The sequence below is a fragment of the Serratia sp. 121840015-1 genome, from assembly GCF_053627655.1.
The window spans coordinates 112,482-225,071 of record NZ_JBSEYF010000001.1; the positions used below are offsets into that span (position 1 = coordinate 112,482).

At 60.3% G+C, this 112,590-nt stretch carries 102 protein-coding genes and 2 pseudogenes (2 of these 104 running past the window's edge); 40 read left to right on the top strand and 64 right to left on the bottom strand.

Features of this window, described 5'->3' with window-relative positions:
* The 17 genes from gutQ to ACUXAC_RS00625 all read right to left on the bottom strand — a co-directional run.
* Window positions 1-477 carry the 5' portion of an arabinose-5-phosphate isomerase GutQ gene (gene gutQ / locus ACUXAC_RS00545; protein ID WP_049270680.1) on the bottom strand. Its footprint begins 495 nt before the window's first position, so 477 of the gene's 972 nt are visible here — the first part of the coding sequence; the start codon lies at window positions 475-477; its stop codon lies beyond the left edge, outside the window.
* Window positions 470-1,243, bottom strand: a complete 774-nt coding sequence (gene srlR, locus ACUXAC_RS00550) for a glucitol operon DNA-binding transcriptional repressor SrlR (RefSeq protein WP_033635559.1) — start codon at window positions 1,241-1,243, stop codon at window positions 470-472. The genes gutQ and srlR overlap by 8 nt, the downstream gene beginning before the upstream one ends.
* Before the next feature lie 83 nt (window positions 1,244-1,326).
* Window positions 1,327-1,683, bottom strand: a complete 357-nt coding sequence (gene gutM, locus ACUXAC_RS00555; protein WP_087762420.1) for a transcriptional regulator GutM — start codon at window positions 1,681-1,683, stop codon at window positions 1,327-1,329.
* A gap of 46 nt (window positions 1,684-1,729) precedes the next feature.
* Window positions 1,730-2,509, bottom strand: coding sequence for a sorbitol-6-phosphate dehydrogenase (srlD, locus tag ACUXAC_RS00560; protein WP_060424894.1), 780 nt, complete (start codon window positions 2,507-2,509; stop codon window positions 1,730-1,732).
* A 10-nt stretch (window positions 2,510-2,519) separates the two neighbouring features.
* Window positions 2,520-2,882 (bottom strand): PTS glucitol/sorbitol transporter subunit IIA, encoded by a 363-nt coding sequence (srlB, locus tag ACUXAC_RS00565; RefSeq protein ID WP_004941520.1) that lies wholly within the window; start codon window positions 2,880-2,882, stop codon window positions 2,520-2,522.
* A 22-nt stretch (window positions 2,883-2,904) separates the two neighbouring features.
* Window positions 2,905-3,885, bottom strand: coding sequence for a PTS glucitol/sorbitol transporter subunit IIB (gene srlE, locus ACUXAC_RS00570; RefSeq protein WP_159318410.1), 981 nt, complete (start codon window positions 3,883-3,885; stop codon window positions 2,905-2,907).
* Between the two features lie 15 nt (window positions 3,886-3,900).
* Window positions 3,901-4,449 carry a PTS glucitol/sorbitol transporter subunit IIC gene (gene srlA, locus ACUXAC_RS00575; RefSeq protein WP_004941528.1) on the bottom strand — a complete coding sequence of 183 codons (549 nt, stop codon included), beginning with the start codon at window positions 4,447-4,449 and terminating at the stop codon, window positions 3,901-3,903.
* A 235-nt stretch (window positions 4,450-4,684) separates the two neighbouring features.
* Window positions 4,685-5,734 carry a class I fructose-bisphosphate aldolase gene (gene fbaB / locus ACUXAC_RS00580; RefSeq protein WP_033644067.1) on the bottom strand — a complete coding sequence of 350 codons (1,050 nt, stop codon included), beginning with the start codon at window positions 5,732-5,734 and terminating at the stop codon, window positions 4,685-4,687.
* Window positions 5,735-5,940: 206 nt separating this feature from the next.
* Complete coding sequence (locus tag ACUXAC_RS00585; protein WP_060441145.1) at window positions 5,941-6,627, bottom strand: GntR family transcriptional regulator; 687 nt, start codon at window positions 6,625-6,627, stop codon at window positions 5,941-5,943.
* A 98-nt stretch (window positions 6,628-6,725) separates the two neighbouring features.
* A complete protein-coding gene (locus tag ACUXAC_RS00590) occupies window positions 6,726-8,057 on the bottom strand; it encodes an MFS transporter (protein WP_060441146.1) in 1,332 nt (443 codons plus the stop codon).
* The gene (locus tag ACUXAC_RS00595) at window positions 8,038-9,543 is read right to left on the bottom strand and encodes a mannitol dehydrogenase family protein (protein WP_238969569.1); all 1,506 of its coding nucleotides are present in this window, start codon (window positions 9,541-9,543) and stop codon (window positions 8,038-8,040) included. Before ACUXAC_RS00595 ends, ACUXAC_RS00590 begins: the two co-directional genes overlap by 20 nt.
* Before the next feature lie 52 nt (window positions 9,544-9,595).
* Window positions 9,596-10,885: an MFS transporter gene (locus ACUXAC_RS00600; protein WP_060424884.1), complete on the bottom strand. Its 1,290-nt coding sequence runs from the start codon at window positions 10,883-10,885 to the stop codon at window positions 9,596-9,598.
* A 91-nt stretch (window positions 10,886-10,976) separates the two neighbouring features.
* Complete coding sequence (locus tag ACUXAC_RS00605) at window positions 10,977-11,993, bottom strand: Zn-dependent oxidoreductase (protein ID WP_238969629.1); 1,017 nt, start codon at window positions 11,991-11,993, stop codon at window positions 10,977-10,979.
* A 5-nt stretch (window positions 11,994-11,998) separates the two neighbouring features.
* On the bottom strand, window positions 11,999-13,213 hold the full coding sequence (gene manD, locus ACUXAC_RS00610; RefSeq protein ID WP_049213350.1) for a D-mannonate dehydratase ManD: 1,215 nt from the start codon (window positions 13,211-13,213) through the stop codon (window positions 11,999-12,001).
* Window positions 13,214-13,382: 169 nt separating this feature from the next.
* On the bottom strand, window positions 13,383-14,288 hold the full coding sequence (gene yegS / locus ACUXAC_RS00615; protein ID WP_060424880.1) for a lipid kinase YegS: 906 nt from the start codon (window positions 14,286-14,288) through the stop codon (window positions 13,383-13,385).
* A 466-nt stretch (window positions 14,289-14,754) separates the two neighbouring features.
* The gene (gene trhP, locus ACUXAC_RS00620; RefSeq protein WP_159318406.1) at window positions 14,755-16,107 is read right to left on the bottom strand and encodes a prephenate-dependent tRNA uridine(34) hydroxylase TrhP; all 1,353 of its coding nucleotides are present in this window, start codon (window positions 16,105-16,107) and stop codon (window positions 14,755-14,757) included.
* Window positions 16,108-16,408: 301 nt separating this feature from the next.
* On the bottom strand, window positions 16,409-16,747 hold the full coding sequence (locus tag ACUXAC_RS00625) for a YegP family protein (protein ID WP_038873760.1): 339 nt from the start codon (window positions 16,745-16,747) through the stop codon (window positions 16,409-16,411).
* Between the two features lie 338 nt (window positions 16,748-17,085).
* On the opposite strand from ACUXAC_RS00625, the gene ACUXAC_RS00630 reads away from it, so the two are divergent.
* Together ACUXAC_RS00630 and ACUXAC_RS00635 are read left to right on the top strand one after the other, a co-directional pair.
* Window positions 17,086-17,349, top strand: a complete 264-nt coding sequence (locus tag ACUXAC_RS00630; protein WP_004941563.1) for an antitoxin — start codon at window positions 17,086-17,088, stop codon at window positions 17,347-17,349.
* A 3-nt stretch (window positions 17,350-17,352) separates the two neighbouring features.
* Window positions 17,353-17,742 carry a type II toxin-antitoxin system VapC family toxin gene (locus ACUXAC_RS00635; RefSeq protein WP_047730091.1) on the top strand — a complete coding sequence of 130 codons (390 nt, stop codon included), beginning with the start codon at window positions 17,353-17,355 and terminating at the stop codon, window positions 17,740-17,742.
* Window positions 17,743-17,746: 4 nt separating this feature from the next.
* On the opposite strand, the gene baeR is transcribed toward ACUXAC_RS00635, so the two are convergent.
* The 6 genes from baeR to ACUXAC_RS00665 are packed head-to-tail and all read right to left on the bottom strand — an operon-like array spanning window position 17,747 to window position 28,732.
* Window positions 17,747-18,463 carry an envelope stress response regulator BaeR gene (gene baeR / locus ACUXAC_RS00640; protein ID WP_060441150.1) on the bottom strand — a complete coding sequence of 239 codons (717 nt, stop codon included), beginning with the start codon at window positions 18,461-18,463 and terminating at the stop codon, window positions 17,747-17,749.
* Entirely contained in the window at window positions 18,463-19,845 is a 1,383-nt protein-coding gene (gene baeS / locus ACUXAC_RS00645) for an envelope stress sensor histidine kinase BaeS (protein ID WP_049202687.1), read from the bottom strand. The genes baeR and baeS overlap by 1 nt, the downstream gene beginning before the upstream one ends.
* Window positions 19,842-21,272 carry a multidrug transporter subunit MdtD gene (gene mdtD, locus ACUXAC_RS00650; protein ID WP_084827277.1) on the bottom strand — a complete coding sequence of 477 codons (1,431 nt, stop codon included), beginning with the start codon at window positions 21,270-21,272 and terminating at the stop codon, window positions 19,842-19,844. The genes baeS and mdtD overlap by 4 nt, the downstream gene beginning before the upstream one ends.
* 10 nt (window positions 21,273-21,282) lie before the next feature.
* The gene (mdtC, locus tag ACUXAC_RS00655; protein WP_387444826.1) at window positions 21,283-24,363 is read right to left on the bottom strand and encodes a multidrug efflux RND transporter permease subunit MdtC; all 3,081 of its coding nucleotides are present in this window, start codon (window positions 24,361-24,363) and stop codon (window positions 21,283-21,285) included.
* Window positions 24,360-27,479 (bottom strand): MdtB/MuxB family multidrug efflux RND transporter permease subunit, encoded by a 3,120-nt coding sequence (locus tag ACUXAC_RS00660; RefSeq protein WP_454266390.1) that lies wholly within the window; start codon window positions 27,477-27,479, stop codon window positions 24,360-24,362. The genes mdtC and ACUXAC_RS00660 overlap by 4 nt, the downstream gene beginning before the upstream one ends.
* Entirely contained in the window at window positions 27,479-28,732 is a 1,254-nt protein-coding gene (locus ACUXAC_RS00665) for an MdtA/MuxA family multidrug efflux RND transporter periplasmic adaptor subunit (RefSeq protein WP_142110361.1), read from the bottom strand. Before ACUXAC_RS00665 ends, ACUXAC_RS00660 begins: the two co-directional genes overlap by 1 nt.
* A 273-nt stretch (window positions 28,733-29,005) precedes the next feature.
* Between ACUXAC_RS00665 and ACUXAC_RS00670 the strand changes: the two genes are divergently transcribed.
* Both ACUXAC_RS00670 and ACUXAC_RS00675 read left to right on the top strand, forming a co-directional pair.
* Window positions 29,006-29,959, top strand: a complete 954-nt coding sequence (locus ACUXAC_RS00670) for an aldo/keto reductase (RefSeq protein ID WP_387444832.1) — start codon at window positions 29,006-29,008, stop codon at window positions 29,957-29,959.
* A gap of 68 nt (window positions 29,960-30,027) precedes the next feature.
* Complete coding sequence (locus ACUXAC_RS00675; RefSeq protein WP_387444835.1) at window positions 30,028-30,645, top strand: pyridoxamine 5'-phosphate oxidase family protein; 618 nt, start codon at window positions 30,028-30,030, stop codon at window positions 30,643-30,645.
* On the opposite strand, the gene ACUXAC_RS00680 is transcribed toward ACUXAC_RS00675, so the two are convergent.
* Window positions 30,642-31,208, bottom strand: a complete 567-nt coding sequence (locus ACUXAC_RS00680) for a GNAT family N-acetyltransferase (RefSeq protein ID WP_102984290.1) — start codon at window positions 31,206-31,208, stop codon at window positions 30,642-30,644. The genes ACUXAC_RS00675 and ACUXAC_RS00680 overlap by 4 nt on opposite strands.
* 51 nt (window positions 31,209-31,259) lie before the next feature.
* Window positions 31,260-32,612, bottom strand: a complete 1,353-nt coding sequence (gene yegD, locus ACUXAC_RS00685) for a molecular chaperone (RefSeq protein WP_048234531.1) — start codon at window positions 32,610-32,612, stop codon at window positions 31,260-31,262.
* A 164-nt stretch (window positions 32,613-32,776) separates the two neighbouring features.
* Here yegD and alkA point away from each other — a divergent pair, with 164 nt between their 5' ends.
* Window positions 32,777-34,267, top strand: coding sequence for a DNA-3-methyladenine glycosylase 2 (gene alkA / locus ACUXAC_RS00690; protein ID WP_087762429.1), 1,491 nt, complete (start codon window positions 32,777-32,779; stop codon window positions 34,265-34,267).
* A 12-nt stretch (window positions 34,268-34,279) separates the two neighbouring features.
* Here the strand turns inward: alkA and ACUXAC_RS00695 are convergent, their stop codons facing one another.
* From ACUXAC_RS00695 to ppk1, 6 genes are all read right to left on the bottom strand, one after another.
* A complete protein-coding gene (locus ACUXAC_RS00695) occupies window positions 34,280-34,633 on the bottom strand; it encodes a DNA-binding protein (protein ID WP_049200678.1) in 354 nt (117 codons plus the stop codon).
* Window positions 34,634-34,825: 192 nt separating this feature from the next.
* Entirely contained in the window at window positions 34,826-38,152 is a 3,327-nt protein-coding gene (locus ACUXAC_RS00700) for a diguanylate cyclase (RefSeq protein WP_387444840.1), read from the bottom strand.
* A gap of 185 nt (window positions 38,153-38,337) precedes the next feature.
* Window positions 38,338-39,771 carry a magnesium transporter gene (mgtE, locus tag ACUXAC_RS00705; protein WP_141967309.1) on the bottom strand — a complete coding sequence of 478 codons (1,434 nt, stop codon included), beginning with the start codon at window positions 39,769-39,771 and terminating at the stop codon, window positions 38,338-38,340.
* Between the two features lie 103 nt (window positions 39,772-39,874).
* Window positions 39,875-40,057, bottom strand: coding sequence for a YfgG family protein (locus tag ACUXAC_RS00710; protein ID WP_197658699.1), 183 nt, complete (start codon window positions 40,055-40,057; stop codon window positions 39,875-39,877).
* Between the two features lie 181 nt (window positions 40,058-40,238).
* Entirely contained in the window at window positions 40,239-41,789 is a 1,551-nt protein-coding gene (gene ppx / locus ACUXAC_RS00715; RefSeq protein ID WP_049200673.1) for an exopolyphosphatase, read from the bottom strand.
* A 10-nt stretch (window positions 41,790-41,799) separates the two neighbouring features.
* Window positions 41,800-43,863, bottom strand: coding sequence for a polyphosphate kinase 1 (gene ppk1, locus ACUXAC_RS00720; RefSeq protein WP_141967313.1), 2,064 nt, complete (start codon window positions 43,861-43,863; stop codon window positions 41,800-41,802).
* A gap of 396 nt (window positions 43,864-44,259) precedes the next feature.
* Here ppk1 and ACUXAC_RS00725 point away from each other — a divergent pair, with 396 nt between their 5' ends.
* The 10 genes and pseudogenes from ACUXAC_RS00725 to ACUXAC_RS00770 all read left to right on the top strand — a co-directional run bounded on the left by ACUXAC_RS00725 (window position 44,260) and on the right by ACUXAC_RS00770 (window position 59,779).
* On the top strand, window positions 44,260-46,431 hold the full coding sequence (locus ACUXAC_RS00725) for an ABC transporter permease subunit (RefSeq protein WP_060424848.1): 2,172 nt from the start codon (window positions 44,260-44,262) through the stop codon (window positions 46,429-46,431).
* Window positions 46,428-48,077, top strand: coding sequence for a phosphate ABC transporter permease PstA (pstA, locus tag ACUXAC_RS00730; RefSeq protein ID WP_060424845.1), 1,650 nt, complete (start codon window positions 46,428-46,430; stop codon window positions 48,075-48,077). The genes ACUXAC_RS00725 and pstA overlap by 4 nt, the downstream gene beginning before the upstream one ends.
* A gap of 28 nt (window positions 48,078-48,105) precedes the next feature.
* Window positions 48,106-48,918, top strand: coding sequence for a phosphate ABC transporter ATP-binding protein PstB (gene pstB, locus ACUXAC_RS00735; protein WP_004941613.1), 813 nt, complete (start codon window positions 48,106-48,108; stop codon window positions 48,916-48,918).
* A 190-nt stretch (window positions 48,919-49,108) separates the two neighbouring features.
* Window positions 49,109-50,776, top strand: coding sequence for a ShlB/FhaC/HecB family hemolysin secretion/activation protein (locus ACUXAC_RS00740; protein WP_387444848.1), 1,668 nt, complete (start codon window positions 49,109-49,111; stop codon window positions 50,774-50,776).
* A gap of 60 nt (window positions 50,777-50,836) precedes the next feature.
* Window positions 50,837-56,704: a DUF637 domain-containing protein gene (locus tag ACUXAC_RS00745; RefSeq protein ID WP_387444850.1), complete on the top strand. Its 5,868-nt coding sequence runs from the start codon at window positions 50,837-50,839 to the stop codon at window positions 56,702-56,704.
* Window positions 56,704-57,084, top strand: coding sequence for a hypothetical protein (locus ACUXAC_RS00750; protein WP_049288535.1), 381 nt, complete (start codon window positions 56,704-56,706; stop codon window positions 57,082-57,084). Before ACUXAC_RS00745 ends, ACUXAC_RS00750 begins: the two co-directional genes overlap by 1 nt.
* Before the next feature lie 168 nt (window positions 57,085-57,252).
* Window positions 57,253-58,728, top strand: a pseudogene (locus ACUXAC_RS00755) (DUF637 domain-containing protein); the annotation flags it as partial.
* Between the two features lie 2 nt (window positions 58,729-58,730).
* Window positions 58,731-59,105, top strand: coding sequence for an Imm2 family immunity protein (gene imm2 / locus ACUXAC_RS00760; RefSeq protein WP_060441163.1), 375 nt, complete (start codon window positions 58,731-58,733; stop codon window positions 59,103-59,105).
* A gap of 179 nt (window positions 59,106-59,284) precedes the next feature.
* Window positions 59,285-59,386: pseudogene (locus ACUXAC_RS00765) on the top strand (DUF637 domain-containing protein); the annotation flags it as partial.
* 33 nt (window positions 59,387-59,419) lie between these two features.
* Complete coding sequence (locus ACUXAC_RS00770; RefSeq protein ID WP_060441187.1) at window positions 59,420-59,779, top strand: DUF596 domain-containing protein; 360 nt, start codon at window positions 59,420-59,422, stop codon at window positions 59,777-59,779.
* Window positions 59,780-59,988: 209 nt separating this feature from the next.
* Here the strand turns inward: ACUXAC_RS00770 and ACUXAC_RS00775 are convergent, their stop codons facing one another.
* The 4 genes from ACUXAC_RS00775 to purM all read right to left on the bottom strand — a co-directional run bounded on the left by ACUXAC_RS00775 (window position 59,989) and on the right by purM (window position 62,748).
* Window positions 59,989-60,204 carry a hypothetical protein gene (locus ACUXAC_RS00775; protein ID WP_197848200.1) on the bottom strand — a complete coding sequence of 72 codons (216 nt, stop codon included), beginning with the start codon at window positions 60,202-60,204 and terminating at the stop codon, window positions 59,989-59,991.
* 203 nt (window positions 60,205-60,407) lie between these two features.
* Entirely contained in the window at window positions 60,408-60,959 is a 552-nt protein-coding gene (gene speG / locus ACUXAC_RS00780) for a spermidine N1-acetyltransferase (RefSeq protein WP_004941631.1), read from the bottom strand.
* Window positions 60,960-61,072: 113 nt separating this feature from the next.
* Window positions 61,073-61,711, bottom strand: a complete 639-nt coding sequence (gene purN / locus ACUXAC_RS00785; protein ID WP_387444857.1) for a phosphoribosylglycinamide formyltransferase — start codon at window positions 61,709-61,711, stop codon at window positions 61,073-61,075.
* A complete protein-coding gene (gene purM, locus ACUXAC_RS00790; RefSeq protein ID WP_387444860.1) occupies window positions 61,711-62,748 on the bottom strand; it encodes a phosphoribosylformylglycinamidine cyclo-ligase in 1,038 nt (345 codons plus the stop codon). The genes purN and purM overlap by 1 nt, the downstream gene beginning before the upstream one ends.
* A 255-nt stretch (window positions 62,749-63,003) precedes the next feature.
* Here purM and upp point away from each other — a divergent pair, with 255 nt between their 5' ends.
* The 3 genes from upp to ACUXAC_RS00805 all read left to right on the top strand — a co-directional run bounded on the left by upp (window position 63,004) and on the right by ACUXAC_RS00805 (window position 65,756).
* Window positions 63,004-63,630 (top strand): uracil phosphoribosyltransferase, encoded by a 627-nt coding sequence (gene upp, locus ACUXAC_RS00795; RefSeq protein WP_038873707.1) that lies wholly within the window; start codon window positions 63,004-63,006, stop codon window positions 63,628-63,630.
* A gap of 76 nt (window positions 63,631-63,706) precedes the next feature.
* Window positions 63,707-64,996 carry a uracil permease gene (uraA, locus tag ACUXAC_RS00800; RefSeq protein WP_021504398.1) on the top strand — a complete coding sequence of 430 codons (1,290 nt, stop codon included), beginning with the start codon at window positions 63,707-63,709 and terminating at the stop codon, window positions 64,994-64,996.
* Between the two features lie 106 nt (window positions 64,997-65,102).
* Complete coding sequence (locus ACUXAC_RS00805) at window positions 65,103-65,756, top strand: DUF421 domain-containing protein (protein ID WP_060424830.1); 654 nt, start codon at window positions 65,103-65,105, stop codon at window positions 65,754-65,756.
* 31 nt (window positions 65,757-65,787) lie between these two features.
* Here the strand turns inward: ACUXAC_RS00805 and ACUXAC_RS00810 are convergent, their stop codons facing one another.
* Both ACUXAC_RS00810 and ACUXAC_RS00815 read right to left on the bottom strand, forming a co-directional pair.
* The gene (locus ACUXAC_RS00810; RefSeq protein WP_016926728.1) at window positions 65,788-66,036 is read right to left on the bottom strand and encodes a GlsB/YeaQ/YmgE family stress response membrane protein; all 249 of its coding nucleotides are present in this window, start codon (window positions 66,034-66,036) and stop codon (window positions 65,788-65,790) included.
* A gap of 32 nt (window positions 66,037-66,068) precedes the next feature.
* Window positions 66,069-66,584, bottom strand: coding sequence for a hypothetical protein (locus ACUXAC_RS00815; protein WP_019452428.1), 516 nt, complete (start codon window positions 66,582-66,584; stop codon window positions 66,069-66,071).
* Between the two features lie 272 nt (window positions 66,585-66,856).
* Between ACUXAC_RS00815 and hda the strand changes: the two genes are divergently transcribed.
* Window positions 66,857-67,558, top strand: a complete 702-nt coding sequence (gene hda / locus ACUXAC_RS00820; RefSeq protein ID WP_048325292.1) for a DnaA inactivator Hda — start codon at window positions 66,857-66,859, stop codon at window positions 67,556-67,558.
* Window positions 67,559-67,606: 48 nt separating this feature from the next.
* Here the strand turns inward: hda and arsC are convergent, their stop codons facing one another.
* Window positions 67,607-67,960, bottom strand: coding sequence for an arsenate reductase (glutaredoxin) (arsC, locus tag ACUXAC_RS00825; RefSeq protein ID WP_087762663.1), 354 nt, complete (start codon window positions 67,958-67,960; stop codon window positions 67,607-67,609).
* A 20-nt stretch (window positions 67,961-67,980) separates the two neighbouring features.
* Window positions 67,981-69,450: a beta-barrel assembly-enhancing protease gene (bepA, locus tag ACUXAC_RS00830; protein ID WP_038873698.1), complete on the bottom strand. Its 1,470-nt coding sequence runs from the start codon at window positions 69,448-69,450 to the stop codon at window positions 67,981-67,983.
* Between the two features lie 340 nt (window positions 69,451-69,790).
* Here bepA and ACUXAC_RS00835 point away from each other — a divergent pair, with 340 nt between their 5' ends.
* On the top strand, window positions 69,791-70,330 hold the full coding sequence (locus tag ACUXAC_RS00835; RefSeq protein ID WP_038873797.1) for an RrF2 family transcriptional regulator: 540 nt from the start codon (window positions 69,791-69,793) through the stop codon (window positions 70,328-70,330).
* Window positions 70,331-70,490: 160 nt separating this feature from the next.
* A complete protein-coding gene (locus ACUXAC_RS00840; RefSeq protein ID WP_060441166.1) occupies window positions 70,491-71,699 on the top strand; it encodes an NAD(P)/FAD-dependent oxidoreductase in 1,209 nt (402 codons plus the stop codon).
* Between the two features lie 34 nt (window positions 71,700-71,733).
* On the opposite strand, the gene ACUXAC_RS00845 is transcribed toward ACUXAC_RS00840, so the two are convergent.
* A complete protein-coding gene (locus tag ACUXAC_RS00845) occupies window positions 71,734-72,195 on the bottom strand; it encodes an Lrp/AsnC family transcriptional regulator (RefSeq protein WP_033635506.1) in 462 nt (153 codons plus the stop codon).
* Between the two features lie 194 nt (window positions 72,196-72,389).
* On the opposite strand from ACUXAC_RS00845, the gene ACUXAC_RS00850 reads away from it, so the two are divergent.
* Window positions 72,390-73,007 carry a LysE family translocator gene (locus ACUXAC_RS00850; protein ID WP_004941674.1) on the top strand — a complete coding sequence of 206 codons (618 nt, stop codon included), beginning with the start codon at window positions 72,390-72,392 and terminating at the stop codon, window positions 73,005-73,007.
* Between the two features lie 36 nt (window positions 73,008-73,043).
* Here the strand turns inward: ACUXAC_RS00850 and ACUXAC_RS00855 are convergent, their stop codons facing one another.
* From ACUXAC_RS00855 to ACUXAC_RS00865, 3 genes are all read right to left on the bottom strand, one after another.
* Window positions 73,044-73,472 (bottom strand): TOBE domain-containing protein, encoded by a 429-nt coding sequence (locus ACUXAC_RS00855; RefSeq protein WP_038873689.1) that lies wholly within the window; start codon window positions 73,470-73,472, stop codon window positions 73,044-73,046.
* A gap of 114 nt (window positions 73,473-73,586) precedes the next feature.
* Window positions 73,587-74,039, bottom strand: coding sequence for a GNAT family N-acetyltransferase (locus ACUXAC_RS00860; protein WP_060424825.1), 453 nt, complete (start codon window positions 74,037-74,039; stop codon window positions 73,587-73,589).
* Between the two features lie 43 nt (window positions 74,040-74,082).
* Entirely contained in the window at window positions 74,083-74,685 is a 603-nt protein-coding gene (locus tag ACUXAC_RS00865; protein ID WP_100396715.1) for an XRE family transcriptional regulator, read from the bottom strand.
* A gap of 43 nt (window positions 74,686-74,728) precedes the next feature.
* Here ACUXAC_RS00865 and ACUXAC_RS00870 point away from each other — a divergent pair, with 43 nt between their 5' ends.
* Window positions 74,729-75,421, top strand: a complete 693-nt coding sequence (locus ACUXAC_RS00870; protein ID WP_387444871.1) for a B3/B4 domain-containing protein — start codon at window positions 74,729-74,731, stop codon at window positions 75,419-75,421.
* A gap of 6 nt (window positions 75,422-75,427) precedes the next feature.
* On the opposite strand, the gene ACUXAC_RS00875 is transcribed toward ACUXAC_RS00870, so the two are convergent.
* On the bottom strand, window positions 75,428-75,643 hold the full coding sequence (locus ACUXAC_RS00875; RefSeq protein WP_049200497.1) for a hypothetical protein: 216 nt from the start codon (window positions 75,641-75,643) through the stop codon (window positions 75,428-75,430).
* Window positions 75,644-76,496: 853 nt separating this feature from the next.
* On the opposite strand from ACUXAC_RS00875, the gene ACUXAC_RS00880 reads away from it, so the two are divergent.
* Window positions 76,497-77,573 carry an AI-2E family transporter gene (locus tag ACUXAC_RS00880; protein WP_004941690.1) on the top strand — a complete coding sequence of 359 codons (1,077 nt, stop codon included), beginning with the start codon at window positions 76,497-76,499 and terminating at the stop codon, window positions 77,571-77,573.
* 44 nt (window positions 77,574-77,617) lie between these two features.
* Here ACUXAC_RS00880 and bcp read toward each other — a convergent pair whose 3' ends face one another.
* Window positions 77,618-78,082 (bottom strand): thioredoxin-dependent thiol peroxidase, encoded by a 465-nt coding sequence (gene bcp / locus ACUXAC_RS00885; protein ID WP_387444878.1) that lies wholly within the window; start codon window positions 78,080-78,082, stop codon window positions 77,618-77,620.
* A gap of 2 nt (window positions 78,083-78,084) precedes the next feature.
* On the bottom strand, window positions 78,085-78,690 hold the full coding sequence (locus ACUXAC_RS00890; protein WP_369783268.1) for a glycine cleavage system transcriptional repressor: 606 nt from the start codon (window positions 78,688-78,690) through the stop codon (window positions 78,085-78,087).
* A gap of 110 nt (window positions 78,691-78,800) precedes the next feature.
* On the opposite strand from ACUXAC_RS00890, the gene dapA reads away from it, so the two are divergent.
* The 6 genes from dapA to ypfH all read left to right on the top strand — a co-directional run bounded on the left by dapA (window position 78,801) and on the right by ypfH (window position 85,593).
* A complete protein-coding gene (dapA, locus tag ACUXAC_RS00895; RefSeq protein WP_004941701.1) occupies window positions 78,801-79,682 on the top strand; it encodes a 4-hydroxy-tetrahydrodipicolinate synthase in 882 nt (293 codons plus the stop codon).
* 16 nt (window positions 79,683-79,698) lie between these two features.
* The gene (gene bamC / locus ACUXAC_RS00900; RefSeq protein ID WP_019453890.1) at window positions 79,699-80,751 is read left to right on the top strand and encodes an outer membrane protein assembly factor BamC; all 1,053 of its coding nucleotides are present in this window, start codon (window positions 79,699-79,701) and stop codon (window positions 80,749-80,751) included.
* Window positions 80,752-80,921: 170 nt separating this feature from the next.
* Window positions 80,922-81,635: a phosphoribosylaminoimidazolesuccinocarboxamide synthase gene (gene purC / locus ACUXAC_RS00905; protein WP_004941708.1), complete on the top strand. Its 714-nt coding sequence runs from the start codon at window positions 80,922-80,924 to the stop codon at window positions 81,633-81,635.
* 209 nt (window positions 81,636-81,844) lie between these two features.
* Complete coding sequence (gene ypfJ, locus ACUXAC_RS00910) at window positions 81,845-82,714, top strand: KPN_02809 family neutral zinc metallopeptidase (protein ID WP_047730119.1); 870 nt, start codon at window positions 81,845-81,847, stop codon at window positions 82,712-82,714.
* Window positions 82,715-82,770: 56 nt separating this feature from the next.
* Window positions 82,771-84,783: a tRNA(Met) cytidine acetyltransferase TmcA gene (locus ACUXAC_RS00915; protein WP_387444884.1), complete on the top strand. Its 2,013-nt coding sequence runs from the start codon at window positions 82,771-82,773 to the stop codon at window positions 84,781-84,783.
* A gap of 120 nt (window positions 84,784-84,903) precedes the next feature.
* On the top strand, window positions 84,904-85,593 hold the full coding sequence (ypfH, locus tag ACUXAC_RS00920; RefSeq protein WP_225529380.1) for an esterase: 690 nt from the start codon (window positions 84,904-84,906) through the stop codon (window positions 85,591-85,593).
* Window positions 85,594-85,623: 30 nt separating this feature from the next.
* On the opposite strand, the gene ACUXAC_RS00925 is transcribed toward ypfH, so the two are convergent.
* The 5 genes from ACUXAC_RS00925 to ACUXAC_RS00945 form a co-directional block, all read right to left on the bottom strand.
* Complete coding sequence (locus tag ACUXAC_RS00925) at window positions 85,624-85,809, bottom strand: YpfN family protein (RefSeq protein ID WP_004941720.1); 186 nt, start codon at window positions 85,807-85,809, stop codon at window positions 85,624-85,626.
* A 2-nt stretch (window positions 85,810-85,811) separates the two neighbouring features.
* Entirely contained in the window at window positions 85,812-86,486 is a 675-nt protein-coding gene (locus ACUXAC_RS00930) for a M15 family metallopeptidase (protein WP_089186283.1), read from the bottom strand.
* Window positions 86,483-87,610, bottom strand: coding sequence for a succinyl-diaminopimelate desuccinylase (dapE, locus tag ACUXAC_RS00935; protein ID WP_047730121.1), 1,128 nt, complete (start codon window positions 87,608-87,610; stop codon window positions 86,483-86,485). The genes ACUXAC_RS00930 and dapE overlap by 4 nt, the downstream gene beginning before the upstream one ends.
* Complete coding sequence (locus ACUXAC_RS00940; RefSeq protein ID WP_060424813.1) at window positions 87,607-87,993, bottom strand: ArsC family reductase; 387 nt, start codon at window positions 87,991-87,993, stop codon at window positions 87,607-87,609. The genes dapE and ACUXAC_RS00940 overlap by 4 nt, the downstream gene beginning before the upstream one ends.
* A 255-nt stretch (window positions 87,994-88,248) precedes the next feature.
* Window positions 88,249-88,800: a helix-turn-helix transcriptional regulator gene (locus ACUXAC_RS00945; protein WP_060424811.1), complete on the bottom strand. Its 552-nt coding sequence runs from the start codon at window positions 88,798-88,800 to the stop codon at window positions 88,249-88,251.
* 529 nt (window positions 88,801-89,329) lie between these two features.
* Between ACUXAC_RS00945 and ACUXAC_RS00950 the strand changes: the two genes are divergently transcribed.
* Window positions 89,330-89,755 (top strand): GNAT family N-acetyltransferase, encoded by a 426-nt coding sequence (locus ACUXAC_RS00950; protein ID WP_387444890.1) that lies wholly within the window; start codon window positions 89,330-89,332, stop codon window positions 89,753-89,755.
* A gap of 7 nt (window positions 89,756-89,762) precedes the next feature.
* On the opposite strand, the gene ACUXAC_RS00955 is transcribed toward ACUXAC_RS00950, so the two are convergent.
* Entirely contained in the window at window positions 89,763-90,194 is a 432-nt protein-coding gene (locus tag ACUXAC_RS00955) for a GNAT family N-acetyltransferase (protein WP_225529379.1), read from the bottom strand.
* Window positions 90,195-90,203: 9 nt separating this feature from the next.
* Complete coding sequence (locus tag ACUXAC_RS00960; RefSeq protein WP_084827296.1) at window positions 90,204-90,683, bottom strand: tetratricopeptide repeat protein; 480 nt, start codon at window positions 90,681-90,683, stop codon at window positions 90,204-90,206.
* 216 nt (window positions 90,684-90,899) lie between these two features.
* Between ACUXAC_RS00960 and ypfM the strand changes: the two genes are divergently transcribed.
* Complete coding sequence (ypfM, locus tag ACUXAC_RS00965; protein WP_100396732.1) at window positions 90,900-90,959, top strand: protein YpfM; 60 nt, start codon at window positions 90,900-90,902, stop codon at window positions 90,957-90,959.
* A 127-nt stretch (window positions 90,960-91,086) separates the two neighbouring features.
* Here ypfM and acrD read toward each other — a convergent pair whose 3' ends face one another.
* Window positions 91,087-94,224: a multidrug efflux RND transporter permease AcrD gene (acrD, locus tag ACUXAC_RS00970; protein ID WP_060441179.1), complete on the bottom strand. Its 3,138-nt coding sequence runs from the start codon at window positions 94,222-94,224 to the stop codon at window positions 91,087-91,089.
* A 293-nt stretch (window positions 94,225-94,517) separates the two neighbouring features.
* Between acrD and ACUXAC_RS00975 the strand changes: the two genes are divergently transcribed.
* Entirely contained in the window at window positions 94,518-94,796 is a 279-nt protein-coding gene (locus ACUXAC_RS00975; protein ID WP_004941750.1) for a winged helix-turn-helix domain-containing protein, read from the top strand.
* Between the two features lie 32 nt (window positions 94,797-94,828).
* Here the strand turns inward: ACUXAC_RS00975 and ACUXAC_RS00980 are convergent, their stop codons facing one another.
* From ACUXAC_RS00980 to ACUXAC_RS00995, 4 genes are all read right to left on the bottom strand, one after another.
* Window positions 94,829-95,461 (bottom strand): response regulator, encoded by a 633-nt coding sequence (locus ACUXAC_RS00980; RefSeq protein ID WP_049197963.1) that lies wholly within the window; start codon window positions 95,459-95,461, stop codon window positions 94,829-94,831.
* Between the two features lie 161 nt (window positions 95,462-95,622).
* Entirely contained in the window at window positions 95,623-97,299 is a 1,677-nt protein-coding gene (gene narQ, locus ACUXAC_RS00985; protein ID WP_084827297.1) for a nitrate/nitrite two-component system sensor histidine kinase NarQ, read from the bottom strand.
* A gap of 253 nt (window positions 97,300-97,552) precedes the next feature.
* Complete coding sequence (locus tag ACUXAC_RS00990) at window positions 97,553-98,203, bottom strand: M60 family metallopeptidase (protein ID WP_387444896.1); 651 nt, start codon at window positions 98,201-98,203, stop codon at window positions 97,553-97,555.
* Window positions 98,204-99,199 (bottom strand): hypothetical protein, encoded by a 996-nt coding sequence (locus ACUXAC_RS00995; protein ID WP_387444898.1) that lies wholly within the window; start codon window positions 99,197-99,199, stop codon window positions 98,204-98,206.
* Between the two features lie 234 nt (window positions 99,200-99,433).
* Between ACUXAC_RS00995 and nudK the strand changes: the two genes are divergently transcribed.
* Window positions 99,434-100,009: a GDP-mannose pyrophosphatase NudK gene (nudK, locus tag ACUXAC_RS01000; RefSeq protein WP_025303814.1), complete on the top strand. Its 576-nt coding sequence runs from the start codon at window positions 99,434-99,436 to the stop codon at window positions 100,007-100,009.
* Window positions 100,010-100,059: 50 nt separating this feature from the next.
* Here nudK and tkt read toward each other — a convergent pair whose 3' ends face one another.
* From tkt to ACUXAC_RS01015, 3 genes are all read right to left on the bottom strand, one after another.
* Window positions 100,060-102,054 (bottom strand): transketolase, encoded by a 1,995-nt coding sequence (gene tkt, locus ACUXAC_RS01005; protein WP_421115175.1) that lies wholly within the window; start codon window positions 102,052-102,054, stop codon window positions 100,060-100,062.
* An 18-nt stretch (window positions 102,055-102,072) separates the two neighbouring features.
* A complete protein-coding gene (gene tal / locus ACUXAC_RS01010) occupies window positions 102,073-103,023 on the bottom strand; it encodes a transaldolase (protein ID WP_060419797.1) in 951 nt (316 codons plus the stop codon).
* 258 nt (window positions 103,024-103,281) lie between these two features.
* Window positions 103,282-103,875, bottom strand: a complete 594-nt coding sequence (locus tag ACUXAC_RS01015; RefSeq protein ID WP_004936574.1) for a lytic polysaccharide monooxygenase — start codon at window positions 103,873-103,875, stop codon at window positions 103,282-103,284.
* A gap of 404 nt (window positions 103,876-104,279) precedes the next feature.
* Here ACUXAC_RS01015 and ACUXAC_RS01020 point away from each other — a divergent pair, with 404 nt between their 5' ends.
* Window positions 104,280-105,221: a LysR family transcriptional regulator gene (locus tag ACUXAC_RS01020; RefSeq protein ID WP_038881234.1), complete on the top strand. Its 942-nt coding sequence runs from the start codon at window positions 104,280-104,282 to the stop codon at window positions 105,219-105,221.
* 85 nt (window positions 105,222-105,306) lie between these two features.
* On the opposite strand, the gene ACUXAC_RS01025 is transcribed toward ACUXAC_RS01020, so the two are convergent.
* Window positions 105,307-106,806: a glycosyl hydrolase family 18 protein gene (locus tag ACUXAC_RS01025; protein ID WP_387441886.1), complete on the bottom strand. Its 1,500-nt coding sequence runs from the start codon at window positions 106,804-106,806 to the stop codon at window positions 105,307-105,309.
* Window positions 106,807-107,099: 293 nt separating this feature from the next.
* Here ACUXAC_RS01025 and ACUXAC_RS01030 point away from each other — a divergent pair, with 293 nt between their 5' ends.
* The 5 genes from ACUXAC_RS01030 (at window position 107,100) to maeB (ending at window position 110,842) form a co-directional block, all read left to right on the top strand.
* On the top strand, window positions 107,100-107,426 hold the full coding sequence (locus tag ACUXAC_RS01030) for a phage holin, lambda family (RefSeq protein WP_004936551.1): 327 nt from the start codon (window positions 107,100-107,102) through the stop codon (window positions 107,424-107,426).
* On the top strand, window positions 107,416-107,817 hold the full coding sequence (locus tag ACUXAC_RS01035; protein WP_019453868.1) for a M15 family metallopeptidase: 402 nt from the start codon (window positions 107,416-107,418) through the stop codon (window positions 107,815-107,817). Before ACUXAC_RS01030 ends, ACUXAC_RS01035 begins: the two co-directional genes overlap by 11 nt.
* A complete protein-coding gene (locus ACUXAC_RS01040; protein ID WP_084827301.1) occupies window positions 107,814-108,194 on the top strand; it encodes a DUF2570 family protein in 381 nt (126 codons plus the stop codon). The genes ACUXAC_RS01035 and ACUXAC_RS01040 overlap by 4 nt, the downstream gene beginning before the upstream one ends.
* Window positions 108,175-108,348 (top strand): Rz1-like lysis system protein LysC, encoded by a 174-nt coding sequence (gene lysC / locus ACUXAC_RS01045; RefSeq protein WP_033635476.1) that lies wholly within the window; start codon window positions 108,175-108,177, stop codon window positions 108,346-108,348. The genes ACUXAC_RS01040 and lysC overlap by 20 nt, the downstream gene beginning before the upstream one ends.
* 214 nt (window positions 108,349-108,562) lie before the next feature.
* Window positions 108,563-110,842 (top strand): NADP-dependent oxaloacetate-decarboxylating malate dehydrogenase, encoded by a 2,280-nt coding sequence (gene maeB, locus ACUXAC_RS01050; RefSeq protein WP_038881248.1) that lies wholly within the window; start codon window positions 108,563-108,565, stop codon window positions 110,840-110,842.
* Window positions 110,843-110,892: 50 nt separating this feature from the next.
* Here the strand turns inward: maeB and mmuM are convergent, their stop codons facing one another.
* Window positions 110,893-111,831 (bottom strand): homocysteine S-methyltransferase, encoded by a 939-nt coding sequence (gene mmuM, locus ACUXAC_RS01055; RefSeq protein WP_421115176.1) that lies wholly within the window; start codon window positions 111,829-111,831, stop codon window positions 110,893-110,895.
* Window positions 111,821-112,590 carry the 3' portion of an S-methylmethionine permease gene (gene mmuP / locus ACUXAC_RS01060; protein WP_047730133.1) on the bottom strand. 640 nt of this gene lie beyond the right edge of the window, so 770 of the gene's 1,410 nt are visible here — the last part of the coding sequence; its start codon lies beyond the right edge, outside the window; the stop codon is at window positions 111,821-111,823. The genes mmuM and mmuP overlap by 11 nt, the downstream gene beginning before the upstream one ends.

The window sequence follows — 112,590 nt, forward strand, 5'->3', positions numbered from 1 at the left end:
CGCGCTGGAGGTCGGCGCCAGCCCCATCGGGCAGGCTTCGCGCTCGACGCCGATATCCAGCACGCAGGCCGCGGCCTGCGCCAGCGGCGACTCTTTGCCGCCGGTGATGGCGATCACCGGAATGCCGTTCTCCGCCAGCAGCGGCAGGATCAGATCCAGCTCTTTGGCGCGGCCGGAGTAGGAGATAAACACCACCACGTCGTCGGCGCCGATCATGCCGAGATCGCCGTGCAGCGCTTCCGCCGGATGCACGAAGAACGACGGCGTGCCGGTGCTGGCCAGCGAGGCGGCGATTTTCTTGCCGATGTGGCCGGATTTGCCGATGCCGGAAATCACCGCTTTGCCACGGCAGTTCAGCAGCAGTTCGCAGGCGCAGACGAAGTTGTCGTCCAGGCGCGCCAGCAGGCGTTGCGCTTCGGTCAGCTCGATCTCCAGCGTTTCGCGGGCGAAGGCGAGCAGGGCGTTGGCGTTACTCATCGGGGTCTCCTACCAGAAGGATATTGATGCCTTTCGCCTGCAGGGCGGCGAGGTAATCGGGGTTGATGTCTCGGTCGGTGATCAGCGTGTCGACGGCGCTGAGTTCGCACACCACGTTCGGGCTCTTGCGGCCGAATTTCGAGGAGTCTACCAACAGAATAATGCGGCCGGCGGCTTCGCACATCGCTTTGCTGACGTTGTGCACTTCGTTGAAGGTGGTGACGCCGGCGTTGAGATCGACGCCGTCCGCGCCGATAAACAGTTTGTCGAAGCTGAACTGCTGAAACGCCGATTCGGCCAGGCTGCCGTGGAACGAGGCCGATTTTTTGCGGTAGGTGCCGCCGGGCATCAGGATGGTCTGATCGTTGTCCAGCTCCACCAGCGCGTTGACGATGGTCAGGCTGTTGGTCATCACCGTGATGTTATTGAACTGCGCCAGGTGCGGCACCATCTGCAGCACCGTGCTGCCGGCATCGAAGATCAGCGAGTCGCCGTCGGCGATCAGCGCCACGGCGGCGCTGGCAATGTGGCGTTTTTTCTCGGTATTGATATGGGTTTTGCGGTCGATCGGCTGATCGCCGTCGTCGCGGCTGAGCACCACGCCGCCGTAGGTGCGGATCACCTCGCCTTCTTCTTCCAGCAGGGTGAGATCCTTGCGGATGGTGGTGCCGGTGGTGGAGAAATGCTCGGCCAGGGCGTCCACTGCCGTCTTGCCATGTCGCTGCAGATATTCAAGGATAGCGGCCTGCCGCTGCTTTGGTTTCATCGCGATTCCCGTTCACAAGAGTTGGGCATTTCCCCTCGCTGAATAATTCACTATGAAAGGTAATGTCTTTTAATGTGAAAATATCACGATTTGGGTTTAATCGCTAACGATAGTGCAGACTGGCATGCGCGATCCTCGGGGAAGATCACATCCGGGCGCAAATCCCGCTGATGCAAACCGTGCAATCGAGGCAGCGGGCGGGGCCGGGCGAAAACGGTCAGGCCGCCCAGCAACAGGCTGCCGCATACCCGCCGATCGGCGTCGAAGGCCAGCGCCAGCACCACTCGCGGGCGGAAGCGGCCGCCGGAACGGCCGACGCCGACGGCGCCCAGCCGGCACAGGCCGTCGAAGGCGCGGTTGAAGCGCTGCAGTTGCCACCAGCCGAAGGCGATTTGCAGCAGCCAGGCCAGCAGCGCGAAGACGATCAGAGCTTGAGTCATGGGGTTCTCCTTAGGCCCCCTTCCGCGGAAGGGGGCGTCGATGGCGTCAGAACATCACCTGGCCGCCGGTGATATTGATCGATTGGCCGGTGCAGTAAGAGGCCTTGTCGCTGGCGTAGAACAGCAGGGTGTTCAGCACGTCCTGGTAGTCGCAGCCGCGCTTCAGCGGCACTTTGTCGATGTAGTACTGCTCCACCTGGTCCGGCGCGATGCCCAGTTTTTGCGCGTACTGCGGCAGCAGCGACTGGAACATCGGCGACTTCAGCAGGTTGCCGAGCATCAGCGAATGCACGGTAATGCCGTATTCCGCCAGATCGAGCGCCAGCGACTGCGTCAGCCCCACGCCGCCGAACTTGGCGGCGCTGTAGCCGGAGTTGTGCTTGCTGCCGACCTTGCCGGACTTGGAGTTGATCTGAATGATGCGCCCGGCGATGCCGTCGCGGATCATCAGGCGCGAGAACTCGCGGGCGCAGAGGAAATAACCCACCAGGTTCACCTGCAGCGAGCGATCGAAGTCGCCCAGCGGGAAATCGGTGATCGGCGCCGCCTTGGCGATGCCGGCGCTGTACACCAGCAGGTTGGCCTGGCCGAACGCCCGGTCAACCGCCGCCGCCAGCGCGATTACGCTCTGCTCGTCGGTGGCGTCGGCCTGAAAACCGCAGGCGCTGCCTGCGCCAAACGCTTCGTTGATCTGCTGTGCCACCAGATTGGCGTTGTCGGCGTTCAGATCGGCCACCGCCACCCGATAACCGGCCTGCGCCAGCCCGTGGGACAAAAAGGCGCCTAACGTTTGGCCGCCGCCAATCACTACAGCTACTTCAGACATGGTCTACTCCTTATGCGATAAATGACAGCGTGCTGCCCAACGGGATATCGGTCGGCGTCGGGCCGGATACGTGGATCGAGCCGGGGAATTCGGCTTCGGCTTCGCCGTCGAAGCGCACGGTGATGTGGCCCAGTTCGCGCAGGTTCTGCGTGGCAACGCTGCCAACGGCGGTGATGGCGTAGCGCTGCTGCGCCAGCTCCATCACGCCGCCGACCTGCAGCTCACCGGCGGTCGCACCGTGGCGGTGGATGAAGCAGAACTCTTCGATATCCGCCGGCGCGCCTTCACGGAAGGTGATCAGCATGTTGTCCAGCAACGCGTCGCGGGCGCAGCCACCGATCTGCGTGATGGTGGTGTGAAAAATGGTGTGCATAAACGTCTCCCTGGAAATCAGCTTATTGATAAATGAAGGCCGAGGCGGCCCAGGCGATCAACACCGTCGGCGCGCCGGTCAGGAAGCGGCCGACCAGCACCGAGGGCACGCCGACCCGCACGGTGTCCTGCTTGGCTTCCGCCAGCGACAGGCCGACCGGAATGAAGTCGCAGGCGGCCTGCGCGTTGATGGCGAACAGCGCGGGCAGCGCCAGCTGCGGCGGAATATGGCCGAGGCCGATCTGCACCCCGACCAGCACGCCGATCACCTGGGCGATAACCGCGCCGGGGCCGAGGAACGGCGACAGCAGCGGGAATGAGCAGATCAGCGCCAGCGTCACCAGGCCGATCGGGCTGTTGGCGAGCGGCGTCAGGCCGTGAGCGATAAAGTCCCCGAGGCCGGAGGCCATGATGATGCCGATCAAGGCCGAGACGAACGCCATAAACGGCAGGATGGTCTTCAGCACGGTGTCGATGGTGTCGCGCCCGGCCTGGAAGAACACCGCCACCACCGATCCCATGCCCATGCCGACCTTCGCCAGCAGCCCGTCGCTTTGCTCGGTGATCTTCTTGCTGGTGTCGTAGTCGCGCGCCTTGGGCGACGCTGCAACGGCGGTGGCAGGCTGGCTATCTGCCGCTTCGATTCGGCTGATGTTGTGGTCGCGCACGCCGGAGACATAGATGTCTTCGAGGATAAACTGCGCCAGCGGGCCGGACTGGCCGGTGGCGTGGATGTTGACCGTCGGAATACGGCGTTTCGGGTACAGGCCGCAGCGCAGGGTGCCGCCGCAGTCGATCACCGCCACGCCGATCTCTTCCGCCGGCGGCTCGCCCTCTTTGAAACCGTCGACGGCCGGCCAGCCGGTCAATTCGCTGAGGCGATCGACGATCGAAGGCCGGGTGCCGGCGGTGATGTACACCACTTTCTTGCCGGGCTCTATCGGCAGCTCCAGGGGGCCACCCCAGCCGCTGGCGCCTTTTTCAATACGGATATAAGCACTCATGCTGCACTCCATGAATTAAAGTTGCACCTGGCGATCCAGACGGATGCCCATCTTGCGTTCGAACAGGCTGGTGGTCAGATCGGTGACCCAGCCGCGGAAGAAGTTGGTGAACAGCCCCACCAGGAAATAGCTCACCGCCAGCGGGCCGAGCGGCAGGCCGAGGGTGGTCAGGCCGCTGGCGATGCCGAGGTAAACGAACAGCTCGCCGGGGTTGATGTGCGGGAACAGGCCGTTCATCGAGTGGCAGCTGTAGGAGGCCGCCGCGTAGTAGCTCGGCTTGTATTTCTCCGGCATGAAGCGCCCCAGGCTGAGGGTCATCGGATTGCAGAAGACAAAGGTGCCGATCAGCGGCAGCAGCAGATAACGCGAGACGGGGTTGCCCGCGCAGCGCTGCGCCAATCGTTCGATACGTTCCTGGCCAACAAATTTGATCAGCGCGTTCATGATAACCAACAGGCTGATCAACAAAGGTAAAATGCCGGTCACCATGCCGACAAACACTTCACCGCCTTTCTGAAACAGGCCGATAAACCACTCGGCGCCGTGGGTGATTAGCTCAATCATTATGTTCTCCTGTAATGGACTGATATGGCCTGGAGCGAACGGCGGCTCTGTCGCCATGGGCCTTACAGTAGTCACTTTGTTGGGCTATTTGTTTTAAATAGATCACAGTTTGAAAGATAAATATTTTATTTCGAAAGTTTAAAGTGAAAGAAAGAGAAGATCTGTGGCATGAGGGGGAGAAAGCGGGCACAAAAAAGCCCGGCTAGCCGGGCTTGAGGACAGGTGGTCCGTCACATCAGGCGATGGTGACCTTCTTGTCCAGGTAGGCGTCTTGCACAGCGTTGATCAGCGCCACGCCGTCTTTCATCGATTTCTTGAACGCCTTGCGCCCCAGGATCAGGCCCATGCCGCCGGCGCGTTTGTTGATCACCGCGGTGCGCACCGACTCCTGCAGGTCGTTCTCACCGGCGGCGCCGCCGGAGTTGATCAGCCCGGCGCGGCCCATGTAGCAGTTGGCCAGCTGGTAGCGCACCAGATCGATCGGATGATCGGTGGTCAGCTTGGTGTAGACGCGATCGTCGGTATAGCCGAATTTCACCGCGCGGTAGCCGCCGTTGTTTTCCGCCATTTTCTGTTTGACGATGTCGGCGCCGATGGTGGCGGCGATGTGGTTGGCCTGGCCGGTCAGATCGGCGCTGGAGTGGTAGTCCACGCCATCCTTGTTGAACGCCGGGTTGCGCAGATAGGCCCACAACACGGTGACCATGCCCAGCTCATGCGCGCGCTCGAAGGCGATCGAGATCTCTTCGATCTGGCGGCGCGACTGCTCGGAGCCGAAGTAAATGGTGGCACCGACCGCCACCGCGCCCATGTTGAACGCCTGCTCGACGCTGGCGTACAGGGTCTGGTCGTACTGGGTCGGGTAGCTCAGCGTTTCGTTGTGGTTGAGTTTGACCAGGAACGGGATCTTGTGCGCGTAGCGGCGCGATACCGACGCCAGCACGCCGTAAGTGGAGGCGACGCAGTTACAGCCGGCTTCAATCGCCAGCTCGACGATGTTCTTCGGATCGAAATACAGCGGGTTGGCGGCGAACGAGGCGGCGGCGGAGTGCTCGATGCCCTGATCGACCGGCAGGATCGACAGGTAGCCGGTGCCGGCCAGGCGGCCGTGGTTGAACAGGGTTTGCATCGAACGCAGCACGCTGTTGGGACGGTTGTTATCGATCATTACGCGGTCGACGAAGTCGGCGCCCGGCAGGTAGAGATTCTCGGCGGGGATAGTGGTACAGCGGTGTTGCAGCAGATCTTCCGCTTCCTTTCCTAGCAACTGCACAATATCAGTCATGATTCACTCCCGATTAAGCTTCTTCATACACCGGCAATGCAAGGGTTTTTGACCACCGGCGAAGTAAAAAAGCGGTGATTGAAGCTGTAAAGCGATACTACCGAACTTGATCCGGCAAGGACAAACAATAGATGCGATTGAGAGGAAATGCCATTTGCGAGGCCAAATACGCGGGGACGATCGCCCCCGGCGCGCTAAGCGATTGATTATTCGATCTCGAACCACTCGGTGTTCTGCAGGGCGATCGGGGTGATGGAGTAGATCATCTCCTGCAGGTGATCGTGGATGGCGCGCTCCGCCGCCTCGGCATCGCGCGCTTTCAGCGCCTCGTAGATGCGGTAGTGCTGCTTGATCAGGCTCTCCGGCGGCGAGACTTCGCTCAGGCTGAGGAAACGCACCCGATCCATGGTGGCCTTGATGGTTTCGATGGTCTCCCACGCCAGCGGGCAGTCGGCGAACTGGGTCAGCAGCTGGTGGAATTCATCGTCCAGCGCCAGAAACTCGCGCGTCTGCCCATTCTGCGCCGCCAGCGCCTGACGGTGCAGGTTATGCTCCAGCGTCATCAGCTGCGCCGCGGTGGCGCGCTCCGCCGCACGGCGCACGATGGCGCATTCCACCGCCTGACGAATAAAGCGCCCGTCGGCCACGCGCTTGGCGGAGATTTTCATCACGAAAGTGCCGCGCTGCGGCAGGATCTGCACCAGGCCGGCCTCCGCCAGCTTGATGAAGGCTTCGCGCACTGGCTGGCGCGAAACGCAAAAGCGCGTGGAAATCTCTTTCTCGGACAACAGGGTGCCGGGGGGGATGGTGCAGTCGACGATATCCTTGCGCAGGAAGCGATAGATCTGCTGGTTGACCGGGACGTTGTTGGTGAGACTGTACGTTTCAGACATGGCGACAATCAGGCATCAGGCTGGAATTCGAATGCCACCATACTAGCAGATTATTGGTTGAGGGCGGGGGGATAAATCCACCCGCCGGGTAGGGTAACTCAGTGATGCCAATCCTGATATTCCTGCTTGCGCCGCCCCGGCGCGGTTTCCGGCATCAGGCTCAGGCCGATGGCCGACACCACGCCCAGCACCATCATGTACCCCGCCAACCCGTAGTAGTGGCCGCCGGTCACCTGCAGGATCTTCACCGCTAGCAGCCCCAGAATGCCGCTGCCGATCAGCGATCCTATCTGCCAGATCAGCGCGATGCCGCTGCAGCGCACGCGGGTGGGGAACAGCTCCGGGAAGTAGGAGGCCTGTGGCGCGTAGCACATGCTGTGGCCGAAGGTCAGCACCACGATCATGGCGATCTGCGTCACCCAGAAACTATCGAGGTTGATCGCCATAAAGAACGGCACGATGCACACCACCTGCAGCAGCGCGCCGGCGATGTACACCGGTTTTCGCCCCAGCCGATCGGAGAGGCGGCCCATCAGCGGAATGGCGAAAATCTCCAGCAGCACCGCCACGATCATCGCCTCCAGCAGAATGGTCTCGTTGAGGTGGTTGGCCTTGCCGTAGGCCAGCACGATCACCGTGAACATGGCGAAGGCGCAGGCTTCAATCAGCTTGGCGCACACCCCTTTGCCGATAAGGCCGGGGTAACGGCGGGCCACTTCCACCACCGGCCGGCTCTCCACCGCCTTGGTGGCGCGGATCTGGGTAAACACCGGCGACTCGTCGATCTTCAGGCGAATAAACAGCCCGACGATCACCAGCAGCAGGCTGAGCAGGAACGGAATGCGCCAGCCCCAGTCCAGCATCTGCGCCGGCGACAGCACGGCGGTCAGCAGCGCGAACAGCCCCGATGGCAGCAGGAAACCGGCGGGCGCGCCGATCTGTACCCAGCTGGCGTAGAAGCCGCGCCGCGGCGGCGGCGCGTATTCGGCGGTCATCAGCACCGCGCCGGCCTGTTCGCCGCCGACGCCGAAGCCCTGCAGCACGCGGATAAAGATCAGCGCGAGCGGCGCCCAGATGCCGATCTGTTCATAGGTGGGCAGCAGGCCGATGCAGAAGGTGCCGAGGCCGACGATCAGGATGGTGATCACCAGCGCCTTCTTGCGGCCGACCTTGTCGCCGATGTGGCCGAACACGATGCCGCCCAGCGGGCGCGCCAGAAAACCGACCGCGTAGGTGGCGAAGGCCGCCAGCGTGCTGATCAGCGGATCGGCGCTGGGGAAAAACAGCTGGCCGAAGAACAGCACCGCGGCGGTGCCGTAAGCGAAGAAATCATAATATTCGGCGGCGGTGCCGATGGCCGAAGCGCTGGCGACGCGCCGCAGCAGCGGTTGATTGCCGGTATTGACGGCGTTATGCGTGGTGACGGTCATCGGAAACCTCCCGGTCGGTAAGCGGCAGAGCGGCGACGGCGGCTTTGGCCCCCAGGCTCAGCAGTTGATGATAAGCGTGGCTGACGGCGCGGACGAAGTCAGGCGAATCGGACAGATCCTGGCCGAAGACGCTGTCGAGCTGCAGCAGCGCCAGGACGCGGGGCCGGCCTTCCTCGCTGCCGGCGACCAACGCGGCGATAGGGTCGCGCAGCGGATCGCTGATGTCGATCGGCGCGCCTTGCTCATCGCGGCCGCCGACGTAGCGCATCCAGCCGGCGACGCCCAGCGCCAGGCAGTCGAAGCGGCTGCCGCGCGCCAGATGCCAGCGGATCGCGTCCAGCAGCCGCTGCGGCAGCTTTTGCGTGCCGTCCATGGCGATCTGCGCGGTGCGGTGCTTCAGCGCGCGGTTGCGGAAACGCCGCAGCAGCGAGTCGGCATACTGCGCCAAATCGACGTTCGGCACCTGCAGAGTTGGTGCCTGTTCCGCCAGCATCAGGTGACGGGCGGCGCGGACAAAATCCGCGTCCTGCATGCAGTCGCCGACGTGCTGATAACCGGCCAGATAGCCGAGATAGGCGAGGAACGAATGGCTGCCGTTCAGCATGCGCAGCTTCATCTCCTCAAACGGCAGCACGTCGCTCACCAGTTCGGCGCCGACCTTTTCCCAGGCCGGTCGCCCCTGGGGAAAGCGGTCCTCAATGACCCACTGGCTGAACGGCTCGCAGGCCACGCCGACCTCATCCTCGACGCCGCCCAGCCAGGCAAACAGCTGGCCGCGGGCTTCCTGCGTCATCGCCGGCACGATGCGATCCACCATGGTGGAAGGGAAGGCGACCTCTTGACGCACCCAGTCGGCCAGCGCCGGATCCTGCCGCTGCGCCAGGTCGAGCAGCACCTGGCGCGTGACCCGGCCGTTGGCCGGCATATTGTCGCAGGACATCACGGCGAACGGCGGCAGCCCGCGTTCACGGCGCAGGCGCAGCGCCGCCAGCAGTAGCCCCGGCGCTGACTGCGGCTGTGCCGGGTGGGCGATATCATGCGCGATCGCCGGGTGTTCCGCCATCAGCCGGCCGCTGGCAGGGTGGTGGCAATAGCCCTTTTCGCTGATGGTCAGCGAGACGATGGCGATCTCAGGCTGCGTCAGGGCCGCCAGCACCGCCGCCAGCCCGTCGGTTTGCAGGTGCAGCGCCTGGCGCACCACGCCGATGACCCGGCCCCGCCAGCCGTCGTCGTCCATCTCCGCCACCGAGAACAGCAGATCCTGTTGCCGTAGGTCGGCGATCTTTTGCCGGCCGTGCTGCATGCTGATTTCGCAGTAGCCCCAGTCGCTGCCGTGCTCGCTGGCCAGCCTGTCGGCGTACATCGCCTGGTGCGCGCGGTGAAACGCGCCGAAGCCGATATGCACCATGCGCGGTTTCACGCGCTCACGTGCGTAGCCGGGCCGAATAATGGCGGCCGGCAGCGCGCTGTGGTCGGAAAGTCTCATGTTCAATGTCCCTGGAGAGGTAAGCAAAGGGGCGAAGCCGCCCCGCCTGGCGTTATGGTTTTAAGATTTGCACGCCCGCCGTTGCGCGCGGCGCCTTGATCACCAGCAGCACCAGCAGCGCGCCCAGCGCGGCGACGCCGCCCGCCAGCATAAAGGCGCTGTCGAATTTGCCGGTGTTCTGCACGATGTAGCCGGTGACGATCGGCCCGATGATGCCGGAGACGCTGCCGATCAAATGAATGAACCCGCTGGCGCCGCCGACCCGGGATTTATGCACCACGTCCTGGATGATCGCCCAGTAGAGGGCGCCGGTGATGTAAAGGAAGAAGATCGACACCGACATCAGCATCACCGCCGGCACCACGCTGCTGACGGTGCCTGCCAACGCCACACACACCGCCGCCGCCAGCAGGCTGGTGACCAACACGATCTTGCGCGACAGCAGCAATTTGCCGGTGATGTTGAAGATTTTGTCGGAAATATAGCCGCCGAGCGCCAGCCCGACGAAGCCGACGATCCACGGGATCATCGTGGTCAGGCTCATCTCCTTGATGTTCAGGTTGTGCGCCTGCACCAGATACGAGGGGAACCAGCTCAGGAAGAAGAACAGAATGTAGTTGTAGCAGAAGAAGGCGAAGGCGGTGACCAGAATGATCGGCTGCTTCAGGTAGTAACCCAGCCCGTGCGCTGCGTCACTCAGCGCGCTTTCCTCGCCGAGGTTTTCCTGTTTCAACCGCGCGATCAGCGCCCGTTCTTCGGCGCTGACGCGCTGGCTTTTCGCCGGGTTATCCGCCACCACGAAGAACCACACCAGCATCCAGACGATGCCGATGGCGCAGATGATCATAAACGCCGGCCGCCAGCCGAACGCCAGCGCCAGATAGCCGACGATCGGCCCGGCCACCGCGCCGCCCAACGGCGAACCGGCGCTGAGCAAGCCCATGGCGGTCGCCGCCTGCTTCTTCGGGAACCAGCCGTTGATCATCTTGTTGGCCGAGGCGCAGATCGGCCCTTCGGCCATGCCGAACAGGACGCGCAGGATCAGCATCGAGTAAAAACCGGTGGCGATTGCCGTCATGCCGCAGAAGAGGGACCACAGGCCGACCGCCACGCCCAGCACCAGCGTCGGGCCGAAACGGTCGACCGCCAGCCCGCCGACGAAGTTGAAGATGGCATAGCCGAAGAAGAAGCTGCCGAAGATCAGGCCGAACTGTTCGGCGTTCAGCATCAGATCCTGTTCGATCATCGGCACGGTGATCGACAGCGCCACGCGATCGAGGTAGTTGATCATGTAGACCATGAACAGCAGGAACACGATGGTCCAACGCAGATTTTTAAACATAAAGCACTCCACTGGGTGTCGTTTTAATCGTGATGCTTCGTTGTTTGCACGGGCGGCGGGGGCCGCCCAATGCCCCGATGCGGCCTTGGCGTTACTCGAACTGCAGCAGCACCTTGCAGCAGGTGCGCTGATCCCGCTCGAACATCAGCATCGCCCGTTCGACGTCGTCGGCGGGTACGCAGTGGGTGAGCAGCCGCTGCGGGTCTAGCTTGCCGTCCGCCATCCAGGCGATCACCTGCGGGAAGCGCGCGCTGTTCAGGCGCGAGGAGAAGATCGACAGCTCTTTGCTGGTGATGCTCTGCTGGGTCAGGGTGCAGGCGTCGCCGGAAAAGCCCATGATGCCGATGCGCGCCGCCGGCGAGGCCAGCGCGATCGCCTCCGGTAAAATAGAAGGGTGGCAGGCGGCATCGACGATCAGCGTCGGCTGAATGCCGCGCTGCAGCAGCGCCTGCGGCAGTGCGGCCTCGGCGTTGTTGAACGTCTCGTCGGCGCCGTTGGCGCGCGCCATGTCCAGCCGCTCGGCGATGCGATCGACGACCCACACTTGCTTGACGCCGTACACGCCTTTCAGCGTCTGGATCACCGTGAGCCCCATCGGCCCGGCGCCGTAGATCAGCGCGATATCGTCGGGGCGCGGTTGCAGATGGGCGGTGATGTTGGCGGCGATGCTGAAGGGTTCGATCATCGCGGCGTGGCGATCGCTGATGGCGGGCGGAACCGGATAGGCGTTGCGCGCCGGTACGCAGGCGTAGTCGCTGAAGCCGCCGTCGCGGTGCACGCCGATCACCTGCAGCGAGGTGCAGACGTTGGGCCGGCCGACCGAACAGGGATAGCAGTGGCCGCAGCTCACCACCGGATCTACCGAGACGCGTTCGCCGAGGCGCGCCGGATCGACGCCTTCGCCCAGCGCATCGATCAGGCCGAAGAACTCGTGGCCGATCACCCGCGGATAGCGGGCGAACGGGTTATGGCCGTGATAGATATGGACGTCGGAGCCGCAGATGCCGGCGAATTTCACCTTGACCCGCACCTCGCCGGCCGCCGGCTGCGGCAGCGCGCGCGTCTGCAGCGCCAGGCGCCCGGGCTGTTCGATCACGACGCTGCGCATGGTGTTTACCAGTTCCATAAGGTGCCATCCTCCAGACGTGCGACCGGCAGGTAGGCCGGTTCATACGGGTAACGGGCCGCCAGCTTCTCATCGAACTCGATGCCGATGCCCGGCTTGTCGCCCGGATGCATATAGCCGTCGTCGAACGTCCAGCTGTGCGGGAACACCTCGAGCATCTGCTCGGAATAGCCCATGTATTCCTGCACGCCGAAATTCGGCACCCACAGATCGAAATGCAGCGCCGCCGCCATGCAGATCGGCGACAGATCGGAAGGGCCGTGGGAGCCGGTGCGCACCTGATACAGTGAGGCGAAGTCGGCGATGCGCCGCATGCCGGTAATGCCGCCCGCGTGCGTCAGGGTGGTACGGATGTAGTCGATCAGCTGCTCTTCAATCAGCTGTTTGCAGTCCCAGATGCTGTTGAACACCTCGCCGACGGCGATCGGCGTGACGGTATGCTGGCGAATCAGGCGGAAACAGGCCTGGTTTTCCGCCGGTGTCGGATCTTCCATCCAGAACAGGCGATACGGTTCGGCGCTTTTGCCGAAGCGCGCCGCTTCGATCGGCGTCAGGCGGTGGTGCATGTCGTGCAGCAGGTGCTCGTTGAAGCCGAACCTGTTGCGCACCGCATCGAACAGTTTGGGGGTGAAATCGAGGTATTTTTCCGTCGACCACAGCTGCTCTTCCGGCCAGTCACCCTTGGTGGCCGGCTCATAGGCCTGGCCTTTCCCCTTGGCCATGCCGTAGGTGGTTTTCATGCCCGGCACGCCGCATTGGACGCGGATCGCCTTGAAGCCTTGCTCTTTATGCTTGGCGTAGTCGTCGAGCACCTCGTCGATCGAGTGGCCGGTGGTGTGGCAATACACCATCACCCCCGAACGCGACGCGCCGCCCAACAGCTGGTACAGCGGCATGTTGGCGGCCTTGGCCTTGATGTCCCACAGCGCCATGTCGACGGCGGAAATGGCCGACATGGTCACCGGGCCGCGCCGCCAGTAAGCGCCTTTGTAGAAGAATTGCCAGAGGTCTTCGATCCGCTGCGCGTCGCGGCCGATCAGCTGCGGGCAGAGGTGATCTTTCAGGTAAGAGGCCACCGACAGTTCACGCCCGTTCAGCGTGGCGTCACCGAGGCCGACGATGCCGTCATCGGTGGTGATCTTCAGCGTGACAAAGTTGCGCCCCGGGCAGGTGACGAACACCTCGGCGTTGACGATTTTCATAACCTTCACATCCTGTAGCTGCGGAGAGATAGCGCGAAAATACGCCATGAACTAACTACCATACAAGTATGAATTAATGAATTTGCCGGAGAGGATCACATTTGATCGTGAGCAGAAGCGGGTAAGCGGAGGGGGAAGAAGCGGGGCGCAGCGGCTGCGCCCGACAAGGTCAGCCCAGCAGGGCGCAGTTAGGCGGCAGGCGGCATTCGATGGCCTGCGGCAACACTTCGATGCGGAAATGACGGCCTTTGAGCGGCTCGCCGTCGAGGTTGAAAGTCATCTCATGCGGTGCGTCGATCTCGAGCCACGGCAGCGCTGCGCTGAGGATGCTGTTGCTCTCTTCGTCGTTGAACAGGGCGGCGACCAGCGCCGGCAGCAGTTCATCGGCGATCAGCAGGCGCAGCTGCAGCAGGCCGTCGTTGATCAGCGCGCTGGGGCACAGCTCCTGGCCGCCGCCGGCCTGTTTGCCGTTGCCGATGCCGATCACCAGCGCCTCGCCGGCCCAGCGGAAGTCCGGCCCGCGAATTTCACAGCGGTCGGCCTGCAGCGTATCCATGCGCAGCAAGCCGTGCACGAAGTAGGACACGCCGCCCAATGCCGCCTTCAGCTTCTCCGGCGTTTCGGTGGTGATGCGGGTGCCGAAGCCGCCGGTGGCCATGTTGATGAAGTAGCGCTCGCCGTTGACCTTGGCCAGATCGATCGGCACCGAGCGGCCCTTGATCGCCAGCTGCAGCGCCTGTTCCGGCGACGGGGGAATATTGCAGGCCATGGCGAAATCGTTGGCGGTGCCGAGCGGCAGGATGCCCAGCACCGGCCGGTTGTGCGCCGGCAGTTGCACCAGCGCGGCCGCCACTTCGTTGATGGTGCCGTCACCGCCGCCGGCGACGACGGTGCCGACGCCGAGCTGTGCGGCTTCCGCGACGTAGCGCGCGGCGTCGCCGTGCTCCCAGGTCACGCGCACGTGCAGCGTGATGCGTTCTGCGCGCAGGCGTTTGACCGCCTGACGCAGCTCTTCGTTACCGGCGCCTTTGCCGTTGAGAATAAGCAGGGCGGGCGCATGTGAGTGTTGAGGCATTGCCGATCTCCTCCGGCGGAAAACCAAGAATGCCTCAAGATAAACCAGCTGCCGCCACCAGGCCATCAGAATATTCAGCTAATTCTGGTTATTCCCCGGCGTTCAGTGAATATGAAGCAAGGCGAATTTATCTGAATTTTACGCGGAAATAAGCCAGGTTTTAAAGACGAGAGGATTAATCGCTGTAGCGTTATTTATATATCGAAGCGGCGTGATTATTATTATTAAAACGGATAACGAGAATAAGTTATGGAAATAGGCGCAGCAAAAAAAATAGGCGAGCCCATAAAGAAAAAGCCAGCCCAAGGGAGATTGGGCCGGCTAAGGAGGTGGTTCCTAGTATTGCTATGCAAATATTTTCGTTGTTCGTTTTAAGCAGCGTGATAGTAACCAAGCTGCGCGCACATTGATGTGATCCAATTCTAATATTTGCTAAAAATCGCCGCCGAATGACGGCGATTCATTTTTATGCCCCGGCGCTATTTTCTTCCGCCAAATTGCGGATCAGCAACGCATAATTGAGATCGATATCCTGCGGGATCGGCAAATAAACGATATGGCCGTTGCCCGGCGCCACCTCAATCGGCTCGCCTTTCTTATTTTGCATGCTTTCGAGGGTGAAGACCACGTTGCCGCCCGGCGTCATCATCTCGACGCTGTTGCCGAGCGCGAACTTATTCTTCACGTCGACCTCTGCCCAGCCATCGCGGCGCACGCCGGTGAATTCGCCGACAAACTGCTGGCGCTCGGAGAGCGAGGAGCCGTAGTCGTAATTCTGCTGCGCTTCGTGCACGTGGCGGCGCAGGAAGCCTTCGGTGTAGCCGCGGTGCGCCAGGCCTTCCAGCGTGGTAAGCAGGGTCGGATCGAAGGGTTTGCCGGCGGCCGCGTCGTCGATGGCGCGGCGGTAGACCTGGGCGGTGCGGGCGCAGTAGTAGAAGGACTTGGTGCGGCCTTCGATTTTCAGCGAGTGCACGCCGAGCTGCGTCAGACGCTCCACGTGCTGGATGGCGCGCAGATCCTTGGAATTCATGATATAGGTGCCGTGCTCGTCTTCGAAGGCGCTCATATATTCGCCTGGTTTTTGCGCTTCAGACAGCATGAACACCTTGTCGGTCGGCGCGCCGATGCCCAGCGTCGGCTCGACGGTTTGCACCGGGATCGGCTCGTGCAGGTGCACGATATTGCCGGTGTCGTCCTCTTTGCCTTCTTCAGCCTTATACTGCCAGCGGCAGGCGTTGGTGCAGGTGCCCTGGTTGGGATCGCGCTTGTTGATATAGCCCGACAGCAGGCAGCGGCCGGAGTAGGCCATGCACAGCGCGCCGTGGACGAAGATCTCCAGCTCCATGTCCGGCACTTCGGCGCGGATCTCGGCGATCTCTTCCAGCGACAGCTCGCGCGAGAGGATCACGCGGGTCAGACCCATTTGCTTCCAGAACTTCACCGTCGCCCAGTTAACGGCGTTGGCCTGCACCGACAGGTGGATGTCCATCTGCGGGAAGGCTTCGCGCACCATCATGATAAGGCCGGGATCGGACATGATCAGCGCATCCGGGCCCATATCGATAACCGGCTTCAGATCGCGCAGGAAGGTTTTCAACTTGGCGTTGTGCGGGGCGATGTTCACCACCACGTAGAATTTTTTGCCCAGCGCATGGGCTTCGTTGATGCCCTGCGCCAGATTCTCGTGGTTGAATTCGTTGTTGCGCACCCGCAGGCTGTAGCGCGGCTGGCCGGCGTAAACCGCATCGGCGCCATAGGCGAAGGCGTAACGCATGTTTTTCAGCGTTCCGGCCGGGGAGAGAAGTTCCGGTGTAAACATAGTGTGTCTCGGTCTGATTTCAGGTCAGTATACCTCTGTCTTTCGAACTGCAGCGTTGTTGGCTGCATTCGCTCACTCCAGTCACTTGGTTGACCAAGCTCCTGGAGACTCACGAACTTGCCGCCTAGCTGCCGTATGAAAGCCAGTGGGTATATCGCGCCCCAGATGGCGCAGTAAAAGCGGGGGATTGTAGCCGCAGCGCGGCAAGAAATCAGCAGTTAACCGGATTTATTCAAGGGAGATTGATCCCGGTCAAACGGAAAACGCGCGATGGCGGCCACCGCGCGGGCGACACGGGGGATCAGGCACTCAAATCGCGGATATCGGTGGTCGGGCCGTTTTTCATCACCGACTGGATACCGTTTTTGGCTGCGCTTTCGGAGCTGTACATTTCGCTGACGCCGATCACCTGATGGTTCTTGGCCTTCAGCACAAAATAGGGCTGATTGCTGGTGCTGTGCTTCAGTTCAAACTGCGCTTCGTGCGGCGCATTGGTCTGCACCGAGGCGATGCCGTTCTCCGCCGACGCTTTGCTGGCGTACATCTCGCTGGCCAGAATGATCTCGCCGTTACTGGCTTTCAGGTTGAAGTGGTACTGTCCGTTCTTTGCTTTTTTCAGCTCGTAATGACCGATTGCCATGGTTCTTCTCCTGTAGGTTCCGATTCGTGATGTAAGTGTAGCCAATCGCTTGAAAATCGGCGGCTAAACCTCACAGCAGCTTAGTCTAAAAAATGCGCAGTTTTCTTGCGCCGGCGCGGAGTTTTCATCCGAGAATCCCGGCGCCGCACGGGAAGCTAAGGGAAGGCGTGGTGATTGCGCAGTGCGCCGCATAATGACAATTACGTGGTTTCATCGAGCAGCATTGCGCGTTACCGTTTGCCCGCTACGTAAAGGTGAGTGAAAAGTGAGCGATACATCTTGGCATCGACACGCTACAGGCATATGCTTTGGCCTATGCCTGCTGTGGAGGTGTCGAGATGGAAAGAATCGCAAAGCTGTTTAAAAACGGCAGAAATCAGGCGGTGAGGTTACCGGTAGAATTTGAATTTGATACGGATCGTGTCTATATCCGTCGCGATCGGGAGGGCAACGTGATTTTATCCAAATATCCGGCAAAGCCGGACAGCTGGGCTCCGCTGCTGAGCATTATCGCCCAAACGCCGGTGCCGCAAGAGTTTCTTGGCGCGGAAGATCGTCAGCAAGGGGTTGCAGACCGCGATCCATTCTCAGAGGAAGAGTAGGCGATGTACATGTTTGATACCAACACCGTCAGCCACCTGTTTCGGCAGCATCCGCAGGTGCTTAACGTCATGGAAAAGCTCCCGCCTTCTGCCGTATGTATTTCCAGCGTCACGGAAGCGGAACTGCTTTACGGTGTGGCTAAACGGCGGAACAAGGCGTTGCAAAGCATGGTCGAGGCCTTTCTTGCCGCGGTGACGGTCTATGCATGGGATAGCGAGGCCGCCCGCTGCTACGGTGAAATGCGCGCGAACATGGAGAGAAAGGGCAAAATCATGGGCGCGCTGGATCAACTGATCGCCGCTCACGCGCAGAGCCGTGGCGCGACGCTGGTGACCAACGATCGCGCATTTGCCATGGTGCCCGGGTTGGCGGTTGAAGACTGGACGCGCTGATCCCCTAAACCCCATTCACCAGCCGGCAGGGCTCGGCTTCCCAGCGGTAGCCCACGCCGTATACCGAGCGAATAAAGGATTTTTCCCCGTCGATCAGTTCCAGCTTGCGGCGCAGGTTTTTGATGTGGCTGTCGATGGTGCGATCGGTGACCACCCGATAGTCGTCATACAGGTTGTTCAGCAGCTGCTCGCGTGAAAACACGTTGCCCGGCTGGCTGGCCAGCGTTTTCAGCAGGCGGAATTCCGCCGGCGTCAGATCCAGCAACTGCCCCTGATAGCTGGCCTGGAAACGCGGCTCATCGATGTGCAGCAGGTCATCTTCTCGCGCGCTCTCCTGCGGCCGATAGCTGCGGCGCAGAATGGTTTTCACCCGCGCCACCACTTCGCGCGGGCTGTAGGGTTTGCAGATGTAATCGTCGGCGCCGATCTCCAGCCCCAGCAGGCGATCGATCTCTTCGATTTTCGCCGTCACCATCACGATAGGCACGTCGCTGAAGCGGCGCAGCTCGCGGCACACCGTCAGGCCGTCGGCACCCGGCAACATCAGGTCGAGCAAAATCAGCGCCGGCGGATGCTGGTGCACGGTCGGCACCACCTCGTTGCCGTTGGTCAGCCAGCGGGTGGCGTAACCCGCCGCCTGCAGATAGTCCACCAGCAGCTGGCCCAGCTTGGGCTCATCTTCAACAATCATGATCTGCACGGGGTGATTCTGAATGTCCATCAGGGCGCCTTATTTTTTATCGGGGTAGCAAATTCTACTGTAATGCGCACGCCGCCTAAAGGCGAATGCTCGGCGCGGATTTTCCCGTCGTGGGCTTCCACGATGTTGTGGCAGATCGCCAGCCCCAGCCCGGAACCGCCGCTGGCGCGGTTGCGTGAACCTTCCGCCCGGTAGAAACGTTCGAAAATGCGCGTCAGCTGCTGATCGCTGATGCCCGGCGCGCTGTCCTGCCAGTAGAGGAACAGCCGCCCTGGCTGCAGCTCGGCGCTGATTTCCAGCCGGCCGCCGGCGTCGGTGTAGCGCAGGCTGTTTTCCAGCAGGTTATTGAACAGCTGGTTCAAACGGTCGGGATCGCCGAACAGCGGCGCCTGGGCCGGCAGATGCGTAACGATCTCCAGCCCTTTGGCGCGGAAGCGTTCGCGAAAGGCGGCGACGGCGATCTGCAGCAGGTGCACGCAGTCCACCGACGATTTACGATAGGCCAGCGCACCGAGATCGGAAAGCGACAGCTGGTGCAGATCGTCGACCAATTTAGTCAGGGTAGACACCTCGGCCTGCAGCGAACTGAGCGACGCCGGCGTAGGCTGGCGCACGCCGTCCTGCAGCGCCTCCAGCTCGCCCCGCAGCACTGCCAGCGGCGTGCGCAGCTCGTGCGAGACGTCGGCCATAAAAGCGCGGCGCATCTGTTCGTTTTTCTCCAGCGAGGTGGCCAACTGGTTGAAGTCGTGCGCTAGCCGGCCCAGTTCATCCTGGCTGCTGACCGCCACGCGGGTGGTGAAATCGCCCGCCGCCAGGCGATGGGTGCCCGCCACCAGGCGCTTGACCGGGGCCAGCATGCCGCGCGACAGCAGCCAGGTCACCGCCGCCGCCAGCAGGGTGGAGAGCGCGACGATAATCCAGCTGGTGCGCCGCTGCTGGCGATCGAAGTTGATGTCGGTGTTGCGCGTCAGGCGCTCGACCGGGGTGGTGATCACCCAGCCGACGATCTCGTTGTTGTAGCGGATCGGGTGGCGCGGGCCCTCTTTCGGGACCGGCCCGGAGTGGCCTACCAGGCGGTTGAACTGGCTGTCCACCACCCAAAACTGGGTGCGCCAGCCCTTGGGCGGCAGGTTGTGGCTGCTGTCGCTGTTCTGTTCGAACGAGCGCATGATCTGGTAGATCACTTGATCGTTGTTGCGCAGGAACACCCAGTTGCCGTGGTGGCTGTACTGTTCCTCCAGCGCTTCGCTCAGCATATTGATGCGCTGCTCGTTGCTGTGCTTGATGTAGTCGATAAAGCCGCGTTCAAAGCTGACGCGCACCCCCCAATGCATGGTGATCAGCACCAGCATGCAGGTGGCGAAAATGGCCAGGAACAGTTTCCCGGTAATGCCTATCTTCATTGCAACCTCGTTGAACCGGTACCCGGCTCTTTGGTCAGCGTGCGGTTGGGCGCGCTATCGGCCGGCACGCGCGCGAAGGCCAGTGCGGGCAGAGCGATAATCAACGCCATACAGCAGTAGCTGTAAATAAATGCGCTGTGGATGGCCGGGCTGTCGGCTACCACCTGGTGATGGGCGAAGCTGCCGATCAAGATGCCGGCAACGCTGACGCCAAGGCTCATCGACAGCTGCATGACCATCGACAACAGGCTATTGCCGCTGCTGGCCAGCCGATCCGGCAGGTCTTTCAGCGTCAGGGTGTTCATCGCCGAGAAGCGCAGCGAGTTGACCATCCCCTGGAAGAACAGCACCACCGGCAGCAGCCACAGCCAGCCGAGCATCGCCGCCAACAGGAAGCTCAGGCTGACCAGCGCCAGCAGCAGCGTGGCGGCCACCAGCACGTTGCGGTAGCCAAAGCGGTTGACCACCTGTACCACGATGCGTTTCATGCCCATGCTGCCGATGATCATCGGGATCATCATCAGCCCGGCGTGGAACGGCGTGAAACCCATGCCCACCTGCAGGAACAGCGGCGTCATGAACGGTAGCATGCCGCTGCCGATGCGCCCCAGCAGGCTGGCCAGCAGCCCGATCTTGTAAGTCGGGGTGCGCAGCAGCCGCAGCGAGAACAGGGCGCGGCTATTGCCGTAGGCATGCCAAACATACCCCAACAGCGTCGCAACGCCCAGCGCCACCAGGCCGGCGATGGCGCTGCCGGAGAGCCCCATGCCCTTGTGGCCGTCGAGCGCCAGCGTCAGCGACGCCATGCCGATCGCCAGCAGGATAAAGCCGCTGAGGTCGAAGCGTCGGGTCTGCATTTGGTAGTTGGGCAGCAGCAGCAGCGTGGCGATGGCGCCTACGATGCCCACCGGAATATTGATCAGGAAAATCCAGTGCCAGCTGGCGTATTGCACCAGAAAGCCGCCCAGCGCCGGCCCCATCAGCGGGCCGATCTGGCCCGGCAGCGTCACGAAGGTCATCGCCGCCATGTACTGCTCGCGCGGCACGATCTTCATCACCGTCAGGCGACCGACCGGCACCATCATCGCGCCGCCGATGCCCTGAATCACGCGCGAGGCGATCAGTTCGTTCAGGGTTTCCGAGCGGGCGCAGAGGAGGGAGCCGAGGGTGAACAGCAGGATGGCGCTGAAAAACACCCGCTGTACGCCGACCTTGTCCGCCAGCCAACCGCTGGCCGGCAGCGTCACCGCCACCGTCAGCACATAGGAGACGATCACCGACTGCATGCGCAGCGGGTTCTCCCCCAGGCTGGCGGCCATTGAGGGCAGAGCGGTGTTGACGATAGTGGTATCCAGCGTCTGCATAAAGAAGCCGAATGCCACTATCCAGAGTTGCCAGCGTACCGTGGCGGCGTGTTTCATCAGCATCGGTCGGCCATTAGTGTGGCAGCGGGGCCAGTTGCTTGTTGCGGCGGAACTTCGCCTGCAGCCGGTCGAAGTAAAGATAGACCACCGGCGTGGTGTACAGCGTCAGCAGCTGGCTCATCACCAGGCCGCCGGCGATGGTGATGCCGAGCGGCTGGCGTAGCTCCGCGCCGTCGCCGCTGGTCAGCACCAGCGGCAGCGCGCCGAACAGCGCTGCCAGCGTGGTCATCATGATCGGCCGGAAACGCAGCAGGCTGGCCTGGAAAATCGCCTCGCGGGCGCTGATGCCGCCGTTGCGCTGCGCCTCGAGCGCGAAGTCGACCATCATGATGGCGTTTTTCTTTACGATGCCGATCAACAGCATGATGCCTATCAGCGCGATCAGGCTGAACGGCGCGCCGAACAGCTCGAGCGCCAGCAGCGCCCCCACGCCGGCGGAAGGCAGCGTGGAAAGGATGGTCAGCGGATGGATATAGCTCTCATACAGCACGCCGAGCACGATGTACACCGTGGCGATCGCCGCCAGGATCAGAATCAGCTGCGACTTCAGGGTGTCCTGGAACACCTGGGCGGTGCCGGCGAACGCGCCGCGTACCGTGGACGGCACGCCGAGCTGAGTCATGGTGCGCTCTACCGCGGCAGTGGCGTCCGACAGGCTGCCGCCGTCCGGCAGGTTAAAGGAGATGGTCGAGGCGGCGGATAGCCCCTGATGGTTGACCGACAGCGGCGCGTTGGCCGGCCGCCAACTGGCGAAGTAGGAGAGCGGTATCGCCTTGCCTTCGTTGTTGATGATGAACATTTTGTCCAGCGAACTCACGTCCTGGGTGTAGGGTGGCGCCACTTCCATCACCACCTTGTATTGGTTGAGCGGCTGATAGATGGTCGAAATCTGCCGCTGGCCGAAGGCGTTGTTCAGCAGGTTGTTGGCGTCAGACACCGAAATGCCAAGGCGCGCCATGGTTTCACGATCGTAGACCAGATCCATCTCCGAACCTTTATCCTGCTGATCCGAGTTGACGTCCGCCAGCTCGGGCAATGCGGCCAGCGCGGTGCGGATCTTCGGCTCCCATTCGCGCAGCGCGGCGAGATCGTCCGCCAGCAGCGTATATTGGTAGCTGGCGTTGGCCTGCCGGCCGCCGACGCGGATATCCTGCACTGCCATCAGAAACAGGCTGGCGCCCGGTTCTTTGGCCAGGCGAGCGCGCAGGCGGGCGATCACTTTCTGCGCGTCGTCGCTGCGTACCGACAGAGGTTTAAGCGCGATGAACATCGAACCGCTGTTGGTGCGCGAGCCGCCGGTAAAACCGGTGACGTTTTCCACGTCCGGATCTTCGCGCACGATTTTCATGAAGTCTTCCAGTTTGCCGCGCATCGCCTGGAACGAAATGCTTTGGTCGGCCTGGATAAAGCCCATCAGGCGCCCGGTATCCTGTTCCGGGAAGAAGGTTTTCGGGATGCTGATATACAGCCAGACGTTGAGCGCAAGGGTGGCGAGGAACACCGCCAGCACCCAGCGCGAGTGGCCGAGCACCCAGTTCAGCGAGCGTCCGTAGCCCTGCTGCAGCGCCAGCAGCATTTTGCCGAAGCCGCGCGCCCGCCGCTGCGAACGCGGCGGCTGGTGGCGCAGCAGGTAGGCGCACATCATCGGCGTGAGCGTCAGCGAGACGATGAGCGACAGCCCGATCGATACCGACAAGGTGACGGCGAACTCGCGGAATAGCCGGCCGGGCAGGCCTTCCATCAGCAGCAGCGGGATAAACACCGCTACCAGCGAAACGCTCATCGACAGCACGGTGAAGCCGACTTCCCGCGCGCCCAGCAGCGCGGCGTTGATCGGTTTCATGCCGGCCTCGACGTGGCGGGAAATGTTTTCCAACACCACGATGGCGTCGTCCACCACAAAGCCGGTGGCGATGGTCAGCGCCATCAGCGACAGGTTATTGAGGCTGAACCCGCACAGATACATGGCGGCGAACGAGCCGATCAGCGACACCGGCACGGCGACCGCCGGGATCAGCGTGGCGCGCCCGGAGCGCAGGAAGATGAACACCACCAGGATCACCAACCCGATGGCGATCGCCAGCGACTGTTCGACCTCGGCCAGCGACGCGCGAATGGTCGGCGAACGATCCTGCGCGACGTTGAGTTTTATCGAGGCCGGGATATTTTCCTGCAGGGCGGGCAGCTCGGCGCGAATGCGATCGACGGTTTCGATGATGTTGGCGTCCGGCGCACGGCTGATGGCCAGAATGATCGCCGGTTTGGCGTCGGTCATCCCGGCGTTGCGCACGTCTTGCACCGAGTCTTTAACCTCGGCCACGTCGGCTAAACGCACCGCCGAGCCGTTGTTGTAATGAATGATCAGCGGACGGTAGGCATCGGCGGTTTTCAGCGCGTCGTTGGCCTGGATCTGCCAGCGCTGCTGCGGGTTTTCCACGGCGCCCTGCGGGCGGCGCACGTTGGCGTTGGCGATGGCCTGCCGTACGGTGTCCAGCGACACGCCCTGATTGAACAGCGCCGAAGGGTTCAGCTCGACCCGCACCGCCGGCAGCGAGCTGCCGCCCACGGAAACGTCGCCGACGCCCTCGGTCTGGCTGATTTTCTGCGCCAACTGGGTGGAGGCGAAATCGTAAAGCTGCCCCTGGCTGTAGGTGTCCGAGGTCAGCGTCAGGATCATGATCGGCGCGTCGGAAGGGTTGACCTTGCGGTAGCTGGGACGGCTCGGCATGCCGGTCGGCAGCAGGCTTTGCGCGGCGTTGATCGCCGCCTGTACGTCGCGCGCGGCGCCGTTGATGTCGCGATCGAGATCAAACTGCAAAATGACCCGGGTACTGCCGAGCGAACTCATCGAGGTCATTTCGTTAACCCCGGCGATGCGGCCCAGCGCGCGCTCCAGCGGCGTCGCCACCGAGGACGCCATGGTTTCCGGCGAGGCGCCCGGCAGCGACGCGCTGATCGAAATCACCGGAAAGTCCACCTGCGGCAGCGGCGACACCGGCAGCAGGCGAAAGCCGATCGCGCCGCTGATGGCGATGGCCAGCGTCAGCAGGGTGGTGGCCACCGGCCGGTGAATGAACAGGGCGAAGAATTTCACGGCAGCTCCTGCGTATCCGGCTGACGATGCGTGTTGCGCGCCAGTTTGTCAAACAGCAGGTAGATCACCGGCGTGGTGAACAGCGTCAGGATCTGGCTCATGATCAAACCGCCGACCATACAGACGCCAAGCGGATGCCGCAGCTCCGCGCCGACGCCGGTGCTCAGCATCAGCGGCAGCGCGCCGAGCAAGGCCGCCAGCGTGGTCATCAGGATCGGCCTAAAACGCAGCAGGCAGGCCTGATAGATGGCGTCGCGCGGCGATAAACCCTGCTCGCGTTCCGCCGCCAGCGCGAAGTCGATCATCATGATGGCGTTCTTCTTCACAATACCGATCAGCAGGATGATGCCGATGATGGCGATCACGTCCAGCTCGCTGCCGGCCATCATGAGCGCGAGCAGCGCGCCGACCCCGGCGGTCGGCAGGGTAGAGAGGATGGTGACCGGGTGAATGAAGCTTTCATACAGCACGCCCAGCACGATGTACATCGCCACCACCGCCGCCAAAATCAGCCACAGCGTGCTGCCGAGCGCCGCCTGGAAGGCCAGGGTCGCGCCCTGGAATTTGGTGGTGATGTCTTTCGGCATCGCCAGGGTCTTCTCGACCTGGGTAATGGCGTTGACCGCTTCTTCCAGCGAGTAGCCCTCCGCCACGTTGAAGGAGACGGTGGTCGCCGGGAACTGATCGAGGTGGTTGATCGCCAGCGGCCCGTTGCGCTGTTCGATTTTGGCGAGGGTATTCAGCGGCACCACGGCGCCGTCGTTGCCGCTCAGACGGATCTCATTGAGCGCCGCCAGCCCCGGCGTCGCACTGACGTCGTGCTCCAGCACCACGCGGTATTGGTTGGCCTGGGTGTAGATGGTGGAGATCAGGCGCTGGCCGAACGCGTTGTACAGCGCATTGTCCACGTCGCTCATGGTGACGCCGAGGCGAGAGGCCGAATCGCGATCGACGTTGACGTAGGCCACCAGCCCCTGATCCTGCCAGTCGCTGGTGACGTCCGCCAACTGCGGGGTTTGCTTCAGCTCATCCATCAGCTGCGGCACCCATAGGCTGAGATCGTCCAGGGACATCGCCTGCAGGGTGAACTGGTACTGGGTGCGGCTGACCTGGGTATCGATGGTCAGATCCTGCACCGGCTGCAGATACAGCTTCACGCCGGGGAACTGCGCCGTCTGCTGCTGCAGGCGGCTGATGATCGCCGGAATGCAGTCGCTGCGTTCGCTCAGCGGCTTCAGGTTGATCTGCAGCCGGCCGCTGTTGAGCGTGGCGTTGCTGCCGTCGACGCCGACGAACGATGCCAGGCTCTCCACCGCCGGATCTTTGAGGATCTGCGCCGCGACCTGCTGCTGGCGCTCGGCCATATTGCTGAACGAGACGCTCTGCGGCGCCTCCAGCGTGCCCTGAATGATGCCGTTGTCCTGCACCGGGAAGAAGCCTTTCGGGATCAGCAGGTACAGCAATACCGTCAGCGCCAGGGTGCCCACGGCCACGCCGAGCGTCAGCCAGGGATGATTAAGCACCGTTTTCAGCCACTTGCCGTATTGCGCGATCACCCGGTCGAAAAAGCGTTCGGAGGCGGCGGAAAAACGGTTCTGCTTGCGCAGCGACTCGTGGCTGAGCATGCGAGCGCACATCATCGGCGTCAGCGTCAGCGACACCACGGCGGAGATCAAAATCGCCACCGCCAGCGTGACGGCGAACTCGCGGAACAGGCGGCCGACGATGTCGCCCATGAACAGCAGCGGGATCAGCACCGCCACCAGCGAGAAGGTCAGCGAGATGATGGTGAAGCCGATCTCGCCGGCGCCTTTCAGCGCGGCGTCGAGCGGTTTTTCCCCTTTCTCGATGTAGCGCGAGATGTTCTCGATCACCACGATGGCGTCGTCCACCACGAAGCCGGTGGCGATGGTCAGCGCCATCAGCGTCAGGTTGTTGATGGAGAAGCCGAGGAAGTACATGGCGGCGAAGGTGCCGACCAGCGACAGCGGCACCGCCACGCTGGGGATAATGGTCGCCGGCACGTTGCGCAGGAATACGTAGATCACCATCACCACCAGCGCGATCGCCAGCAGCAGCTCGAACTGCACGTCGCTGACCGAGGCGCGGATGGTGGTGGTGCGATCGGTCAACACCTTGACGTCGACCGACTTGGGCAGGCTTTTAATCAGCGTCGGCAGCATTTCGCGGATGCTGTCGGCGGTCGTGATGACGTTGACGCCGGGCTGGCGTTGGATGTTCAGCACGATCGCCTGTTGCTTGTTGGCCCAGGCCGCCAGTCGGGTGTTTTCCGCCCCTTGTTCGATGGTGGCGATATCCTGCAGGCGGATCGCCGCGCCGTTCTGGTAGGCGACGATCAGCTGGCGATAGTCGTCGGCAGATTTCATTTGGTCGTTGGCAGACAGGGTGACGGATCGGGTCGGGCCGTCAAGGCTGCCTTTCGCCGAGTTGACGTTGGCGTTGCTGATGGCGGCGCGGATGGTTTCACTGTTCAGGCCATAGGCGGCGACCGCCGCGGCGTTCAATTTTACGCGCACCGCCGGGCGTTGGCCGCCGGCCAGCGTCACCAGGCCGACGCCGGTCACCTGAGAAATTTTTTGCGCCACGCGGGTTTCCACCATGTCTTCCACCTGCGTCATCGGCATGGCGGTGGAGGTCACGGCCAGCGTCAGGATCGGCGGATCGGCGGGGTTAACCTTGCTGTAGATCGGCGGGTAGGGCAGATCGGTCGGCAGCAGGTTGGTGGCGGAGTTGATCGCCGCCTGCACTTCCTGCTCTGCGACGTCGAGTGGCAGCGCCAGCTGGAACTGCAGGGTGACCACCGAGGCGCCGCCGGAACTTTGCGACGCCATTTGCTTCAGACCGGACATCTGGCCGAACTGGCGTTCCAGCGGCGCGGTAATGGCGGAGGTCACCACGTCCGGACTGGCGCCGGGGTATAGCGTCACCACCTGGATGGTGGGGTAATCCACCTCCGGCAGGGCGGACACCGGCAACGCGCGATAGCCGATAATCCCCGCCAGCAATATCGCCACCATCAGCAGCGTGGTGGCGACCGGACGCAGAATAAACAGGCGGGACGGACCGCCGCCGGCGTTGGGAGGCATCACCTGCATCAGGACTTCCTCTGAACGTCAGGTTCGCGCTTGGCGTTAGCCGCGGCCGACGCTTCGCTCGGCGCGAGCACTTCCACCTGCATGCCTTCGGTCAGGCGATCGATGCCGTCGGTCACCACCCGATCGCCGGCGTTGAGGCCGGCGCTGATCACCACCTGCCGGCTGTCCTGCACGCCGGCGGTGACCCGATGTTTGCTGACCTTGTTGTCTTCACCGAGCGTCCAGACGAAGTTGCCCTCGTTGCCCATCTGCAGCGCGGCGGTCGGGATTACCACTGCATCGTGCAGGGTATCCACCTGCAGCCGCGCGTTGACGAACTGGTTGGGGAACAGCGCGTCATCTTCGTTGGTGAAGCGCGCTTTCAGCTTGATGGTGCCGGTGGCGGTATCAATTTGGTTGTCCAGGCTCAGCAGCGAACCGGTCGTCAGCTTGTTCTGGTTGGTGCGGTCCCAGGCTTCGACGCTCACCGGCCCGGCTTTTTGCGCCTTGAGCAGATCGGCGATGTTGCCTTCGGGCAGCGTGAACACCACGTCGATCGGGTGCGTCTGCGTGATCACCACCAGACCGGTGGTGCTGCCGCTGGTGACATAGTTGCCGACGTCGACCAGTTTCAGGCCTACGCGGCCGTCGATTGGCGCAGTGATGCGGCTATAGGTGATCTGCAGTTTGGCGCTGTCGACCGCGCCCTGATCGGCCTTGATCGCGCCTTCGGTCTGCTGCACCAGCGAGGCCTGCGTATCCAGCTCCTGACGGGAAACCAGATTGGTTTTCACCAGCTGCTGATAGCGGGCCAGATCGCGCCGGGCGTTGGCCAGCGTGGCCTGATCTTTTGCCAACTGCCCCTGAGCCTGGGTCAACTGAACCTGGAACGGCCGGGGATCGATTTCCGCCAGCAGATCGCCGGCTTTGACCTGCTGGCCTTCGGTAAAGTGGATCGCCATCAGCTGGCCATCGACCCGGCTGGTGACGGTCACGGTATTGGCGGCGGTGGCGGTGCCCAAGCCGGAAAGATAGCGCGGCACCGTCTGGCGGGTGGCGGTCGCCGCCTGTACCGGCGACATCGGGGTGCCGCGTCTGCCGCCCGCCGCGCGGCCCGCTCCTGTTTTACCCGCGGCCTGGTGCGCGCCCGGCGTCGTCCCGGCGGTCGGTTGGGCGGCGCTGAAATGGCGCCAGGCCAGAACGGCGACGATGATCGCAATCGCCGCAACCAGCAGGCGCAGCAGCAGGGAACGACGTTGGGGTTTTGCATTCATGGTGGTGAAAACTCTCTCCAAAAGGCAGGGGCGCGGGCACTCATTGCCACAAAAATGACACTCCTTACAGGATACTAGTTTAGCCAGCGAAGACGGCATAAAAATGAAGGAAATATGGAGGAACCGTCAGCATTGTCTTAATAAGTGGGCGATTTGAGCGTGCTATGTTTATAAGTGATTTATTCCGGCTTATAGCCAATACGTTTTAACGATTTCCTGTGTTTGGCGCTAATAATTAACGAGCGAATTATTTAACCCATGGAGCCTCTATCAATGAGCAAAAAACAACTGGGCCGTTCGGGCATTCAGGTGCCGGCGTTGACCTTCGGCGGCAACGTGTTCGGCTGGACGGCGGATCAAGCGACCTCTTTCAGCCTGTTGGATGCGCTGGTGGACAATCAGCTCAACTTTATCGACACCGCCGACGTTTATTCCAGCTGGGCGCCGGGCAATCGGGGAGGCGAATCGGAAACCGTCATCGGCGAATGGCTCAAGAAGAGCGGCAAGCGCGACCAGGTGATCATTGCCACCAAAGTGGGCAAACTGATGGGCGAAGGCAAACAGGGGCTGTCGCCGCGCTATATTCAGCAGGCGGTGGAAGACTCGCTGCGCCGCCTGCAAACCGATTATATCGATCTTTACCAATCGCACGACGATGACCGCGATACGCCGTTGGAAGAGACGCTGGCGGCGTTCGATGCGCTGATCAAGGCCGGCAAGGTGCGGGCGATTGGCGCCTCCAACTATCAGGCGGATCGCCTGGAAGAAGCGCTGCGGGTGAGTGAAATCAACGGGCTGGCGCGCTACGAAACCCTGCAGCCGGAATACAATCTGTATGCGCGAGAAGGGTATGAAGCCGAGCTGGAAGGCGTGGCGCAGCGCCATGGTCTCGGGGTGATCAACTTCTTCGCGCTGGCCAGCGGTTTCCTGACCGGCAAATACCGCAGCAAAGCGGATGAGGGCAAAAGCCAGCGCGGCGATCGCATCGTCGAACGCTATCTTAACCCGCGCGGCTTCCGCATTCTGGCGGCGCTGGATCAGGTGGCTGGTAAGCACGGCACCTCCCCGGCGCAGGTCTCGCTGGCCTGGCTGATTGCGCGCCCGAGCATCACCGCGCCGATCGTCAGCGCCACCTCGTTGCCGCAGCTGGATGAGTTGGTCAGCGCCACGCACCTGACGCTGGATGCGGACGACATCCAGGCGCTGAACCACGCCAGCGCCGGGTAAGGCGCGTTACCCGGCGGCGATTTTGCTCTATGCTGAAGGGGTCAACATGGCCCATTCAGGAAACCGCAATGTCTGGTGATACCATCAACGACCTCGCGACGCTGGAACAGCTGTACGGCAAACCCGGCGCCCCCTCGGTTTTTAAAGAAGTCAGCTATATCCACCCGGCGTACCGCCCGTTTATCGAGGCGGCGCCGTTTGCCGCCCTCTCGACGGTCGGGCCGGACGGCATGGATGTCTCGCCGCGCGGCGATCCGGCCGGTTTTCTCCACATCGAAGACGAGAAAACCCTGCTGCTGCCGGATAGGCGCGGCAATAACCGCATCGATAGCCTGCGCAATATTCTGCACGACAACCGGGTGGCGCTGCTGCTGCTGATCCCTGGCATCGGCGAAACGCTGCGGATTAACGGGCGGGCGGAGATCGTGGTGGCGCCGGCGGTGCTGCAGCGCTTCGCCCACCGCAATCAGCTGCCGCGTTCGGTGTTGCGCATTCGGGTGGAGGCGGTGTTCTTCCAGTGCAGCCGGGCGATCTTGCGTTCGGGACTTTGGGAAGAGGGCAGCCGCCTCGAACGTTCGGCGCTGCCCAGCCCCGGCCATATTTTGGCCGTGGTGAGCCAAACGCGCTTCGACGGTGAGGAGTACGACCAGGCGCTGCCGCAGCGGCTGAAGGATACGCTGTATTAATCGCCGCGGCGTTCGCGCCACGTTTGCCGGTTCAGCCGGTACAAGACATGTTTTTGCAGCGGGTGCCCCGCCGGCAGGCGTGGGTGCAGGAAGGTTTCGCCGTCAAAGTGCATGCCGATGCGCTCCATCACCCGGCGTGACGGCTGGTTATCTTCGGCGGTGAAGGACACCACTTCCGGCAAGTGCAGCGTGTCGAAGGCACACGCCAGCGCAGTGCGTGCCGCTTCAGCGGCGTAGCCGTTGCCCCAGTGGGCCGCCGCCAGCCGCCAACCGATCTCCACGCAGGGGGAGCAAGGCAGATCGTCGCCCGGCCGCGCCAGCCCGACAAAACCGATAAAGGGCGCGCCGCCTTTCACTTCCACCGCCCATAGCCCCCAGCCATGTTGCTGCATGAAGGCGCGGATGCGTTCGGCCTGCGCGTGGCTTTCTTCGGCCGTCATCGTCGCCGGGAAATAGCGCATCACCTGCGGATCGGCGTTAAGCGCGGCGAAGGCCGGCAGATCGTCGTCGCGCCAGGGGCGCAGCCGCAGCCTGTCGCTGTCGAGGGTAAGGATGGTTGACATGATGCATAGCCTCCAATGAGCAAGGGCGCGGCGAGCCGCGCCCTTGGGCCGTCAACGGAACAGCGTTTGCGCCCAGCGCGCCAGCCCGGCGGTGACCGAGCCGAAGTCGTTGCCGCCGACGATCGGAATGCCCGGCAGCTGCTGTTGCAGCGCGGCGCGCAGCAGCGGCGAACGCGCGCTGCCGCCGGTCAGGTAGATCACCTGCGGCGCGGTCTGGCTGCTGGCCAACGCGGCGCTGACCTGCTCCTGGATGCGCATCAACGGCTGCGAGATGGCGTCGGCGAGCTGATCCTGGCTGATGCTTTCCGCCAGATCGGCCTGGACGAAGCTGAGCGGCGCGCTGATGGCGGTTTGGCCGGACAGGGCTATCTTACTCTCTTCGGCCGCGCGCACCAGCCGGTAGCTCAGGCGCTGCTGGTACACTTTCAGCAGGCGTTTGACCTTTTCCGGCTCCGCCGCGTCGAGGATCAGATCGCGCAGCACGCGGCCATTGGCGGCGCTGTAGAAGTCGTTTTGCGCCGGTACGTCGTTGGTCGCCACCGCGTTCCAGTAAGGCAGCGCCGGCAGGGCAATGCCTTTCCCGGTTTCGCCGCCCAGACCGAACAGCGGCATCAGCTGTTTGAAGGCCAACATGATGTCCAGATCGTTACCGCCGACCCGGCAGCCGCTGTGGCCCAGCAGGCTCTGCTGACGATCGGCGCGGTCGCGCCACTGCGGGCCCATCAGCAGCACCGAGCAGTCGGTGGTGCCGCCGCCGATGTCCACCACCAGCACGGTTTGCTCTTCGCTCAGCGTCGCCTCGAAGTCCAGCCCTGCCGCCACCGGCTCGAACTGGAATTCAATCTCTTTGAAACCGGCGCGTTCGGCGGCGCGCTGCAAAATGCCCTGCGCCTGCCGGTTGGCCTCTTCGCCGCCGATGCCCTGGAAGTTGATCGGTCGGCCGATCACCGCTTGATCGATACCGGCCTGCAGCACGTTTTCCGCCTGGCGTTTGATGTGGAACATCATGGCGCAGACCAGGTCTTCGAACAGGGCGATCTGCTGCGGCTTCAGGCCGTTGGCGCCGAGGAAGGACTTCGGCGAGCGCACGAAGTACACCTCTTCCGGATCTTCCATGTAGTGCGCCAGCGCCTGCAGGCCGAACAGCACGCTGTCGCCGCCGACCGGAATGTCTTCTTCGCGGTTGTAACTGATGGCGCGGCGCAGCAGCTGCTGGTTTTCTTCGCTGCCGGTCGGTACCTGCCAGTGGCGGTGCAGGCACTCGCTCACCGCTTCGCGGGTCGGCGCGCACAGCATCGAAGGCAGATACGGCTCGTTGTTTTCCAGCGTCAGCAGCTCGGGGCCGTGGTCGCGCATCACCGCGACGGAACAGTTGGCTGTCCCATAGTCGAATCCAATAAACATCTCTTTTTTGTCCCCATGCCAATGAAGGGGGGCGACTTTACCCGAGACGGGGCCGGTGGGCAATGCGCTGATGCGCGAGTGTCGAAAAATTTAGCGGGCGCGGCATCGGCATGCTTAACTTAATGTCCGAATTCCGCACGTCAGCGCGCCAGCCGAGCCCCATAATGCAGAAAAAACCGAACCCGAGCGTTGCCATGAATACCCAACAGCAAGCGTTGTACGACGCGCTGCGCGCGCGTGACCGCAAATTCGACGGCCGCTTTTTCGTCGGCGTCTCTTCCACCGGCATTTATTGCCGCCCGGTGTGCAGCGCCCGCACGCCGAAGCTGGAAAATTGCACCTTCTATCCGAGCGCGGCGGCGGCCGAGCTGGCGGGCTTTCGCCCCTGTCTTAAATGCCGGCCGGAACTGGCGCCCGGTCTGGCGCTGATCGATCTGGGCAACCGCTATGCGCAGGTGGCGGTGCAGCTCATCGAGCAGGGCTATCTGTCCGAACACAGCTGCGAAGCGCTGGCGGCGCGGCTCGGCATTTCCGATCGCCACCTGCGGCGTATCTTCGCCGAACAGTTTGGCGCTTCGCCGATCGATTACGCGCAGTCGCACCGGTTGTTGCAGGCCAAACGCCTGTTGGCGGATACCGACCTGCCGCTCAGCGAGGTGGCGTTCGCCGCCGGTTTCGGCAGCCTGCGGCGTTTCAACGAGCTGTTCAAGGCGCGCTATCGCCTGATTCCGTCGGCGCTGCGCAGCGGCGGCGCGCGCGGTGAACGGGCCGCCGCCAGCGGCCTGGTGTTCCACCTGGGCTATCGGCCGCCCTATGACTGGGATCGCATGTTGAACTTCTTGCAGGCGCGCGCCGTGCAGGGCGTCGAGCGGGTCGAGGGGCGCCGCTATCTGCGTTCGATCGCCGTCAGCCAGGGCGGTACGGAGTATTGCGGCTGGCTCAGCGTGCAGCCGGAAGAAGCGCGCAACCGGGTCAGGGTAGAGATCGCGCCGGCGCTCAGTTTGGTGACGACGGAGGTGCTGCGCCGCGTACGCTTGCTGTTCGATTTGGACGCCGCGCCGGATCGCATCAATGAGGCGCTGGGTTCGCTGGCGGCCGATGCGCCGGGGCTGCGCTTGCCGGGCTGCGTAAACAGCTTCGAGCAGGCGGCGCGTGCGGTGCTGGGGCAATTGGTCAGCGTGAAAATGGCGGCAACCTTCGCCGGGCGGATGGCCGAACGTTGGGGAGAACCGCTGGCGGCGCCGCACGAGGGCATCACCCACGTTTTCCCTAGCGCTGAACGGGTGGCGCAGCTGCAGCCCGAAGCACTGCGCCCGCTCGGGGTACAGCTGAAGCGCGCGGCGGCGCTGATCGAGATCGCCCGCGCGCTGGGCGAAGGGCGGCTGCAGCTCGATAACGTGCTGGATATCGAACAGGGCATCAAGGCGCTGACCGCGCTGCCGGGCATCGGCAGCTGGACCGCCAGCTATATCGCGATGCGCGCCTGGTCTTGGCCGGACGTGTTCCTGGCCGGCGATTACCTGATCAAACAGCGTTTCCCCGGCATGACGCCGCGCCAGATCGAACGCTATGCCGAACGTTGGCGCCCGTGGCGATCTTACGCCACGTTGCACCTGTGGCACAACGACGGTTGGGCGCCGGAAGGGGAGGAGTGAGGCGCATTCGGGCTAGCGGGGGGCGTCGATCAGCTGCAGCAGGCGGCTCATGCCTTCGCGCATCAGGAACGCCAGCAGCTTTTCCCGCTCGGCCGGCGTCAGATGGTAGTAATACTCGATCCAGACCCGAATAGGATCCTGGCGTTTGATGTCGTAGTCCGGATGGTCGGCCTCGCGTAAGGCCGACAGGCTGCGCGCGCCGAACGGCAGGCTGTCGATATGGTATTCCAGCGCTTTACCCTGCACGCCGCTGCGGCGGCGGCTGACCCAGCCTTCGCGTCGGGCCATCAGATTGACCCCTTGCGGGGTCGAGGGCAACCCCGCTTTCCCCATCAGTTCCCTGGCGGAAAACCATTTCTTTTCCATAGTCCCTTATCCCTGAGCTATCACATGTCGAGGAAAATCAACGGATACGTCGATGTCCGCATGGGAGCTTCATCTTACTTAATCGTTTAAGCTTCAGGTGTTATTTATATCACTAATCTCGTACTGGTTAACATAATGTGAAAGATGAGAGGTGCGGCGCCGCCCGTGAGACGGCGCCGGCGAGGGAAGGCGTTAGCGGATGCCGAAGTAGCCGTCGCTGAGCAGAACCGCCAACGGCTGCTCCAGCGCCACCTGGTCGCCGTCTGCCAGATCGACGCCGACATCGCGCAGCGCCTGCAGCGTCACTGGCTGGTGGGCCGGCCCGGCGAGCGTTTGCGCCTTGATCCGATGCGCCGCGCCGTTGAGCATCGAGACCATCAGCTCATCCATTTGGTTGCAGTGCAGGTTGGTGATAAAGCGTTCATCGATGCGAATGATGTCTATCTTCTGATCGCCCAGCTCATCGAAGGCATTGATGTTATGCCCAAAGCCGTTGACGATCAGTCGACAGCCCAGCAGCTGCAGTTCGCGCAGACACGCTCGGCACTGCGCGGCGTGTTCCAGCACCACGGCTTCATCAACGCTGAACAGCAGTGCCCGCGGCGGCAGCGAGGAAGCGCGCACCGTTTCCGTCAGGAAGCGTTGGAAGTCGGTGTTCAGCAGGCTGTCGGTAGCCAGCGGCAACGCGAGCGACAGCCCCTTGCGCTTGATGTCGTCGGCGTACGATACCAGCAGCTGCGTCACCGCCCAGCGGTCGATGTCCGGCATCAGGCCGTACAGCTGCGCTGCGGCGATGAACGCCTCGTGCGGCAGCGGCCGATCGTCTGGTGCCATCACCTGTAGTTTCACCTGGTGAAATGCGGCCGACAGCGGCGTTGCCGGCGGCGCGACCGCGCGGGTCAGCAGCCGCAGCTGCCCCTCGCTGATGATCGTCTGTACCTCCTGTGGGTTCAGCAATTCATGCTGCCGTTCCAGCAGCTGTTTTTGCCGTGTTTCGTACAGATAAACCTGGCCGCGGCCGTGGTGCTTGGCGGTGTAGCAGGCGATGTCGGCCTGGGCCAGCAGTTCGCTGCTTTTGGCGTCGCCGCCGATGCGCGTGATGCCGGCGCTGGCGCCGACGCGATAAATTTTCCCTTCCCAGTAGAACGGATGCTGGCTGATTTGGTTGACTACCTGCTGCATCAGCGATTTCGCTTGCTCCAGCCGGCAGTCGAACAGGATCAAACCGAACTCGTCGCCGCCCAGCCGAGCCAGGCAGTCGCTGTTGCGCAGCTGGTGCCGCATCAGCTGGGCGATGTCCCGCAGCAAGGCATCACCCGCCGCGTGGCCGGCGGTGTCGTTTACCGCTTTGAACCGATCCAGATCGAGGAACACCAGCGAATGCGGCGACGACGGTTCCCCGCCGGCGGCGATCGCCGCCTTCAGCTGCTTCTCGAAGCGGGTGCGGTTCGGCAGGCCGGTCAGCGCGTCGTGCGAGGCGCTGTAGCTGAGTTTTTTCATCAGTTCGCGCGAGGCGGTGACGTCCTGCAGCACCATCACCGCGCCCATGGTTTCGCCATCGAGGGTTTTCAGCGGTGAGACCGACTGCTGCACGTCGAAATAACGTCCGTCGCGGCTGTGCAGCACCAGCGCGTAATCCGCCGGCCACTGCCGCGGGTATTGCGTGAGGTTTTCGATTTCCGGGCCGTCTTTGCCGTTGGTCAGGCGCACCACGCCGGCGACCGGCATGCCGATCGCCAGCTCGAGCGGCCAGCCACACATCTGCTCGGCCACCGGGTTCATAAAGGTGATGCGCAGGTGGCTGTCGGTGGAGATCACCCCTTCGCCGATGGCGTCGAGGGTGATGTGCAGGCGCTCTTTTTCTTCGTGCAGCGCCTCGGCGAGGATCTTGAGCTCGGTCATGTCGATATTGGTGCCGATCATGCGCAGCGGCTGGCCCTGGTCGTCGAGGATCACGTTGCCCTGGCCGCGAATATGGCGCAATTTGCCGCCGCGCGTGGTAATGCGAAATTCCATGACGAAAGGCTTGGGAGCGGCCAGCAGCGCGGCCAGCTCGCGATCGGTACGCTCGCGATCTTCCGGCACCAGCAGGGTGCGCCACAGCGCCAGCGTCGGCGTTTGGTCGGGATTGAGATCGTAGAGTTCGAACATGCGCTGATCCCAGGTGAAGTTTTCCTGGCTCATCACCCATTCCCAAATGCCGACGCCGCCCACCTGGTTGGCCAGCGTAATGCGCTCCACCAGCCGGTTGTTCTCCGCCTCGCTGCGTTTGAGGCCGCTGATGTCCTCGACCTGAGAGATGAAGTACAGCGGTTGCCCTTCGGCGTCGCGCACCAGCGAGACGGCCAATAGCGCCCAAACGGTCTGGCCGTCGCTGCGGATATAGCGTTTCTCCATGGTGTAGCTGCTGATGTGGCCGTCGAGCAGATCGTGCAGCTGGCTGAGATCGGCGTTGAGGTCGTCCGGGTGGGTGATGGCCTGGAACGTCAGGCGGTGCAACCCTTCCGGCGTATAGCCGAGCAGTTTGCACAGTGCCTGATTGACCTGCAGCCATTTGCCCTCCGGCGACACCAGCGCCATGCCGATGGCGGAATACTCCAGCGCGCTGCGAAAGCGGCTTTCGCTCTCGACGATGTGCTGTTTCTCCACCCGGAAGGTGTGCATCACCATCGCCATCGCGTGTGCCGGGATCAGGATCAGCAGCATCGGCAAGTACAGTCCAAGCTCACCGAAGACGTGTGCAGAGGCCTGCAGGTGCAGCACGCCCAGCGAGATCAGCACCGTGATCAGCAGCAGGGTGCAGAAACAGACGGCGAAGGCTTCGAAGCGCGGCAGCGCGATGGCGGCCCACAGCAGCGGCAGGATGACGAAGGTGAACGGGAACGGCAGATAGGTCAGCGCCAGGTAGCTGAAGGCCAGGGAGCCCATCAGCGTGAGCAGCAGCGGGTAGGGGTTCAGCGCCGCCAAGGTGCGGCGGTGATAGGTGAGGCCGAGCGGCGCCAGCGACAGCACCCCTATCGCTTCGGAGATGAACCAGATGCCGAACGATTGCCAGAACGTTTGATCCGGCGTGGGCGAGAGCCCGGCGGCCAGCAGCGCGCTGAACAGCGGGGTGAAGATCACGGCGCACACCACAAAGCGCAGCCAGCAGCCCAGATCGCTCAGCGGATCGTTCGCCGGCAGCGTGCGGCGCAGCAGCAGGGCGCAAACCGCCGCTTCCAGCAGGTTGATGGCGGCCAGCTTGACGGGAGTGGCGCTGACGCCGAACAGCAAGAAACTGGCGAGCACGATGCCGAGGCCGCTGGCCAGCAGCGGCAGGCCCCAGTGGCGCGGGGCGTGGCGGTACAGCACGGCGATCGCGGCGGCGGTCGGGAACCACAGCGGCGTGAAGTGGCGGGCTTCGCTGGACAGCGACAGGCTCAGCAAGGCGAGTAGAAACGTCGCCAACGCCACTAACAGGGAATGCGTCAGCATGACGCCTTTGTGGGTGCCGAACGTGTTCGGCGCGCTGATCTCCATAGACACCCTTACCGATGGCCTCTGTCAGTGATTGGATTCATGACGTGGATGAATTAAGACGATTTATTGGCAAAGGGTAGTACAGCGCGAGAGGAAAACCTACCGGGAAGGCCGACTTTGCTGCGTTAACGCAAACCCGGCGACAGAATGACGAAAAAGCCGGCGCGGGGCCGGCTTTTGGCGTATTACAGCAGGAACAGGGTGGCGAGGCCGAGGAAGATGAAAAAGCCGCCGGTGTCGGTCAGCGCGGTGATGAGCACGCTCGAGCCGACCGCCGGATCGCGGCCCAGTTTGAGCATGGTCATCGGGATCACCACGCCCATCAGCGCCGCCAGCAGCAGGTTGAGCAGCATCGCCAGCGTCATCACGCCGCCCATCGCCGCGTCGCCGTACAGCAGCCAGGTGATCACGCCCATGATGCCGCCCCACACCACGCCGTTGATGATGGCCACCCCCAGCTCTCTGAGCATCAGACGCGAGATGTTGCCGACTTCGATCTGGTGCAGCGCCAGCGCGCGCACGATCATGGTGATGGTCTGGTTGCCGGTGTTGCCGCCGATGCCGGCGACGATCGGCATCAGCGCCGCCAGCGCCACCAGCTGGGAAATGGTGTGTTCGAACAGGCCGATCACGCGCGAGGCGACGAACGCGGTGCAGAGGTTGATCGCCAGCCAGGCCCAGCGGGTCTTGACCGCCTTGCTGACCGGGGCGAACACGTCTTCTTCCGGGCTTAAACCGCCCATGCGGCGCAGGTTGGTGTCGCTCTCTTCGTTGACGGCGTCGACGATCTCTTCGATGGTCAGGCGGCCCATCAGTTTGCCCTTGGCGTCAACCACCGGGGCGCTGATCAGGTCGTAACGTTCGAACGCGCCGGCCGCTTCATCGGCCTTGTCTTCGGGCTGAAAGGTGGCGGGATCGCTGTCCATCACGTCGCGCACCGGGATCTCCGGATCGTTCAGCAGCACTGCGGTTAGCGGCAGCTCGCCCAGCAGGGTGTTTTTGCGGTCGGTGACGAACAGTTTATCGGTGGCGTCGGGAATGGTTTTGCGCATGCGCAAAAAGCGGTGCACCGCGCCGAGCGTGACGTCCGGCCGCACCGTCACCAGTTCGAAATCCATCATCCAGCCGACGCTGTCTTTGGCGTACTGGCTCATCTCGCGCACCTGGGCGCGCTGCTCCGGCTCCAGCGAGGTCAGCAACCGGCCCATCAGGTTACGCGGCAGGTATTGCGCCAGGTAGGCCTGTTCGTCGACGTCCAGCGTTTTGATCGCTTTGAGCAGGTCTTTGTCGCTCATTTCCTCGATCAGGCTGTCCCAGACCGGCTCGGCGACCTCCACCAGCGTCTGGCCGCGCTTGCTGTTGCCCACCAGCCGCCACAGCGCCATACGTTCGTCCTGCGGCAGCGCTTCCAGCAGGTCCGCCAGGTCGGCGGCGTGCATGTCGTCCAACAGGCCGGTGATTTCCGCCGTCTGGTTCAGCCGTTCGCTTTGGCTGAGGGCGTGCTCATCCCCCGGACGGCCGAGAATGCCGTCGACCAATTCCTTATTGTTCAACAGCAGAGTGAGAATGCGCTGGCGATGTTCAGCGACTTTTTTGACGTTATGGGTTGCGGCTGACATGGTGTTCCTTAACGGGCGCTCGGCGTTCCTGACGCAGGCTCATTAAAAGATAGAGCATAGCGAGTGCCGGAGTCATTTTTATGAAACGGACGGGGCGCGGCGGTTATTCAGAGGAGGCGTCCTTTTGCGGCGCGCTGACTTCGGCGGCGTTTTGCGCAGCGGCCTGCTTTTTTTCCTGATGATGAGGCACCGCCACCACGGCGGCGTACAGCAGTCGGCCGACTAAAATGATAAAGCTGATAAACAACACTATCTTCGTCATCTGTCCGGTGGTTTTCTTGCGCATATATCACCCGGTATGCCGGTGTCCTGTGTTATTCGCTCGAGAATTTGTAACCGGATTTTAGGCGCTGATGACAAAAGTTGTCCATTTTTTTCCGGCGTGCGGCACGGCGCATTAGGGTTTCGTTTAGGTTGACGGGGCGAGGGCGGAAAGAAAAACCCCCTGTCTGGCAGGGGGCGGGGGATCAGGCGGAGCGCTGTTCGTCTTGCGAGCCTTCTTCGTCGATCAGCAGCTTCCAGCCGACGACGTCGTTCCAGTAGGCCTGCTCGCGTTCGAAATCGAGCTGCACCAGGTTGTTCTGCGCCAGGTAGCCGGCCGGGAAGCGCAGCGTCCAGTGGTTGTCGTCGGTGGTCAGGCGCAGCGTTTCCGGCGTGGTGGTCGACTGACGCTGGTTGTTGAGCAGGGTGCTCAGACGCAGCAGCTGGATCAGCGGCAGGTAGTGTTTCTTCTTGAACAGGTTGAGGCGCGGCAGCTCTTCGAGCTTAATCGCCTTGCGGTGGAAGCGCACCAGCGCCGCCAGCAGCAGCTGTTGTTCCTGGTTGAAGCCAGGCAGGTTGGAGTTTTGCAGAATGTAGGCCGAATGGCGGTGCATGCCGCTGTGGTTGATGCTCAGCCCCACCTCGTGCAGCATGGCGGCCCATTTCAGCAGGGCTTCCAGCTGCGGATGCGCCAGCTTGGTATTTTGCGCCATCCACTGCGAGTAGAGCAGCTCGGTGGTTTCCAGCACCCGCTTGGCCTGCTCGCGGTCGATGTTGTAGTGATCGGCCAGGCTCTTGGCGGTGCGGCTGCGGATGTCCTGGTGGCGGAAACGGCCTTCCATTTCATACAGCACGCCTTCGCGCAGCGCGCCGTCGGACAGGCGCAGATCGCGGATCGCCAGCGCGTCGAACACGCCGCACAGAATAGCCAGCCCCGGCACGAATACCGATTGGCGATCTTCCGACAGCCCCGGCAGGCTCAGTGAACTGAAGCTTTTGAACTGCAGCACCTGCTCGGCGAGCATTTCCAGGCGATCCAGGGTGATGAGACCGTCTTTTTCCCCCATCGCCACCAGCACTTCGTGGGCGGCCTTGATGGTGCCCGAAGCGCCCAGCGCATACTGCCAGCCCTGAATGCGGTACTGCCAGGCCAGCGTTTCCAGCTTCTGCGCCGCCGCCAGCCGCGCGCGGCGGAAGTTGTTTTTGCTGATCTCGCCGCCCGGGAAGAACAGCTGGGCGAAGCTGACGCAGCCCATGCGGCGGCTTTCCGCCAGCAGCGGCTCGAAGTCTTCGCCGATCACCAGCTCGGTGGAGCCGCCGCCGATGTCGATCACCAGCTTGCGGCCTTTCTCCGGCTGAGTGTGCTCCACGCCCATGAAGATCAGGCGCGCTTCTTCCTGACCGGCGATGATTTCTATCGGGTAGGGGATCACTTTGGCGGCGCGCTTGAGGAACACTTCGGCGTTCACCGCCTGACGCAGGGTGTGCGTCCCGACGATGGTGACGTTATCCGCCGGGAAGCCCTGCAGCCGTTCGGCAAACAGGGCCAGGCAGGCCAGGCCGCGCTCTATCGCCTCTTCACTGAGTACGTTGTTGCTGTCCAATCCGTCGGCGAGATGCACCCGCTGTTTTAAACGGCCCAATACCTGTAAGGCGCCGTTGACGACGCGGGCGATCACCATGTGGAAACTGTTCGACCCGAGGTCGATGGCGGCGATTTCCTGCGGTTTGTTCGTTGCAGTGTTTTTTAGCGGCATAGTTGCTGGCCTACTGTCCTGGTTGTTCCAGAGCTTTTAAATACTCGTAAATAGCCACCTGGGCACGCACTTTGCGGCGGTTGCCGCGCGGCACGTACTGGTTGCTCAGTTCTTTATCCACATAACGGGCCTTGACCGTATCGCTGAACAGGATCTCCAGGATGTCCAGAACGCGCTGTTTCAGCGCCGGATCCAGCAGCGATACCGCCACTTCGATACGGTAATCTATGTTGCGGGTCATCCAGTCGGCGGAGGACAGATACACCCGTTTGTCACCTTTATTGTCGAAAACGTACACCCGATCGTGTTCCAAAAAGCGATCGACGATGCTGATCACCTGAATATTGTCGCTGATCCCCGGCAGGTTGGGAATCAGGGAACACATGCCCCGCACCAGCAGGCGGATCTTCACGCCGGCGCCGGACGCGGTATATAACCGATCTACCAGCCCTTTATCCACCAGATTATTTATTTTCAACATAATGCCGGCCTGTTCCCCGGCCTGGGCGTTGGCGATTTCGTTGTCGATCAGCTCATACAGCTTCAGGCGCGAGTTCTGCGGCGACACCATCAGGTTGTCGAAGGTGACCGGCCGGTAGGGGTTCTCGATAAAGTTGAATACCCGGCGTACCTCGTTGGTGATGCGTGAGTCGGCGGTCAACAGCGAATAGTCGGTGTAGATGCGCGCGGTTTTTTCGTTAAAGTTGCCGGTACCGATATGAGCATAGCGCACAATGTCATCGCCTTCACGGCGCGAAATCAGGAACAGTTTGGCGTGGATTTTCAGGCCCGGCGCCGAGAAGATCACGTGTACGCCGGCTTCGGTCAGGCGCTTCGCCCAGTGAATGTTGGCCTCTTCGTCGAAGCGCGCCTGCAGTTCGACCACCACCGTGACCTTCTTGCCGTTGTGCGCGGCGTGGATCATCGATTCGATGATGCGCGAATCTTTCGCCACCCGGTAGATGTTGATCTTGATAGCCAACACGCTCGGATCGAACGACGCCTGGCGCAGCAGCTCCAGCACGTGCTCGAAGGTGTGGTACGGGTAGTAGAGCAGCACGTCTTTTTCGCGAATGGCGTCGAAGCCGTTGCGGAAACCGTCGAACCAGATGTGGCGCAGGCGCGGCAGCGGCTTGTTGACCAGATTGGCCTTGCCGACGTTCGGGAAACTGATGAAATCTTTGAAATTGTGGTAGCGGCCGCCGGCGATCACCGAATCGTAGTTGGAGATGCCCAGCTTGCCGCGCAGCAGCTCCACCATTTCGTTCGGCATGTCGCGCTGATACACGAAGCGCACCGGCTCGGCGGTCAGGCGCTGTTTCAGGCTGGAGGACATCAGTTCCAGCAGGCTGGATTCCATTTCGGTGACCAGATCGTACTCCGCGTCTCGGGTCATTTTCATCGAGTAGGCGTTGAGCGCGTCGTAGTCGAAGAAGCCCTTGAAGATATCGTCCAGGCAGTAGCGCAGAATGTTGTCCAGCAGGATCATCGGCTTACGGCGGCGCGGCGCTTCCGGCGGCAGATTGACGAAGCGCGGCACCTTGTCCGACGGGATCTCCAGCAGCGCATAGTCGATGCGCGCGCCGCGAATGATCTCCACCGCCAGGTAGGTGTAATCGTCTTTCAGGAACTGCACCAGGTTGGTGTCGTGGTTGATCAGGATCGGTGTGATGTGCTGGCGCAGATGCTGTTTGAAATATTGCCGCAGCCAGATTTGCTGGTTCTCGGACACCTGGCGCTCGTTGATCAGGAAGATCTGGTTACGCGCCATTTCCAGCAGCAGATCGTTGTACAGGCCGTCGAACTCCTGATCGGTTTTCAGCACCTTGGCCTGGATCTTTTTCAGCAAATGGCGCGAGGAACCGGCGGAGCCTTGCTCTTCGCTGATCAGGATGCGCCGTTTGAGATCGGCGAAGCGGACCTTATAGAACTCGTCGAGGTTGTTGGAGTAAATGCCCAGAAAACGCATACGTTCAATCAGGGGATTGCTCTTATCTGCGGCTTCCTGCAACACACGTTCATTAAAGGATAACCAGCTTAGTTCTTTTTCGATGTAGAGCTTTTCCTGACCCATTGCCACTCCAGTTCAAATTTAGAATAGGATCCGGGACGCAGCGCCCGGATGCCGCTCTAGTGTCCTTCATCATTATTGCGAGAGATTGACAGGAAAGTCCAACATATCCATTGCGTTGGCGCGCGGCGTTTTTTGGCGGCAATAAATTTTCGCCGATGCAGGGCGCAGGGGGGTGGAATGAGCAGCATGAAATGAAGGTTAGCAGGCTTATTCTTGGTGATATTAAGCGTGTTTGCGTTCATTTTTCAGCAATATATCAACGCCATATTGTCTGTTTGCAGTGTAAAAAACCTGGGTTATGGTGGGTAACTTTGTCATGCAAACGTCATAAAACTGACATAAGATGCCCGGTTATCTTACGGCGCAAGCCCGATTACATCAGCGACAGCGAGACACATGACACAGACGACGGCCAATCAACATCCCCGAGATCGCATGCGCGGGCGCATCGACCGCGGCGTGCAGGCGGCAGTAACCGCCAGCGGGCTGATGGTGCTGATGACGTTGATGCTGATCTTCGTCTATTTGCTGTTTGCCGTGCTGCCGCTGTTCAAACCGGCCTCGCTCGGCCAGGCGCAGCCACTGCCGATCGCGGCGTCGGCCCCGGTGCTGGCGCTGGGCATGGACGTGCAGCAGCGCGTCGGTTACCGCATCGACGCGCAGGGCGCGGGGCAATTTTATCGCCTGACGCCGGCACCGAACGGCCAGCCCCAGGCGCCGCTGGCGCAGCAGACGCTGCTGGCCAAACCGGCGCTGCTTGCCCAGGCCGCCGGAGAGCGCGATCTGTTTGCGTTGGCGCAGGCCGACGGCCGGTTGGTGGTGGCGCGCGCGGATTTCGCGACGGCGGAAAACGGCCGGCCGCAGTGGTTGTTCCCGCTCGGGCAGCAGCCGTTGGCGCTGGATCCGCAGCGCAAGCCGCTGAAACGGCTGTCGCTGGCGGATGCCCATCGCGGGCAGTATCTGCTGGCTGGGGTGACCGACGATCGGCGGCTGGTGTTCGGCCGTTTCAGCCCTGACCGGCCGCCGCAGTTCAGCGAGCGGCCGCTGGAACAGGATGCAGAACAACTGGTGCTGACGCCGGATGGCCGCCAGCTTTACCTGCTGACCGGCAACCGGCTGGCGCGTTATCAGATCGACGGCGCGCAGCTGCAGCTGCGTGAAACGCGTACCCTTGGCGAACATGCTCCGTATCAGATGACGGCGCTGCCCGGCGGCAGCGCGCTGTTGATCAAGGGCGCCGACGGCAATCTGCGCGAGTGGTTCGAAGTAGAAAAAGAGCAGCGCTGGCGCCTGACGCCGGTGCAGCATTTCGACCATGGCGCCGACGGGCAGGAGCTGACGGTGGCTGAGCCCTATCGCCGGGTGTTCGCCACCCTGCGGCCCGATGGCGGCTTCTCGCTGTTCTCCACCATTCAACCGCAGCCGCTGCTGAATACCCGTTTGGGCGCCGAGGTGCAGCAGATGGCGTTTGCGCCGCGCGGCGATGGCCTGCTGCTGGAGAGCGCGCAGGGCTGGCAGCGCTATGCGCTCGACAACCCGTATCCGGACGTTACCTGGCGTTCGCTGTGGGGCAAGGTGTGGTATGAGAACTACCCGCAGCCGGCCTATGTTTGGCAGTCCACCTCCGGCGAAGACAGTTACCAACCCAAATTCAGCCTGATGCCGGTGATCTTCGGCACCTTCAAGGCGGCGGCTTACGCGATGCTGTTCGCTATTCCCCTGGCGCTGGCCGGCGCCATCTATACCGCTTACTTTATGACGCCGGGGCTGCGGCGGGTGATCAAACCGGCTATCGAAGTGATGGGCGCGCTGCCGACGGTGGTGATCGGGCTGGTGGCCGGCATTTGGCTGGCGCCGATCATCGAGCAGTATCTGTTGGCGGTGCTGGCGTTGCCGCTGCTGCTGGCGGCGGCGGTGCTGCTGTGCGGCGCGTTGACCCATCGCTTTATGCCGCGTTGTCGGCCGGGCGTCGATCTGCTGTTGCTGTTGCCGCTGCTGGCGTTGACGGTGTGGCTGGCGCTCAGCCTGGGGCCGCGGCTGGAGGTGGCGCTGTTCGGTGAGCCGCTGCATTTCTGGCTGGGGGATAATTACGACCAGCGCAATGCGCTGGTGGTGGGCGTGGCGATGGGCTTCGCGCTGGTGCCGATCATTTTCTCGCTGGCGGAGGACGCGCTGTTCAGCGTGCCGGCCACCCTGAGCCAGGGCTCTTTGGCGCTGGGCGCCACCCAATGGCAGACGGTGATCAAGGTGGTGCTGCCTTCCGCCAGCGCCGGTATTTTCTCCGCGCTGATGATCGGCTTTGGCCGCGCGGTGGGGGAAACCATGATCGTGCTGATGGCCACCGGCAATACGCCAATTATCGACGGCAGCCTGTTCCAGGGGCTGCGGGCGTTGGCGGCCAATATCGCCATCGAGATGCCGGAGGCGGTCTCCGGCAGCAGCCATTACCGCGTGCTGTTCCTGACCGCGCTGGTGCTGTTTGTCTTCACCTTCGTGTTCAACACGCTGGCGGAGGCGGTGCGCCTGCGGCTGCGCAAGCGCTACACGCCGAATCAGGAGGCGCCATGAAGAACTGGGTGAAGAGCGGGTCGCCGTGGATATGGCTGACCGCCGGTTCGGTGGCCGTCAGCCTGTTGGCGCTGATCGGCATTCTGTTGCTGCTGGCCGGGCAAGGGATGCGCTATTTCTGGCCGAGCCCGGTTTATCAGTTTGAGCTGAATCAGAACGGCGCCGGGCCGGTGACGGTGATCGGCGAGCTGTACCAGCAGCAAAGCATTTCGCGCCGCCAGCTGACGGAAGCGGGCGTGGCGCCGCCGGGCGAGGCGCAAAGCGTCGAACGCTATCTGATCAAGGTCGGCAACCGCGAGCGCGAGGGGCAGGACTTCCGCACGCTGCTGGCCAGCGACATCCGCAGCCAAAGCACGCCGCGCGGCCTGCTGGTGCTGGAGCGCGACAGCCACGGTACCGCCTACGGCTATCTGGCGGGGCTGCTGGAGGATGGGCAACCGCTGACCGGCCGCAATCTGGGGCAGGCGTTGCAGCAGCGGCTGCCGCAAATCGCCGCGCTCTCGCGCCAGGCGCACGATATTCAATTCCGCGATATGGCGCGCATCAATCAGCAGTTTGACGCGCTGCGGCTGAGGGAAAAGCGCCTGCAGCGCGACGATAAGCTGGACGCCCGTGCGCAGGACGCCATCAAGGCCGAGCGGCTGGAGTTACAGCGGCAATACCAGCTGCTGTCCGAACGCCTGACGGGGCTGAACCGCGATCGCCAGCGCGATGCGCTGCTGCTGCGCGACATGCACGGCCAGACGTTGACCATTCCGCTCAGCCAGGTGCGCGATGCCTGGTACCCGAACGCCATGAACACCACCGAGAAGCTGGCGCACTGGGGCGAGCAGGTGAAGAAGTTCCTCACCGACAGCCCGCGCGAAGCGAATACCGAAGGCGGGGTGTTCCCGGCCATTTTCGGCACGGTGTTGATGGTGATCCTGATGTCGATCGTGGTGATGCCGTTTGGCGTGATCGCGGCGGTATATCTGCACGAGTATGCCGGCAACAATCTGCTGACGCGGGTGATCCGCATTGCGGTGGTCAACCTGGCCGGCGTGCCCTCGATCGTCTATGGCGTCTTCGGCCTCGGCTTTTTCGTTTATATGATAGGCGGCACGCTCGACCAGCTGTTCTATCCTGAATCCTTGCCCAACCCGACCTTCGGCACGCCCGGCGTGCTGTGGGCGGCGCTGACGCTGGCGCTGCTGACGCTGCCGGTGGTGATCGTCGCCACCGAGGAAGGGCTGTCGCGCATTCCCACTTCGCTGCGGCAAGGCTCGATGGCGCTGGGCGCCAGCCGGGCCGAGACGCTGTGGCGCATCGTGCTGCCGATGGCGGCGCCGGCGATGATGACCGGCCTGATTCTGGCGGTGGCGCGCGCCGCCGGGGAGACCGCGCCGCTGATGCTGGTGGGGGTAGTGAAATCGGTGCCGGTGCTGCCGGTGGACGAGATTTTCCCGTATCTGCACCTGGAACGGAAGTTTATGCATTTGAGCTTCCAGATCTACGATATGGCATTCCAGAGCCCGAGCGTAGAGGCGGCGCGGCCGCTGGTGTTCGCCACCGCCTTCCTGCTGGTGACGATCGTGGTGAGTTTGAATCTGGCGGCGATGGGTATCCGCCATTCGTTGAGGGAGCGGTACCGAGCATGGTCGCAGTAACAATGACGCTATTTTTGGGGAGTGCGTAATGGGTTTGATGACGCCAGGCAGTTTGCCCCGGCTGGATGTCCAGCATCTCGACGATGAACAGACCGCGCTGGCGGTCAACGGCCTGAACCTGTTTTATGGCGACAAACAGGTGCTGCACGATATTTCGCTGCGTATCCCGAAGCACCGGGTGACGGCCCTGATCGGCCCCTCGGGCTGCGGTAAATCGACGCTGCTGCGCTGTTTCAACCGCATGAACGATCTGGTGGACAACTGCCGCATCGAGGGCGAGCTACAGCTGAACGGCGCGGCGATCTCCGGGGCACAGATCGACGTGGCTGCGCTGCGGCGGCGGGTGGGCATGGTGTTCCAGCGGCCGAACCCGTTCCCGAAATCGATCTATGAAAACGTGGTGTACGGCCTCCGGCTGCAGGGCGTGCGCGACCGGCGCTTGCTGGATGAGGCGGTGGAGCGTTCGCTGCGCGCCGCCGCGCTGTGGCATGAGGTGAAGGATCGGCTGCGCGAAAATGCGTTCCGCTTGTCCAGCGGCCAGCAGCAGCGCTTGGTGATCGCGCGCGCCATCGCCATCGAGCCGGAGGTATTGCTGCTCGACGAGCCGACCTCGGCGCTGGATCCGATCTCCACGCTGACCATCGAAGAGCTGATTTCCGCGCTCAAGCAGCGTTACAGCGTGGTGCTGGTGACGCACAACATGCAGCAGGCGGCGCGAGTCTCCGACTACACCGCCTTTATTCATCAGGGCCGGCTGGTGGAGTATAACGACACCGACGCCATCTTCACCTCGCCGCGCCAGCGCCGCACCGAGGATTATATTACCGGGCGGTATGGTTGAGTTCTGGGGGCGTTGCATACGGCGCCCCTTTTCCCGTTTTTGTGTTTCCTCCGATTATTCTCGCTAACACGGCAAGCACGTCTTTTCACTGGCTACATTAATAAAAATAATTCTCATTTGCATGGACGGAGCCAACGAATTGTTTATAATTCGCCAATCTGTGTAAATCAGTGTAAATTGATGTGTTTGAATGTGTGCATGGAGGCTTGGTGCCTGGTCGCTATTATTAGCGTTTTGCAGCTCGGCGTGGTGCGCGGAAATCACCAGCCCTGCCGATCGCGACAGCATTACCCAACAGCAGAAAACGTTGCTGGAACAGGCCCAGCAACAGCGCGAGGCGCTGCAAAATAACGTTGAATTGCCGGCGTTACCGCTGCCTGTGCCAGCCGCCGCAGGAGCGGTTTGCCAGCCGGTGCGGCAGATTGTTTTTGAGGGTGCCGAGCATCTTTCCTGGTCGGTGAAAGAAAGCCTGGCGCGCCCGTATCAGGGAAGTTGTCTGACGCTGGAGCACATCAACCGCCTGGTGCGTGAAACCACCAATGCTTATCTGCAACGCGGCTATGTCACTTCGCAGGCCTGGCTGCAGGAGCAGGATATCTCCCGCGGCGTGTTGTTCGTCAGCGTCAGCGAAGGGCGAATCGAGTCCATCACGCAGAGCGGCGAGCAGACGCTGGCGTTGAAGATGGCGTTCCCCGGCCTGGTCGGCGACGTATTGAATCTGCGCGATATCGAGCAGGGCATGGAGCAGCTCAACCGGCTGGCTTCGCAGCAGGTGACCATCGATATTCAACCTGGCGAGCAACCCGGCTTTTCCAAAGTAGTTTTGCTGCGTGGCGCCACGCACGCGCCGGTCTCTTTCTCTTTCGGCGCCGATAACAGCGGCCAGAAAAGCACCGGCACCGGGCAGATGAATGCCGGCGTGGTGCTGGACAACCCGCTGCGCCTGGCCGACCAGTGGTCGCTCTCCGCAGCGCGCAATAACGATTTCAGCCCACATCATCGCAGCCGCAGCCTGAACGGCAGCGTCACCTTACCCTATGGCTATTGGCTGTTCAGCTACCAGTACGCCTGGAACGATTTTTTCCAGCAGGTGCCATTCAACGGCGCGGCTTACCGCTATCAGGGCAATAACCAGACCCAGCGTTTGGGCGCCAACCACACGTTGCTGCGGGATGGCAAACGCAAGCTGGCCGTTGATATCGGCCTGGCGCGGCGCACCACGGAAAATAAGCTGGCGGGTGAACGGTTGGGCGTCAGCAGCCCGACGCTCAGCATTGCCAGCCTGGGTCTCAATTACAGCGCGGTCGCGGGCGGCGGCTATATGACGCTGAACCCGACGGTAAGCCGCGGGCTGCGCATGCTGGGCGCCACCGCCGACGATCCGGAGCGCGACGGAGCGCCGCGCAGCGAGTTCCGTAAGCTTGGCCTCAGCGCCAGTTATTTCTATCCGCTCGCACCCTCCCTCTACTACCTGACCTCGGCCTATGGGCAAACCAGCGCAGACAACCTGTATGCCGGGGAGCGCATTTCCATCGGCGGGCAATACTCGGTGCGTGGCTTTAAAGAGCAGTACCTGACCGGCAATCGCGGCGCCTACTGGCGCAATGAACTCAACTGGCAATGGCAGACCTTGCCGGGGCTGGGGGCGCTCTCTTTGACCGGCGCGTTAGACGCCGGCTGGCTGCAGGGGCGCGCCGGGCAGATCGACGGCGGCAACGTCGCCGGCGCGGCGCTGGGAGCCACGTTAAGCGGCCGTTGGTTCAATCAGGCGATCACCGTTGGTAAACCGCTGACGCACCCAGACAGCCTGCAACCGGATCGTTGGGTGGCCTACTGGCAAGCCACCGTCACCTTATAACGCCAGCACACAGCAGGAGCGCCTCGGCGTTCAAAACAACATCCTTTCGAAGGAATGAATATGGATAAGCTCAACCCTCCGTTGGCGCGGGGCGCCAGCTATTTGCTGATCTACCTGACGGCTTTCCAGCCGTTGCACCCGGCGTTTGCCGCCGGCATTACCGCTGCCAACGGCAATACGCAGGTGGTTATCAAGCCGGGCGACGTGCCGGTGGTGAATATCGCCACGCCGAACGGTGCGGGCATCTCGCACAACACCTATAAAGATTTCAACGTTGGGCCACAGGGCGCCGTATTGAATAACGCCACGCACGGCGGCAAAACGCAGCTGGGCGTGGAAATCTACAGCGCGCAGGGCAACACCTACCTGAAGGGAAAGCCGGCGGAGTTGATCATCAACGAGGTGATCGGCGGCAGTCGTTCCGAGCTTCAGGGCAAACTCGAGGTATTCGGCAACAAGGCCAACGTGATGATCGCCAACCCGAATGGCATCACCTGCGACGGCTGCGGCTTTATCAACGCGCCGGGCGTGACGTTAACCACCGGCAAACCGCAGTTCGACAAGCAGGGCGCGCTGGAAGCGCTGGAGGTGAAAAAAGGCGGCGTCACCATCGGCGGCAAAGGGCTGGACGGCAGCGGCGCCGACTATGTCGATATCATCAGCCGCGCCACCGAGCTGAACGGCAAAATCAATGCGCAAAATCTGTCGCTGACCCAGGGCGCCAACCGCATTAGCTTCAAGGACGGCAGCATCAAACCGATCGCCGGTGAAGGCGCTAAGCCCCAACTGGCGGTGGATACCAAAGCGCTGGGCGGCATGTACGCCAACAAAATTCGCCTGGTGGCCAACGAGGATGGGGTGGGGGTGAACCTGAAAGACCTCACCAGCAAACAGCGGGATATTACGCTGAGCGTTAACGGGAAGATTGAGTTGGGCAACACAAACGCCGCGACAGACTTGAACGCCAGCGCCAGAGAAATTCATATCTCATCAGGCGTTAAAGTGCGTGGGGAGCGTGACGTGACGATGGCTGCCGATACGCTCAATAACAACGGCAATGTTACGGCGCATCGCGATATGCGGGTGTTTGCCGATACGGTGCGCAACGTGGAAATACGTGATGGCGACAACACCGCATTGCATAGCAACAATAATCTCTGGATCCAGAAAGATGCTCAGGGGAATAAATCCAAACAGATAGAAAATCGCTCCGCGCGCATTCAGACCAACAGTGGCGATTTGGTTATTCGTACCAACAAGCTTGATAACGTGCGGCAACGGTTTGCCATTTCCTCGAACAACGCACCGAAAGACAACAAGGATATTGACCGCTGGCTGGCTGACGGCGTTTATCAGGACCAATTCGATTACCGATTCTTTGATTATTTGGCTGAATTCGAAGACAAAAACTTCACCTGGTTGGGACACGTCGATTTCAAAAAAACGCCCTGGGTTAACAGTGAACGTGCGCGTTTTACCGTAGTGACCGACAGCCGTCCCGCAGAAATCATTTCAGGGAAGAATGCCTACATTAATGCGTCGGAGCTTTGGAACCACGTCAGCACAATAAAAGCGACTAACGATCTGATTTTAACTGGTAATAATCTGGGGGTGCGCAGTGAAATGACGGGGGACATGAACGACTATGCACTTTTCGAACCGAAGGTGCCGAATCCTAACGTTGTTCTGGGACATAAATGGCAGGATCAGAAATCGTCGATCCCGGAATATGTCATTTATGTCAGAAAAGGTGGGCAAAAGAGCTGGTCGGCTTCTGGCTATCCGGCCTCCGCCATGTTGGCGGGCGGCAATTTGGTCGCGGATTTTAAAAATCAGATAGAAATTAAAACTTCGTCGCCGGCGGGAAATCCGCTTGGTGAAGTGGTAGCTTCGGGACGGCCTCATTCACTGGAAGCTAACAATATTGTGCTGCATGCGGGACGCGTTATCAGTACCGATAAAATAAACGCGCGTAACGACCTGACTGTGGTTGCCGACGATCTGTTTTACACCGACGCAGCTGAGCTGACTGCGGGCAAGAATCTGAACGTTGCAGCAGTGAATGAGTTGGATGCCCGTCAAAGCTATCTGAAAGGACATAATGTCACTTTGACCAGCCGCAACGGCAACGTCAAAGTGCACACTGTACCTAGCCCGCGCTATTTCGGCGTCGATGGTGCCCGCTGGCTGAGCCAATTGAATGCTGCCGGGGACTTAACCTTAAATGCCGGGCAAGGCATTTATCTACGTAACACGCACTTCGCGCCGCAAAGCCAAAATATTGCCATGACGGCGAACGGCACTGTTTCGATTGTCAGAAATGATGAGGCGTTGAATAACGATCGTTTAGCGCAGAATTTATCTCCTGAACAACGACAAACGCAGTTCAACCAACTGCTAAATGCCGGACAGCTGAACGCCAGTGGTTCAGTGCTGCTCAACAGCGGCGGTTATCTGGCGCTGCGCGGGACGCACATTAAAGCAGGCAAAGATGTCACGCTGTTGGCCGGCCATAATGCCGATCTGAACTATCGCGAATTGGGGGGGCAATTTAGTCGCTTTTTCCCCTCTTCTCGCACGCCTGAGCTGGGTAGCCGGGTGCACGCCGGCGGCAATTTGTTGATCAACTCGGCCCGTGACATCGGCACCCAGGGCGGCGCGCTTTCCGCTAACGGCAATATCACGTTGTTGGCAGGACAAAATATGTGGTTATCGAATGTCGGCTATTCCGCCATTGATGCCGCCAACGACAACAACAAAGACGAGCGCCATGTGGTCACCGCCCTCAGCGCCGGGAAAAACCTGACCGCATCGGCGAACAACCAACTGCTGACTTACGGCGCCAGGCTGACTTCCGGCGCCAACATGACGCTGACCTCCGGCGGAGATATGCGCTTCGAGGCGGTGCAAAACCACACGTATCGCGAGGGCGGCAACGAGTTCACCGAAACCCGTGCCCAGCAAGGTACTGAGCTGAATGTCGGCGGCCTGATGACGGTGATTTCCGGCGGCAGCATTCTGTTCCAGGCGACCAAGCTGGTGGTTAAAGGATTAGGGGCGAACTGGAAATCACCGGTGGCGGTGACGGATTGGGGAAGTCGGATTGCGGCGGCGGAGCAGGCGGTGAATGCAGCGCAGCAACGTATCAACGATGCGGACAGTCGCAAAAGCCAGGCTCAAGGCCAACTTGCCATACTGCAAAATGCTTACAACGCGGCTGTAGCCGAAAGAGCTGAAGCCCAACGGCGATGGGATAACCCACCCAAGTTCCCATGTTGCGGATATACCGACGAACAGCACAATATTGAGTCGGAGATAGCGGCAAGATTGGTGAACGCAAAGCACGCAGTGCAACAGGCCAAGATTGCACTGGACTCGGCCAACAACACTATTAACCAGGCTGGCTCGCAGACAGTGCAGGCAACGCGCGAACGGGATGAGTCGCAGCAACGTCTCGTCGCCCTGCGCCAGGAAGCCCAAAGCAAAGGCATTGACGAAGCCAAACAAAAGGCCCAGGTCGACGCCCATAATCAGGCCGAAGCCATGCGTGTCGGCAATATGGATATTGCCGCCAAGGGTGGCTATCTCTACGCCCAGGCGATGGAGGAGTCCAGCCACTACGAGAAAAAGGAAACCAAGCGCAAATGGTGGGGCAAGAAAACCGAGGTTAAGCAGACCCGCCATGACGTGACCAACAAGGTTACCGAGTTTACCGCCGCCGGCAATATCACGCTGATGAGCCGCGACGACAGCACCTATGAAGCCAGCAAAATCGCCGCCGGGCAAAACGCGCGCCTGACCAGCTCCCGTGGCCAGGTTAACTTCCGCGCGGTGAAAAACACCTCTTTCGAACAGACCGTCAGCAATTCGAAAGGCTTCTTTATCAAGCAGGCCAATAAAGGGTACGAAGACAATAAGTGGGTGCTGCCGAGCATCCATACCGGTGGCGCCTTGACCGTAGAGGCCGCCAAGGGTGTTAGCGCCGATGTGAAGGTGAAAAACGGCCAGGCGCTGCAAAGCGCCATCGACGCCCTGGGCAATACGCCGGGCACCACCTGGGTCAAAGATCTGAACAAGCGCAACGACGTGCAGTGGAGCAAGGTCAAAGACGCTTACGACAGCTGGGATTACAAGAGCCAGCACCTGAACCCGGCCGTCGCTGCAGTCATAGCCATCGCGGCGGCGGCGGTGACCGCTGGCAGTTCACTGGCGGCCACGGCGGCCTCCAGCGTTTCCGGCGCCGTGGGCGGCGGGGCGGTAACCAGTGGCGCGGTCACGGCCGGGATGTCTTCTCTGGCCTCCCAGGCGGCGGTCGCGCTGGTGGAGAACCAGGGCAACCTGTCAAAAACCCTGCAGGCGCTGGGCAGCAATGAAAACGTCAAGGCGACGGCCACGGCGATGGCGATCGGCGGTGCGCTCAACGGCTTCGACAGCGCGATGGGTTGGAGCAAGGATGCGGCGGGCAAACCGCTTAACCCGAACAACGTCAAACTGCCGCAGCTGAGCAACGGCGACTGGAGCAAAGTGGCGCAGCGGGTGGCCGGGCAATCGGTCATCAGCTCCAGCCTGAATACCGCCATCAATGGCGGCAGCTTCAAGGACAACCTGACCAATGCGCTGCTGGCGAACATCGGCAGCCAGGTGCAGGCCGAGGGCGCCAACCTGATTGGGGATAACGGTCAGGTTCTTGATATACCGGGCCGGGCCGTAAGCCATGCCGTTCTGGCGGGCATCAGCGCGGAAATCGGCAAGGGGAATGCCAAAGGCGCGGCGGCAGGGGCGCTGGCGGCGGAGCTGGCCGGGGTGATCATCAATGATAATCTGGTCAGAAGTGAAGGCTGGCAAGAGCGTCAGGCTCAAATCAGCCGCGTAGCGGGCGCCTTTGCAGGGGCCATCGTAACCGCCAAAGCCGCAGGTGCCACCAGCGGTGCAAATGCGGGTGAGTTTGTCGAGCGTTTCAATCGACAGCTGCACCAGGAAGAACTCAACGCCATTAAAGCGCTGGCTAAGGGCGACAAGGAAAAAGAAGCGCGTCTGATGGCCGCATCCTGCCGAAAAGTCGCCTGCACCACGCAGGAAGCGCTAAACTCAGATGAGCGCAAGCAGTTTGAAGCCCTGATGAATAAGTATCCGTCAACGCGGGATGAAGACGGCCTCATTGCCAACTACTGGGTACAAAAAGAGCGCCAGCGTTTCGGCAACTATCCGGCGTTTGCCGGTTATGACAGCGAAAAGTTATTCACGTATGATTTGGGCGACCAGATAACCGACGGCCAGCTGTTTGCTCGCAACCAGCAGATAGAACAAATCAGCAAGTTGACCGGTTGGTCGCCGGACTGGGTGAATGCCTCGGTGATGGCGGTTTCTATCGCCAGTACGTTTGCCGGTATGGGTAAAGCGAACGTCGGCAACCAGTATCTGTCATCCAAACTGGTAGGGCCAACCAGTGCCTGGAAAGGGTATCTGGTCAATGAGAAGACGGTTCAGCAGGCAGCAACGTTCAGGCAGCAGGTATTGGATGCCAGGGCACCGTTCTCACAAAAGATCAGGAAAGGTGGGAATGCCGCCGTAGCGCAAATTGATATCCCCGGTATGCCAAAGACACTTGCGGCGCACAGTGGGATCGATAAAGCAGAGAATAGTTTTATAGGAAAAGGTAGCGGCAATTTTAAATTTAAAACCATCAATAGCGGGGATGGTAAACCAATACCAAGAAATACAGACTCGGAATACAAAATTCTGGACAACCTGGCTGATAAGTTGGGTGGCAATGTGTCTATCAAAGGTAAAGTCACTATTTTCACTGAACGTGCTGCCTGTGAGAGCTGCTTGGGTGTTGTGGACCAATTTCAGAAAAAATACCCAGGGATTAAAGTGGATGTCCTTGATAATAACGATGTAATGCTAATTCCTAGGAGGTTGAAATAATGGATGATGAGCGTATGACTTACGGTGAAATAAGAGAAATGGTACTGGGGTGTTTCTATGATTGCTGTAGAAACATTCTTGACATTAACCAAAAAACGGGTGAAAAATCATCTTATGATGGTTTAGAAATTGGGTATGCAGCCTATCAATATGAAAATACTCCTTTTTCGCCAATAGAAAAGTTAATGTTCAAGGTTTTTCTCCTAATTTTAATGGCCGGAAGAGAACCGGGAGAGGTGGAAAATAACATTCGGAGTGTTATTAAACAGATTATAAATGAATATCCTCTGGGTGTTTTGACTGAAGATATCTCTGAAAAAGAAAAAAGCGATTTGCTTTATGATATGGAGTTGCTTGGATTGCTTGATAAGCCCGAGTAACCTTCCAGCTCCTAACAGTTTGAGACTAAGCACGTTTTTCTCATGCGGGGGGCTAGCCAAGGTAAAAAGTACCACTATAGATCAAGATTGACGGAAATCTAACGCCCATACGAACGGCTCTTCGGAGCCGTTTTCTCTTGATGTTGTATTCCATATAAACGCCGATAGGACGCGGCGGGCAAACCGCTCAATCCAAGCAACGTCAAACTGCCGCAGCTGAGCAACGGCGACTGGAGCAAGGTGGCGCAGCGGGTGGCCGGGCAATCGGTCATCAGCTCCAGCCTGAATACCGCCATCAACGGCGGCAGCTTCAAGGACAACCTGACCAATGCGCTGCTGGCGAATATCGGCAGCCAGGTTCAGGCCGAGGGCGCCAACCTGATTGGGGATAACGGTCAGGTTCTCGATATACCGGGCCGGGCCGTAAGCCATGCCGTTCTGGCGGGCGTGGCCGCAGAAATCGGCAAGGGTAATGCCAAAGGCGCGGCGGCCGGGGCGCTGGCGGCGGAGCTGGCCGGGGTGATCATCAATGATAATTTGGTCAGAAGTGAAGGTTGGCAGGAGCGTCAGGCTCAAATCAGCCGCGTAGCGGGCGCCTTTGCAGGGGCCATCGTAACCGCCAAAGCCGCAGGCGCCACCAGCGGTGCAAATGCGGGTGAGTTTGTCGAGCGTTTCAATCGGCAACTGCACCAGGAAGAACTCAACGCGATTAAAGAGTTGGCTAAGGGCGACAAGGAAAAAGAAGCGCGTCTGATGGCGGCTTCATGCCGAAAAGTAGCTTGCACCACGCAAGAGGCGTTGAACTCAGACGAACGCAAGCAGTTTGAAGCCCTGATGAATAAGTACCCGTCAACGCGGGATGAAGACGGCCTCATTGCCAACTACTGGGTACAAAAAGAGCGTCAGCGCTTCGGCAACTATCCGGCGTTTGCCGGCTATGACAGCGAAAAGTTATTCACGTATGATTTGGGCGATCAGATAACCGACGGCCAGCTGTTTGCACGCAACCAGCAGATAGAACAAATCAGCAAGTTGACCGGTTGGTCGCCGGACTGGGTGAATGCCTCGGTGATGGCGGTCTCTATTGCCAGCACATTTGCCGGTATGGGTAAAGCGAACGTCGGCAACCAATACCTGTCATCCAAACTGGTAGGGCCAACCAGCGCCTGGAAAGGGTATCTGGTCAATGAGAAGACGGTTCAGCAGGCTGCTGCATTCAAAAACCAGGTTACAGAACTGAGGGCTGGTCTACCATCAGACTGGAAACGTGGTGGCAACGTTGCCGTGGCCAATATTGATATATCTGGAATGCCAAAGACACTTGCGGGTCACAATCTCATAAATGTTGAAGGGAAAGGTTTTGTTGGAAAGGGAAAAGAAAATTTCAAATATGAGACTTTGCTTACTGATGATGGTAGACCAGTACCAAGACGTATAGACTCTGAATATAAAATATTGGATAACTTAGCTGATAAATTAGGAAGTAATTATTCTGCTAAAGGTTCTGTTACTATTTTTACAGAAAAACCTGCCTGCGACAGTTGCTTGGGCGTTGTTAAACAATTCGAGAGTAGGTACCCTGGGGTGAAAATTAACGTTTTGGACAATAACGGAGTGCGTTTGATTCCGGGAAGAGGTAAATAACAATGAGTGTGATGAATTATGATGAGATAAGAAATAGCTTTGCCCATTCAAGTTACGTTTATTGCAGGGAGATAATTGACCTATTGAAAGATGGGGATAACCATGGGGTTTGTGATACATCTGATCAGGCGTTTGCGTATGAGTCATTAGAAGGTTCGTTTGAAGAACCTATAGAATGCCTCATGCTTGAGCTAGTGACGCTCATCTTTATGGCTGGTCGATGTAGTGATAAAACAGTAAAGTTCCACACAGATATCATATTAAAAATTTTATCCGAAAATGATTTATTCGAAATGCTTAAGGATGTAACTGAAGATGACAAAAACGAAATTTTAAACGATCTTCGATTGCTTGGCTTGATCGATAAGCCTGAATAAAAGGATGCTCGTGTGGATTGATGTGTTTTGTCTATCGTCTGGATCCATGACAGCGACTATGAAGATTGGATCTAACCCGCACACAGAAATGGCTCTTCGGAGCCGTTTTCTCTTGATGTTGTATCCCATATAAACGCCGATAGGACGCGGCGGGCAAACCGCTTAACCCGAACAACGTCAAACTGCCGCAGCTGAGCAACGGTGACTGGAGCACGGTGGCGCAGCGGGTGGCCGGGAAATCGGTCATCAGCTCCAGCCTGAATACCGCCATTAATGGCGGTAAAAAATTAAATCAAATTTCGATGAGGGCTACCATGTTGTATAGCGATGAACAATACAAACTGTTTAGAGAAGAGTTGGATGGTGCTTCCATTGGAACCGTATGGTCAGCTATGAGAGCTGATAATTTTGATAGAAACACATTGTCCTACGAAGAAAAGAAAAACTATTTTTTCGACTTAATTCATCACCTTATGGCTGAAGGGAGAGTAAGGTTAGGTAAGCATGGCCAATTCCTTGAGGGAGACATTGAAGAACAGGTAACACATTACAAAGCTGTATTCCCTAAGACAGAAGAGGAATGGAAAAAAAATGAAGACATTTGGTTCTATGAAGAGGAATGCCCTGGTGGTCTTGTCTGGATTCATGAAGACGGCTATCAAGATTGGACGTAGTTACTGATACTATCTGTAGTATGATAAGCTGTTAACAGATTATAAAAAGCCCGCAAAAGCGGGTTTTTTATTACGCAGCAATCAAAAAATAACACATTGATTTTTTCAAATCATTCAGTTTGCAATACATACACATTGCAGAAATATTCGCTTTGATAATGAATATGGCGCATATATTGCTCTGTAATATCTACGATGAAATTTGATTTTTAACGTCCCCGCCCCGAAATTCGCAGCACTACCCCCACCAGCAGCAACGCAGCCCCCGAGGCATAGAGCGGGAACCAGCGCGTCCACCAGAGCGGGGAAAATAGCGGGGTGCTATTGGGATCTGCAGGCGCGTAGCCGCTATAGGTATTCAGACCGGCGGCGATGGCGAGCATCGCCAGGCCGATAAAAAGCAGCAGGTTTGAGACGGTTGTCATGGCATTTTTCCTTTGTAGAGGCAGAGGGTAACTCTTACTATCACTATTAATTATTGTTCGATTAATTATCTCGGATGAATATTATTTATTTTCGCATTCATCAGGCTATTTCCTGACGATAAAATAACATCCATTAATACTAGTCGCTTATTTTCCAATAAAAAACCCGCTTTCGCGGGTTTTCACTTTTTTCTCGCGAATTGTCACTTCACCAGCGGCTTATCATTGGGCGTTTTGAACTTCGCCAGATATTGCGGCTGGAAGATGCACATGCGCAGCACGGTGCGGTATTCGCCGTTGACGAAGAACTCGTCGATCAGCTCGCCTTCCACGTTGAATCCCAGCTTGCTGTAGATGTGGATCGCCTTCGGGTTCTCCTTGTCGACGATCAGGTACAGCTTGTACAGGTTCAGCACCGAGAAGCCATAGTCCATTGCCAGACGGGCGGCGGTGCTGGCGTAGCCTTTGCCCTGGTGGGCGGGATCGATGATGATCTGGAACTCTGCGCGGCGGTGGATGTGATCGATCTCCACCAGCTCCACCAGGCCGACCTTGGCGCCTTCGTGCTCGATGATAAAGCGGCGCTCGCTCTGATCGTGGATGTGTTTATCGTAGAGATCGGAAAGCTCGACAAAGGCTTCGTAGGGTTCTTCAAACCAATAGCGCATAACGCTGGCGTTGTTGTCCATCTGGTGGACGAACGACAGATCGTCCCGTTCCAATGGGCGTAACCTGACGCTGGCAGTGCTGGACATGTGGGCTCCTCTGTGCCGTGAAATTGTGCAAAGTATAACTTCACAGAATGGATGAAGGCGAAAAAAAACGGCGCCGCATGGGCACCGTTTAGGCAAGGTTCAGGCTGCGCGCATCAGTCGGCGGCGTGACCCTGCTCAGGCAGGCGTTCGCCGTCCAGCCAGGCGGCGCCATCGCGCATCGCCAGGCGGCCGTCGACGAACCAGCTCACCACCAGCGGATAGATCGTGTGTTCCTGGGTTTGCACCCGTTCAACCACGTCATCCTCTTCGTCGTCAGCGAAAATCGGCACCTTGGCCTGCAAAATCACCGGGCCGCCGTCGAGCTGTTCGGTCACGAAGTGCACCGAGGTGCCGTGTTCGCTGTCGCCGTTGTCGATGGCCTGACGGTGGGTATGCAGCCCCGGGTATTTCGGCAGCAGGGAAGGGTGGATGTTCAGCATGCGGCCGGCATAGCGCTGCACGAACTGCGGGCTGAGGATGCGCATATAGCCGGCCAGCACCACCAGATCGGGCTGATGCTGGTCGATGGCGTCCGCCAGCGCGGCGTCGAACGCTATGCGATCGGCGTAAGCCTTGGCATCCAGCGCCTGGGCGGCGATGCCCGCCGCTTCGGCGCGTTGCAGGCCATAAGCCTGCGCCTTGTTGCTGAACACCGCCACGATCTCGGCGGCGATGCGGCCCTGCTGGCAGGCGTCAATCAGCGCCTGGAGATTGCTCCCCTGGCCGGAGACCAACACCACGATCTTTTTCATCAGTTGATGACCACTTGTTGTTCGGCGGAAGAGGCGGTCAGTTTACCGATTTTCCACGCTTTTTCACCTGCCGCGGTCAGCAGCGCGATGGCCGCTTCCACTTCGGCTTCCGGCAGGGCGATAACCATGCCTACGCCGCAGTTGAAGGTGCGGTACATTTCATGACGGCTGACGTTGCCGGCCTGCTGCAGCCAGGTGAACACCGCCGGCCATTGCCAACTGGCTTCGTCGATCATCGCCTGCATGCCTTCCGGCAGCACGCGCGGAATGTTTTCCCAGAAGCCGCCGCCGGTGAGGTGAGCGATGGCGTGGACGTCCGCCTTCTCGATCAGCTCCAGCACGGACTTCACGTAAATCTTGGTCGGCGCCAGCAGGTGGTCGGCCAGCGGCTTGCCTTCCAGCTGGGTGGCGGTCGGATCGGTGTTGCTCACTTCCAGGATTTTGCGCACCAGCGAGTAGCCGTTGGAGTGCGGGCCGGAAGCGCCCAGGGCGATCAGCGCGTCGCCGGGCTGCACTTTGCTGCCGTCGATGATCTCGGATTTTTCGACCACACCGACGCAGAAACCGGCCACGTCGTAATCTTCGCCGTGGTACATGCCCGGCATTTCAGCGGTTTCGCCGCCCACCAGCGCACAGCCGGACTGTTTGCAGCCTTCGGCGATGCCGGTGATCACGCTGGCCGCGGTGTCTACGTCCAGCTTGCCGGTGGCGTAATAGTCGAGGAAGAACAGCGGCTCGGCGCCCTGAACCACCAGATCGTTGACGCACATCGCCACCAGATCGATGCCGATGGTGTCGTGGCGTTTCAGATCCATCGCCAGACGCAGCTTGGTGCCCACGCCGTCGGTACCGGAAACCAGCACCGGCTCGCGGTATTTCTGCGGCAACGCACACAGGGCGCCAAACCCGCCCAGACCGCCCATCACTTCCGGGCGGCGGGTCTGTTTAACTACACCTTTGATGCGATCTACCAATGCGTTGCCTGCATCGATATCGACACCTGCGTCTTTATAGCTGAGAGAGGTTTTGTCGGTCACTGCGCGATTCCCCACGACGATTTGCGGTTTGAAAACTGTGCTTCCGATGTTGATTCCGGAATAAGGCGCGGCAATTCTAACAGCGCAGGCAAACGTTTGCGAGCGGCTTGTGAACCGGCTCCGCTTTTTCGTCATCTATACTGATATTCAAACTTTTGTTGATCCCGATCGGGCTATTGTGGGTGGCGCGGCGAAAAAAAGGAGGTATAATCCCGCGATTTTTTTGGCCGCAACCACCTTAATAGGAGAAAAATGATGAAGATCGTTGAGGTGAAACACCCGCTGGTAAAACACAAGCTTGGCCTGATGCGCGAAAATGACATCAGCACCAAACGCTTCCGTGAGCTGGCCTCAGAAGTGGGTAGTTTACTGACCTATGAAGCGACCGCCGATCTGGAGACGGAAAAAGTCACCATCGAAGGCTGGTGCGGGCCAGTTGAAGTGGAACAGATCAAAGGGAAAAAGATTACCGTGGTGCCGATCCTGCGTGCAGGCCTGGGCATGATGGAAGGGGTGCTGGAGCACGTGCCGAGCGCGCGCATCAGCGTGGTGGGCGTTTACCGCGACGAAGAAACCCTGGAGCCGGTGCCGTACTTCCAGAAGCTGGTTTCCAACATCGAAGAACGCATGGCGCTGGTCGTCGACCCGATGCTGGCCACCGGCGGTTCGATGATCGCCACTATCGATCTGCTGAAGAAAGCCGGCTGCCACAGCATCAAGGTGCTGGTCCTGGTGGCGGCGCCGGAAGGCATCGCCGCGCTGGAGAAAGCGCACCCGGACGTTGAGCTGTACACCGCCTCCATCGATCAGTGCCTGAACGACAAGGGCTACATCGTGCCTGGCCTGGGCGATGCGGGCGACAAGATATTTGGTACCAAGTAAACATTTGAGCCGACTTAACGAGTCGGCTTTTTTTTGACTAAAACCTATAAAACCAATAAACCGAGGAAAAGCACACATGACCCGTCGCGCCATCGGCGTCAGCGAGCGCCCGCCGCTGCTCCAGACCATTCCGCTCAGCTTCCAGCACCTGTTCGCCATGTTCGGCGCCACCGTGCTGGTGCCTATCCTGTTCAAGATCAACCCGGCGACCGTGCTGCTGTTCAACGGCATCGGCACGCTGTTGTATCTGTTCATCTGTAAAGGCAAGATCCCGGCCTACCTCGGTTCCAGCTTCGCGTTTATCTCGCCGGTGCTGCTGCTGTTGCCGCTCGGTTATGAAGTGGCGTTGGGCGGTTTCATCATGTGCGGCGTGCTGTTCTGCCTGGTGGCGCTGATCGTGAAAAAGGCCGGCACCGGCTGGCTGGACGTGATGTTCCCGCCGGCGGCGATGGGGGCGATCGTCGCCGTCATCGGGCTGGAGCTGGCGGGCGTGGCGGCCAACATGGCGGGGCTGCTGCCGGCGGAAGGTACCAGCGCCGACTCGACCACCATCACCATTTCGCTGGTGACGCTGGCGGTCACGGTGCTCGGCTCGGTGCTGTTCCGCGGCTTCCTGGCAATTATCCCGATCCTGATCGGCGTGCTGGTGGGCTATGCGCTGTCGTTCTTCATGGGCGTGGTGGATTTGACCCCGATCCGCGAGGCGCACTGGTTCGCGCTGCCGACCTTCTACACCCCGCGCTTTGAGTGGTTCGCCATCTTCACCATTCTGCCGGCGGCGCTGGTGGTGATCGCCGAGCACGTCGGCCACCTGGTGGTGACCGCCAACATCGTGAAAAAAGACCTGATCCGCGATCCGGGGCTGCACCGTTCGATGTTCGCCAACGGTATCTCGACGGTGTTCTCCGGCTTCTTCGGTTCCACGCCGAACACCACCTACGGCGAGAACATCGGCGTGATGGCCATCACCAAGGTCTACAGCACCTGGGTGATCGGTGGCGCGGCGGTGCTGGCTATCCTGCTGTCCTGCATCGGCAAGCTGGCGGCGGCGATCCAGGCGGTGCCGGTGCCGGTGATGGGCGGCGTTTCGCTGCTGCTGTACGGCGTGATCGGCGCCTCGGGCATTCGCGTGCTGATCGAGTCCAAAGTGGATTACAACAAGGCGCAAAACCTGATTCTGACCTCGGTGATCCTGATCATCGGCGTGAGCGGCGCCAAGGTGCATATCGGCGCGGCGGAGCTGAAAGGCATGGCGCTGGCGACCATCGTCGGCATTGGCCTGAGCCTGTTGTTCAAGGTCATCAGCCTGTTCCGCAAGGAAGAAGAGGTGCTCGACGCGCCGGATGAACCGGCGGAGCAGAAGTAACGAAAAGGGCAGCCCAGGGGCTGCCCTTTTTATTCGTGTTTCTGCATTATATCCGTTGGGATAAAGTAGCTGATAGCATTAACAACATCGGTTAAGGAAAGAGGGTATGGAGTACTACGGCTATATTTTGCTCAAATTTGTGATTGGCTTTGTCATAGTTATCACCCACCTGAACCTGTCGGGAAAGACCCAGCTATCGCAGATGACCCCAGTAGATTTTATCGGAAACTTTGTGCTCGGGGGCATTATTGGGGGCGTTATCTATAGCGACAGCATCCCTTTGTACCAGTATGTCGTTGTATTACTTATCGGAGTAGGACTAATTTCTCTGTTGAATGCAATCAGTAAACATTGCAACTTCTTTCGTTCGGTCACTATAGGCAACCCGATACCAATTATAAAAAACGGCCGCTTTTTGATGGAAAATATTTTAGCCAAGAAAAATAAAATCGACATCTTGAACGTTTCCTCACAGCTGCATGCGCAGGGGATTCACGCCTTTCAGGAGATTGTCTATGCGCAAATTGAGCCGGGCGGTCAGATAACTGCGGTATGCGAGGGAAATGAACTGCCTTCAGTTATCATTATGAAAAATGGCAGGGCCAGGCCTTATGAGCTGCAGGAGATTAGTAAAGATGAGGAGTGGTTGAACCAAACTATCCGTGAACATGGCATAGAGCCGAAAGATATTTTTATTGCTGAGTTTTGGGACGGTAGGACAGCATTCATTCTTAATGACGGACGTATAGTTAAAGAGTGAAAAAGGGGAGCCTCAGCTCCCCAATGTCATATTAGCTGCGAATTTTGCGGTACACGAACAGCACCACGATGGCGCCGATAACCGCTACCACGAAGCTGCCGAAGTTGAAGCCGTCAACCTTGCCGTAGCCGAAGAAGGTGCTGATATAGCCGCCGACTACGGCGCCGATGATCCCCAGCACAACGGTCAGGATAAAGCCGCCGCCGTCTTTGCCGGGCATGATCCACTTAGCCAAAATACCGGCGATCAGGCCGAAGATAATCCAGGAAATAATCCCCATTTACTGCTCCTCTCTTGGTGGCTGAGTATGGCTTACTGCTGGGTGGCCGGCTGCGTATTGCCGTTCACCGCCGCATCGGTCTCTTGTTTCAACTCTTGCGCTTTGTTTTCGGCGCTGTTCTTGATGGCTTCGGTCTTCGCCTTGGCCTGCTCGGTCAGATCGTTAGCGCCGTTGATGGCGTCGTTTTTGATGGCCTTGGCCTGATCCACCAGCTGCTGGCTTTGTTTGCCGGCGTCATCCTTGATCGCGGCGGCCTTGGCCTTGGCGTCGTTGGTGATGGCGTCGGCCTGCTTGGCGGCTTCATCTTTAATTGCCGAGGCTTTGTCCTTCAGCTGGTCTGCCTGCGTGGCGGCCTCTTTTTTGATTTCATCCGCCGTCGCTTTCGCTTTGTCCGTCAGATCGTCCGCTTTTTTCTGGGCGGCGTCTTTCATTTGCTCGGCGCTGTCTTTGGCTTTATCCAGGTTGGCGTCAACCTTGGAAGAGTCATCACAGCCGGCAACCAACAACCCGATAAAGGAGGCTAACAGCACTTTATTCCATACTTTCATCGTCTATATCCTTGCAGAAACCTTGTTGATGGTGATTGCGTTTTGCCTACCTATACTAGGTCAGGTTTTACTTAAATTACAAATTTAACCTGCGTAGGCATGAGGTTAGGGTTTGATATCAGACTATTCTTGCCGATGAGGGAGCCGCAATCGATTAAACGGCGCTAAGGCATTGCTCACTATTGCGGCATAAGATCCTGCCGGTTCAACAGCGCCCGTTTTCTGTGTTAAACTGCCCGCGTTTTTCTGCCAGTTTTGGTTGAGGTGCTTCTCTGAATACGCCGGCACAGCTTTCACTGCCACTTTATCTTCCCGATGATGAAACTTTCGCCAGTTTTTATCCGGGCGAGAACCCATCCCTATTAGCCGCGATCCAATCCGCCGTCCGTCAGGAACATGGCAGCTATATCTATTTTTGGTCGCGTGAAGGCGGCGGGCGCAGCCATCTGCTGCATGCGGCCTGCGCCGAGCTTTCGCAGCAGGGGGAAGCGGTGGGCTATGTGCCGCTCGACAAACGCGCTTACTTCGTGCCCGAAGTGTTGGACGGCATGGAGCAGCTGGCGCTGGTTTGCATCGACAATATCGAATGCATCGCCGGCGACGAAGAGTGGGAGATGGCGATCTTCAACCTCTACAACCGCATCCTGGAAACCGGCCGCACTCGCTTGTTTATCACCGGAGATCGTCCGCCGCGCCAGCTGAACCTGCGTTTACCGGATCTGGCTTCGCGCCTGGACTGGGGGCAGATCTACAAGTTGCAGCCGCTGTCGGACGAAGAAAAACTGCTGGCGCTGCAGCTGCGTGGCAAACTGCGCGGCTTTGAGCTGCCGGAAGACGTGGGCCGCTTCCTGTTGAAACGGCTGGATCGCGAGATGCGCACGCTGTTTATGACCCTCGATCAGCTCGATCGTGCCTCGATCACCGCCCAGCGCAAGCTGACCATCCCGTTCGTTAAAGAGATCCTGGGGTTGTAGCGGCTACCGAAAAAGAACGGGCGCGACAGGCCGCGCCCGAATTCGAATTTATAAAATCTCCAGCACCTGCTCCGGCGGCCGGCCGATACGCGCCTTGCTGCCTTTCACCACGATCGGGCGTTCGATCAGTTTCGGGTACGCCGTCATCGCCGCCAGCAGCTGTTCTTCGCTCAGACTGTCGTCCGCCAGCTTCAATTCTTTGTACAGATCTTCTTTTTTGCGCATCAGATCGCGCGCGGATGTGAAGCCTAATTCTTTCAACAGCTTTTTCAGCTCATCGGCCGACGGGGGCGTTTCAAGATACAGCACCACCTTGGGATCGACACCGTGCTGCTCCAGCAGCGCCAGGGTTTCACGGCTCTTGGAGCAGCGCGGGTTGTGGTAAATCGTGACGTTTTTCATGGCGTTCATTCCTTGTTGAATCAGCTGCGTTGGTATTGGCGGAAGCGCTGTTGCAGTTGGCGCAGCTGGTCGATGCGCGCATCGTAGCGCGCCTGTTTCAGGCTGCCGAGTTTCTGCAGCGAGCTGGCATTGCTGAGCAGGCCGATGGCCTGATCGAGCCGGCCGGTCAGCGCCAGGCTTTCGGCGCGGGCCGACAGCTCTTCATCGCGCAGCCCCTGGGCGGCGCTGGCCTGCGCCAGCAGATCCCAGCCGTTCGGATCGTCCGGATGGGCAAAGGTATAGCGGTTCAGGATCTTCGAGGCCTGCGCCGGCTGGTTGCCTTCGACATAGGCATTGGCCAGGTTGAGCTGCAGCACCGGGTTGTTGTTCTGGGCGGCGTTGGCCGCCTGCAGGCGGGCGATGGCCTGTGGCGCGCGTTTCTGGCCGAGATCGATGTCGGTCATCAGGTCGATCAGCCAGACGTTTTTCGCATCCTGCGCCAGCATTGGTTGAATGATGTTGCGTGCGTCGTCGTATTTTTTCGCTTCATAGAACAGGATGGCGCGGCCGTATTTGGCGGCCGCCTGTTCGCGCACGTTGCCCTTGCTGAGTGAGCCGAGCAGCTCTTCGTTCAGGCCATAGCCTTCCGAGCTGTACATGCCCAGTGCGCGCACCTTGGCCATCAGGTAGTCCTGCGAAGACTGCACGATGTGTTTCGGCATCTGGTTGGCGCGGTTGCGCGCGTCGGAAAGGCGGCTGTCCGGCAAGGGGTGCGTCAGCAGCATTTCCGGCGGCTTGGAGGCATAGCGCGACTGATCCGAGAGTTTTTGCAGGAAGTCGGGCATCGCTTCGGGATCGAAACCGGCGCGCTGCAGCACCTGAATGCCGATGCGGTCGGCTTCCTGTTCGTTCGACTGGGTAAAACTGATCATGCCCTGCTGGGTGCCGGCCAGGGTACCGCTCAGCGCCGCCATGCCCATGGTCGGGTTGGCCATCGCCAGCAGGATGGAGCCGAGTGCGCCCACCCAGGTCAGCGGGGCGTTGCGCTGCTGGTCTTCCATTGCGCGCGCCAGGTGGCGCTGGGTGACGTGCGAGATTTCGTGCGCCAGCACCGAAGCCAGTTGGCTTTCGTTGTCGCTGACGCGAAACAGCGCGGAATGCAGCACCACGTTGCCGCCGAAGAAGGCGAAGGCGTTGATCTCGTCGTTGCGCACCAGATAGAAATGGAACGGCGTGCGCACCGAATAAGCGCTGGCCACCAGCCGGTTGCCCAGCTGGTTGATGTACTGGCTCAGCAGCGGATCGTTGATCAGCGGGGCGCTGGCGCGCAGTTGGCGCACGTAGAAATCGCCCATCGCCAGCTCTTGTCCGATGCTCAGGGTGCCGCCGGCGGAGGTGCCCATATCCGGCAACTGGTCTTGGCTTTCCGCCTGTGCTGGCGCCAGGGCGGTGGCGTTCAGCGTGCCGAGCAGCAGCACCGCTAACGCGGTTTTGGTCAACCGGTTGGTCATAGTCAGGCGTTTCCCTTAAATAATCATTTCTAAGACGTCAGCAGCAGACAAGAGTTCTTTATTCCCACGGCGCAATCCGCGCGAAAGTGCGGCGGCTCACAAACCGCGGCGGCGGCACCCATCACATCATAGTCAGCCGCAGGCGACAAGGAAACGTTAGCCGGGCGCGAATCGGGCAAAAAAGTTTTATTTTTCATTTTGAAGGGCGCTTTCTGCGTCGCCGGCGGCGTGCATTGTCAATAAAACGCAGACAAGGTTGATCCGTGTTTTATTGACAAGATAAACGCAGACTCATATAGTCTGCGTTATTGAAGGTTCATTGACGGTCGAAAACGGACATATGGCGTACATCACAACCAGCGTTGAATATGGCATCCACTGCCTGCTGTGGCTGGTCGGCGATAACCAGCGCGCGCTCAGCAGCCGCGAACTCGCCGAGCTGCAGGGCATCTCCCCCAGCTTTCTGGCCAAGATTTTCCCCAAGCTGGAAAAGGCGGGGATCGTCGTCGCCAGCGAAGGGGTGCGCGGCGGCTACCGGCTGGCGCGCCCAGCGGATGAGATCAGTTTTCTGGCGATCATCGACGCCATCGAAGGGCACAAGCCGCTGTTCGATTGCCAGGAGGTGCGCGGGCGCTGCGCGGTGTTCGATGATTCCCCGCCGGATTGGGCGGTCTCCGGAAAATGTGCCATCCACGCGGTGATGCTGCAGGCGGAGAAGGCGATGCGCGATGCGCTGGCGGCGCAGACCCTCGGCGCCGTCGCGGCCCGCTTTGGCCGCAAGGCGCCGCAGGGCTTCTTTGGTGAGGTCAACCTCTGGCTCGATGAGCGCATGACGGAACGCACCGCGCGCAGCGGCAAAACGGCGCGGGCCAAAACCTAACCACCGCCTTTCCTTAAAGCCAAACACACTTTTTCCCGCCTCTTCGGAAGGGGCGGGCGGGCCTTCTGCACCCTGCTACGGGAGCGGAACGGCATCGTTCATCCGAAAAAACTGCGGGCAGCCTTATCGCCCGGTTAACCCTGTATGAAGGAGTCATCCCATGACGCAGAAAATAGTGATTGCCGGTTCCGGTTTTGCCGGTTTTTGGGCCGCCGTGTCCGCCATGCGCGCCATTACCCTCGCCGGTAAGCATGACGATATCGAGGTGCTCATGGTTTCGCCGACGCCAACGGTCACCATCCGGCCGCGCCTGTATGAAGCGGTGTTGGAAAACATGAATCCGGACATTTCCGCGCAGCTCGCCGCCGTCGGCGTGCACCACCTGGCCGGGGCGGTAGAGCGCATCGATGCCGCCGCCAAGACGCTCACGGTGGCGCAGGCGACGGGGGGATCCCTTGAGCTGGCCTACGACCGCCTGGTGTGGGCCACCGGCAGTCGGCTCTCCGTGCCTGCGGTGCCGGGCTTTGCCGAATACGGTTTCAACGTCGATACGCTGGAAAGCGCGCAGCGTTTGGATGCCCATATCAAAGCGCTGGCGGCCAAACCCTCGACGCCGGCGCGCAACACCGCCGTGGTGGTGGGCGCGGGGCTGACCGGGCTGGAGAGCGCGGCGGAGATGCCGCAGCGGCTGCGGGATGCGCTGGGCAAAGACGAGAACGTGCGTGTGGTGATCGTCGATAGCGCCCCGGAAGTGGGCGCCGGAATGGGCGCGGAGCCGGGGGCGGTGATTCGCCAGGCGCTGGCGGAGTGCGGCGTGGAAGCGCGAGCCGGCCTGCGCGTCTCGGCTATCGACGCTGAGGGGGTGATGCTGTCGAACGGTGAGCGTATCGCCGCCAACACGGTGATCCTGGCAGCGGGCGTGCGGGCGCATCCGCTGACCGAGCAGATCCCCGGCGAGCGCGACGGCAGCGGTCGGGTGATCGGCGACGCCTTCCTGCGCGCGCCGGCGGCGGCGGGCATTTTCGTGACCGGCGATACGGTGAAGGCGGCGACTGACGATCTCGGCAATCACAACCTGATGACCTGCCAGCATGCGATGAGCCTTGGCCGCGTGGCCGGCCACAATGCGGCGGCGGAGCTGGCGGGGTTGCCGACACACCCGTACAGCCAGCCGAAGTATGTGACCTGCCTGGACCTGGGGCCCTGGGGCGCGCTGTATACCGAAGGCTGGGAGCGCCAGGTGCGCTTTACCCGTCAGGAAGGCAAAAAGATTAAGCAGGAGATCAATACGCAGTGGATTTATCCACCGGCGGCGGATCGCGAGGCGCTGTTTGCCGTCGCCAATCCGGATTTCGTGATTGTGCCTTAAGGAAGTCAAAACGGGAGCGGCAACGCTCCCGTCGTCATTTTCCCAGCGGCAGGAACGAGCGCTCCGGCACCACGGTTTTCATCACCAGCGTGGAGCTCAGGCGCTGCACGCCCGGCAGAGCGGAGAGTTTCTCGTCGTAAAGCTGTTGGAAAGCGGGCAGATCGCGGGCGATCACGTGCAGCAGATAGTCCGGATCGCCAAACAGCCGCTGCGCCTGCACCACCTGTGGAATGTCCATCATGGCGTTTTCGAAGGTTTCAACGGCGCGGCGATCGCCTTCGCGCATGGTGACGAACACCAGGGCGGAAAAGTTATAGCCCAGGCTGCCGGGATCGAGCTGGGCGCGGTAACCCCTGATCACCCCGGACTCCTCTAACGCCCGCACCCGGCGGTGGCAGGGAGAGACGCTCAACCCGATCCGCTCGGCCAGCTCGGTCACCGACAAACGCCCGTCGGCCTGCAGTTCAGCAAGAATCTTGCGATCAATCTTATCCATTTGGAAAAATTTTCCCGCTTATGCCGGTTTCAGGCAAGTAATTGAAAGCACATTTTAACGCCTTGAGGATATTCTTGCCATCTGTTGAACGGTTTTGACGGCCGCCGCGGCAGGCGGAGGCCGTTCTTCTTCCAAGAGGAAAGCGCAATGATTCTCTGTTCGGAATGGCGCGGCGCGTTTGAGAGGGCGCCGGCATGACGCTCGCTCTGTTCGCCGCTTTTTGGGCGGTGTCGATTTTGTTGGTGATCACGCCGGGTATGGATTGGGCCTATGTGATCTCGGCGGGCATTCGCGGGCGGGTAGTGGTGCCCGCCGTCGCCGGCTTGCTGTTTGGCCACCTGCTGATGATTGCGATCGTGGTGGCAGGCGTCGGCGCGCTGCTGGTCGGCAACCCGCTGGCGCTGACGGCGCTTACCTTGCTGGGGGCGGCTTATCTGTTGTGGATCGGTTTCAACATGCTGCTGCACCCGCCGGTGCCCGGCGCCGGTGAAGATCAGCGTTCCGATTCCTGGCTGCGCTGGGCCGGCAAGGGCGTGTGCGTCAGCGGGCTGAACCCCAAGGTGTTTCTGCTGTTTCTGGCGCTGCTGCCGCAGTTTACCGACGCCCGGGCCGAATGGTCGGTGCCGATGCAGATGCTGGCGTTGGGCGTGGTGCATTTGATCAGCTGCGGCCTGGTGTACCTGCTGGTGGGATTCGGTTCGCAGTCGGTGCTGCGCACGCGCCCGCAGGCTGCGAAGGTGGTGGGGCGCATCTCCGGCGCGGCGATGATCGTCATCGCCCTCGGGCTGCTGGCCGAGCAGGCGCTGAAATAGCGCCTTGAAAGGCCCGCTTGTGCGGGCCTGGCGGTATCAGGCTTTGACTGCGAGCAGCACCGATGAGGCTTTGATCAGGGCGATGGCGCGCGAACCGTTCTTCAGCGCCATCTCCTGCAGGCTTTCATTGGTGATCACCGACGTCAGCACAAAACCGGCATCCGCTTTGAGGTGCACGGTGCTGTTGACCGCGCCGTGCTCAACCGCAATCACTTCCCCGGCAAACTGGTTGCGGGCGGAAAAACGCAAACCGCAATCCTCCGTCGCCAGGATCACCCACGGCGCTTTAATCAGCGCGACGGCCTCTTTACCGATGGTTAATCCCAGCGACTGTTGGCTTTGTACCGTGACGATGGCCACCAGTTTTTCACCGCCCTGCAGGGTGATCTCCACTTCGTCATTGACGGCGCCTTTGGCGACGGCGGACACGGTACCGGCTAACTGGTTACGGGCTGAAACGGGCATAGATTCTCCTTGAAAGGGGCAAACGGTAAAATTTGTCGCCAGCATGGGCCCTAACCGCCGCGATTGCCAATGTCGCGGGGGAAGAGTGTGAACTGGGGCGGCCTTGCTGAAAAATTAACGTCGGTAGATGTCCGGTCGGGCGATCTGCCACACAAAATCGGGACAGTTGATGGCGGTATAGCCCACTTTTTCATAGAGCCAAGGGGCGGTGCTGGTGACCAGCATGATTCGCCGCAGCGTCGCCATCAGCGGATGGGCCTGGCAGCATTCCGCCAGCCACAGGCCCAACCCGCCTTTTTGATGCGCCTCCAGCACGTAAACGTCGCACAGATAGCCGAAGGTGGCGTAATCGGTGACCAGCCGGGCGAAACCGATTTGTCTGGTGCCGTGATACAAGCCGAAGCACAGGCTGTGGGAGAGGGACTGGCGAACGGTCTCTTTATCAATGCCCTCCGCCCATGACGAACGGGTCAGAAATGCATGAATGGCGTCAATATCCAGCAGGCTGGGCTCGGTGCTGACGAGATAGTCAGCACGCCGCCACTCCAGTGGGGCAGGGATTGTCATGAGGGCTCTTCTCCTGTGCAAGCGTTAAGGTCTGGGCCGCCGTTCAGGCGTGCAGTTCGGCGACCGTCATGGTGAAAATCAGCGTGTCTTCGCCCTCGTTGGCGTAACGGTGCGGGCTGTCCGTTCTGGCGACCGCCGAATAGCCTGGCGTAATCCTGAGCTCGGTTTGTTCGACGGCAAGGCTCAAGACGCCTTGTTCAACGTGCAGCAGCTCGAAGGTGCCCACCGGATGGCCGCCCGATGCATAGGCTTCCCCCGGCGCCATTTCCCAGCGCCACAGTTCTATCATGTTTGGGCCGCGGGTGCCTGCCAGCAAGCGGGCCGAGCCGCCGCGATCGCCGTGCCACAGCGTGGGAATGTCTTGGCTTTCAATCAGGTAGGCGGCGGGGGCGCGGGTCACGTTGACGATGTCCGCCACCGACAGGCCCAGCGCTGCCGCGAGTTTGCACAGGATGGCGATGCTGGGATTGGCGCTGCCTTTCTCGATCTCCACCAGCATGCCCTTGCTGACGCCCGCCCGGCGCGACAGTTCGTCCAGCGACAGTTTTTGGCTTTTTCGCTGCTGTTTGATGCGGTGCGACACCGCTTCGCTGACGGTTTGCACGTCGGCGCCGAACTCGGTCGGTCTGTTGACTTTTTCGCTCATCGGTCAATATTATAAAATAAAATGGTCAATATAGGATTATTCAATGATTTTAGTCGATCCGTCAATCGATCCGGCCGTCGCTGCGCTGGCGCCCGGTTTCCGGGCGTTAAGCATTACCGTGGCCGCGGTTCCCATAACCAACCCGGACGTGGGGGCGCTGGCGTTGGCGCAGGCCTGTCGCGCCCTCGGCGAGGAGGACGCGCCCTGGGCTGAAGCGCATCTCTCGGCCTGGCGCGATGTCTTCATGCGGTTTGGCGCCAAACCCAAGCGTACGCCCTGTTCCGCCGATGCCTTGCGCAAGCGCGCGCTGCGCGACGGCACGATGCCCAGCATCGATCCGGTGGTCGATCTCTACAACGCCGTCAGCATTCGTTATGCGGTGCCGGTGGGGGGCGAGAATATCGCGGCTTATGTCGGCGAGCCGCGGCTGATCGTCGCGGAAGGCAGCGAGCTGTTCGATACCGTCAAGGAGGGTGCGGTGATCCATGAATCGCCGGAGGCGGGGGAGGTGGTCTGGCGCGACGATCGCGGCGTGACCTGCCGCCGCTGGAACTGGCGTCAGGGCGTCAGAACCCGGCTGAGCGCCGAGGCCGAACGGATGTGGTTCATCCTGGAGAGCCTGCCGGCAATGCCGTTGGCGGCGCTGCATGCGGCGGGCGACGAATTGATTGCCGGTTTACGGCAAATGATGCCCGGCGTTGCGATAGAGCAACGGCTCATCGGCTGCACCTCGTAACCGGCCTCAGCACTGGCGGCGGACCAAACCGGTGATCAGATCCAGCGCGTCGTCCGCCGCCGCGACTTCGCTCTCGCTGAGCGCCTGCCGTTCGATAAAGCTCTCGATGGCTTCCAGCAGGGAGAAAACGCTGATTTCGTCTCCTATCTTCACGACTTCGCAGACGCCGCGCCCAATGGCCAGGCAGATGGCTTCATCAAATTCAAACGGCTTGTTGTTCATCTCTCCCCCTACGGCGTTTGGGATTATGCCGGTTATGCTACCGGTTTTTGGCCGGCGGCGGTCTGACGAAAATCCCATTTCTTTTCGTTGATGCTTACGGGCGTACGATCGCGTGTATTGGGGAAATTCTGATTTCCTTACGGCAGTCAGATTTCCCTTGTGACCGCCGTGGCGGCGCGGTATTGTCGCCAAATGACGACAATACCGCCTCATTGTCCGCATAAAAAATTTATGACGTTATCATCCCTTCATCCCGCTGCCGTGCGGGATTTTTTTATGAGGTTTATCTCAAAGTGCGGATAACCTCGACGCGATCGCTTGCCATGTTCTGGGAATAATCCTAGCTTGAAATAGTCATTTAGGGTTAGCAATCCCACATGACCTCCTTGTAATACTTGATGCACCAGAACGTCTTCTCCCCCGCCCAGGCGGGGGTTTTTAATGACGTGCATCGGCAAAGGCCGTCAACGTAGAACCGACAGAGTTCGTGACGATAATCACTTTAAGCATCAGGGGACGGGACAATGAAAAATGATTTGGCGGCGGCAATCGCGATTGGCTGTGTGCTGTTGTTCGCACTGGCGGTCGGTTCGCCCCTCTCCATCAGCGCCTCGCTGTAATCTGCCGCGGCCCCGTTCGGGGCCGTTCACCCAGTCTGTCGCCGCGTCTGCGGATTTTTGCGCCAATCGTTCGCCGGCGCGATAAATTCAGCCAAATCGCTGTTGATGTATGGCCAACTTTGAGTACTCTGAGTGCTTTGCACACCCGCGTGCGCCCGTTCTATCTATGCTTTAATCAGGCCCATCACAGGAATCGCCATGCCCGCCCGCCAAATCTCGAGGAGCCCGCTCTGATGCTGGAGATGTTATTACAGTGGTACCGCCGCCGCTTCACCGATCCGCAGGCTATCGCGCTGCTGGTGATCCTGGTCGCCGGCTTCCTCATTCTCTATTTTCTGCACGGCATTCTGACCCCGTTGTTGGTCGCCATCGTGCTGGCCTATCTGCTGGAGTGGCCGACCGCGCGCCTGCAGCGCATTGGCTGTTCGCGCACCTGGGCGGCGAGCATCATGCTGCTGGTGTTCGCGGGCGTCGCCATGCTGCTGGTGTTCGTCGTCGCGCCAACCGCCTGGCAGCAGGGCATCAATCTGATGAGCGATCTGCCGGGCATGCTCAATCAGTTCTATAACTTTGCCGCGACGCTGCCGAAGCGTTACCCGGCGCTGGTGGATGCCGGCATCATCGACATGATGGCGGAAAACCTGCGCAGCCGGCTGTCCGGCATGGGCGAGTCGGTGGTGAAATTCTCGCTGGCGTCGCTGGTCGGCCTGCTGACGCTGGCTATCTACCTGATCCTGGTGCCGATGATGATGTTCTTCCTGTTGAAGGACAAAGAACAGCTGCTGAACGCGGTGCGCCGCGTGCTGCCGCGCAATCGCGGCCTGGCGGGGCAGGTCTGGAACGAGATGAATCAGCAGATCACCAACTACATTCGCGGCAAGGTGCTGGAGATGGTGATTGTCGGCGTGGCGACCTACCTGGTGTTCGCCGTGCTGGACATGCGCTACTCGCTGTTGCTGGCGGTGCTGGTGGGCTTCTCGGTGTTGATCCCCTACATCGGCGCGGTGCTGGTCACCATTCCGGTGGTGGTGGTGGCGCTGTTCCAGTGGGGCGTAGGCGCCGATTTTTGGACGCTGATCGTCGCCTATCTGGTGGTGCAGGGGCTGGATGGCAACCTGCTGGTGCCCATTTTGTTCTCCGAAGCGGTCAACCTGCATCCGCTGGTGATTATCCTGTCGGTGATCGTGTTCGGCGGGATGTGGGGCTTTTGGGGCGTGTTTTTCGCCATACCGCTGGCGACGCTGGTGAAGGCGGTGATCCATGCCTGGCCGGATGAACTGCGGGTCGAAGTGGAAGACAAGGCCGACTGACAGGGAAGAAACGAAGCGCAGCAGGCCGCTGCGCTTCGTGAGAATTAGTGCTGCAGATAGTTCAGAACGATGTCATGGTGATTGGTGGTTTTGAAATCATCAAACACTTTCTCAATCTTGCCTTTGCCATCGATCAGGAAACTGATGCGGTGAATACCGTCGTAGGTCTTGCCCATGAAGGTTTTCTCGCCCCATACGCCAAACTGTTGCGCTACCTGATGATCTTCATCAGACAACAGCGTGAAGTTGAGCAGCTCCTTTTCAGCGAAGCGCGACAGTTTTTCCGGTTTGTCGGTGCTGATGCCCAGCACTTCGACGCCGACCTTTTTCAATTCGTCCATGTTGTCCCGCAGGCCGCAGGCTTGCACGGTGCAGCCCGGCGTCATCGCCTTCGGATAGAAATAGACCAATACTCGCTGTCCCTGGAAGTCGGCCAAATTAATTTCCTCACCGTCCTGGTCAGGCAAACTAAATTTCGGCGCTGTGTCACCGGCTTTCAATGGGCTCATCACTACTCTCCATCTTTCTCATCATGCTGTGGATAGTTCACCACGCTAATACTGCCTTGCGCGTTCAATTCTGTACATAGGCGATGGAAGGCTTGCTCAATATTTGAGGCGTCCCGATCGCCGGAGCTGTGGGCGGTGATTTGGATATACAGCTGCGGCGGCAGATCGCCGTCCGCCGGCTGCGTGCGTGAGACCAGTTCGGCGATATTCATCTGGCTGGAGTCGAACAGATCGGTAAAGCGTTCGATGATGTGCGGCGAGTCCTTCACTTCCACCTGCACCCACACCGTGGCCGGCATCGGCGGCCTTTCGTGCGAGTTTGTGCGCTTCATCACGATCAGCAGATCCAGCTCCGCGCCTTTTTGCGGCAGGGTGGATTCGATCAGGGTGATGGCGTTCCAGCTGCCGGACAGCAGCATGATGAACGTGAACTCCTCTCCCAGCATGGCCAGACGGCTATCTTCGATATTGCATCCGCAACTGCTGACGTGGCGGGTGATGGTATTGACGATTCCGGGGCGGTCGGCGCCGAGCGCGGTAATCACGAGATAGTGTTCGTCTGACTGAGGCAAAATAGCGCTTCCTGTCGTGCTTAATGGGGTTACCATGGTAAACATAAAAAAAACCGCCTGCCAAGCGCTTACAACGCGGTTGTGCGCTTGCTTTTGGATAGGCAGCAAAAGTACCATGAGTGACTTGTTTGTGGAGGGGACGGCCAATGTTTACGGGAAGTATTGTTGCACTGGTTACGCCGATGGACGACAAAGGTGCTGTCGATCGCGCGAGCCTAAAAAAATTGATCGATTATCATGTAGCCAGTGGCACCGCGGCGATCGTTTCCGTAGGGACCACCGGCGAGTCCGCAACGCTTGCCCATGACGAGCACGTTGACGTGGTGCTGCAGACGCTGGAGCTGGCCGACGGCCGCATCCCGGTGATCGCCGGCACCGGCGCCAACGCCACCGCCGAAGCCATCGCGCTCACCACCCGCTTCGCCAATACCGGCGTAGTGGGCTGCCTGACGGTGACGCCGTACTACAATAAGCCGACGCAGGAAGGGCTGTACCAGCACTTCAAGGCGATCGCCGAGAGCACCGAGCTGCCGCAGATCCTGTATAACGTGCCTTCGCGCACCGGCTGCGACATGCTGCCGCCGACCATCGCTCGGCTGGCGAAAATCAAGAATATTGTTGCTGTAAAAGAAGCGACGGGGAACTTAAGTCGCGTTAGTCAGATCCAAGTGCTGGTTGACGATGAAGACTTCATTTTGCTGAGCGGCGACGACGCCAGCGGGCTGGACTTCATGCAACTGGGCGGCAAAGGGGTGATTTCCGTGACGGCCAACGTGGCCGCGCGCGAGATGGCGGAACTTTGCGCGCTGGCGGCGCAGGGCAAGTTTGCCGAAGCGCGCCGCTTAAATCAGCGCTTGATGCCGTTGCATCAGGATCTATTTGTAGAAGCAAACCCAATTCCGGTGAAGTGGGCCTGTAAGGCGTTGGGATTGATGGCAACCGATACGCTGCGTCTGCCAATGACGCCGTTGAGCGAAGCCGCCCGCCCGGTGGTGGAGCGCGCGCTGAAAAGCGTCGGCTTGCTGTAACTCTAAGGGAAATTTGATGGCTTATTCATTGCAAAAGTCGACGGTAGCAAAAGTAGTGGGCATCTCTTTGGTGATGATGCTGGCAGCCTGCAGCAGCGATCAGCGCTACAAGCGCCAGGTCAGCGGCGACGAGGCTTACCTCGACGCGGCTCCGCTCAAGGCGCTGAACGCGCCGTCCGGCATGATCCTGCCGGTGCAGAGCGGCAACTATGACGTTCCCGCCACGACGCTGCAAGGCAACGTCGGCAAGCAACTGGACATTCGTCCGCCGGTGCAGCCGTTGGCGCTGCTGAGCGGTTCACGCGCGCAATACGCCGGCGACAGCGGCACGCTGCTGCTGGAAAACAGCCCGCAGAATCAGAACCTGTGGTCGCGCGTAGTCAGCCTGCTGCAGGCGAAGAACATCGCGATCGCTTCCCGCCAGGACGCCGGTCAGACCCTGACCACCGACTGGGTGAAGTGGAACCGTCTGGACGAAGACAACCAATACGAAGGCCGTTATCAGATCAGCGTGCAGCAGCAGGGCTATCAGCAGGCGCTGGTGGTGAAAAGCGTTGGCCTGCAGCAGCAGGGCAAGACCGAGCAGGTGACCGACCAGTCTGAGATTCAGCGCTACAACGGCATGATGATCAACACCCTGATCGAAGGCCTGGACAAGCAGGACAACCTGGCGAGCAGCCAGACCGCCAGCCGCTTCGGCGCGCTGGACGTGCAGAGCGGCGCCGATGACACCGGCCTGCCGATGCTGGTGGTGCGCGGCCCTTACACCGTGGTGTGGGATCGCCTGCCGGCGGCGCTCGAAAAACTGGGGATGAAAGTGGGTGACCGCAGCCGTCCGCAGGGCACCGTCGCCGTGACCTACAAGTCTCTGAGCAGCAGCGATTGGGATGCGTTGGGCGTCAAGGATCCTGAACTGGCGGAAGGCGATTACAAACTGCAGGTCGGCGATCTCAACAACCGCACCAGCCTGCAATTCATCGATCCGAAAGGCAAACCGCTGACCCAGTCGAAAAACGACGCACTGGTGGCGGCATTCCAGTCTGCCTTCAGTAAAACCAGCGTTAAATAATCAAAAAGGGGCTTCGGCCCCTTTTTGTTTTGTCGATACGGTATCGTTTGCGTCGCAGGTTTGGCACAATAGTGTCCGGCACGCCAAAGAATTCATTAGGTCAATTCTATACCCCCTAATTTCGGGCCGCGCTCGGGAGACAACGGGGATACATCACTGGAGTAAGTAAGATGCAAAAGCTAGCTGAGCTGTATCGCGGAAAGGCAAAAACCGTTTACACCACCGAGAATCCCGATCTGTTGGTGTTGGAGTTCCGCAACGATACGTCAGCACTGGATGGTCAGCGCATTGAGCAGTTCGATCGCAAAGGCATGGTGAACAACAAGTTCAACCATTTCATCATGAGCAAACTGGAAGAAGCCGGCATCCCGACCCAGATGGAGCGTCTGCTGTCCGACAACGAAGTGCTGGTGAAGAAGCTGGACATGGTGCCGGTGGAGTGCGTGATCCGCAACCGCGCCGCCGGTTCGCTGGTGAAGCGTCTGGGCATCGAAGAAGGCCTGGTGCTGAATCCGCCGCTGTTCGATCTGTTCCTGAAAAACGACGCCATGCACGATCCGATGGTCAACGAATCCTACTGCGAAACCTTTGGCTGGGTGAGCAAAGAGCATCTGGCGCGCATGCGCGAGCTGAGCTACCGCGCCAACGACGTGTTGACCCAGCTGTTCGACGACGCGGGCCTGATCCTGGTCGACTTCAAGCTGGAGTTCGGCCTGTTCAACGGTGAAGTGGTGCTGGGCGATGAGTTCTCGCCGGACGGTAGCCGCCTGTGGGACAAAAACACCCTGGACAAGATGGACAAAGACCGTTTCCGTCAAAGCCTGGGCGGCCTGATCGAAGCCTATGAAGAAGTGGCGCGCCGCATCGGCGTGAAGCTCGACTAAGCATTGGCACCGCCATTCGGGGCGATCCGGCCGGATCGTCCCGCTATTCTGCGTTTTTCCAGAAAATTTCTACATTTCCTCCGCGGCAGACCATTTATAATGATGGATGCGAGATGACTAAAACCTATCCCACTCAGGCTTGAAGCTGCCTTTGCGCTTACGATCGCGGCGCAACTTCAACGAGCAGGGGAAATATCTGGAGTATATTTATGCGTTGGCAAGGGCGTCGGGAAAGTGACAATGTTGAGGATCGCCGCGGGCAGTCTTCAGGTTTGGGCGGCGGTGGCGGCGGTTTCCGCGTGCCGGTGCGCGGCAAGGGCGGCATCGTCATTTTGGTGGTGGTGCTGGTGGCCGGCTATTACGGCATCGATCTGTCGCCGCTGTTGAACGGCGGTAACGTCGCACCGCAGGGTCAACAGCAGAGCGCCAACATCAGTCCGAAAGACGATGAACTGGCCAAATTCACTTCGGTGGTACTGGCCTCCACCGAGGATAACTGGAAAGAGATTTTCCAGCGCATGGGCAAAACCTATCAACCGCCGAAGCTGGTGATGTATCGCGGCGTCACGCGCACCAGCTGCGGCACCGGCCAGGCGGCGATGGGGCCGTTCTACTGCCCGGGCGACAGAACGGTGTATATCGATCTGTCTTTCTATCAGGACATGAAAACCAAGCTGGGCGCCGGCGGTGATTTTGCCCAGGCCTATGTGGTGGCGCACGAAGTCGGCCACCACGTGCAGAACCTGCTGGGCATCGAGCCCAAGGTGCGCCAGATGCAGCAGGGCGCCAGCCAGGCGGAAGTGAACCGTCTGTCGGTGAAAATGGAGCTACAGGCGGACTGCTTCGCCGGCGTGTGGGGTAAATACGCCGAGAAGCAGCAGATGCTGGAAGAGGGCGACCTGCAGGCGGCGCTGAATGCCGCGCAGGCGATTGGCGACGATCGGTTGCAGCAGCAGAGCCAGGGCCGCGTCGTGCCGGACAGCTTCACCCACGGCACCTCGCAGCAGCGCTACACCTGGTTTAAACAGGGCTTCGACAGCGGCGATCCCAATACCTGCAACACCTTCGCATCCCGTTAACGCCTCAAGTGCCGGAGCCTGACTCCGGCATTTTTTTCGGATTGAGATACAGCCTTATGTTACAGGCAGCGCAACAACTCATGCGGCGACAGGGCATCCGGCGCCTGCTGGTGCTCAGCGGTGAGACCGACTGGTGTCGCGAACAGGCGCAGCGGCTGGCGGCGACGCTGCCGGGCGACTGGCCGTGGGTGGGGGAAAACCCGCCGCCCGGCCTGTCGGCGTTGGCGAGCGGCGCAGTGCGCCAACTGCTGGGGCAGGAACGGCTGCACGCGGTGTTCGACGCCGGTCAGTCGCTGGACGTGGAGGCGTTGGCGGCGCTGTGCGGCGCACTGCGTGCCGGCAGCTGGCTGCTGTTGCTGACGCCGCCCTGGCGGCAATGGCCGCAGCAGCCGGACGGCGACAGCCTGCGCTGGAGCGATTGCCCGCAGCCAATTACCACCCCGCATTTCATCCACCACCTGCAGCAGCATCTGGCTGACGACCGCGAAGTGACGATCTGGCGGCAGGATGAGCCCCTGACGTTGGCCGCGCTGCCGGCGCGTGAAGGATGGCAGCCGCCGGACGGCCGGCCGACCGAGGAACAACAGGCGATCTTGACGACGCTGCTGCAGGCCGAATCCGGCGTGTGGGTGTTGACCGCCGCCCGCGGCCGCGGCAAATCGACGCTGGCCGGCATGCTGGTGGCGCAGTCGCCGCTGACCTGTTGGATAACCGGGCCGAGCCGCGCCGCCACTGAGGTGGCCGGGGAATGGGCGCAGGGGCGCGCGCAGTTTTGGGCGCCCGATGCCTTGCTGGCGCAGTGCCGGGAGGGGGACGTCAGCGCCGTGGGGTGGCTGCTGGTGGATGAAGCGGCGGCGATCCCCGCGCCGTTGTTGCAGCAGCTGATCGGTTATTTCCCGCGCGTGCTGCTGACCACCACGGTGCAGGGCTATGAGGGCACCGGCCGTGGTTTTCTGCTGAAGTTTTGCGCCGGGCTGCCTTCCTATCAGGCGTTGAGCCTGCAACAGCCGATGCGCTGGGCGCAGGGGGATGCGCTGGAACGGATAACGGACAATGCGCTGTTGTTCAACGAGCTGCCCGCCTGGCCGGCGGATGGCCAGACGATCGATTACAGCCAGGCGGACCAGCGCGAACTGTGCGCCGATCCGCAGCGGCTGGCGCGTTTCTATGCTCTGCTGAGCAGCGCGCATTACCGCACTTCGCCGCTGGATTTGCGCAGGCTGATGGATGCACCCGGCATGCACTTCGGGCTGGCACAGGCCGGGCAGGAGGTGGTCGGCGCCGTGTGGCTGGTGGACGAAGGCGGCTTGAGCGCCGAGTTGGCGCACGATGTGTGGGCTGGCCGCCGCCGGCCGCGCGGCAACCTGGTGGCACAGTCGCTGGCGGCGCATGGCGGCCAGTGGTGGGCGCCGACGCTGCGGTCACGGCGTATTACCCGCATCGCGACGCTGCCGGCGTTGCGGCGGCAGGGTATCGCGCGTCAGCTGGTCGAGCGGCAACGCCGCCAGGCGCAGGGGCTGGATTTTCTGTCGGTCAGCTTTGGCTATACCGAGCCGCTGTGGCGCTTTTGGCAATCCTGCGGTTTCGAGCTGGTGCGCATCGGCAGCAAGCCGGAGGCCAGCAGCGGCTGCTATACCGCGATGGCTATCTTGCCCCTGAGCGAGCAAGGAGAGGCGCTGCGGCACGCTGCGCACAAGCATCTGGCGCGCGACTGGCCCTGGCTACGGCAGCGCATTGAACTCGCGCTGGCGATCCCGGGCGACGACGGCGACACGCCGCTGTGCGAAGAGGATTGGCGCGAGCTGGCCGGGTTCGCTTTCGCCCATCGGCCGCTGGAGGCCAGCCTGGGGGCACTGCAGCGTTTGCTGTTGGCCAGCAATCTGCCGCTGCCCGCGCTGCGCGGCCATCTGCAACGGCGGCAATCCCCGGCGGCCTGCGCGGAGCTGGCGGGCGTCAGCGGCCAGAAAGCCTTGCTGCGCCACTGGCGGCACGAAGCGGCGCAGGCGCTGGAACAGCTGAATGCGCAGCACTGCCGCTACTGGCGCGACTGGACGCAGTCGTTGCAATAAATTGAATAACTCGCTCAATAAAACCCGATTTTCCCGATTTCTCAACGGCGTATAGTCACTGTCAGCGGTGAGGCGACGACTGTCGCCGCACCAGGTTGGGTTACTATTAAGGAGTCATCGATGAAACATGAGCATTTCGTTGTCCAAAGCCCGGCGACCCCGGCGGCGCAGCTGATCTTGCTGTTTCACGGTGTCGGCGACAACCCGGTGGCGATGGGGGAGATCGGCAGCTACTTCGCCAAAGACTTTCCTCAGGCACAGGTGGTGAGCATCGGAGGCCCCGAAGCGTTCGGCAACGGCGACGGGCGCCAGTGGTTTTCGGTGCAGGACGTGACCGAAGAAAACCGCGCGGCCCGCATCGCAGACGTAATGCCGCAGTTTGTGGCGGTGGTGCGCCATTGGCAGCAGCTGAGCGGCGTAGGCTATGCCGGCACGGCGCTGGTGGGGTTCTCGCAGGGGGCGATCATGGCGCTTGAGGCGTTAAAAGCGGAAACCCGGCTGGCCGGGCGCGTGGTCGCGTTCAGCGGGCGTTTCGCCCAGCTGCCTGAGCAGGCTTTCGGCGACAGCGTGGTGCATTTGATCCACGGTGAAGAGGACGCGGTGATCGCGGTGCAACACGCTCACGCGGCGGCAGAAGCGCTACGGGCCGGCGGCGCCGATTTTACGCTGGACGTGGAGGAAAACGTCGGGCACGCAATCAACCAGGGCATGATGAACGCCGCGCTGGAAAGGCTGCATTATTATGTGCCGCAGCGCTACTGGGACGAGGCATTGTCCGGCAAGCGCGGCGAGCTGATCGCCTTTCGCTAAAAATTCAGGGCGCCGATGAGCGCCCTGATGTCATTTCTTTTTCGGCCAGTCGTCTTCGTCATCCCACTGGGCGTTGTTGTCGCGGTGCGGCGGTATCTCCGGCTTGTTGGCCAGATAGCTTTTCACGTCGACGCGGCGCAGTTCCTTAATGCCGCTGACGACCATTCCCACCAGAACCAGCAGGATAATCCACCAGTAATCAGCTAACCATTGCATAGCTACTCCTTTCCTTCACTGCGTATAAAACGCGAAAAAATCGATGGCAGATGGCGTTCGAGCCATTCGGCACCGGCGACCTCCTTATCTTGCCAGGCCGTCAGCAACAGCGCCGGGGTCAGCAAATGCTCGGCTTCTTGCGCCAGCGGCCGGTAGCTCAGATGCCACGGCTCTACCGCCACGCCGCCGCTGTCTTCGGTAAAGGGGCGATAGAAACCGAACTCGGCCATATGCGCCGTCAGCCACTGGTTGAGCGGCGCAAAGTAACCGCCTTCTTCATATTCCCACGGCTCCAGCTGCAGCTTTTGCCCTTCCGGCAGCAGCGACGGGTCATACACGTCGAGATCGCTGCCCCAGTGATGGCGGCTGGCGCCCGGCAGGGCCGACCAGCGCAGGATCGCCTCACAGCGCTCGGCGGCGGACAGCGGCGCAACGTCTATCGGGCGGCTGTCCTTATCTAATACTGGCCGCTGGCCGCAGAATTTGCCATTCCAGATAGCCAACTGCCGGTCGAAATCGCGGAAGGTGCTGGCGGGCTGGAGATCGAATCCCGCCTCACGCGCCGCCTGCTGCATCGCCAGAAAGGCGTTGACCGCCTGCGGCTGTAGCCGGTGGTTCCCGCTCAGCGGCGCCAGGTGTTCGGTTGAGCGGCCGGTGAGCATCTCTGCGTTGATCATGCGACCAATTGCTCCATGATGCGTTGATACATGCGGCTCAGCAGCTGCAGATCCGCGGCGTTGACACATTCGTTGACCTTGTGGATGGTGGCGTTGACCGGCCCCAGTTCCACCACCTGCGCGCCCATCTGCGCGATGAAGCGGCCGTCGGAGGTGCCGCCGGTGGTCAGCAGCTGCGGCGTCAGTTCAGAATAGTGCTCGACGGCGTTGACCACCGCATCCACCAGCGCGCCGCGCGAGGTGAGGAACGGTTGGCCGGACAGCCGCCACTCGATGCTGTAATTCAACTGGTGGCGTTCCAGCAGCTCTTCCACGCGCTGCTTGATCATCGCATCGGTGAGTTCGGTGCTGAAACGGAAGTTGAACTGCACGTAAAGATCGCCTGGGATCACGTTGTTGCTGCCGGTACCGGCCTGCACGTTGGCGATCTGCATGCTGGTCGGCGGGAAGAACTCGTTGCCGCGATCCCATTCGATCGCCACCAGTTCATTCAGCGCCGGCATGGCACGGTGCACCGGGTTGTCCGCCAGGTGCGGATAGGCGACGTGCCCCTGCACGCCGTGAATGTGCAGATTGGCGGTGATGGAGCCGCGTCGGCCGTTTTTCACCACGTCGCCGACGCGCTCGGTGCTGGACGGCTCGCCGACCAGGCAGTAATCCAGGCGCTCATTGCGCGCCATCAGCGTTTCGACCACTTTAACCGTGCCGTGGGTGGCGCTGGCCTCTTCGTCGGAGGTGATCAGAAAAGCCAGGCGGCCCTGGTGATTCGGGTTGGCGGCGACAAAGCGCTCTGCGGCCACCACCATCGCGGCCAACGAGCCTTTCATGTCTGCCGCACCTCGGCCATACAGCATGCCGTCGCGGATCGCCGGTTCAAACGGCGGGTTATCCCAACGCTTTTCATCGCCGGTCGGCACCACGTCGGTATGCCCGGCAAACGCCAGGGTTTGCCCTTCGCCGCGCCAGGCCCAGAAGTTTTGGGTGTCTTCGAAGTCCATCGCCTCGACGGTGAAACCGATCGCCTGCAGGCGATCGATCATCAGCTGCTGGCAGCCTTCGTCATTTGGGCTGAGGGAAGGGCGTTTAATCAGCTGTTGGGCCAGTTCGATAACCGGGCAAGTCATACGGCGACCTCGGCGATAAATTGCTGGTAAGCGTCGGCGTTGAAACCGAGCAGGGCGTGGCCGTTGCCGTCGTTCAGCAGCGGGCGTTTGATGATCGCCGGCTGCGCCAGCATCAGGGCGATGGCGGCGTCGGCGTTATCGCAGGCGTTGCGTTGCGCTTCATCCAGCTTGCGCCAGGTGGTGCCGCGAGTATTGAGCAGCGGCTCCCAACCCAGTTGCGCGATAAAACCGCGCAGCTGCTGTTCGGTCAGGCCGTCGGCGCGGTAGTCGTGAAAATGATAGGCCACGCCCTGATCTTCCAGCCAGCGGCGGGCTTTTTTGATGGTGTCGCAGTTTTTGATGCCGTACATCGTCAGCGTTGTCTGTTGCGGTTTGTTTGCCATGGCGTAAAGCTACCTGTCTCGTCGAGTCGATACTGAGCGGCGGGCGCGATCTTTGGCCCTCTCGCCGCCCGGCGATAGCAGAGATAATGCCAGTAAAGCGGCGGCGAGATCCAGACAACGATGCGGGCGAGGTGCGATTGGGTGCCTGGGAGAGGGAGAGGCAACGTGGCGGAGCGGCGGCCTTCGCCGGCGGTGCTCTCGAAGAGATGCCGGCGAAGGCGTTCAGCCGCAAATGCGAATCTGAAGAAGAGGGCGTTACTCTTTATTTATTCTTATGTTTAAACGATCGGTTAAACAGCGCACGCGGGTAATGTGTAATAGCGGTTTTATCCGGCTGGCGCCGAGTTTTTTCATTATTCGTGACTTGTAATGATTGGCGGTTTTATTTCTGATATTCATGGCACTGCTGATATCGGCCAGCGATTTTCCCGTCGACCATTCCGAGAGGAAAAGTGACTCACGCTGGGACAGTTGCGGCGGCTCGGTATAGTGGCTGTAACGTTTATATAAGTCGCCGATCAGGTGGCTAAAACGGCTCAATGATATAAGGTTTGATAATATAATGGTCTTTCTGTCGACAATCACCATTTCATGCGGGCAGTCAGTGATAATGACTATTTTGTAGGTGTTGGGGTTGGCATATTCATCGCGGTAACGCGCTTCAAAATTGGCGATGGTGACATCGATGAAGCAGACTCTTTTGCGGCTAAAGCCGGCCGGTGCGCGTTTTTCCGCCCAGGTTTGCTTAATGAGTTGTCGGATGCCGACGCTGGTATAGGCACAATCGCTGAAAATATCAATTTCCATTTTATTATAGTCCTTTACTTTCTATTTCCCGGTGAGGATCGATATCTTAAAACATAAAAAAAGAAACAATCTAAATAATTTCACATTGAACTTATCTTGTCGCGTAGGCAGAAGCCCTCTCTCGGCGGCGGCAAATAAGGAAAGTCTCATATACTAACATGATTTATAAAGAGTAAATCTGCTTTTTAGCCGGCCCTTTGGCCGGAGACGGTTTAATAGAATAGAAATCCTCTATTAATACTCAGGTTATTAAAAGGAATTAACATAGATATCACCTATCACAAAAGTAAATTCGATCGTTTTTATCGATACTTGTAGCGTGGCTGATTTCGTTAATGGGTTAATAACTAAGATATTTCTTGTTTTCTTGCCGCGATGGCGGTTTTATTTTGAACGGTGGAAAGACAGTCTATGAGTTTATGCGGAAATTCGGTTTAAAATTGAGATAAAGATAAATCTAAACAAAGAAAATGCGATGTTTTGAGCGACGAACAGCGCGTAATGTGGGCGGTTGATACGGAGAGCTGGCGTGAAAGAATGTCATATCGAAATTTCCGATCGGGTAACGCCGGAAATAACGTCTTGTATTGCGGAGGGGTTGGACCGCTTTAATGATCAACAGATCGGCTACGGCGATCGTCTGCCGCTGGCGGTGGTGGTAAAAGATCCCGACAGTGGGGAGGTTCTGGGGGGAATTACCGGGCGTTCATCGTTAGGGCTGCTGTTTCTCGATCTCTTTTATCTGCCGGAAGCGCTGCGCGGCGCGGGGCTGGGCAGCGAACTGTTGCGCCGCTTCGAACAGGAAGGTCGCCGGCGCGGTTGCCTTTCCGCCGTGTTGTACACCATCAGCTTTCAGGCGCCGGACTTTTATCAACGGTATGGCTGGCAACGTATGGGCGAAGTGCCTTGCTTGCCGCCGGGGACTAGCCGTATCTTTATGAGCAAAACCCTGTGAAGCGCGTTTAACGCACGTAGCCTCCCTGTTGCAGGCGCTGCAGGGAGGCGCCGTCCGCATACACCATGCCGGTGGTCAAATCGTGAAAGCCGTACTTTTTATAAAAGGCCAGCTTTTCCGGGACGGAATAGATGAAAATCTTGCCGAGCGGCGCCAGGTCTTGCATCACCCGACCCATCAACCGGCGCCCCAATCCCTGTCCCTGAAAGCGCGGATCGATCGCCACGTCGGCCAGGTAGGCGACCGAGGTCAGATCGCTGATGGCGTGCGCGGTGGCGATCAGCTCGTCGCCGATAAACCCCCAATAGCAAAACTGGCTGTGTTGGTAAACGCGCCGCAGGGTGTGCGGATCGCGCTTGCCCAGTCCGGCTGCCTCCAGCAATTCGCACAGCCGCTGCCAGTCGATGGCGCGGCGGTTCAGATCGGTGACAATTTCCATCGTTTTCCTCTAACCAATAACATTGAGATCGGCGGCATAGTGCCGAATGGCGCGCTGATAGCCGCGGATGTCGGGGTCTGACGAGGTGTCCGCCAACAGCAACAACAGATCGGCCACGGCCCGTTTATTTTCGCCCAGGTTGTACAGCGCCATAGCGCGAAACAGCATCAGCTCGTTGGCCTGCGGGAACTCGGTCAGGCCATCGTCGAAAGCCCGTAGCGAAGCCGGGTATTCTCCCAGGGCGCGGTAGGTGCTGCCGAGGCCCAGCCAGGCCTCGCGGCGCTGGGCGGGCGGCAAATCGCGGGCCAGCGCCGCGAGGTAGCAGGGAATGGCCTGTTGCTCCAGACCCTGTACGTCATACAGGCAGGCCAGCTGAAAGTGCAGCATCGCCGCTTCCGGTTCTGCTGCCAGCTGCCGTAGCGCCAGTGCAGTGGCTTCCTGATAGCGGCCCTGCGTTTTCAGCTGTGAAAGAGACAAAGAGGTGGACATGATCGGCGCTCCATTGGCGTATTTTTATACCTTTTACACGCTATCGTGGAGAAATTGATATCACAAGGGAATAGCTGCACTGAGTATTGATCAGATAAATACGAAAATGTGCGCTAACCCCGGTTTCCGGGCCCGGCATCGTTCCCGTTTCCCTTCACATGGTCAAAAAACAGGCGTAGAATCCGCTTCGTCAAATAATTGAGGTTGTAAAGTATTATGGTTGATCGTGAATTAGGAAACTGGAAAGACTTCATTGATGAGATGTTGGGCAACTGACACAGCGTTGAAGCAGATGGCAAGGTTGAGTCATTGGAGCGTCACTGAAACACCTTGGGAACGAGATTATCGTTCGAAATAAAGCAGCATCGGTTCACCCGACGCTGCTTTTTTTATATCCCGCGGGTCAGTCCCCGGCGGCCGTCGTATTGCCTGCCGGATGCGCTTTACCCGGGAAACGGCGGCGCACCAGTACGAAGAACAGCGGCACGAAGAAAATGGCCAGCAGGGTGGCGGAGATCATGCCGCCCATGACCCCGGTGCCGACCGCATGCTGGCTGCCGGAACCGGCGCCGCTGCTGGTGGCCATCGGCAGCACGCCGAAGATAAACGCCAGCGAGGTCATCAGGATCGGCCGCAGACGCATGCGTGACGCATCGAGCGTGGCGGACATCAGATCCTGCCCTTTATGGTTCAGCTCATTGGCGAACTCGACGATCAGAATGGCGTTTTTCGCCGACAGCCCAATGATGGTCAGCAGGCCAACCTGGAAATAAACGTCGTTCTCCAGGCCGCGCAGCCAGGTGGCGGCGACCGCGCCGATCACCCCCAGCGGCACCACCAGCATCACCGAGAACGGGATCGACCAGCTCTCATACAGCGCCGCCAGGCACAGGAACACCACCAGCAGCGAGATGGCGTACAGCGCCGGCGCCTGTGAGCCGGACAGCCGTTCCTGATAGGACATTGCGGTCCATTCCAGGCCAAAGCCGGTCGGCAGTTGGCTGACCAGTTTCTCCATTTCCGCCATGGCAGTGCCGGTGCTGACACCGTTGGCCGCCTCGCCGACGATCTCCAGCGCCGAGCTGCCGTTATAGCGCTCCAGCCGCGGCGAGCCGTACTCCCAGTGTGAGGTGGCGAAGGCCGAGAACGGCACCATGCCGCCTGCGCTGTTGCGTACATACCATTTGTTGATGTCATCCGGCAGCATGCGGAACGGCGCCGCGGCCTGCACGTAGACTTTTTTCACCCGGCCGCGGTCGACGAAGTCGTTGACGTAGGTCGAGCCCCAAGCGGTGGAGAGGGTGTTGTTGATGTCGTCGATAGACACGCCCAGCGCCTGGGCCTTGCGCTGATCGATATCGATTTGCAGCTGCGGGCTGTCGTCCAGGCCGTTGTGGCGCACGCGCGACAGCAGCGGGTTTTGCCCGGCCAGCTGCAGCAGCTGATCGCGCGCCGCCATCAGCTTGGCGTGGCCGAGCCCGGCGTGGTCTTCCAACTCCATATCGAAGCCGGAGGAGTTGCCGAGGCCGGTGATCGCCGGCGGGCTGCTGGCGATCACCCGCGCTTCGTTAATCTTGTTGAATGCCAGCGTGGCGCGATCGATGATGTCGAACGAACTGTTGGCGCCCGAGGTGCGCAGATCCCAGTCTTTCAATCGCACGAACAGGCGCGCCACGTTCTGGCCGTTGCCGCCCGGGCCGGAGCCGATGATGGCGAACACCGACACCACATCCTGTTTCTCTTCGGTCAGGAAGTACTGCTCGACCTTTTCCACCACCTTAGAGGTTTGCTGCAGGGTGGAGCCCGCCGGCAGTTGCACCTGTACGGTGAAGATACCGCGGTCTTCCTGCGGCAGGAACGAGGTCGGCAGCTTGATGAACAGCAGCGCCATGCCGCCGAGCAACAGCAGATAAATCACCATGTAGCGGCCGCTGGCGTGCAGGATCCGCCCCACGCCGCGCTCATAGCGTTCGGCGTTGCGGTTGAACATGCGGTTGAACCAGCCGAAGAAGCCGCGCTTGCCGTGATGGTGCCCCTTGGCGATCGGTTTGAGAAGCGTGGCGCACAGGGCCGGGGTCAGGATCATCGCCACCAGCACTGACAACACCATGGCGGAGACGATGGTAATGGAGAACTGGCGATAGATGGCGCCGGTGGTGCCACCGAAGAACGCCATCGGCACAAATACCGCCGACAGCACCAGCGCGATGCCGACCAGCGCGCTCTGGATTTGCCCCATGGATTTGCGCGTGGCCTCACGCGGTGGCAGGCCTTCCTCGCTCATCACGCGTTCGACGTTTTCCACCACCACGATGGCGTCGTCCACCAGCAGGCCGATCGCCAGCACCATGGCGAACATGGTGAGGGTATTGATACTGAAGCCGCAGGCGGAAAGGATGGCGAAGGTGCCCATCAGCACGACCGGCACGGCGATGGTGGGGATCAGCGTGGCGCGGAAGTTCTGCAGGAACAGGTACATCACCAGGAACACCAGCAGGATGGCTTCCAGCAGCGTTTTCACCACGTCCTTGATCGAGGCTTTGACGAACGGGGTGGTTTCATAGGCCACCTTGGCCTCCAGCCCGTGTGGGAAGTACTGCGACAGCTCGGCGATCTTGTCCTTCACCAGCTGGTCGGTCTGCAGTTCGTTGGCGCCGGAGGCCAGCTTGATGTTCATGCCAGCGGCCTGCATGCCGTTGTAGCGGCTGAGGTAGTTGTAATTCTCGCCGCCCAGTTCGACGGTGGCGACGTTGCCCAGCGTCACCAGCGAGCCGTCCTGATTGACCCGCAGCGTAATCTGGCGGAACTGTTCCGGCGTCTGGAGCTGCGACTGGGCGTTGATGGTGGCGTTCAGCGCCTGCTTGTCGACCGACGGCGTGCCGCCCAGCTGGCCGACTGCCACCTGGGCGTTCTGCGACTGAATGGCCTTGACCACGTCCTGGGTCGTGAGCTGGTAGCTGTTGAGCTTGTTGGGATCGAGCCAGATGCGCATGGCGTATTGCGAGCCGTACACGTCCATGCTGCCGACGCCGTTGATGCGGCTGAGCGGATCCTGCAGGTTGGAGACGATGTAATCGGCGATGTCCTGCTTGTCCATGCTGTTGTCGGTGGAGACGAACGCCACCATCATTAGCGTGGTGTCGCCGGATTTCGACACCGTGACCCCCTGATTCTGCACCGCCTGCGGCAGACGTTTGATCGCCGCCTGCAGCTGGTTTTGCACCTGCTGCATCGCCTCGTTGGGATCGGTGCCGGCTTCGAACGTCAGCGTGACGGTGGCCTGGCCGGTATTGGTGCTCTGCGACGACATATACATCATGTTGTCGAGGCCGGTCATATTCTGCTCAATGATTTGGGTAACGGTGTTTTCCAGCGTTTGCGCCGAAGCACCTGGGTAAGTTGCGCTGATGCGCACGTTCGGCGGCGCCAAATTCGGGTATTGTTCTACCGGTAGGGAAGAAATCGCCAACGCCCCGGTCAGGCAAAGAATAATTGCCAGCACCCAGGCAAAAATCGGGCGATCAATAAAAAAATTGGCCATGCAGCGCGAACCTCGTTATGACTTGTTCTATCTTTAAAACGCATCAGAATTATGCATTTCAGCGGCAGGGAAGGATTCCGGCGCTATTGCACTTTACTCGGGATAGCCGAGGAAAGCGTGGAGAAAAAAAGGAGATAGTGTAAATAACGGTAGCGGAAAACGGCGTGGGTGTACTGGCGTCGGTAATTGTACGCTATTAAGACATTTTTATTACTATCAAAGGCCTTGCGCATCTCTTCGCCGCAGGGAACCGGAAAGTAAAAACTGGACTTACCTTACAGCAGGAGCTTGGCATGGGAATTAACCCGGTATTTGCCCGTCGGCTTTATTTGTGCTGGCTGATCAGCCACAGTGAGCGGCCCAATGTGCCGCGGTTGATGGCGCTGACCGGCTGGCCGCGCCGCACGTTGCAGGATGTGCTGAAGGCGCTGCCCGGCATGGGCGTCGAGCTGCAGTTCGTGCAGCAGGGCGTGCGCAACAACGACGGTTTTTATCAGTTGGAAAGCTGGGGGCCGTTCAACAAGAGCTGGGTGCACCAGCATCATCAGGCGCTGCTCAGCGCCATCGAGTAAGCTGCCCCGGCGCATTGGCCGGGGCGGGGCGATCATTGACTTTTGTGCTCCAGGTACATCACCGTCGCCGCCACGCGAGAACGCACGTCCAGCTTGCGCAGTATGTTGCGGATGTGCACCTTCACGGTTTCTTCAGAGATATGCAACTGCGCCGCCACCTGCTTGTTGGACAGGCCGCGCGCCACCTCTTGCAAGACGTCCAGCTCGCGTTCGGTCAAGGCGGCGAAGGGATCGCGTTGCTCGCCGCGCGCCAACAAATAGTCGGCCATGGCGTCGCTGATCACGTTCTGCCCTTCGGCGGCGGCGCTGATGTGTTCCAGCAGCTGTTCCGGCTCGCTATCCTTCAGCAGGTAGCCGTCTGCGCCGGCGTCGATCAGCGCATACAGATCGCTGCGCGCGTCGGAAACCGTCAGCACGATGATGCGCGCATCCACGCCTTCGTCGCGCAGGGCCCGCAGCGTGTCCAGCCCGGACATGCCTTTCATGTTCAGATCCAACAAAATCACGTCCGGCGTGTGCTGCAGTGCCAGCGCAACCGCCTCACTGCCGTTGCCGGCCTCTGCCACCACGCCAAATCGCGCATCCAGTCCCAGCAGTTGTTTGATGCCGCGCCGCATCAACGGATGATCGTCAACGATCATGACTCGGTATTGCTTCATCACCATGAAATATGCTCCCTGTAGCAAGTAAAGCCACTCAAACGCGCCCTGGGGCGTGCTTCACAGTGGGACTGTCTCTTCAAAAATAGCGGCAATCTTCGCCGCAAACCTCCCCGGGCGGCCTTCTGCCCGGCGGCAGCCGTAACGCAAAGTGAACAGCGGCGAGGTCAGGGCGGGAATGTCAGGCAGACCGCCGTGCCGCCGCCGTTTCTGCGCCGAATGTGCAGCGTTCCTCCCAATCGCGCCGCGCGTTCACTCATGATGGTCAAGCCGTAGTGCCCTTCCGGTTCCTCCAGACTGGCGATGCCGCAACCGTCGTCGATAATGCTGAATACGTTGTCGCCTGCGGCGTTGACTTCGCAACACAGGGTGATTTCATTCGCCCCGGCGTGCTTGACGGCATTGAGCACCGCCTCGCGCACGATCTGCAGCGCGTGCACCTGCTGCTGGGCATTGAGCGCCTGCGAAGGTAGCCGACAGTGTAACTGAATCCGCGCGGGGGTTAGAGCCTTTAATGGCTGCAACAGCTGCTCCAGCGCGGCGTTCAGGTCCGCCTCCTGAATATTGAGACGGAAGGTGGCCAGTAATTCTCTCAGTTGGCGATAGGCATCGGCCAGCGTGCGATCGAAATCGTCGATAATCACCTGCGCCGCCGGCGCATCGGTGGCGCGCCTGAGCAGCGTAAGCTGAATGCGCAGGAACGACAGCGTCTGCGCCAGCGAATCGTGCAGCTCGCGGGCGATGGTCGCGCGCTCTTCCATCAACAGCAAATATTGGTGCTGCTTTTGCGCCCGGTTGAAGTAGACGCCGCGGCCCAGCATGTTGGCCAGGCTCTGCATCAGATGAGGATGCGGCGGGTGCGCCTCGGGCTGCCAACGCAGCTCGCCAAGCGGTTTGTCGCTCTGGGTGATCGGCAGCGTGTTCCAGGCTTGCGTCGGCGCCGCTTCCCCTTCGTTCAGTTGCCATTGGCCGTGGTCGTCCGCCACGTTCAGCCGGATGCAGCGCAGCCGTTCGCTTTGGCGCACAATGCGCAGCACATTCTCGAACGCCTGCTGATCGATCTGGCGCACGCTCAGCGCCTGCGAACAGCGATACAGTACCTCCAGCGTTTCGTTGGCCTGCTGCAGGCGCCGGGTCTTTTCCTGCACTTTCAGCTCCAGCGACTGATAGAGTCGGGCCAGCTCGTCCGACATGGCGCTGAAGGTTTGCGACAGCACGCCGAGCTCGTTCGGCAGCGCCACGTCCAGCTGCGAGTGGCTGAAGTCGCGCTGCTGCACGCGCTGGCTGGCGTCGACCAGATGCTGCAGCGGCGTGACCACCTGGCGGCGCATAAAGCGAATGCAGAACAGCACCAGGCCGATGATGGCGGCGTAACCGATCACGCTGACGGCGGCCACCAGGGTGAGTTTCAGCTCGGAATAGCGCTGCAGGGCAGAAACGAAATGATCGACGCGGTTGACGTAGCCGGCGACCTCCGCCCGGTAGGCGGCCGCCTGCCCGCCGCGGATCTGGCGCTCCATCGTTTGCCATGCCCGTTGCAGCGCCAGATAGTGATTCCGCACCTCGGCCGGTACGTAAAACCGCGCCAGCTTTTGCAGCGCCGGCGCCTGTAAAGATTGCCGGTACTGCTGCAGGTGCAGCTCCAGCTCCGGGCTCTGCTGGTCGAGATCGAAGGCCAGCCGGTAGCTTTGCATGCGCAGCGAACCGGCGATATTGATCGCTTCGGCGTCGCTCTGGCTGCCGGCGACGGTGGTCAACGCCAACCCGGTGGCGAGCACCGACAGTATCACGATGCCGAACAGCGCTCTGGCCAGGCTGCCGGTCACGGAACGTTTAACAAGCAATCACGGATCCTTCTCTCAGGTGAGGCGCTTCGCCAGTTTCATTCGAAAGCAAAACTATAACTTTTGCAACTAAAATGCACCGCGATTTGTATCAAGTTGTCAACAAAACGGGAACAATTGTCGTCGTATAATCAAATGAATAGCGAAATGCCCGCCGATGTTCAGCGGCGGGCTGGTTTCCTCCGGCGATTTGTCTTTAGCGTGGATCAAATCTTGCGCAAGGCTCCTCGTCGGCGGTTTTTGTCACTGTCGGTCAAGGCGTCGGCAGATGCATCGCGGCAACCTGTTTCGCCGCAGCATCGCTGAAGCGCAACCCCCAGCGGGTAAAGTACTCGCGCAGATCCTGCCCCGCCTCCCGGCTGTAGACGACCACGCTGAAGTCGATGACCTTCTGCGGCGTGCCGAAGACGTATTTATATTTATCCTGCATGGTGTTACCCGGTGCCGCGAAGGCCTGCTTCAACCGTTCCTGATTGATGCGCGGGAAGAAGGATTCATCATAAGCGTGCAGCAGATGGGTAAAGAATCCCAGTGCGAGATCGTGCTGCTGCTTCGGGAACTCGTCGTAGCGCACTTCCGAAGCGAGGAACTTACGCACCGCATCCCGATCCCACTCTTTGTCTGCCCCCAGTTTGCAGGTCGGGCCATAGTCAAAATCGTTACGTTCCGACAGCATGCGGCAGGCCAGTACCGAATAGCGGTTGACCTGCACTTCGGGGAACACGTTGTATTCCCACTGCGGCTCGTTCTCGTGCCCCAGTTCGTGCCAGAGCCCCCAGTGAGCGGCATTGGCGCGGGTGGTCTTGTCGGCGAAGAAACCGACGTTGACCGCGCCCTCGCGGTATTCCGCGCTGCAGCATTTGCTGTAGTTGAGGAACAGGGAGCCCTGTGACGCCGTGAACATCTAGTGGGTACCATCCATGCCGTTCACCGCTTCATACAGCGCGGCAATGCTGAGGCTTTCCCCCAGCGATTTATTGATGATCTCCTGCGTTTTGTCGGTGATTTTCTTCGGTACGAAGTGATTGGATTTACCGTCATACAACACGACGCCGCCCAGGATGCTGGCGCCGGCCTTCTGTTGCTCCCAGTCGCCTTGCGTATTTTGACCGAGAATGTGCAGGTTGCTGTCGCCCCCGCCGCTCACCTCAAACCGGACCAATTCGCCGTTTTGCTGTTTTTGCGGATGGCTGCAGCCTAAGGCCAGTACGCCGGTTTGCGCGAAGGTATAAGTGGTCTCCTTGTTGGCATCAAGCTTTCGTTTTTCCGAGTAGATGCTGTCGACATTATCGAAACGGGCGCTGGTCGCCGCAAAACATGAGCTGCCTGCCGGAATGGCCCCGGTCTTGATCGTGACGCTGTCGCCCTGATTCCCCAGCGTGCGGGTGTAGAAGAAAATTCCGCGCGCCATGCTGCCATACAAGGAGTTGTACCAACTTGCGGCGTGAACGATCGGCAGCCGGTAGACATTTGGCGTGTCTGACGGGTACATCTGCATGGTGCGCTTGAGCCAATACAGCGGCGTGCGGGCATCTTGCGAGTCCGCCAGCGCCTGTTCGGCGTCTTGATTCAGCGCGTCCAGGCTGGTGCCGATGTAACGCAGCGCATCGTTGAATCCCTCCTGCTCGGCGTAGGCTTGCCACCAGGGGGCTTCCTGGGCGGTACACTGGCCGAGGTTTTGCCAGGGTTCGCCGACCCAACCGGCTACGCCGGGGATATGGTGCTTTTCTGCCCACCATTTATTGGCGAACAGCGCATTGTCCTTGATGACCTGTGTGCCTTTGATGGCGTAGGTTTTAGCCGTCCATTCCGGCACGTTGGCGCAGTCCGCCGCGTGGGCGCCGGCGCTGGCCATCAATAAAAGGCTTAACGGTAACAAGCAGCGATGAGTCAGTTTCACGTTGGTTTTCCCTAAAGAGGCGTTGAAAAATAAAGTAGGCGCGTGTTATTAGGATGATATTGGCGCTCTTCCTTATGGTTTTTTTTCAGGTTTTCCGCTACTTAGATGTACTTACTTTAAGATGATTTCAGGTTGGGGTACCGTTGGGAGAGATGATGTTTTGTTGCAAATCGTCTGCCGCGGCGCGGCGCAATCGCGGTATGATCTTCAGGTTGCTACTCAAGGGAAAAGGGCATGTCGTCGAAAATTGAGAATGTGAAGAAAGAGCTGCTGTCGGACAACTGGTATGTGCTGCACAAGTACACGTTCGATCTGAAACGCAAAAACGGCGGTTCGGTGCAACAGGTGCGTGAGGTCTACGATCGCGGCAACGGCGCCACCATTTTGCTGTACAACCGCGCCAAGGGCACGGTGGTGCTGACCAACCAGTTCCGCATGCCGACCTATGTCAACGGCAACGAAAGCGGCATGTTGCTCGAGGCCTGCGCCGGCCTGCTGGACGCCGATTCGCCGGAGCAGTGCGCGCGCCGCGAAGCGGTGGAGGAAACCGGCTTCCAGGTGAGCGAGGTCAAGAAAATCTTCGAAGCCTACATGTCGCCGGGCGGCGTGACCGAGATCGTGCACTTCTTTATCGCCGAATACCATGACGATGAGCGGCGCGCGGCCGGCGGCGGCATTGAAGATGAAGATATCGAAGTGATCGAACTGCCGTTCAGCGAAGCGGTGGCGATGATCGCCGACGGCCGCATTAAAGACGGCAAGACCATCATGCTGCTGCAATATTTGCAGATTCATCGGGTGATGGCATAAAAAAAGCCGGTCACGATGACCGGCTTTTTTATCGGCTTGCGCCAGGCCGCTTACTTCAGCAGCGCCTGCGCCTTGGCCACCACGTTGTCCACGGTGAAGCCGAACTCGGCGAACAGCTGCTCCGCCGGCGCCGACTCACCGAAGGTGGTCATGCCCACGATGGCGCCGTTCAGGCCCACGTACTTGTACCAGTAGTCCGCAATACCCGCTTCCACCGCCACGCGCGCCGTTACCGCCGCCGGCAACACCGACTCGCGGTACGCCGCATCCTGCTTGTCGAACGTGTCGGTCGACGGCATCGACACCACGCGCACCTTGCGGCCCGCCGCGGTCAGCTTGTCCGCCGCTTCCACCGTGATGCCCACTTCGGAGCCGGTGGCAATCAGGATGACGTCCGGCGTGCCCGCGCAGTCTTTCAGCACGTAGCCGCCGCGGTACACGTTTGCCAGCTGCTCTGCGGTGCGCGGCTGCTGGGTCAGGTTCTGACGCGAGAACACCAGGGTGGTCGGGCCGTCGTTGCGCTCGATGCCGTACTGCCACGCCACCGCCGACTCCACCTGGTCGCACGGGCGCCAGGTGCTCATGTTCGGGGTCACGCGCAGGCTCGCCAACTGCTCCACCGGCTGGTGGGTCGGGCCGTCTTCGCCCAGACCGATGGAGTCGTGGGTGTAGACGAACACGTTGCGCAGCTTCATCAGCGCCGCCATGCGCACCGCGTTGCGGGCGTATTCCACGAACATCAGGAAGGTCGCCGAGTACGGCAGGAAGCCGCCGTGCAGCGCGATGCCGTTGGTGATGGCGGTCATGCCGAACTCGCGCACGCCGTAATGAATGTAGTTGCCCGCCGGGTCAACGTTCAGCGCTTTCGAGCCGGACCACATGGTCAGGTTGCTCGGCGCCAGGTCGGCGGAGCCGCCCAGGAACTCCGGCAGCACCTTGCCGAACGCTTCCAGCGCGTTCTGCGATGCCTTGCGGCTGGCGATGTTGGCCGGGTTGGCCTGCAGTTTTTCCACGAACGCCTTGGCGTCGGCTTTCCAGTCGGCCGGCAGCTCGCCGTTCATGCGGCGCTTGAACTCGGCAGCCTGCTCCGGGAAGGCCCTGGCGTAGGCGGCGAACTTGTCGTTCCAGGCCGCTTCTTTGGCCTGACCGGCTTCTTTGGCGTCCCACTGGGCGTAGATGTCCTGCGGGATTTCAAAGGCGGCGTATTTCCAGCCCAGCGCTTCGCGGGTGGCGGCCACTTCGGCGGCGCCCAGCGCGGCGCCGTGCACGTCATGGGTGCCGGCCTTGTTCGGCGAGCCGAAGCCGATAACGGTCTTGCACATCAGCAGCGACGGCTTGTCGGTCACCTTGCGGGCTTCTTCAATCGCGGCCTTGATGGCGTCCGGGTTGTGGCCGTCGACGTTGCGCACCACGTGCCAGCCGTAGGCTTCGAAACGCAGGGCGGTGTCGTCGGTGAACCAGCCGTCGACGTGGCCGTCGATGGAGATGCCGTTGTCATCGTAGAAAGCGGTCAGCTTGCCGAGCTTGAGGGTACCGGCCAGAGAGCAAACTTCGTGTGAGATGCCTTCCATCATGCAGCCGTCGCCCATGAAGGCGTAGGTGTGGTGGTCAACGATGTCGTGACCCGGGCGGTTGAACTGCGCCGCCAGGGTGCGTTCGGCGATGGCGAAGCCGACGGCGTTGGCGATACCCTGGCCCAGCGGGCCGGTGGTGGTTTCAACGCCTGGGGTGTAGCCGTACTCCGGGTGCCCTGGGGTTTTGGAGTGCAGCTGACGGAAGTTTTCCAGCTCGCGCATCGGCAGGTCATAGCCGGTGAGGTGCAGGAGGCTGTAAATCAACATGGAGCCGTGGCCGTTGGAGAGCACGAAACGGTCGCGGTCAGCCCAGTGCGGGTTAGTCGGGTTGTGGTTGAGGTAGTCACGCCACAGGACTTCGGCGATGTCCGCCATGCCCATAGGGGCACCCGGGTGGCCGGAATTTGCTTTTTGTACGGCGTCCATGCTGAGTGCGCGGATGGCGTTGGCAAGCTCTTTACGAGAAGACATAACGAAACTCCAGTACGGTTACAGTTGAGCGACCAACATGTCTTCCAGCTTCTGCTGGTCGACGGCGAACAGGCGAATGCCTTCGGCGAGTTTTTCCACCGCCATGGCGTCCTGGTTGTGCAGCCAGCGGAACTCCGCTTCAGCCAGCGGGGCAGGTTGATGGAAGCCCTCGGTAGACGGGGTCAGCTTGCGCTCGACCGGCTGGTCGCTGTTTTTCAGCTGTTCCAAAAGGTTTGGTGCGATGGTCAGGCGATCGCAGCCGGCCAGCGCCAAAATCTGCTCAACCTTACGGAAGCTGGCGCCCATGATCACCGTCTGGTAACGATGACGCTTGTAGTATTCATAGATGGTACGCACCGACTTCACGCCCGGATCCTGATCGGCATCGTAGTCGGCGGCAGGCTGTTTGGCCTGGTACCAGTCATAGATGCGGCCGACGAACGGCGAGATCAGATACACGCCGGCTTCGGCGCAGGCGCGGGCCTGGGCGAAGGAGAACAGCAGCGTCAGGTTGGTGTTGATGCCTTCTTTTTCCAGCTCTTCGGCGGCTTTGATGCCTTCCCAGGTGGAAGCCAGTTTGATCAGGATGCGCGATTTGTCGATGCCTTGTTCCTGATACATGGCGATCAGCTTGCGCGCTTTGGCGACGCACATGCCGCGATCGAACGACAGGCGGGCGTCCACTTCGGTGGAGATGCGGCCCGGCACGCTTTTGAGGATCTCGACGCCGATATTGACCGCCAGCTTATCGCTGGCGTTGATCAGCTGGGTTTCCTTGCTACCGCCCTGACGACGGGCGTAATCCAGCGCTTCGGCGATCAGCGCCTTGTACTGCGGCAGTGCGGCGGCTTTCAGGATCAGCGAAGGGTTGGTGGTGGCGTCCTGGGGTTCGAACTGGCGGATGGATTCGATATCGCCGCTGTCGGCGACCACCGTGGTCAGCTGCTTGAGTGCGTCTAATTGATTCATTAATAAGCTCCTTGACCAAGCTCAACGTAGGGAAATGAGAACCTTTTTCATCATAGGGGGAACACACTGCATCATCGGGTCGGGAATGAAAATGCGCTTTTTCTGATTGTTGCGATGGATAATAACAATGAATGCCGAATAAACCCAGGCGGGGCGCGGCTTGCGGCGGTGGCAGGCGAAGGGGGCGGTAGCGCAAGAGCCAAAAAAAGAAGGGTTCAGCGCCAGGCTGAACCCTCAAAGATCGTCTCATTTGGCCGATTATTTGCTCAGGTTGACATCGATCGCCTGGTAGAAGGCGTTGGCGGTGTCGGCTATATCCCACACGGCAAGGATCACGTGCGAACCGCTGCGGTCTGCCGGTATATTGCACTGGTGGGTCACCTGTGCGGCAGGGATGGCGCCGCCGTCGTTGAACTGGCAGAACGGCGTCAGGTCAAAGGAGGCGCGGGTCAGCGGCTGGGAAGCGTCCCAGTTCGGCTTGGTGATGAAATAGCGCCAGCTGGTGGTGCTGTGACGCGCGGTCAGCTTCCAGGTAAAGGAGTTTGGGCCGGTTTTCAGGTTGAGCTTGTTCCAGCGCGTCGGCGTTTGCTGATCCAGTTCGAAGAAGGTGGACTTGTCGGCGCTGGCGATATGACCGTCAGCCGGGCCGGCCTGCGGGAAGCCTTTCAGGCCTTCGACGCTCTGCGGTTCATACTGCACGCTGCCGCACTGGGTGTTGAGCTGCAGTTTGCACTGATAGGCACGGCTGGCCGGCGATTCGACGTAACCGTGGGCATTCGCCTGTTGCGAAACGCCAAACATGGCCGCGCTCAGCAGGCCCAGAGAAAGCAGGGTACGGGAAGTTTTGTTCATAAGTCACTCCTGACTGAAATTATGTTGTAAGTTGAGCGTATTTCACCGACAAAATGAGAGGCTAATAACGCAATTAGAAATAACCCTGTTTGTCGGCTTGTTTTATTTTTATCATTCTGGTTGTGCAGCAGAGCGGAATGTTTTAGCGGCTATTAACGAAAATTATTATGATGACGATCTTTGATCGTTAGGCTGAATTTATTTAACTGTCACAGTGTAAAAGCACGGCGCTATGATGAAATTTATATCATGTAGTGATGAATAGTATTTAAGATAGCGCTCTCATTTATGAAGTATATTGCTTGTTGCCTTGAGTAACCTTGTTCGACTTGATCGATTTTTGTGCGCCACCACCTCGGGAATTTAGTGTCATTTTTCTTATTTTATTTTAAAGAGGAATTTGTATGACTAGATTATCCCTGGACGCGATTAAAATAATCAGCACCATCAAGAGCACCGGCTCTTTCTCTATGGCGGCGGAGGCGCTGCATAAAACGCCTTCGGCGATCTCTTATCGGGTTTCCAATATTGAAAGCAAACTCTGCGTGAAACTTTTTCATCGCAATGGCCCCATGATTACCCTGACGGATGAAGGGGAATTTCTCCTGCAGGAGGGCAGCTGGATATTAAATGCGGTGCAGGATTTGGAAAGTCGGGTAAGAAACATCCCCAAGCTGGACAATAATATCCGCCTGGCGGTAGACACCTTCTTCCCACTGGAGACCCTGACGCAGGATATCCGCGACTATATTCAGCATTGCCCGAACGCCAATATCTCGGTGCAGCGGGAAGCGCTGAACGGCACCTGGGATGCGCTGAAGAACAACCGGGCGGACCTGATCATTGCCATCGGCCAAATTCCCGACAGCGTACAGGCCAAAACCCTGATGCTCGGCAAGCTCAACTTTGTGCTGTGTGTGTCGCCTTCGCACCCGTTCGCGGCGCAGAGAAAGCCGGTGTGCAAGAAGCAGCGCTTGAACGACATCGTGGTGGTGATCGCCGACAGCAGCCATGAGCTGCCAAAACGCAATCACGGCACGCTGCCTCTGCAGCGCCAGCTGGTGGTGTGCGATGTGGAAAGCAACCTGGCGCTGCTCAAACGCGGCATCGGCCACGCTTTTCTGCCGCCTGCGCTGATCGAAAAGGAATTGGCCAGCGGTGAACTGGTGACGGTGCCGGTGGAGATGCAAAAGGGCGACGAAATGATTTGGCTGGCGTGGCATCCGGCCAGCAAGGGCGCCGGGTTTAGCTGGTGGCATGAGCGACTGACGCGCAAAAGCGATGTTTACAGCCTGATGGGTCGGGAAGTGGTGCGGGATGGCGGCTATCCTTGGTGCCACAACTGAAGGAATAGAGACGAAGGGACGCGAAAATCAAACGGTTAACTCAATGAAAACCCCGCAGCGTTCGGCTACGGGGTTTTTTTATGGCTTACGCCACGCGGCCTACCTTCAGCCAGGCGCTGTCGGAGCCGGGCGCCGAGGTGATATAGCCCCACTTGGTCTGCCAGACGTAACCCTGATAGGACACCAGCGCGCCCTGCGCGTAAATGGTGCCCGGCACGTAGGCCGGCGCGGTCATGATCGGCAGGTTGCCGGGGCCGACGCCGGTGTAGCGCAGGCCGGTGCCCATATCCAGCTGGCTGTCGTCGTAGTCCGCGGCGTTGAAATAGCGATCCAGCGCGGCCAGCAGATCGCCGTTGCGGTTGTCCTGCCCCAGATGCCAGAACATCACGCCGCCCAGCTGCTGCTGCTTGATGTACTTCGCTTTGTATTTGAAGCTTTCGGCATCGTCATAGGTGACGAACAGCCCGTTCTGCGCATGATACAGGTAAGGGGTTTTGGTCTTGTCGTTCCACAACCGCTGATAGCCGTAGTTGCCCTGCAGCATCTGTTCCAGCTGGCGATAGGAGGCGATGCGCGGATCTTTGTCGCGCACGCACTCTTCGCAGCCCACCAGCCAGTAGTCGGTGCTCGGATACGGATCTTCGCCCGGCGTGCTGTGGCTGCTGTACTGGCCGCCGTTGCTGCCGCTGACGCCTTTGAAGGCGCGGCCGTAGAAGGGGACGCCCATCACGATCTTGGCGCTCGGCACGCCTTCCATCATCAGGTGTTGCTGCACCGCGGCGTCGACCGTCAGGCTGAACGGGCTGGGGAAGGCGCGGGTCAGCTCTTCCCAGCTCCAGCCCAGATTGGCTTCGCGCAGCGCGTTGTAGAAGGTCGGCCCGGCCGCGTCGCCGAACAGCGCCGCCTGGTGGTTGGTGATCTTCTCCCAGGGGCCGGCCAGATCGTAGGTCATCAGGTTGATGTAATCGAGCGGTGCGACGATCTGCGCCAGCTTGCTGTAATAGCGCGACAGGAAGAAGGCGCCGCCGGCGCCGGCGATGGTCAACTGATACGGCAGCGCCTGGCGGCCGTCGGCGACGGTTTGCCGATTCAGCAGGGTGCGGATCTCTTGCAGCGCGGCGATGAAACCCTCCACTTCTGAGGCCTGCGGGTACTCCCAGTCGATGTCCACGCCGTCGAAGCCGTAATCTTTCATGATGCGCACGCAGGATTGGGCAAACTTGGTGCGCGACGCCGGGGTTTTCACCGCGTTGACGTAGTTGGCGTGCGACACGCCCAGATCGTTGGAGTAGTACCAGCCGCCGATGGAGAACATGATGCGCAGGCTGGGGTTGTGCGCTTTGAGCGCGGTCAGGCGATTGACCACATCACGCGCCTTGGCGTCGTTGGTGGCCGGATCCCAGGCGCATTCCAGATTGCTGTTGATGTCCAGGAACGAGAAGTTGATGTGCGTCAGCTGTTTGGCTTTGGCCGGCGTGATGTTGGAAACCGGGAACGGCACGACGGACGTATCGGACTCGGTGTAATTATTGATTTGGTTGGTTGGAATAAAATAATACCCAATAACGGCTTTGCGTGTGGACATGGTATTTCTCCTGAGCGGATGTTTTTATGATGGGGAACTATTTCCCGTAGCCATTAATGTTTATTTTTGATGAAAACAAAAGTCGAAATAAATCACGATAACAATGAATTTTTATTCACTGCCGTACACATTGGCGGTTATGCGTTGTGCCAGCGCTCAGCATGAATGAATTCGACCATAGGGTCTGTATTTATTCATTTGCTTTGTCATAGCATCCTTAACTAGATTCTGATTATCCGATGTCCCACCGGCCGTGATTGGCATTTAATTAAAAATAAAAAAGGAGATGAGCTATGTCCAGCATAGAGCCTGACGCTGTTGGCTTAATAGTCCAGCGAGTATGTGAATATCTTCAGCCGGTATTAAACGCCATTTTGGCCGGCGTAATGGCGTTATTGCACGGCGCCTATCGCAACGTGGGTATTCGGCGGCGTTTATTGAATGCGGCGATGTGCGCGTTATTGGCCTGGACGGTGCGCGATGCGCTGGCGCTGATGGGCCTGGAATTAAAGTGGGCGAATTTAGCCAGCGTGCTGATTGGCTTTATGGGGGCGGATTACATCAACGCCTTAATTAAGAAATTCATTGGCAAAAAAACGGGGTTTAAAAATGTTAAATGACATCGAAGATATTCGTTTTACCGCCCGCAGCGAAGAGAACCTGCGCGGCGTACACCCGGATCTGGTGCGCGTTATTCGTTTGGCGCTGCGTTATTCGCTGGTGCCGTTCTCCGTCAGTGAGGGGCTGCGCAGCATGGCGCGCCAGCGGGAAATGGTGCGCGCCGGCAGCAGCCAGACATTACGCAGCCGCCATCTGACCGGCCACGCGGTGGACGTGGTGGCGATGCCGGCGGGCGTGGTCTCCTGGGAGTGGGATTACTACGCGCAGATTGCGGTGGCGGTGCGGCGCGCGGCGCGTGAATGCGGCATCAACGTTGAATGGGGCGGCGAGTGGAAAACCCTCAAGGATGGCCCGCACTTCCAACTGCCTTTCCGGGACTATCCGGCATGAGCGGTTGGCTGCAAAAACTGATGCAGGGCGGCTTGCTGCTGCTGTTGCTGGCGGCTATCTGCCTGGGTGGCTACAGCTCGCTGCTGTCGCACCAGTTGGCGTCTGCGCGGCAACAGGCGGCAGAGCTGCAGAAAAGCCTGGCGCAGCAGGCCGGGCTAATCGCCACCCTGCAGACTCAGGATGCGCAAAACCGTGCGCTGATGGCGGCGCAGCAGCGGCAGGAACGGCAGCTGCGCCAACAACACGAGGCTTATCAGAGGAAATACCGTGAAGCGATTAAAAACGATCCCTGCGCTGCTCAGCCTCTGCCTGGCGCTGTGCTTGAGCTCCTGCGCCCGGCCGCCGCCGCCGCAGGCCGTGCCGCTGTTGCCCCCTGAGTCGGTGTTTGCTCCTTGTGAGCAACCGCAGCTGCAAGGGGAGACCTGGGGCGACGCGGTAAGCTATACCCTGGCGTTACAAACCTCGTTACACATTTGCGCCGGCCAGGTGGAGACGCTCAACGCCTGGCGCGCCACGCTGCCGCCACGCTGACGGCGGCGTTTCTGTGCGCGTTCCACAGACCTTCTTTTTTTACTTTTAAAACGGTCTTTCGGCCAAGGTTATGGCCCGCTTCAAAGTTTGTGATGTTTCTCTCACTATACTTCAAGGCTGCGCCCTGTCATTGTACCTGGGCGCCACGGCCCACGGCAGGGCGCAGCCTCAAAGCCTTACCTCAACATAAAAGCAAAAAACAAAGGAATCCATAATGGACGAACAGCTCAAACAGAGTGCCCTTGATTTCCATCAGTTTCCTGTCCCAGGGAAGATCCAGGTTTCCCCCACCAAACCGTTGGCGACCCAGCGCGATCTGGCGCTGGCCTATTCGCCGGGCGTCGCCGCGCCTTGCCTCGAGATCGCCGAAGATCCGTTGGCAGCCTACAAATACACCGCGCGCGGCAACCTGGTGGCGGTGATTTCCAACGGCACGGCGGTACTGGGTCTGGGCAATATCGGCGCGTTGGCCGGTAAGCCGGTGATGGAAGGCAAGGGCGTTTTGTTCAAGAAGTTTTCCGGTATTGATGTGTTTGATATCGAAGTGGATGAGCATAACCCTGACAAGTTAATCGACATTATCGCCGCGCTGGAACCGACCTTCGGCGGCATCAACCTGGAAGACATCAAGGCGCCGGAGTGTTTCTACATCGAACAGAAACTGCGCGAGCGCATGAAGATCCCGGTGTTCCACGACGACCAGCACGGCACGGCGATCATCACCACTGCGGCGGTGCTCAACGGCCTGCGCGTGGTGAAGAAGAATATCTCCGACGTACGCCTGGTGGTGTCCGGCGCCGGCGCGGCCTCCATCGCCTGCCTGAACCTGCTGGTGGCGCTGGGGCTGCGGCAACAGAACATCACCGTTTGCGACTCCAAGGGCGTCATCTATAAAGGCCGCGACGCCAATATGGAGCAGACCAAAGCCGCCTACGCCATCGAGGATAACGGCCAGCGCACGTTGGGCGACGCCATCCCGAATGCCGACATCTTCCTCGGCTGCTCCGGCCCGGGCGTTCTGACGCAGGATATGGTGAAAACCATGGCGCGCGATCCGCTGATCATGGCGCTGGCCAACCCGGAACCGGAAATTTTACCGCCGCTGGCCAAAGCGGTGCGCCCGGACGCCATCATCTGCACCGGCCGCTCCGATTACCCGAACCAGGTGAACAACGTCCTGTGCTTCCCGTTCATTTTCCGCGGCGCGCTGGACGTGGGCGCCACCACCATCAACGAAGAGATGAAGCTGGCCTGCGTGCATGCCATCGCCGATCTGGCGCTGGCGGAGCAGAGCGACGTGGTGGCTTCCGCCTATGACGACCAGGATCTCTCCTTCGGCCCGGAATACATCATTCCGAAACCGTTCGATCCGCGTCTGATCGTCAAGATCGCGCCGGCGGTAGCCAAGGCGGCGATGGAGTCCGGCGTGGCAACGCGCCCGATCGAAGACTTCGACGCCTACGTCGAGAAGCTGGCGGAGTTCGTCTACAAAACCAACCTGTTCATGAAGCCGATCTTCTCGCAGGCGCGCAAAGAGGTGAAGCGGGTGGTGCTGGCGGAAGGCGAGGAAGAGCGCGTGCTGCACGCCACGCAGGAGCTGGTGTCGCAGGGGCTGGCCTTCCCGATCCTGGTCGGCCGCCCGAGCGTGATCGAGATGCGCCTGAAAAAATTGGGCCTGCAGCTGACGCCGGGCAAAGATTTCGAAGTGGTGAACAACGAGTCGGATCCGCGCTTTAACGAATACTGGGGCGAGTACTACCAGATCATGAAGCGTCGCGGCGTCTCGCAGGAACAGGCGCGCCGTGCGGTGATCGGTAACCCGACGCTGATCGCCGCCATCATGCTGCACCGCGGCGAAGCGGATGCGATGATCTGCGGCACCATCGGCAGCTATCACGAGCATTACGACGTGGTGAAGAACGTGTTCGGCTTCCGTGAAGGCGCGCACGTCGCCGGCGCGATGAACGCGCTGCTGCTGCCGAGCGGCAACACCTTTATCGCCGACACCTACGTCAACGACGATCCGACGCCGGAACAGCTGGCGGAGATCACCCTGATGGCGGCGGAAACCGTGCGCCGCTTCGGCATCGAACCTAAGGTGGCGCTGCTGTCTCATTCCAGCTTCGGCTCTTCCGACTGCCCGGCGGCGCGCAAGATGCGCAAAACGCTGGAGCTGGTGAACGAGCTGGCGCCGGAGCTGGAGATCGACGGCGAAATGCACGGTGACGCCGCATTGGTGGAAAGCATCCGTCACGATCTGATGCCGGACAGCCCGCTGAAAGGCTCGGCCAACCTGCTGATCATGCCGAACATGGAAGCGGCGCGCATCAGCTACAACCTGCTGCGCGTCTCCTGCTCGGAAGGGGTGACCGTCGGGCCGGTGCTGATGGGGGTCGCCAAGCCGGTGCACATCCTGACGCCGATCGCCTCGGTGCGCCGCATCGTCAACATGGTGGCGCTGGCGGTGGTGGAAGCCCAGACCGAACCGCTATAAGCCCGGGTTGAGTGACTGGCCCCCTGCGCCGTTGGCGCCGGGGGCTTTTTTTATGCCTTGCAGCGTGCGGCGATGGCGCGGATATCCTGCGGGGTGGTGCGGCAACAGCCGCCGATCAATTGCGCGCCGAGCGTGCGCCACTCCGTCGCCTGATCGGCCAGGCTGCCGTGCTCGCCGCCGCAGGCGTGCCAGGTTTTGCTCACCGCATCGTAGTGCTCGCCGGAGTTGGGGTAGACCAGCAGCGGTTTGTCGGCCAGCGCGCCCAGTTGGCGCAGCGCCGGGGCGACCTTGTCCAGCGCGATGCAGTTGATGCCGATGGCCAGCACCTGCGGGTTGCCGCGCAGCGCGGACAGGACCTCCGCCAGCGGCGTGCCGTCGCTGAGGTGTTGGCTGTCGCGCAGGGTGAAGGCGAACCAGGCGCCGAGCGTCGGGAATTCCTGCAGCAGCGTCAGCAGCGCCTGCAGTTCGGCGAACGACGGCAGCGTTTCGCAGGCCAGCAGATCGACGCCGGCGGCGGCCAGCGCGGCGAGGCGCGGGCGGTGGAAGGCAATCATGTCATCCTGCGCCAGCCGGTAGTCGCCGCGGTATTCCGAGCCGTCGGCCAGATAGGCGCCGTACGGGCCCACCGAGCCGGCGATCAGCAGCGGCGCGGCCTGCGGGTGCGCGGCCAGATAATCGCGGCGCGCGCGTTGCGCCAGCTGCACGCTTTTGGCGATCAGCCCCAGCGATTGCTCCTGATCCAGGCCGCGGCGCAAGAAGCCCTGCGGCGTGGCCTGATAGCTGGCGGTGATGGCGCAGTGGGCGCCGGCGTTGAAATAATCGAGATGCACCTGATAGATAAGCTCGGGATTTTCAATCAGCACCTTGGCCGACCACAGCGGATCGGTCAGATCGCAGCCGCGCGCTTCCAGCTCGGTGGCCAGCGCGCCGTCCAGGATCAGCGTGGGGTGTTCGGCCAGCAGGCGGGCGACGGGGTTATTAACCGACATGTTGTTCTCCCAAAGCGGTTTTTTGCCCGGCGCGCCGGGTCAGGAAATAGGTGAGGTAGCACAGGGCGACGAACGGCAGCCCGCAGTAGAGCGCAATGCGCTGCTCCGGATCGAACGCCAGCCCGATGCAGGCCAGCAGGCACAGCGCAAAGCCGAGGATCGGCGTCAGCGGGTAGCCGGGCGCGCGGTATTTCAGGCCGCTTATCGGCTGGCCGCTGCGCAGGTAGGCGCGGCGGAAAGCAAAGTGGGCCGCGCAGATGCTCAGCCACACCGCCACCACCGCAAAACCGGAGATCGCCGACAGGGCGACGAACACCGTGTCCGGCGCGATCACGCTGGTCAGCAGCGCCAGCACGCCACCGAGCATGCTGAAGGTCAGGGCGTTGATCGGAATGCCGCGCGCATTGACGCGCGCAAAGTAGGCCGGCAGGGTGCGCTGGTGGGCCAGCGACCACAGCATGCGCCCCGAGGCGTACAGGCCGGAGTTAGCCGCCGACAGGATGGCGGTCAGGATCACGAAGTTGAAGATATCGGCGGCGTAAGGCACGCCGATGCGTTCAAACACCAGCACGAACGGGCTTTTGACGATCCCCGCCTGATCCATCGGGATCAACGCTGCCAGCACGAAGACCGTACCGATAAAGAACAGCATCAGGCGGATCACCGTAGTGCGGATCGCCAGCGGCACGACTTTTTCCGGGTTCTCGGTTTCACCGGCGGCGATGCCGATCAGCTCCGTACCGGAGAAGGCGAAGTTCA

What these genes read in the sequence shown, in the direction of transcription:
- ACUXAC_RS00865 (WP_100396715.1), bottom strand. Translation starts at nt 74,685, where the DNA reads ATGAGCGAAAAAGTCAACAGACCGACCGAGTTCGGCGCCGACGTGCAA.
- ACUXAC_RS00740 (WP_387444848.1), top strand. Translation starts at nt 49,109, where the DNA reads ATGTGTGCATGGAGGCTTGGTGCCTGGTCGCTATTATTAGCGTTTTGC.
- purN (WP_387444857.1), bottom strand. Translation starts at nt 61,711, where the DNA reads ATGAAAAAGATCGTGGTGTTGGTCTCCGGCCAGGGGAGCAATCTCCAG.
- ACUXAC_RS00665 (WP_142110361.1), bottom strand. Translation starts at nt 28,732, where the DNA reads ATGAATGCAAAACCCCAACGTCGTTCCCTGCTGCTGCGCCTGCTGGTT.
- ACUXAC_RS00660 (WP_454266390.1), bottom strand. Translation starts at nt 27,479, where the DNA reads ATGCAGGTGATGCCTCCCAACGCCGGCGGCGGTCCGTCCCGCCTGTTT.
- mdtD (WP_084827277.1), bottom strand. Translation starts at nt 21,272, where the DNA reads ATGCTGATGAAACACGCCGCCACGGTACGCTGGCAACTCTGGATAGTG.
- yegD (WP_048234531.1), bottom strand. Translation starts at nt 32,612, where the DNA reads ATGTTTATTGGATTCGACTATGGGACAGCCAACTGTTCCGTCGCGGTG.
- ACUXAC_RS00585 (WP_060441145.1), bottom strand. Translation starts at nt 6,627, where the DNA reads ATGTCTGAAACGTACAGTCTCACCAACAACGTCCCGGTCAACCAGCAG.
- srlE (WP_159318410.1), bottom strand. Translation starts at nt 3,885, where the DNA reads ATGAGTGCTTATATCCGTATTGAAAAAGGCGCCAGCGGCTGGGGTGGC.
- srlA (WP_004941528.1), bottom strand. Translation starts at nt 4,449, where the DNA reads ATGATTGAGCTAATCACCCACGGCGCCGAGTGGTTTATCGGCCTGTTT.
- nudK (WP_025303814.1), top strand. Translation starts at nt 99,434, where the DNA reads ATGTCGTCGAAAATTGAGAATGTGAAGAAAGAGCTGCTGTCGGACAAC.
- ACUXAC_RS00960 (WP_084827296.1), bottom strand. Translation starts at nt 90,683, where the DNA reads ATGTCCACCTCTTTGTCTCTTTCACAGCTGAAAACGCAGGGCCGCTAT.
- ACUXAC_RS00840 (WP_060441166.1), top strand. Translation starts at nt 70,491, where the DNA reads ATGACGCAGAAAATAGTGATTGCCGGTTCCGGTTTTGCCGGTTTTTGG.
- ACUXAC_RS00625 (WP_038873760.1), bottom strand. Translation starts at nt 16,747, where the DNA reads ATGGCAATCGGTCATTACGAGCTGAAAAAAGCAAAGAACGGACAGTAC.
- acrD (WP_060441179.1), bottom strand. Translation starts at nt 94,224, where the DNA reads ATGGCCAATTTTTTTATTGATCGCCCGATTTTTGCCTGGGTGCTGGCA.
- ACUXAC_RS00870 (WP_387444871.1), top strand. Translation starts at nt 74,729, where the DNA reads ATGATTTTAGTCGATCCGTCAATCGATCCGGCCGTCGCTGCGCTGGCG.
- ACUXAC_RS00890 (WP_369783268.1), bottom strand. Translation starts at nt 78,690, where the DNA reads ATGGTAACCCCATTAAGCACGACAGGAAGCGCTATTTTGCCTCAGTCA.
- ACUXAC_RS01015 (WP_004936574.1), bottom strand. Translation starts at nt 103,875, where the DNA reads ATGAACAAAACTTCCCGTACCCTGCTTTCTCTGGGCCTGCTGAGCGCG.
- trhP (WP_159318406.1), bottom strand. Translation starts at nt 16,107, where the DNA reads ATGTTTACACCGGAACTTCTCTCCCCGGCCGGAACGCTGAAAAACATG.
- bcp (WP_387444878.1), bottom strand. Translation starts at nt 78,082, where the DNA reads ATGAGCCCATTGAAAGCCGGTGACACAGCGCCGAAATTTAGTTTGCCT.
- manD (WP_049213350.1), bottom strand. Translation starts at nt 13,213, where the DNA reads ATGAAAATCGTCAACGCCGAGGTGTTCGTCACCTGCCCGGGGCGCAAC.
- srlD (WP_060424894.1), bottom strand. Translation starts at nt 2,509, where the DNA reads ATGTCTGAAGTAGCTGTAGTGATTGGCGGCGGCCAAACGTTAGGCGCC.
- ACUXAC_RS00695 (WP_049200678.1), bottom strand. Translation starts at nt 34,633, where the DNA reads ATGGAAAAGAAATGGTTTTCCGCCAGGGAACTGATGGGGAAAGCGGGG.
- baeS (WP_049202687.1), bottom strand. Translation starts at nt 19,845, where the DNA reads ATGAAGATAGGCATTACCGGGAAACTGTTCCTGGCCATTTTCGCCACC.
- ACUXAC_RS00810 (WP_016926728.1), bottom strand. Translation starts at nt 66,036, where the DNA reads ATGGGGATTATTTCCTGGATTATCTTCGGCCTGATCGCCGGTATTTTG.
- ACUXAC_RS00815 (WP_019452428.1), bottom strand. Translation starts at nt 66,584, where the DNA reads ATGAAAGTATGGAATAAAGTGCTGTTAGCCTCCTTTATCGGGTTGTTG.
- ACUXAC_RS00670 (WP_387444832.1), top strand. Translation starts at nt 29,006, where the DNA reads ATGAGCAAAAAACAACTGGGCCGTTCGGGCATTCAGGTGCCGGCGTTG.
- ACUXAC_RS00635 (WP_047730091.1), top strand. Translation starts at nt 17,353, where the DNA reads ATGTACATGTTTGATACCAACACCGTCAGCCACCTGTTTCGGCAGCAT.
- ypfH (WP_225529380.1), top strand. Translation starts at nt 84,904, where the DNA reads ATGAAACATGAGCATTTCGTTGTCCAAAGCCCGGCGACCCCGGCGGCG.
- ACUXAC_RS00975 (WP_004941750.1), top strand. Translation starts at nt 94,518, where the DNA reads ATGGGAATTAACCCGGTATTTGCCCGTCGGCTTTATTTGTGCTGGCTG.
- ACUXAC_RS00930 (WP_089186283.1), bottom strand. Translation starts at nt 86,486, where the DNA reads ATGATCAACGCAGAGATGCTCACCGGCCGCTCAACCGAACACCTGGCG.
- ppk1 (WP_141967313.1), bottom strand. Translation starts at nt 43,863, where the DNA reads ATGGGTCAGGAAAAGCTCTACATCGAAAAAGAACTAAGCTGGTTATCC.
- ACUXAC_RS00680 (WP_102984290.1), bottom strand. Translation starts at nt 31,208, where the DNA reads ATGTCAACCATCCTTACCCTCGACAGCGACAGGCTGCGGCTGCGCCCC.
- ACUXAC_RS00855 (WP_038873689.1), bottom strand. Translation starts at nt 73,472, where the DNA reads ATGCCCGTTTCAGCCCGTAACCAGTTAGCCGGTACCGTGTCCGCCGTC.
- tal (WP_060419797.1), bottom strand. Translation starts at nt 103,023, where the DNA reads ATGAATCAATTAGACGCACTCAAGCAGCTGACCACGGTGGTCGCCGAC.
- ACUXAC_RS00750 (WP_049288535.1), top strand. Translation starts at nt 56,704, where the DNA reads ATGGATGATGAGCGTATGACTTACGGTGAAATAAGAGAAATGGTACTG.
- ACUXAC_RS00980 (WP_049197963.1), bottom strand. Translation starts at nt 95,461, where the DNA reads ATGGTGATGAAGCAATACCGAGTCATGATCGTTGACGATCATCCGTTG.
- pstB (WP_004941613.1), top strand. Translation starts at nt 48,106, where the DNA reads ATGGGTTTGATGACGCCAGGCAGTTTGCCCCGGCTGGATGTCCAGCAT.
- gutM (WP_087762420.1), bottom strand. Translation starts at nt 1,683, where the DNA reads ATGACTCAAGCTCTGATCGTCTTCGCGCTGCTGGCCTGGCTGCTGCAA.
- ACUXAC_RS00925 (WP_004941720.1), bottom strand. Translation starts at nt 85,809, where the DNA reads ATGCAATGGTTAGCTGATTACTGGTGGATTATCCTGCTGGTTCTGGTG.
- ACUXAC_RS00875 (WP_049200497.1), bottom strand. Translation starts at nt 75,643, where the DNA reads ATGAACAACAAGCCGTTTGAATTTGATGAAGCCATCTGCCTGGCCATT.
- ACUXAC_RS00595 (WP_238969569.1), bottom strand. Translation starts at nt 9,543, where the DNA reads ATGAGACTTTCCGACCACAGCGCGCTGCCGGCCGCCATTATTCGGCCC.
- speG (WP_004941631.1), bottom strand. Translation starts at nt 60,959, where the DNA reads ATGTCCAGCACTGCCAGCGTCAGGTTACGCCCATTGGAACGGGACGAT.
- imm2 (WP_060441163.1), top strand. Translation starts at nt 58,731, where the DNA reads ATGAGTGTGATGAATTATGATGAGATAAGAAATAGCTTTGCCCATTCA.
- fbaB (WP_033644067.1), bottom strand. Translation starts at nt 5,734, where the DNA reads ATGACTGATATTGTGCAGTTGCTAGGAAAGGAAGCGGAAGATCTGCTG.
- ppx (WP_049200673.1), bottom strand. Translation starts at nt 41,789, where the DNA reads ATGCCGCTAAAAAACACTGCAACGAACAAACCGCAGGAAATCGCCGCC.
- bepA (WP_038873698.1), bottom strand. Translation starts at nt 69,450, where the DNA reads ATGACCAACCGGTTGACCAAAACCGCGTTAGCGGTGCTGCTGCTCGGC.
- dapE (WP_047730121.1), bottom strand. Translation starts at nt 87,610, where the DNA reads ATGACTTGCCCGGTTATCGAACTGGCCCAACAGCTGATTAAACGCCCT.
- mmuM (WP_421115176.1), bottom strand. Translation starts at nt 111,831, where the DNA reads ATGTCGGTTAATAACCCCGTCGCCCGCCTGCTGGCCGAACACCCCACG.
- maeB (WP_038881248.1), top strand. Translation starts at nt 108,563, where the DNA reads ATGGACGAACAGCTCAAACAGAGTGCCCTTGATTTCCATCAGTTTCCT.
- ACUXAC_RS00835 (WP_038873797.1), top strand. Translation starts at nt 69,791, where the DNA reads ATGGCGTACATCACAACCAGCGTTGAATATGGCATCCACTGCCTGCTG.
- ACUXAC_RS00590 (WP_060441146.1), bottom strand. Translation starts at nt 8,057, where the DNA reads ATGACCGTCACCACGCATAACGCCGTCAATACCGGCAATCAACCGCTG.
- ACUXAC_RS00880 (WP_004941690.1), top strand. Translation starts at nt 76,497, where the DNA reads ATGCTGGAGATGTTATTACAGTGGTACCGCCGCCGCTTCACCGATCCG.
- tkt (WP_421115175.1), bottom strand. Translation starts at nt 102,054, where the DNA reads ATGTCTTCTCGTAAAGAGCTTGCCAACGCCATCCGCGCACTCAGCATG.
- ACUXAC_RS00990 (WP_387444896.1), bottom strand. Translation starts at nt 98,203, where the DNA reads ATGTTCACGGCGTCACAGGGCTCCCTGTTCCTCAACTACAGCAAATGC.
- mgtE (WP_141967309.1), bottom strand. Translation starts at nt 39,771, where the DNA reads ATGTCAGCCGCAACCCATAACGTCAAAAAAGTCGCTGAACATCGCCAG.
- baeR (WP_060441150.1), bottom strand. Translation starts at nt 18,463, where the DNA reads ATGGACATTCAGAATCACCCCGTGCAGATCATGATTGTTGAAGATGAG.
- ACUXAC_RS00860 (WP_060424825.1), bottom strand. Translation starts at nt 74,039, where the DNA reads ATGACAATCCCTGCCCCACTGGAGTGGCGGCGTGCTGACTATCTCGTC.
- ACUXAC_RS00845 (WP_033635506.1), bottom strand. Translation starts at nt 72,195, where the DNA reads ATGGATAAGATTGATCGCAAGATTCTTGCTGAACTGCAGGCCGACGGG.
- ACUXAC_RS00725 (WP_060424848.1), top strand. Translation starts at nt 44,260, where the DNA reads ATGACACAGACGACGGCCAATCAACATCCCCGAGATCGCATGCGCGGG.
- ypfJ (WP_047730119.1), top strand. Translation starts at nt 81,845, where the DNA reads ATGCGTTGGCAAGGGCGTCGGGAAAGTGACAATGTTGAGGATCGCCGC.
- ACUXAC_RS00700 (WP_387444840.1), bottom strand. Translation starts at nt 38,152, where the DNA reads ATGGAGATCAGCGCGCCGAACACGTTCGGCACCCACAAAGGCGTCATG.
- bamC (WP_019453890.1), top strand. Translation starts at nt 79,699, where the DNA reads ATGGCTTATTCATTGCAAAAGTCGACGGTAGCAAAAGTAGTGGGCATC.
- ACUXAC_RS00945 (WP_060424811.1), bottom strand. Translation starts at nt 88,800, where the DNA reads ATGGAAATTGATATTTTCAGCGATTGTGCCTATACCAGCGTCGGCATC.
- ACUXAC_RS01020 (WP_038881234.1), top strand. Translation starts at nt 104,280, where the DNA reads ATGACTAGATTATCCCTGGACGCGATTAAAATAATCAGCACCATCAAG.
- ACUXAC_RS01035 (WP_019453868.1), top strand. Translation starts at nt 107,416, where the DNA reads ATGTTAAATGACATCGAAGATATTCGTTTTACCGCCCGCAGCGAAGAG.
- ACUXAC_RS00770 (WP_060441187.1), top strand. Translation starts at nt 59,420, where the DNA reads ATGTTGTATAGCGATGAACAATACAAACTGTTTAGAGAAGAGTTGGAT.
- ACUXAC_RS00805 (WP_060424830.1), top strand. Translation starts at nt 65,103, where the DNA reads ATGGAGTACTACGGCTATATTTTGCTCAAATTTGTGATTGGCTTTGTC.
- ACUXAC_RS00630 (WP_004941563.1), top strand. Translation starts at nt 17,086, where the DNA reads ATGGAAAGAATCGCAAAGCTGTTTAAAAACGGCAGAAATCAGGCGGTG.
- ACUXAC_RS00940 (WP_060424813.1), bottom strand. Translation starts at nt 87,993, where the DNA reads ATGGCAAACAAACCGCAACAGACAACGCTGACGATGTACGGCATCAAA.
- upp (WP_038873707.1), top strand. Translation starts at nt 63,004, where the DNA reads ATGAAGATCGTTGAGGTGAAACACCCGCTGGTAAAACACAAGCTTGGC.
- ACUXAC_RS00955 (WP_225529379.1), bottom strand. Translation starts at nt 90,194, where the DNA reads ATGGAAATTGTCACCGATCTGAACCGCCGCGCCATCGACTGGCAGCGG.
- dapA (WP_004941701.1), top strand. Translation starts at nt 78,801, where the DNA reads ATGTTTACGGGAAGTATTGTTGCACTGGTTACGCCGATGGACGACAAA.
- ACUXAC_RS00605 (WP_238969629.1), bottom strand. Translation starts at nt 11,993, where the DNA reads ATGCGCAGCGTCGTGATCGAACAGCCCGGGCGCCTGGCGCTGCAGACG.
- ACUXAC_RS00745 (WP_387444850.1), top strand. Translation starts at nt 50,837, where the DNA reads ATGGATAAGCTCAACCCTCCGTTGGCGCGGGGCGCCAGCTATTTGCTG.
- ACUXAC_RS00775 (WP_197848200.1), bottom strand. Translation starts at nt 60,204, where the DNA reads ATGACAACCGTCTCAAACCTGCTGCTTTTTATCGGCCTGGCGATGCTC.
- pstA (WP_060424845.1), top strand. Translation starts at nt 46,428, where the DNA reads ATGAAGAACTGGGTGAAGAGCGGGTCGCCGTGGATATGGCTGACCGCC.
- yegS (WP_060424880.1), bottom strand. Translation starts at nt 14,288, where the DNA reads ATGCCTCAACACTCACATGCGCCCGCCCTGCTTATTCTCAACGGCAAA.
- uraA (WP_021504398.1), top strand. Translation starts at nt 63,707, where the DNA reads ATGACCCGTCGCGCCATCGGCGTCAGCGAGCGCCCGCCGCTGCTCCAG.
- ACUXAC_RS00600 (WP_060424884.1), bottom strand. Translation starts at nt 10,885, where the DNA reads ATGTTTAAAAATCTGCGTTGGACCATCGTGTTCCTGCTGTTCATGGTC.
- purC (WP_004941708.1), top strand. Translation starts at nt 80,922, where the DNA reads ATGCAAAAGCTAGCTGAGCTGTATCGCGGAAAGGCAAAAACCGTTTAC.
- alkA (WP_087762429.1), top strand. Translation starts at nt 32,777, where the DNA reads ATGCAGAAAAAACCGAACCCGAGCGTTGCCATGAATACCCAACAGCAA.
- ACUXAC_RS00675 (WP_387444835.1), top strand. Translation starts at nt 30,028, where the DNA reads ATGTCTGGTGATACCATCAACGACCTCGCGACGCTGGAACAGCTGTAC.
- arsC (WP_087762663.1), bottom strand. Translation starts at nt 67,960, where the DNA reads ATGAAAAACGTCACGATTTACCACAACCCGCGCTGCTCCAAGAGCCGT.
- srlR (WP_033635559.1), bottom strand. Translation starts at nt 1,243, where the DNA reads ATGAAACCAAAGCAGCGGCAGGCCGCTATCCTTGAATATCTGCAGCGA.
- ACUXAC_RS00710 (WP_197658699.1), bottom strand. Translation starts at nt 40,057, where the DNA reads ATGCGCAAGAAAACCACCGGACAGATGACGAAGATAGTGTTGTTTATC.
- ACUXAC_RS01030 (WP_004936551.1), top strand. Translation starts at nt 107,100, where the DNA reads ATGTCCAGCATAGAGCCTGACGCTGTTGGCTTAATAGTCCAGCGAGTA.
- srlB (WP_004941520.1), bottom strand. Translation starts at nt 2,882, where the DNA reads ATGCACACCATTTTTCACACCACCATCACGCAGATCGGTGGCTGCGCC.
- ACUXAC_RS01040 (WP_084827301.1), top strand. Translation starts at nt 107,814, where the DNA reads ATGAGCGGTTGGCTGCAAAAACTGATGCAGGGCGGCTTGCTGCTGCTG.
- ACUXAC_RS00850 (WP_004941674.1), top strand. Translation starts at nt 72,390, where the DNA reads ATGACGCTCGCTCTGTTCGCCGCTTTTTGGGCGGTGTCGATTTTGTTG.
- ACUXAC_RS00915 (WP_387444884.1), top strand. Translation starts at nt 82,771, where the DNA reads ATGTTACAGGCAGCGCAACAACTCATGCGGCGACAGGGCATCCGGCGC.
- ACUXAC_RS01025 (WP_387441886.1), bottom strand. Translation starts at nt 106,806, where the DNA reads ATGTCCACACGCAAAGCCGTTATTGGGTATTATTTTATTCCAACCAAC.